Source organism: Cytobacillus sp. FSL R7-0680 (genome assembly GCF_038009245.1).
Taxonomy (GTDB): Bacteria; Bacillota; Bacilli; order Bacillales; family Cytobacillaceae; genus Cytobacillus; species Cytobacillus kochii.
Window position 1 is genome coordinate 461,374 of the sequence record NZ_JBBPAO010000001.1, and the last position, 115,343, is coordinate 576,716.

Annotated in this window: 117 protein-coding genes, 1 tRNA gene, 1 pseudogene, 1 riboswitch and 1 other annotated feature (2 of these 121 only partly in view); of the genes and pseudogenes, 83 read left to right on the plus strand and 36 right to left on the minus strand. The window is 35.6% G+C overall.

Features of this window, described 5'->3' with window-relative positions:
* The 11 genes from MKY26_RS02320 to clpB all read left to right on the plus strand — a co-directional run.
* Positions 1 to 1,028, plus strand: partial view of a molybdopterin molybdotransferase MoeA gene (locus tag MKY26_RS02320; RefSeq protein WP_307317918.1) — the 3' portion only. The gene continues 238 nt to the left of window position 1, outside the view; the window shows 1,028 of its 1,266 coding nt (coding positions 239–1,266); its start codon lies beyond the left edge, outside the window; its stop codon occupies positions 1,026 to 1,028.
* On the plus strand, positions 1,022 to 1,483 hold the full coding sequence (mobB, locus tag MKY26_RS02325) for a molybdopterin-guanine dinucleotide biosynthesis protein B (RefSeq protein ID WP_095369829.1): 462 nt from the start codon (positions 1,022 to 1,024) through the stop codon (positions 1,481 to 1,483). The genes MKY26_RS02320 and mobB overlap by 7 nt, the downstream gene beginning before the upstream one ends.
* A 382-nt stretch (positions 1,484 to 1,865) precedes the next feature.
* Complete coding sequence (gene argC / locus MKY26_RS02330; protein WP_322909163.1) at positions 1,866 to 2,897, plus strand: N-acetyl-gamma-glutamyl-phosphate reductase; 1,032 nt, start codon at positions 1,866 to 1,868, stop codon at positions 2,895 to 2,897.
* Positions 2,898 to 2,913: 16 nt separating this feature from the next.
* The gene (argJ, locus tag MKY26_RS02335; protein ID WP_341091955.1) at positions 2,914 to 4,143 is read left to right on the plus strand and encodes a bifunctional ornithine acetyltransferase/N-acetylglutamate synthase; all 1,230 of its coding nucleotides are present in this window, start codon (positions 2,914 to 2,916) and stop codon (positions 4,141 to 4,143) included.
* A gap of 13 nt (positions 4,144 to 4,156) precedes the next feature.
* On the plus strand, positions 4,157 to 4,933 hold the full coding sequence (argB, locus tag MKY26_RS02340; RefSeq protein ID WP_341091962.1) for an acetylglutamate kinase: 777 nt from the start codon (positions 4,157 to 4,159) through the stop codon (positions 4,931 to 4,933).
* Positions 4,933 to 6,084: an acetylornithine transaminase gene (locus MKY26_RS02345; RefSeq protein ID WP_341091964.1), complete on the plus strand. Its 1,152-nt coding sequence runs from the start codon at positions 4,933 to 4,935 to the stop codon at positions 6,082 to 6,084. Before argB ends, MKY26_RS02345 begins: the two co-directional genes overlap by 1 nt.
* An 83-nt stretch (positions 6,085 to 6,167) precedes the next feature.
* Positions 6,168 to 7,247 (plus strand): carbamoyl phosphate synthase small subunit, encoded by a 1,080-nt coding sequence (locus tag MKY26_RS02350; RefSeq protein ID WP_307317905.1) that lies wholly within the window; start codon positions 6,168 to 6,170, stop codon positions 7,245 to 7,247.
* The gene (locus MKY26_RS02355; RefSeq protein WP_341091967.1) at positions 7,240 to 10,332 is read left to right on the plus strand and encodes a carbamoyl phosphate synthase large subunit; all 3,093 of its coding nucleotides are present in this window, start codon (positions 7,240 to 7,242) and stop codon (positions 10,330 to 10,332) included. Before MKY26_RS02350 ends, MKY26_RS02355 begins: the two co-directional genes overlap by 8 nt.
* Positions 10,329 to 11,282 (plus strand): ornithine carbamoyltransferase, encoded by a 954-nt coding sequence (gene argF, locus MKY26_RS02360; protein ID WP_095369822.1) that lies wholly within the window; start codon positions 10,329 to 10,331, stop codon positions 11,280 to 11,282. The genes MKY26_RS02355 and argF overlap by 4 nt, the downstream gene beginning before the upstream one ends.
* A 288-nt stretch (positions 11,283 to 11,570) precedes the next feature.
* Entirely contained in the window at positions 11,571 to 11,750 is a 180-nt protein-coding gene (locus MKY26_RS02365) for a YjzC family protein (protein WP_095369821.1), read from the plus strand.
* Positions 11,751 to 11,859: 109 nt separating this feature from the next.
* The gene (gene clpB, locus MKY26_RS02370) at positions 11,860 to 14,454 is read left to right on the plus strand and encodes an ATP-dependent chaperone ClpB (protein ID WP_341091970.1); all 2,595 of its coding nucleotides are present in this window, start codon (positions 11,860 to 11,862) and stop codon (positions 14,452 to 14,454) included.
* A gap of 86 nt (positions 14,455 to 14,540) precedes the next feature.
* On the opposite strand, the gene MKY26_RS02375 is transcribed toward clpB, so the two are convergent.
* On the minus strand, positions 14,541 to 14,732 hold the full coding sequence (locus tag MKY26_RS02375) for a YjzD family protein (RefSeq protein WP_191814879.1): 192 nt from the start codon (positions 14,730 to 14,732) through the stop codon (positions 14,541 to 14,543).
* A 222-nt stretch (positions 14,733 to 14,954) separates the two neighbouring features.
* Here MKY26_RS02375 and MKY26_RS02380 point away from each other — a divergent pair, with 222 nt between their 5' ends.
* The 4 genes from MKY26_RS02380 to MKY26_RS02395 all read left to right on the plus strand — a co-directional run bounded on the left by MKY26_RS02380 (position 14,955) and on the right by MKY26_RS02395 (position 17,887).
* On the plus strand, positions 14,955 to 15,689 hold the full coding sequence (locus MKY26_RS02380; RefSeq protein ID WP_307317891.1) for a hydrolase: 735 nt from the start codon (positions 14,955 to 14,957) through the stop codon (positions 15,687 to 15,689).
* Between the two features lie 146 nt (positions 15,690 to 15,835).
* Entirely contained in the window at positions 15,836 to 16,597 is a 762-nt protein-coding gene (locus tag MKY26_RS02385; RefSeq protein ID WP_341091973.1) for a hypothetical protein, read from the plus strand.
* 120 nt (positions 16,598 to 16,717) lie between these two features.
* Entirely contained in the window at positions 16,718 to 17,683 is a 966-nt protein-coding gene (locus MKY26_RS02390) for a BMP family ABC transporter substrate-binding protein (protein ID WP_095369816.1), read from the plus strand.
* Positions 17,684 to 17,695: 12 nt separating this feature from the next.
* A complete protein-coding gene (locus tag MKY26_RS02395) occupies positions 17,696 to 17,887 on the plus strand; it encodes a ComZ family protein (RefSeq protein WP_191814887.1) in 192 nt (63 codons plus the stop codon).
* Positions 17,888 to 17,915: 28 nt separating this feature from the next.
* Here the strand turns inward: MKY26_RS02395 and MKY26_RS02400 are convergent, their stop codons facing one another.
* Positions 17,916 to 18,170 (minus strand): hypothetical protein, encoded by a 255-nt coding sequence (locus tag MKY26_RS02400; protein WP_095369814.1) that lies wholly within the window; start codon positions 18,168 to 18,170, stop codon positions 17,916 to 17,918.
* Between the two features lie 238 nt (positions 18,171 to 18,408).
* Here MKY26_RS02400 and MKY26_RS02405 point away from each other — a divergent pair, with 238 nt between their 5' ends.
* The 9 genes from MKY26_RS02405 to MKY26_RS02445 all read left to right on the plus strand — a co-directional run bounded on the left by MKY26_RS02405 (position 18,409) and on the right by MKY26_RS02445 (position 28,595).
* Positions 18,409 to 19,341 carry a beta-ketoacyl-ACP synthase III gene (locus MKY26_RS02405; protein WP_095369813.1) on the plus strand — a complete coding sequence of 311 codons (933 nt, stop codon included), beginning with the start codon at positions 18,409 to 18,411 and terminating at the stop codon, positions 19,339 to 19,341.
* A 46-nt stretch (positions 19,342 to 19,387) separates the two neighbouring features.
* The gene (gene fabF / locus MKY26_RS02410) at positions 19,388 to 20,626 is read left to right on the plus strand and encodes a beta-ketoacyl-ACP synthase II (RefSeq protein ID WP_095369812.1); all 1,239 of its coding nucleotides are present in this window, start codon (positions 19,388 to 19,390) and stop codon (positions 20,624 to 20,626) included.
* Positions 20,627 to 20,765: 139 nt separating this feature from the next.
* The gene (locus MKY26_RS02415; RefSeq protein WP_191814889.1) at positions 20,766 to 21,548 is read left to right on the plus strand and encodes a DUF2268 domain-containing protein; all 783 of its coding nucleotides are present in this window, start codon (positions 20,766 to 20,768) and stop codon (positions 21,546 to 21,548) included.
* 259 nt (positions 21,549 to 21,807) lie between these two features.
* Complete coding sequence (locus MKY26_RS02420; protein ID WP_341091975.1) at positions 21,808 to 22,842, plus strand: ABC transporter ATP-binding protein; 1,035 nt, start codon at positions 21,808 to 21,810, stop codon at positions 22,840 to 22,842.
* A complete protein-coding gene (locus tag MKY26_RS02425) occupies positions 22,832 to 23,821 on the plus strand; it encodes an ABC transporter ATP-binding protein (protein ID WP_095369809.1) in 990 nt (329 codons plus the stop codon). The genes MKY26_RS02420 and MKY26_RS02425 overlap by 11 nt, the downstream gene beginning before the upstream one ends.
* 22 nt (positions 23,822 to 23,843) lie before the next feature.
* On the plus strand, positions 23,844 to 25,565 hold the full coding sequence (gene opp4A / locus MKY26_RS02430; RefSeq protein ID WP_341091977.1) for an oligopeptide ABC transporter substrate-binding protein: 1,722 nt from the start codon (positions 23,844 to 23,846) through the stop codon (positions 25,563 to 25,565).
* Positions 25,566 to 25,603: 38 nt separating this feature from the next.
* Complete coding sequence (gene opp4B, locus MKY26_RS02435) at positions 25,604 to 26,569, plus strand: oligopeptide ABC transporter permease (RefSeq protein WP_341091979.1); 966 nt, start codon at positions 25,604 to 25,606, stop codon at positions 26,567 to 26,569.
* 9 nt (positions 26,570 to 26,578) lie between these two features.
* The gene (gene opp4C, locus MKY26_RS02440) at positions 26,579 to 27,493 is read left to right on the plus strand and encodes an oligopeptide ABC transporter permease (protein ID WP_445293116.1); all 915 of its coding nucleotides are present in this window, start codon (positions 26,579 to 26,581) and stop codon (positions 27,491 to 27,493) included.
* Positions 27,494 to 27,848: 355 nt separating this feature from the next.
* Complete coding sequence (locus MKY26_RS02445; RefSeq protein ID WP_095369805.1) at positions 27,849 to 28,595, plus strand: YjbA family protein; 747 nt, start codon at positions 27,849 to 27,851, stop codon at positions 28,593 to 28,595.
* A gap of 42 nt (positions 28,596 to 28,637) precedes the next feature.
* Here MKY26_RS02445 and trpS read toward each other — a convergent pair whose 3' ends face one another.
* On the minus strand, positions 28,638 to 29,630 hold the full coding sequence (gene trpS / locus MKY26_RS02450) for a tryptophan--tRNA ligase (protein WP_095369804.1): 993 nt from the start codon (positions 29,628 to 29,630) through the stop codon (positions 28,638 to 28,640).
* A 61-nt stretch (positions 29,631 to 29,691) separates the two neighbouring features.
* Positions 29,692 to 29,890 (minus strand) — a binding site (T-box leader).
* A gap of 514 nt (positions 29,891 to 30,404) precedes the next feature.
* Between trpS and MKY26_RS02455 the strand changes: the two genes are divergently transcribed.
* The 6 genes from MKY26_RS02455 to MKY26_RS02480 all read left to right on the plus strand — a co-directional run bounded on the left by MKY26_RS02455 (position 30,405) and on the right by MKY26_RS02480 (position 37,572).
* Positions 30,405 to 32,039, plus strand: coding sequence for a peptide ABC transporter substrate-binding protein (locus tag MKY26_RS02455; protein ID WP_095369803.1), 1,635 nt, complete (start codon positions 30,405 to 30,407; stop codon positions 32,037 to 32,039).
* 165 nt (positions 32,040 to 32,204) lie between these two features.
* Positions 32,205 to 33,137: an ABC transporter permease gene (locus tag MKY26_RS02460; protein WP_095369802.1), complete on the plus strand. Its 933-nt coding sequence runs from the start codon at positions 32,205 to 32,207 to the stop codon at positions 33,135 to 33,137.
* Positions 33,138 to 33,143: 6 nt separating this feature from the next.
* Positions 33,144 to 34,058 carry an ABC transporter permease gene (locus tag MKY26_RS02465; protein WP_095369801.1) on the plus strand — a complete coding sequence of 305 codons (915 nt, stop codon included), beginning with the start codon at positions 33,144 to 33,146 and terminating at the stop codon, positions 34,056 to 34,058.
* A gap of 11 nt (positions 34,059 to 34,069) precedes the next feature.
* Complete coding sequence (locus tag MKY26_RS02470) at positions 34,070 to 35,137, plus strand: ABC transporter ATP-binding protein (protein ID WP_095369800.1); 1,068 nt, start codon at positions 34,070 to 34,072, stop codon at positions 35,135 to 35,137.
* Between the two features lie 3 nt (positions 35,138 to 35,140).
* Positions 35,141 to 36,076, plus strand: a complete 936-nt coding sequence (locus MKY26_RS02475; protein WP_095369799.1) for an ABC transporter ATP-binding protein — start codon at positions 35,141 to 35,143, stop codon at positions 36,074 to 36,076.
* A gap of 281 nt (positions 36,077 to 36,357) precedes the next feature.
* On the plus strand, positions 36,358 to 37,572 hold the full coding sequence (locus MKY26_RS02480) for a putative glycoside hydrolase (protein WP_095369798.1): 1,215 nt from the start codon (positions 36,358 to 36,360) through the stop codon (positions 37,570 to 37,572).
* 85 nt (positions 37,573 to 37,657) lie between these two features.
* Here the strand turns inward: MKY26_RS02480 and MKY26_RS02485 are convergent, their stop codons facing one another.
* Positions 37,658 to 37,843 (minus strand): hypothetical protein, encoded by a 186-nt coding sequence (locus MKY26_RS02485; RefSeq protein ID WP_224937749.1) that lies wholly within the window; start codon positions 37,841 to 37,843, stop codon positions 37,658 to 37,660.
* 241 nt (positions 37,844 to 38,084) lie between these two features.
* On the opposite strand from MKY26_RS02485, the gene MKY26_RS02490 reads away from it, so the two are divergent.
* The 5 genes from MKY26_RS02490 (at position 38,085) to pepF (ending at position 44,115) form a co-directional block, all read left to right on the plus strand.
* Complete coding sequence (locus MKY26_RS02490) at positions 38,085 to 38,660, plus strand: GNAT family N-acetyltransferase (RefSeq protein WP_341091980.1); 576 nt, start codon at positions 38,085 to 38,087, stop codon at positions 38,658 to 38,660.
* Between the two features lie 557 nt (positions 38,661 to 39,217).
* Positions 39,218 to 39,613: a transcriptional regulator SpxA gene (spxA, locus tag MKY26_RS02495; protein ID WP_095369795.1), complete on the plus strand. Its 396-nt coding sequence runs from the start codon at positions 39,218 to 39,220 to the stop codon at positions 39,611 to 39,613.
* A gap of 664 nt (positions 39,614 to 40,277) precedes the next feature.
* Entirely contained in the window at positions 40,278 to 40,928 is a 651-nt protein-coding gene (gene mecA, locus MKY26_RS02500) for an adaptor protein MecA (RefSeq protein WP_341091981.1), read from the plus strand.
* A 102-nt stretch (positions 40,929 to 41,030) separates the two neighbouring features.
* Positions 41,031 to 42,176, plus strand: coding sequence for a competence protein CoiA (locus MKY26_RS02505; RefSeq protein ID WP_341091982.1), 1,146 nt, complete (start codon positions 41,031 to 41,033; stop codon positions 42,174 to 42,176).
* A 115-nt stretch (positions 42,177 to 42,291) separates the two neighbouring features.
* Positions 42,292 to 44,115, plus strand: coding sequence for an oligoendopeptidase F (gene pepF, locus MKY26_RS02510; protein WP_095369792.1), 1,824 nt, complete (start codon positions 42,292 to 42,294; stop codon positions 44,113 to 44,115).
* Between the two features lie 653 nt (positions 44,116 to 44,768).
* On the opposite strand, the gene MKY26_RS02515 is transcribed toward pepF, so the two are convergent.
* From MKY26_RS02515 to MKY26_RS02530, 4 genes are all read right to left on the minus strand, one after another.
* Complete coding sequence (locus tag MKY26_RS02515; RefSeq protein ID WP_095369791.1) at positions 44,769 to 45,641, minus strand: ClpXP adapter SpxH family protein; 873 nt, start codon at positions 45,639 to 45,641, stop codon at positions 44,769 to 44,771.
* Positions 45,638 to 46,045, minus strand: a complete 408-nt coding sequence (locus MKY26_RS02520; RefSeq protein ID WP_095369790.1) for a globin domain-containing protein — start codon at positions 46,043 to 46,045, stop codon at positions 45,638 to 45,640. Before MKY26_RS02520 ends, MKY26_RS02515 begins: the two co-directional genes overlap by 4 nt.
* Before the next feature lie 276 nt (positions 46,046 to 46,321).
* Entirely contained in the window at positions 46,322 to 46,969 is a 648-nt protein-coding gene (locus MKY26_RS02525) for a lytic transglycosylase domain-containing protein (RefSeq protein WP_341055143.1), read from the minus strand.
* 24 nt (positions 46,970 to 46,993) lie between these two features.
* A complete protein-coding gene (locus tag MKY26_RS02530) occupies positions 46,994 to 47,584 on the minus strand; it encodes a CYTH domain-containing protein (RefSeq protein ID WP_322909173.1) in 591 nt (196 codons plus the stop codon).
* A 162-nt stretch (positions 47,585 to 47,746) separates the two neighbouring features.
* Between MKY26_RS02530 and MKY26_RS02535 the strand changes: the two genes are divergently transcribed.
* The 4 genes from MKY26_RS02535 to MKY26_RS02550 all read left to right on the plus strand — a co-directional run bounded on the left by MKY26_RS02535 (position 47,747) and on the right by MKY26_RS02550 (position 50,972).
* Positions 47,747 to 48,121, plus strand: a complete 375-nt coding sequence (locus MKY26_RS02535) for a UPF0738 family protein (protein ID WP_328197159.1) — start codon at positions 47,747 to 47,749, stop codon at positions 48,119 to 48,121.
* Positions 48,122 to 48,235: 114 nt separating this feature from the next.
* Complete coding sequence (locus tag MKY26_RS02540; RefSeq protein ID WP_095369786.1) at positions 48,236 to 48,874, plus strand: GTP pyrophosphokinase; 639 nt, start codon at positions 48,236 to 48,238, stop codon at positions 48,872 to 48,874.
* 28 nt (positions 48,875 to 48,902) lie between these two features.
* On the plus strand, positions 48,903 to 49,697 hold the full coding sequence (locus MKY26_RS02545; protein WP_095369785.1) for an NAD kinase: 795 nt from the start codon (positions 48,903 to 48,905) through the stop codon (positions 49,695 to 49,697).
* 387 nt (positions 49,698 to 50,084) lie between these two features.
* Positions 50,085 to 50,972 (plus strand): RluA family pseudouridine synthase, encoded by an 888-nt coding sequence (locus MKY26_RS02550; RefSeq protein ID WP_095369784.1) that lies wholly within the window; start codon positions 50,085 to 50,087, stop codon positions 50,970 to 50,972.
* Here the strand turns inward: MKY26_RS02550 and prpE are convergent.
* On the minus strand, positions 50,969 to 51,703 hold the full coding sequence (gene prpE, locus MKY26_RS02555) for a bis(5'-nucleosyl)-tetraphosphatase PrpE (RefSeq protein ID WP_095369783.1): 735 nt from the start codon (positions 51,701 to 51,703) through the stop codon (positions 50,969 to 50,971). The two genes, MKY26_RS02550 and prpE, sit on opposite strands and share 4 nt — an antisense overlap.
* A gap of 134 nt (positions 51,704 to 51,837) precedes the next feature.
* Here prpE and MKY26_RS02560 point away from each other — a divergent pair, with 134 nt between their 5' ends.
* The 4 genes from MKY26_RS02560 (at position 51,838) to MKY26_RS02575 (ending at position 56,450) form a co-directional block, all read left to right on the plus strand.
* Positions 51,838 to 53,685 (plus strand): monovalent cation:proton antiporter family protein, encoded by a 1,848-nt coding sequence (locus MKY26_RS02560; RefSeq protein ID WP_341091983.1) that lies wholly within the window; start codon positions 51,838 to 51,840, stop codon positions 53,683 to 53,685.
* A 154-nt stretch (positions 53,686 to 53,839) separates the two neighbouring features.
* The gene (fabI, locus tag MKY26_RS02565) at positions 53,840 to 54,613 is read left to right on the plus strand and encodes an enoyl-ACP reductase FabI (RefSeq protein WP_095369781.1); all 774 of its coding nucleotides are present in this window, start codon (positions 53,840 to 53,842) and stop codon (positions 54,611 to 54,613) included.
* A 374-nt stretch (positions 54,614 to 54,987) separates the two neighbouring features.
* A complete protein-coding gene (locus MKY26_RS02570; RefSeq protein ID WP_341091984.1) occupies positions 54,988 to 55,596 on the plus strand; it encodes a hypothetical protein in 609 nt (202 codons plus the stop codon).
* A 380-nt stretch (positions 55,597 to 55,976) separates the two neighbouring features.
* Positions 55,977 to 56,450, plus strand: a complete 474-nt coding sequence (locus MKY26_RS02575) for a CotO family spore coat protein (RefSeq protein WP_095369779.1) — start codon at positions 55,977 to 55,979, stop codon at positions 56,448 to 56,450.
* Between the two features lie 50 nt (positions 56,451 to 56,500).
* Here the strand turns inward: MKY26_RS02575 and MKY26_RS02580 are convergent, their stop codons facing one another.
* On the minus strand, positions 56,501 to 57,037 hold the full coding sequence (locus tag MKY26_RS02580; protein ID WP_095369778.1) for a CotY/CotZ family spore coat protein: 537 nt from the start codon (positions 57,035 to 57,037) through the stop codon (positions 56,501 to 56,503).
* A gap of 131 nt (positions 57,038 to 57,168) precedes the next feature.
* Here MKY26_RS02580 and MKY26_RS02585 point away from each other — a divergent pair, with 131 nt between their 5' ends.
* The 7 genes from MKY26_RS02585 to MKY26_RS02615 all read left to right on the plus strand — a co-directional run bounded on the left by MKY26_RS02585 (position 57,169) and on the right by MKY26_RS02615 (position 60,833).
* Positions 57,169 to 57,513, plus strand: coding sequence for a DUF1360 domain-containing protein (locus MKY26_RS02585; protein WP_341091985.1), 345 nt, complete (start codon positions 57,169 to 57,171; stop codon positions 57,511 to 57,513).
* A 325-nt stretch (positions 57,514 to 57,838) separates the two neighbouring features.
* Positions 57,839 to 58,306 carry a YhcN/YlaJ family sporulation lipoprotein gene (locus MKY26_RS02590; RefSeq protein ID WP_322909178.1) on the plus strand — a complete coding sequence of 156 codons (468 nt, stop codon included), beginning with the start codon at positions 57,839 to 57,841 and terminating at the stop codon, positions 58,304 to 58,306.
* 14 nt (positions 58,307 to 58,320) lie between these two features.
* Positions 58,321 to 58,794, plus strand: coding sequence for a stage V sporulation protein AC (spoVAC, locus tag MKY26_RS02595; protein WP_095369776.1), 474 nt, complete (start codon positions 58,321 to 58,323; stop codon positions 58,792 to 58,794).
* Positions 58,794 to 59,804 (plus strand): stage V sporulation protein AD, encoded by a 1,011-nt coding sequence (gene spoVAD, locus MKY26_RS02600; RefSeq protein WP_341091986.1) that lies wholly within the window; start codon positions 58,794 to 58,796, stop codon positions 59,802 to 59,804. Before spoVAC ends, spoVAD begins: the two co-directional genes overlap by 1 nt.
* A gap of 18 nt (positions 59,805 to 59,822) precedes the next feature.
* On the plus strand, positions 59,823 to 60,179 hold the full coding sequence (gene spoVAE / locus MKY26_RS02605; RefSeq protein ID WP_095369774.1) for a stage V sporulation protein AE: 357 nt from the start codon (positions 59,823 to 59,825) through the stop codon (positions 60,177 to 60,179).
* A gap of 103 nt (positions 60,180 to 60,282) precedes the next feature.
* On the plus strand, positions 60,283 to 60,435 hold the full coding sequence (locus tag MKY26_RS02610; protein WP_095369773.1) for a YjcZ family sporulation protein: 153 nt from the start codon (positions 60,283 to 60,285) through the stop codon (positions 60,433 to 60,435).
* Positions 60,436 to 60,578: 143 nt separating this feature from the next.
* On the plus strand, positions 60,579 to 60,833 hold the full coding sequence (locus MKY26_RS02615) for a stage VI sporulation protein F (RefSeq protein WP_095369772.1): 255 nt from the start codon (positions 60,579 to 60,581) through the stop codon (positions 60,831 to 60,833).
* A gap of 62 nt (positions 60,834 to 60,895) precedes the next feature.
* Here the strand turns inward: MKY26_RS02615 and MKY26_RS02620 are convergent, their stop codons facing one another.
* Positions 60,896 to 63,190 carry an ATP-dependent helicase gene (locus tag MKY26_RS02620; protein WP_445293117.1) on the minus strand — a complete coding sequence of 765 codons (2,295 nt, stop codon included), beginning with the start codon at positions 63,188 to 63,190 and terminating at the stop codon, positions 60,896 to 60,898.
* Between the two features lie 127 nt (positions 63,191 to 63,317).
* On the opposite strand from MKY26_RS02620, the gene MKY26_RS02625 reads away from it, so the two are divergent.
* Positions 63,318 to 63,560: a hypothetical protein gene (locus MKY26_RS02625; protein ID WP_341050480.1), complete on the plus strand. Its 243-nt coding sequence runs from the start codon at positions 63,318 to 63,320 to the stop codon at positions 63,558 to 63,560.
* Positions 63,561 to 63,564: 4 nt separating this feature from the next.
* Here the strand turns inward: MKY26_RS02625 and MKY26_RS02630 are convergent, their stop codons facing one another.
* The 4 genes from MKY26_RS02630 to MKY26_RS02645 form a co-directional block, all read right to left on the minus strand.
* Positions 63,565 to 64,242 (minus strand): DUF421 domain-containing protein, encoded by a 678-nt coding sequence (locus MKY26_RS02630; protein ID WP_095369769.1) that lies wholly within the window; start codon positions 64,240 to 64,242, stop codon positions 63,565 to 63,567.
* A gap of 160 nt (positions 64,243 to 64,402) precedes the next feature.
* A complete protein-coding gene (locus tag MKY26_RS02635; protein WP_095373486.1) occupies positions 64,403 to 64,825 on the minus strand; it encodes a GNAT family N-acetyltransferase in 423 nt (140 codons plus the stop codon).
* 8 nt (positions 64,826 to 64,833) lie between these two features.
* Positions 64,834 to 65,343 (minus strand): YjcG family protein, encoded by a 510-nt coding sequence (locus MKY26_RS02640; protein ID WP_095369768.1) that lies wholly within the window; start codon positions 65,341 to 65,343, stop codon positions 64,834 to 64,836.
* A 142-nt stretch (positions 65,344 to 65,485) separates the two neighbouring features.
* Positions 65,486 to 66,208 (minus strand): alpha/beta hydrolase, encoded by a 723-nt coding sequence (locus MKY26_RS02645; protein WP_095369767.1) that lies wholly within the window; start codon positions 66,206 to 66,208, stop codon positions 65,486 to 65,488.
* 265 nt (positions 66,209 to 66,473) lie between these two features.
* On the opposite strand from MKY26_RS02645, the gene MKY26_RS02650 reads away from it, so the two are divergent.
* Both MKY26_RS02650 and MKY26_RS02655 read left to right on the plus strand, forming a co-directional pair.
* Positions 66,474 to 66,546: transfer RNA gene (locus tag MKY26_RS02650), tRNA-Val, on the plus strand.
* Positions 66,547 to 67,252: 706 nt separating this feature from the next.
* Positions 67,253 to 67,822 carry an Ltp family lipoprotein gene (locus MKY26_RS02655; RefSeq protein ID WP_322909182.1) on the plus strand — a complete coding sequence of 190 codons (570 nt, stop codon included), beginning with the start codon at positions 67,253 to 67,255 and terminating at the stop codon, positions 67,820 to 67,822.
* 562 nt (positions 67,823 to 68,384) lie between these two features.
* On the opposite strand, the gene MKY26_RS02660 is transcribed toward MKY26_RS02655, so the two are convergent.
* Positions 68,385 to 68,897: a DUF3231 family protein gene (locus tag MKY26_RS02660; RefSeq protein ID WP_095373485.1), complete on the minus strand. Its 513-nt coding sequence runs from the start codon at positions 68,895 to 68,897 to the stop codon at positions 68,385 to 68,387.
* 742 nt (positions 68,898 to 69,639) lie between these two features.
* Positions 69,640 to 69,963 carry a DUF378 domain-containing protein gene (locus MKY26_RS02665; protein ID WP_095369765.1) on the minus strand — a complete coding sequence of 108 codons (324 nt, stop codon included), beginning with the start codon at positions 69,961 to 69,963 and terminating at the stop codon, positions 69,640 to 69,642.
* Positions 69,964 to 70,150: 187 nt separating this feature from the next.
* On the opposite strand from MKY26_RS02665, the gene MKY26_RS02670 reads away from it, so the two are divergent.
* Complete coding sequence (locus MKY26_RS02670) at positions 70,151 to 70,342, plus strand: hypothetical protein (protein ID WP_095369764.1); 192 nt, start codon at positions 70,151 to 70,153, stop codon at positions 70,340 to 70,342.
* Between the two features lie 322 nt (positions 70,343 to 70,664).
* Here MKY26_RS02670 and MKY26_RS02675 read toward each other — a convergent pair whose 3' ends face one another.
* Positions 70,665 to 70,817, minus strand: coding sequence for a hypothetical protein (locus MKY26_RS02675; protein ID WP_157733742.1), 153 nt, complete (start codon positions 70,815 to 70,817; stop codon positions 70,665 to 70,667).
* Between the two features lie 145 nt (positions 70,818 to 70,962).
* On the opposite strand from MKY26_RS02675, the gene MKY26_RS02680 reads away from it, so the two are divergent.
* Positions 70,963 to 71,535, plus strand: coding sequence for a hypothetical protein (locus MKY26_RS02680; protein WP_341091990.1), 573 nt, complete (start codon positions 70,963 to 70,965; stop codon positions 71,533 to 71,535).
* Between the two features lie 386 nt (positions 71,536 to 71,921).
* On the opposite strand, the gene MKY26_RS02685 is transcribed toward MKY26_RS02680, so the two are convergent.
* Complete coding sequence (locus tag MKY26_RS02685; protein WP_095369762.1) at positions 71,922 to 72,110, minus strand: alpha/beta-type small acid-soluble spore protein; 189 nt, start codon at positions 72,108 to 72,110, stop codon at positions 71,922 to 71,924.
* Between the two features lie 251 nt (positions 72,111 to 72,361).
* Here MKY26_RS02685 and MKY26_RS02690 point away from each other — a divergent pair, with 251 nt between their 5' ends.
* From MKY26_RS02690 to MKY26_RS02720, 7 genes are all read left to right on the plus strand, one after another.
* Positions 72,362 to 73,639 carry an ammonium transporter gene (locus MKY26_RS02690; protein WP_322909183.1) on the plus strand — a complete coding sequence of 426 codons (1,278 nt, stop codon included), beginning with the start codon at positions 72,362 to 72,364 and terminating at the stop codon, positions 73,637 to 73,639.
* A gap of 53 nt (positions 73,640 to 73,692) precedes the next feature.
* Positions 73,693 to 74,673 carry a DUF294 nucleotidyltransferase-like domain-containing protein gene (locus tag MKY26_RS02695; RefSeq protein WP_341091992.1) on the plus strand — a complete coding sequence of 327 codons (981 nt, stop codon included), beginning with the start codon at positions 73,693 to 73,695 and terminating at the stop codon, positions 74,671 to 74,673.
* Positions 74,673 to 75,392 carry an exonuclease domain-containing protein gene (locus MKY26_RS02700; RefSeq protein WP_341091995.1) on the plus strand — a complete coding sequence of 240 codons (720 nt, stop codon included), beginning with the start codon at positions 74,673 to 74,675 and terminating at the stop codon, positions 75,390 to 75,392. The genes MKY26_RS02695 and MKY26_RS02700 overlap by 1 nt, the downstream gene beginning before the upstream one ends.
* 147 nt (positions 75,393 to 75,539) lie before the next feature.
* Positions 75,540 to 76,439, plus strand: a complete 900-nt coding sequence (locus MKY26_RS02705) for an ABC transporter ATP-binding protein (RefSeq protein WP_095369758.1) — start codon at positions 75,540 to 75,542, stop codon at positions 76,437 to 76,439.
* Complete coding sequence (locus tag MKY26_RS02710) at positions 76,436 to 77,170, plus strand: ABC transporter permease (protein WP_095369757.1); 735 nt, start codon at positions 76,436 to 76,438, stop codon at positions 77,168 to 77,170. Before MKY26_RS02705 ends, MKY26_RS02710 begins: the two co-directional genes overlap by 4 nt.
* A 5-nt stretch (positions 77,171 to 77,175) precedes the next feature.
* Positions 77,176 to 78,291, plus strand: coding sequence for a sensor histidine kinase (locus MKY26_RS02715; RefSeq protein ID WP_307314758.1), 1,116 nt, complete (start codon positions 77,176 to 77,178; stop codon positions 78,289 to 78,291).
* Between the two features lie 5 nt (positions 78,292 to 78,296).
* A complete protein-coding gene (locus MKY26_RS02720; RefSeq protein WP_341091997.1) occupies positions 78,297 to 78,899 on the plus strand; it encodes a response regulator transcription factor in 603 nt (200 codons plus the stop codon).
* Positions 78,900 to 78,903: 4 nt separating this feature from the next.
* Here MKY26_RS02720 and MKY26_RS02725 read toward each other — a convergent pair whose 3' ends face one another.
* A complete protein-coding gene (locus tag MKY26_RS02725; RefSeq protein WP_306469957.1) occupies positions 78,904 to 79,152 on the minus strand; it encodes a helix-turn-helix domain-containing protein in 249 nt (82 codons plus the stop codon).
* Between the two features lie 228 nt (positions 79,153 to 79,380).
* A complete protein-coding gene (locus tag MKY26_RS02730) occupies positions 79,381 to 80,811 on the minus strand; it encodes a carbon starvation CstA family protein (RefSeq protein ID WP_307314746.1) in 1,431 nt (476 codons plus the stop codon).
* A gap of 229 nt (positions 80,812 to 81,040) precedes the next feature.
* Here MKY26_RS02730 and MKY26_RS02735 point away from each other — a divergent pair, with 229 nt between their 5' ends.
* Positions 81,041 to 81,808, plus strand: a complete 768-nt coding sequence (locus MKY26_RS02735; protein ID WP_095369753.1) for a protein-glutamine gamma-glutamyltransferase — start codon at positions 81,041 to 81,043, stop codon at positions 81,806 to 81,808.
* Between the two features lie 95 nt (positions 81,809 to 81,903).
* A complete protein-coding gene (locus MKY26_RS02740) occupies positions 81,904 to 83,346 on the plus strand; it encodes a UDP-N-acetylmuramoyl-L-alanyl-D-glutamate--2,6-diaminopimelate ligase (RefSeq protein ID WP_307314743.1) in 1,443 nt (480 codons plus the stop codon).
* Between the two features lie 3 nt (positions 83,347 to 83,349).
* Here the strand turns inward: MKY26_RS02740 and MKY26_RS02745 are convergent, their stop codons facing one another.
* On the minus strand, positions 83,350 to 84,144 hold the full coding sequence (locus MKY26_RS02745; RefSeq protein WP_095369750.1) for a glycerophosphodiester phosphodiesterase: 795 nt from the start codon (positions 84,142 to 84,144) through the stop codon (positions 83,350 to 83,352).
* A 56-nt stretch (positions 84,145 to 84,200) separates the two neighbouring features.
* The gene (locus tag MKY26_RS02750; protein WP_095369749.1) at positions 84,201 to 84,500 is read right to left on the minus strand and encodes a hypothetical protein; all 300 of its coding nucleotides are present in this window, start codon (positions 84,498 to 84,500) and stop codon (positions 84,201 to 84,203) included.
* Between the two features lie 179 nt (positions 84,501 to 84,679).
* On the opposite strand from MKY26_RS02750, the gene MKY26_RS02755 reads away from it, so the two are divergent.
* Positions 84,680 to 85,204: a hypothetical protein gene (locus MKY26_RS02755; protein ID WP_322909186.1), complete on the plus strand. Its 525-nt coding sequence runs from the start codon at positions 84,680 to 84,682 to the stop codon at positions 85,202 to 85,204.
* A gap of 14 nt (positions 85,205 to 85,218) precedes the next feature.
* Complete coding sequence (locus MKY26_RS02760) at positions 85,219 to 86,739, plus strand: flotillin family protein (protein ID WP_095369747.1); 1,521 nt, start codon at positions 85,219 to 85,221, stop codon at positions 86,737 to 86,739.
* A gap of 53 nt (positions 86,740 to 86,792) precedes the next feature.
* Here MKY26_RS02760 and MKY26_RS02765 read toward each other — a convergent pair whose 3' ends face one another.
* From MKY26_RS02765 to MKY26_RS02775, 3 genes are read right to left on the minus strand one after another with little or no spacing between them, the layout of a single operon-like run.
* Positions 86,793 to 87,680: a glycine betaine ABC transporter substrate-binding protein gene (locus tag MKY26_RS02765; RefSeq protein WP_341091999.1), complete on the minus strand. Its 888-nt coding sequence runs from the start codon at positions 87,678 to 87,680 to the stop codon at positions 86,793 to 86,795.
* A gap of 12 nt (positions 87,681 to 87,692) precedes the next feature.
* Positions 87,693 to 88,532: an ABC transporter permease gene (locus MKY26_RS02770; protein ID WP_095369745.1), complete on the minus strand. Its 840-nt coding sequence runs from the start codon at positions 88,530 to 88,532 to the stop codon at positions 87,693 to 87,695.
* A gap of 2 nt (positions 88,533 to 88,534) precedes the next feature.
* A complete protein-coding gene (locus MKY26_RS02775) occupies positions 88,535 to 89,788 on the minus strand; it encodes a quaternary amine ABC transporter ATP-binding protein (RefSeq protein ID WP_341092002.1) in 1,254 nt (417 codons plus the stop codon).
* Between the two features lie 504 nt (positions 89,789 to 90,292).
* Here MKY26_RS02775 and MKY26_RS02780 point away from each other — a divergent pair.
* The 5 genes and pseudogenes from MKY26_RS02780 to MKY26_RS02800 all read left to right on the plus strand — a co-directional run.
* Complete coding sequence (locus MKY26_RS02780) at positions 90,293 to 90,829, plus strand: GbsR/MarR family transcriptional regulator (RefSeq protein ID WP_095369743.1); 537 nt, start codon at positions 90,293 to 90,295, stop codon at positions 90,827 to 90,829.
* A gap of 400 nt (positions 90,830 to 91,229) precedes the next feature.
* Positions 91,230 to 91,448, plus strand: coding sequence for a hypothetical protein (locus MKY26_RS02785; RefSeq protein ID WP_341092005.1), 219 nt, complete (start codon positions 91,230 to 91,232; stop codon positions 91,446 to 91,448).
* A 138-nt stretch (positions 91,449 to 91,586) separates the two neighbouring features.
* Positions 91,587 to 91,994 carry a hypothetical protein gene (locus tag MKY26_RS02790; RefSeq protein ID WP_341092007.1) on the plus strand — a complete coding sequence of 136 codons (408 nt, stop codon included), beginning with the start codon at positions 91,587 to 91,589 and terminating at the stop codon, positions 91,992 to 91,994.
* Positions 91,995 to 92,329: 335 nt separating this feature from the next.
* Positions 92,330 to 92,434 carry a YjcZ family sporulation protein gene (locus MKY26_RS02795; RefSeq protein WP_095369741.1) on the plus strand — a complete coding sequence of 35 codons (105 nt, stop codon included), beginning with the start codon at positions 92,330 to 92,332 and terminating at the stop codon, positions 92,432 to 92,434.
* A gap of 113 nt (positions 92,435 to 92,547) precedes the next feature.
* Positions 92,548 to 92,628, plus strand: a pseudogene (locus tag MKY26_RS02800) (YjcZ family sporulation protein); the annotation flags it as partial.
* Positions 92,629 to 92,696: 68 nt separating this feature from the next.
* On the opposite strand, the gene MKY26_RS02805 reads toward MKY26_RS02800, so the two are convergent.
* Positions 92,697 to 97,019, minus strand: a complete 4,323-nt coding sequence (locus MKY26_RS02805; protein ID WP_341092011.1) for a S8 family serine peptidase — start codon at positions 97,017 to 97,019, stop codon at positions 92,697 to 92,699.
* Positions 97,020 to 97,722: 703 nt separating this feature from the next.
* On the opposite strand from MKY26_RS02805, the gene MKY26_RS02810 reads away from it, so the two are divergent.
* From MKY26_RS02810 to MKY26_RS02840, 7 genes are all read left to right on the plus strand, one after another.
* Positions 97,723 to 98,247, plus strand: a complete 525-nt coding sequence (locus MKY26_RS02810; protein WP_307314729.1) for an RNA polymerase sigma factor — start codon at positions 97,723 to 97,725, stop codon at positions 98,245 to 98,247.
* Positions 98,248 to 98,444: 197 nt separating this feature from the next.
* Positions 98,445 to 98,558, minus strand: a riboswitch (TPP riboswitch).
* Between the two features lie 181 nt (positions 98,559 to 98,739).
* Entirely contained in the window at positions 98,740 to 99,381 is a 642-nt protein-coding gene (locus MKY26_RS02815) for a cell wall hydrolase (RefSeq protein ID WP_180316982.1), read from the plus strand.
* Between the two features lie 202 nt (positions 99,382 to 99,583).
* Positions 99,584 to 99,778, plus strand: a complete 195-nt coding sequence (locus MKY26_RS02820; protein ID WP_095369736.1) for a twin-arginine translocase TatA/TatE family subunit — start codon at positions 99,584 to 99,586, stop codon at positions 99,776 to 99,778.
* Between the two features lie 232 nt (positions 99,779 to 100,010).
* Positions 100,011 to 101,591 carry a peptide chain release factor 3 gene (locus MKY26_RS02825; RefSeq protein ID WP_233435266.1) on the plus strand — a complete coding sequence of 527 codons (1,581 nt, stop codon included), beginning with the start codon at positions 100,011 to 100,013 and terminating at the stop codon, positions 101,589 to 101,591.
* 539 nt (positions 101,592 to 102,130) lie between these two features.
* The gene (gene nhaC / locus MKY26_RS02830) at positions 102,131 to 103,510 is read left to right on the plus strand and encodes a Na+/H+ antiporter NhaC (protein WP_180316981.1); all 1,380 of its coding nucleotides are present in this window, start codon (positions 102,131 to 102,133) and stop codon (positions 103,508 to 103,510) included.
* 412 nt (positions 103,511 to 103,922) lie between these two features.
* Complete coding sequence (gene sigI / locus MKY26_RS02835) at positions 103,923 to 104,678, plus strand: RNA polymerase sigma-I factor (RefSeq protein WP_095369734.1); 756 nt, start codon at positions 103,923 to 103,925, stop codon at positions 104,676 to 104,678.
* Complete coding sequence (locus tag MKY26_RS02840) at positions 104,675 to 105,841, plus strand: anti-sigma factor domain-containing protein (RefSeq protein WP_095369733.1); 1,167 nt, start codon at positions 104,675 to 104,677, stop codon at positions 105,839 to 105,841. Before sigI ends, MKY26_RS02840 begins: the two co-directional genes overlap by 4 nt.
* 57 nt (positions 105,842 to 105,898) lie before the next feature.
* Here the strand turns inward: MKY26_RS02840 and MKY26_RS02845 are convergent, their stop codons facing one another.
* On the minus strand, positions 105,899 to 106,096 hold the full coding sequence (locus MKY26_RS02845) for an alpha/beta-type small acid-soluble spore protein (protein ID WP_095369732.1): 198 nt from the start codon (positions 106,094 to 106,096) through the stop codon (positions 105,899 to 105,901).
* A gap of 197 nt (positions 106,097 to 106,293) precedes the next feature.
* Between MKY26_RS02845 and MKY26_RS02850 the strand changes: the two genes are divergently transcribed.
* Complete coding sequence (locus tag MKY26_RS02850) at positions 106,294 to 107,658, plus strand: TrkH family potassium uptake protein (RefSeq protein ID WP_307314723.1); 1,365 nt, start codon at positions 106,294 to 106,296, stop codon at positions 107,656 to 107,658.
* A 43-nt stretch (positions 107,659 to 107,701) separates the two neighbouring features.
* Here MKY26_RS02850 and MKY26_RS02855 read toward each other — a convergent pair whose 3' ends face one another.
* Positions 107,702 to 108,040, minus strand: a complete 339-nt coding sequence (locus tag MKY26_RS02855) for a DUF3905 domain-containing protein (protein ID WP_095369731.1) — start codon at positions 108,038 to 108,040, stop codon at positions 107,702 to 107,704.
* A 143-nt stretch (positions 108,041 to 108,183) separates the two neighbouring features.
* On the opposite strand from MKY26_RS02855, the gene MKY26_RS02860 reads away from it, so the two are divergent.
* Together MKY26_RS02860 and MKY26_RS02865 are read left to right on the plus strand one after the other, a co-directional pair.
* Positions 108,184 to 108,342 (plus strand): hypothetical protein, encoded by a 159-nt coding sequence (locus tag MKY26_RS02860; RefSeq protein WP_180316980.1) that lies wholly within the window; start codon positions 108,184 to 108,186, stop codon positions 108,340 to 108,342.
* Positions 108,343 to 108,480 carry a hypothetical protein gene (locus MKY26_RS02865; protein ID WP_307314721.1) on the plus strand — a complete coding sequence of 46 codons (138 nt, stop codon included), beginning with the start codon at positions 108,343 to 108,345 and terminating at the stop codon, positions 108,478 to 108,480.
* A gap of 50 nt (positions 108,481 to 108,530) precedes the next feature.
* Here MKY26_RS02865 and MKY26_RS02870 read toward each other — a convergent pair whose 3' ends face one another.
* The gene (locus MKY26_RS02870) at positions 108,531 to 110,261 is read right to left on the minus strand and encodes a B12-binding domain-containing radical SAM protein (RefSeq protein ID WP_095369730.1); all 1,731 of its coding nucleotides are present in this window, start codon (positions 110,259 to 110,261) and stop codon (positions 108,531 to 108,533) included.
* Between the two features lie 228 nt (positions 110,262 to 110,489).
* Here MKY26_RS02870 and MKY26_RS02875 point away from each other — a divergent pair, with 228 nt between their 5' ends.
* The gene (locus tag MKY26_RS02875; RefSeq protein ID WP_095369729.1) at positions 110,490 to 110,684 is read left to right on the plus strand and encodes a hypothetical protein; all 195 of its coding nucleotides are present in this window, start codon (positions 110,490 to 110,492) and stop codon (positions 110,682 to 110,684) included.
* 74 nt (positions 110,685 to 110,758) lie between these two features.
* On the opposite strand, the gene MKY26_RS02880 is transcribed toward MKY26_RS02875, so the two are convergent.
* Positions 110,759 to 110,923: a hypothetical protein gene (locus tag MKY26_RS02880; RefSeq protein ID WP_180316979.1), complete on the minus strand. Its 165-nt coding sequence runs from the start codon at positions 110,921 to 110,923 to the stop codon at positions 110,759 to 110,761.
* A 68-nt stretch (positions 110,924 to 110,991) separates the two neighbouring features.
* The gene (locus MKY26_RS02885; RefSeq protein ID WP_095369728.1) at positions 110,992 to 111,186 is read right to left on the minus strand and encodes a hypothetical protein; all 195 of its coding nucleotides are present in this window, start codon (positions 111,184 to 111,186) and stop codon (positions 110,992 to 110,994) included.
* Between the two features lie 194 nt (positions 111,187 to 111,380).
* On the opposite strand from MKY26_RS02885, the gene MKY26_RS23365 reads away from it, so the two are divergent.
* The gene (locus tag MKY26_RS23365) at positions 111,381 to 111,527 is read left to right on the plus strand and encodes a YopX family protein (protein WP_445293118.1); all 147 of its coding nucleotides are present in this window, start codon (positions 111,381 to 111,383) and stop codon (positions 111,525 to 111,527) included.
* A gap of 134 nt (positions 111,528 to 111,661) precedes the next feature.
* On the opposite strand, the gene MKY26_RS02890 is transcribed toward MKY26_RS23365, so the two are convergent.
* The 4 genes from MKY26_RS02890 to MKY26_RS02905 form a co-directional block, all read right to left on the minus strand.
* The gene (locus MKY26_RS02890) at positions 111,662 to 112,213 is read right to left on the minus strand and encodes a DUF3231 family protein (RefSeq protein ID WP_307314720.1); all 552 of its coding nucleotides are present in this window, start codon (positions 112,211 to 112,213) and stop codon (positions 111,662 to 111,664) included.
* Positions 112,214 to 112,610: 397 nt separating this feature from the next.
* Complete coding sequence (locus MKY26_RS02895; RefSeq protein WP_095369726.1) at positions 112,611 to 112,910, minus strand: hypothetical protein; 300 nt, start codon at positions 112,908 to 112,910, stop codon at positions 112,611 to 112,613.
* 510 nt (positions 112,911 to 113,420) lie between these two features.
* A complete protein-coding gene (locus MKY26_RS02900; RefSeq protein ID WP_341092015.1) occupies positions 113,421 to 114,587 on the minus strand; it encodes a tyrosine-type recombinase/integrase in 1,167 nt (388 codons plus the stop codon).
* A 70-nt stretch (positions 114,588 to 114,657) separates the two neighbouring features.
* Positions 114,658 to 115,343: the 3' portion of a hypothetical protein gene (locus tag MKY26_RS02905; RefSeq protein WP_341092017.1), read on the minus strand. The gene runs 208 nt beyond the window's last position; the window shows 686 of its 894 coding nt (coding positions 209–894); its start codon lies beyond the right edge, outside the window; its stop codon occupies positions 114,658 to 114,660.

The window sequence follows — 115,343 nt, forward strand, 5'->3', positions numbered from 1 at the left end:
TAGTTGATCATATTGGAGCAGGCTACGTATCATCAAAGAAAATAGGACCAATGCAAGCAGTACGTATTATGACGGGGGCAAAAATCCCTGATTCATGTGATTGCGTCGTTATGCTTGAGGTAGCGAGATCGTTTGAAGATGGGGACCAATCGTATATGTCTATTAAGCGTAGCTTCAACGCTGGTGACAATGTTTCTTTTCAAGGGGAAGATGCAAAGAAAGGCGAGGTACTCGTTGAAAAGGGGACGAAAATTAATCCTGGTATCCAAGCCATTCTAGCGACATTTGGCTATGCTGAAGTACCTGTAGCTAAAGGTCCGGTTATTGGGTTATTTGCAACTGGAACGGAATTATTAGAAGTGGAAGAAGAACTAGAGGATGGAAAAATAAGAAATAGTAATAGTACGATGCTCATAGCGCAAATCGAGCGCGTTGGTGCTGATGTGAAATATTATGGTAAACTACCAGATGAATTTGATACATGTTACGAAGCAATTGCGACTGCAATTGATGATGTAGACATTCTTATCACAACAGGTGGTGTATCTGTAGGAGACTTTGATTATCTCCCTGCGATATACGAGAAGCTACAGGCGGAAGTTCTGTTTAATAAAGTCGCAATGAGACCTGGTAGTGTTACGACAGTAGCACAGATAAATGGAAAATTATTATTTGGCCTCTCTGGGAATCCTTCTGCTTGTTATGTTGGCTTCGAATTATTTGCAAGACCAATCATTCGTTATATGTTAGGTTGCCGCTCCCCTCATTTAAGAAAAGAAACAGCAATCTTACAGCAGGATTTTCCAAAAGCAAATCCATTTACAAGATTCGTTAGAGCCGATGTGTATGTCACAAATGGATCATTGATGGTGCGACCTAGCGGTGTTGATAAATCAAATATTGTCATGAGTTTAGCAAGAGCAAATGCATTTATGGCATTGCCAGGTGGTACGAGAGGCTATGGTGTTGGAGATATTGTTGAAGTTTTCATGCTTGAAGATTTTGTGGGTAGCAATTGGCCGTGGTAACACCTAAAATTATGCAAGTGGTTGGTTATCAAAATAGTGGTAAGACGACATTCGTCACTCAACTTGTACAAGCACTAGCAGAAAAAGACTTGAATGTTGCAACGATTAAACATCATGGCCACGGTGAACCTGATGTAGTTTCAAATAAAGATAGTAGTAGACATATCGTATCAGGAGCAACTGCCACCATTGTCGAAGGTGAAGGCATGCTATTAATGCAAGCAAAAAAGCTTAATTGGACACTTGAAGAGCAGATTCAAGTACTAACTTATATGAATCCAGATGTTATTATTATTGAAGGACATAAAAAAGCAAACTATCCTAAAGTACTATTACTGAGGGATGAAAACGATCAAAACCTTATTGAGCAACTGTCAAACATCAAATATATAGTGACAAAAGATGATAGCAATGAAGTGGTTATAAAGGAAATAGTGAATAAACTTATACGGTAGTTAATTACATGATATTAGTACATAAGATACTCCCCTAAAGGTAGACAGGTTTTAAATAAACCTGCTTTACTGCTAGGGGAGTATTTTATTATGCATTCAATTGTATAGAAAAATGGGGATGAACGAAAGAAGGTTAAGGTTAAAAAGAACAGTAAAAAGATTTTTTTAATAAATTAATCATTTTTGGTTTAATTGGCTTATCTTCGGGTAGGGGTTTAAATAAAAGTCCGAAAAATGTGTTAAATCTAAATTTTTATTTAATTTGTTAAAAAAACTTACAAAAACCTGTTGCATTTCTTTTCAGAAATTTCTATAATAGTAGTTAAATATTTAATAAATATGAATAAAAATTTATAAATATACAAAATTAAAGGGTGACATGATGAAAGCTTCAATTATTGGTACTACAGGATATGGTGGGGCAGAACTATTGAGAATATTAAAAAACCACCCCGAATTTGAAATCTCTTCTATACATTCCACTAGAGATAATTTAGCCATTTCTGATGAATATCCACATTTAATCGGAATCATGAACAATCAATTACAAAAGATAGAGCCAGAGAAAATTAGTGAAAGTGCAGATATTGTGTTTTTAGCAACCCCCTCTGGTGTATCGGGTGAATTAGCGGCACAATTTGTGAATAAAAATATTAAAATAGTAGATTTATCAGGAGATTTAAGATTACCAGCATCAGAATATAAACAATGGTATAAGAAAGACCCTACTTCTGATGAGGTGATTAATCAGGCGGTATATGGATTAACTGAGTGGAATCGAGACCAAGTGAAAACTTCTGACCTGATTTCGAACCCTGGTTGTTATCCGACTGCTACATTATTAGGTTTAGCTCCTGTAGTTATTGAGCAATTAATAGAAAAAGATCAAATTATCGTAGATGCAAAATCAGGCATCTCAGGTGCGGGTCGTTCTCTATCAAGGACGTCGAGTTTCGCCGAGGCGAATGAGAACTTCTCGGCATATAAAGTGAATCAACATCAACATACACCTGAAATTGAACAACAATTAAAGGTTTGGAATAAGGAAATGGAAGCAATCACCTTTACTACACAGTTACTACCAATCACCAGAGGTATAATGGCTACAAGTTATGTGAAACTGAAAGAAAATTACTCGACTAAACAGTTAGTGGAATTATACGAGCATACTTACCAGCAAAGTCCGTTTGTACGTGTTCGTCCAGTCGGTAATTATCCATCAGTAAAAGAGGTAGCCGGTTCTAATTATTGTGATATTGGTTTACATGTTGATGAGCGCACAGGCCGAATGACAATTATCTCTGTGATTGATAATTTAATGAAAGGGGCAGCTGGTCAGGCTGTGCAAAATGCAAATTTAATGTTTGGAATGGAAGAAACGACAGGGCTGGAAATGTCCCCGTTATACCCATAAGGAGGAACGACAAACAATGGAAGCAACTAAAAACAGCCTTATTACATTTATACAAGATGGCTCTATTACAACACCAAAAGGTTTTAAGGCCGATGGTATTTATGCAGGGCTTAGTAAAGGGAAAAAGGATCTTGGAATGATTGTTAGTGAACAACCAGCGAGTAGTGCAGGTGTTTATACAACAAGTTCCTTTAAAGCAGCTCCTTTATTAGTAACCCAAGAAAGTATTGCCGCTAAAGGTAAGCTTCAAGCGATTGTCGTAAATAGTGCTTGTGCAAATGCTTGTACAGGAAAGCAAGGGCTTGAAGACGCTTATAAGATGAGAAAGCTGACTGCAGAGCAATTAAATTTGACTGAGCACTTAGTCGGAGTTGCATCTACTGGAGTCATTGGCGAATTTTTAGATATGGAAAAAATCGACCAAGGGATAAAATCCATCCAACCACAAGCAACAAAAGAACATGCTAATAGTTTTGCTACAGCAATTTTAACAACTGATTTAATTGATAAGCAGACTTGCTACTCAGCTGAAATAGCAGGTGGGACGATTCATATGGCAGGTGCAGCAAAAGGGTCAGGAATGATCCACCCTAATATGGCAACAATGCTTGGTTTTGTGACAACGGATGCGCAGGTAAGTCCCAGTGATCTACAGATGGCACTTAAAGAAATCACAAACGAGACATTTAACCAGATTACAGTAGATGGAGATACATCTACAAATGATATGGTCCTTGTTATGGCAAATGGGATGAGCGAAACGGGAATATTGAGTCCAGCTCATAAAGATTGGCCCATTTTCATAGCGTTGTTAAAACAAACATGTGAAGAGTTGGCAAAATCAATTGCTAGAGACGGCGAAGGTGCTACCAAACTTGTTGAAGTAATAGTCAAGGGTGCCATTACAAACGAAGAGGCACAAAAAGCGGCTAAACAAATTGTTGGTTCTAATTTAGTGAAGACAGCTATTCACGGAGCAGACGCTAATTGGGGACGAATAATTGGTGCGCTAGGGCAAAGTCAAGTACAGGTTGATCCGAATAATGTAGATATTTCTATAGGCCCCATTCAAATGTTAAAAGAGAGTACTCCCGTTTCCTTTTCTGAAGAAGAAGCGAAGGCATATTTACTTGGTGAAATGGTGGAAATTCACGTTGATCTACATATTGGCGAATGCTTAGCAAAAGCTTGGGGATGCGATTTGTCGTATGATTACGTGAAAATAAATGCAAGTTATCGTTCCTAAGGAGGAATAGACAATGAAGCGTATTGTAATAAAATGTGGGGGAAGCGTGATGGATCAGCTATCACCTGCGTTCTTTGAAAGTTTACATCATTTACAGAAGAATGGTTACCAACTTATTTTTGTTCACGGTGGTGGTCCTGAAATAAACAAAATGCTGCAAATACACAAGGTAGAATCACAATTTATCAATGGTTTAAGAAAAACAACGCCAGAGACTATGAAGATTGTTGAAATGGTGTTATCAGGTGTAGCCAATAGGAAGTTAGCAACATTGCTTGATAGTAATGGTTTTAAAGCAGTTGGTTTAAATGGAAGTGACCACGGTTTCCTACAAGCTGATTTTATTAATGAAACAAAGCTTGGGTTAGTAGGAGAAATTACCAAAGTGAAAGCGGAGTTATTAGAAGTAATTCTTAATAAAGGCTATATACCTGTTGTAACACCTATTGCTACAACAGAAAGTGGCAAGAAGTTAAACATCAATGCAGATTTTGCTGCTGCGTCTGTAGCAAAAGCAATTGAAGCGGAAATGTGTATATTCGTCACCGATGTTGAAGGTGTATTAATTGATAAACAACTCGTAGAGCATTTAGATACAGAAGAAATAAAACAGCATATTGACAGTGGTGAGATATCGGGCGGGATGATACCAAAGGTAAACTCTGCAGTGGCGGTGTTAGAACAAGGCCTTGCTAGTGTAATGATTGCTTCTGGGAAGCACAACTTTTTTAATGGAGAAGCTTGGATAGGGACAAGAATGACAAAAAAACAAGTAGAGGTGGTACAATAATGAATCATTTATTCCCCACATATGCTCGCTGGGAAGTAGAACCAGCAGATGCAAAAGGCACAAAACTAATAGATAAAAACGGGAAAGAATATTTAGATTTCACCTCCGGAATTGGTGTCACTAACTTAGGTCATCGTCCCGATTCAGTCCAAGCAGCGATCACAAAGCAATTAAATAAGTTTTGGCATGTATCCAATCTATTTACACAAGAACAACAAGCAGTGGCAGCAGAAAAGTTAGCTCATGCATCTGGTTTAGCTTATACATTCTTTGCAAATAGCGGAGCAGAGGCAAATGAAGGGGCAATTAAATTAGCCAAAAAAGCTACAGGTAAAGATAAAATCATAACTTTTAATAAATCTTTTCACGGTCGAACTATTGCTACGATGGGTGCAACAGGTCAGGATAAAGTAAAACAAGGGTTTGGGAGTATGCTGCCAACATTTTCGTATGCTACTTTTAATGATATCGAGTCGGTGAAATCATTAATAGATAATGAAACAGCGGCCGTGATGGTGGAAGTGGTTCAAGGTGAGGGTGGTATTCATCTTGCAGATTCTGCCTTTTTAGAAGAATTGCAACAATTATGTCATGAATACCAAGCATTGCTAATTATTGATGAAATTCAAACAGGCATTGGTAGAACAGGTAAACCATTTGCCTTTCAACATTATGACCTACAACCAGACATAATTACTTGTGCAAAAGGGCTTGGAAGTGGGCTACCAATCGGTGCTATCATAGGCAAAGAAAATTTAAAAGAATACTTTGGTCCAGGTAGTCATGGTTCCACATTTGGAGGAAATCCATTAAGTATTGCCTCAGCAATCGCTACAATGGAGATAGTCTTCAATGAGGATTTTTTGTCAGAAGTGAATGAAAAAGCAGAATATTTACTTGAACAGTTGAAGAAATCGCTATACAATATAGAAGAGGTAACTGCTATTCGTTCATTAGGATTAATGATTGGTATAGAGATGAATACAAATATAGCATCTTTATTGCAATTCTTAAGAAATGATGGCTTGCTTACGTTATCGGCGGGTGAAAATGTCTTGAGATTATTACCACCGTTAACAGCAACAGTAGAAGAGATCAATCAAGCAGTCGCTATACTAAAAAAGAATATAGTTCCAGTTCAGACAGCCTGAAATATGGCTGCATTTTTAAAACTAAAAATGCATAAAAATTAATTTTGTTTAATGAATATACAGAAGTTCACGAGGTGTTAAAGATGGAAGGGTATCTACATTTAAAAAGCGGTCATTGTTATAAAGGGGAATGGCTAAATACGCCACCACAAAATGAGGTTGCAGGAGAAATTGTTTTCTTTACAGGAATGACAGGTTATCAAGAAGTGCTAACAGATCCATCCTATAAAGATCAGATTATCGTTTTCACTTATCCTTTAATTGGGAATTATGGCGTGAATGAATCAGACTTTGAGAGTAAGAAGCCACATGTAGCTGGAGTGATTGTTTATGAGGGGACTAATGAACCTTCACATTATCAATCTTCCTATACACTGAAGGAGTATTTGCATAAATGGAATATTCCTGTGCTAGGGCATATGGATACAAGGTCAATTGTGAAAAAAATTCGGGCAGTTGGTTCCATGCCAGCAACTATGTCAACTCATTCTGTAAAAGAAACAACATGGAGTAAACAAGAGGATCAAAAGGTTGAATTGGTTTCTAATCCTCAGATGCACACATATGGTGAAGGTGATAAACATGTTGTTCTTTATGATTTTGGCTATAAGAAATCAATACTTAATAGCTTATTACAGCAAAATTGTAAAGTGACCACTGTGCCATTTTCTACAACATTCAATGAAGTTGCTAAGTTAAATCCTGATGGTATCCTACTGTCCAATGGTCCTGGAGATCCGAAAACGCTTCAAAATGTCTTACCTGAACTTAAAAAAGTAATTACGAGCTACCCTACTTTAGGGATTTGTTTAGGACATCAGTTAGCAGCACTTGCACTTGGGGGTAACACAACAAAGTTATCTTTTGGACACAGAGGGGCGAATCACCCTATTAGTGATCTGAAAACAGGACGTGTCATGATGTCTTCACAAAACCATAGCTATGTTGTTGATACAGTAAGTTTAGAAACAACTGGGTTTAAAACAAGGTTCATTAATTTGCATGATCAATCTGTTGAGGGTCTCACTCATGAAATTTATCCGATTGAGACGGTACAATTTCACCCTGAAGCTAATCCTGGACCAACAGATACGCATTATTTATTTTTAGAATTTATTCAAACGATTGAAGAGAAGAAAGGGAGCGTTATCGCATATGCCTAAAGACAACAGTATCCAATCTATCCTGGTCATCGGATCGGGACCAATCGTGATTGGGCAAGCAGCAGAATTTGACTACGCAGGCACGCAAGCATGCGCGGCGCTTAAAGAAGAAGGCTATAAGGTAATATTAGTAAATAATAACCCTGCAACAATTATGTCAGATCACGCATTTGCAGATAAGATTTACTTTGAACCATTAACAGTAAATAGTATTGAAAAAATCATTCAAAAAGAAAAACCAGATGGCTTATTAGGAACTTTAGGTGGTCAAACAGGTCTAAATTTAACCTTTCAACTAAGTGAAGCAGGCGTATTAGATAAATATGAGGTGAAACTTTTAGGTAGCAGTATCGAAGCAATAAAAAAAGGTGAAGACCGGGAAGCATTTCGCCAATTAATGAATGACCTAAATGAACCAGTTCCAGAAAGTGAAATCGTTCATCATGTGGAAGAAGCGGTTGCGTTTGCTGAAAAGATTGGTTTCCCTATCATTATCCGACCTGCTTATACCCTAGGTGGAACAGGTGGCGGTATTGCAACAGATATGAATGAATTAAAGCATTTCGTTAAGAGTGGCCTAAAAGAAAGTACGATTACGCAAGTGCTAGTAGAGAGAAGTATTGCTGGGTTTAAAGAGGTAGAATATGAAGTGATGCGCGACAGCAACAATACTTGTATCACCATTTGTAATATGGAGAACATTGATCCAGTAGGTGTACATACAGGAGATAGTATTGTTGTTGCCCCGAGTCAGACATTAAGCGATGTAGAGTACCAAATGCTTCGTAGTGCTTCTGTCAAAATTATTTCTGAGTTAGGCATCATTGGTGGATGCAATATTCAATTTGCTCTAGACCCAGAAAGTAAAAATTACTACCTGATTGAGGTGAATCCTCGTGTTAGTCGATCTTCTGCTCTTGCTTCTAAAGCAACTGGATATCCGATTGCAAGAATGGCAGCAAAGTTGGCTGTAGGCTATCATCTTTCTGAAATTATTAACCCAGTTACTGGTGATACTTTTGCTAGTTTTGAACCGGCACTAGACTATTGCATTGTCAAATTTCCAAAATGGGCGTTTGATAAGTTCTCTGATGCTGATCGCAAATTAGGCACGCAAATGAAAGCAACAGGAGAAGTAATGGGGATTGATAGAAACTTGGAGAGAGCGCTGATCAAAGCGGTTCATTCCCTTGAAGGAAAAGGACTTGATCTTCACTATCCTCGGATCAAAAAAGATACAAAAGAGACATTACTGAAGGAGTTAGCTGGCCAAACAGATGAAAGATTCTTCATTATATTAGAGTTAATGAGACGTGGGGTAAGCGCTGAAAAGATAAAAAACATCACTAAAATTGATTATTTTTATCTGTCAGCTTTCCAACGTTTAATCTCATTAGAAAAAGAGATTGCACAAGCTTCACTCGAAAATATTGAGCCAGAAATGATGCAACTGATCAAAGAAAAGGGCTTTGGTGATGCCTACCTTGCTTCAGTGTGGCAGGTCGATGAAAAAGCTGTTCGTCATAAAAGAAAAGAAATGGGGATAATCCCATCTTATAAAATGGTTGATACATGTGCCGCCGAATTCGCTGCGTCTTCCAATTATTTTTACTCTAGCTATTTTGGAGAAAATGAACAAATACCGAGCGATAAAAGAAAAGTTTTAATCATTGGTAGTGGTCCGATACGAATTGGCCAGGGAATTGAATTTGATTATTGTTCTGTACAAAGTGTCTTTGCTTTAAAAGATGAAGGTATTGAAACGATTATGATTAATAATAATCCAGAAACAGTCAGCACAGATTTTACGACAGCAGATCGTCTTTATTTTGAACCATTAATCATTGAAGACGTGATGAATGTAATTGAAGCGGAACAAGTGAATGAAGTCATTGTTCAAGTAGGGGGACAAACAGCGCTTAACTTAGCTAATCAGCTAGAGGATTACGGGGTAAAATTACTCGGTACTGATTCGAAAACTATTGATACCCTTGAAGATAGAGAATTATTTTATCAATTATTAGATGAACTTGAAATCCCACATATTCAAGGATACGTGGCAGAAAATGAAGTTGAACTCGAACAATATGTAAACCAAATCGGCTATCCTGTATTGATTAGACCATCTTATGTAATCGGTGGGATGGGAATGGAAACCATTTATAATGATGAAGCGTTTCAAGTTTATAAAAAGAAGGATATTCCATTCCCTGTACTTGTAGATCAATTTTTACAGGCGAAAGAGGCGGAGCTTGACTTAGCCGCAGACGGAGAGCATGTTCTCATCCCGGCAGTTATGGAGCATATTGAAAGGACCGGGGTTCATTCTGGTGATAGTATGTCAGTCTTACCGCCACAAAGCTTATCGAAAGAAGTACAAAATCTTATGATTAAGTATGGACAATTGATGGTTAAAAAGCTTGGATATAAAGGTTTAATGAACATCCAATATATTATTGATGATAACAAAGTTTACTTACTTGAAGTAAACCCGAGGGCAAGTCGAACGGTGCCAATTGTAAGTAAAGTGACTGCTATTCCATTGGTTCAAGAGGCAACGAAAGTATTATTAGGAAAGCAATTTTTCGAAAAAGACCAACTTCCAGAAGATACGAAGCAAACATTTGTTACTGTCAAATATCCGGTTTTCTCTAACTATGCACTAAAAGGTCTTGATGCTAAAGTAGGACCAGAAATGAAGTCAACTGGGGAAGGAATTGCGTTAGCAGCGACTTTACCACAAGCTTTAAAGAAAGTGTTCCAATTACATGGAGATAAAGAACGGTCCGTTTTGTATAGTGGTGAATTAACAGATGGAATTAGGAAATTGGCAAAAGAGTCAAATACCAAATTGCTAGATGCTCAAGGTGCCGAATTAGATGAAACAACTGTTGCACTTTACAATCCGTTCACTGGTGATGAAAACCAACGTATGCGGGAATGGGCGGTTAAAAACAGACTACACACTTTTAGTGAATTAGAGTCGCTTGAGGCCTATTTACTTGCTTTAACCGAAAAGGATTGGCAAGCAGTAGCAATTGAGGATTGGCAAAAAGACAATGTAAAGGAAGTGACGATATCATGATTACAACATCGACTGTATGTGGTAAAAAGTTAGATATACAAGGACAGGATATGCTAACATTAGCTGATTATTCTTCTGAAGAAATCATTGGTCTTGTCGAAAAGGCATATGAAATGAAGCAAACGGATCATCAAGCCGAAGAGCCATTGAAGGGCAAAATATTGGGAATGATTTTTGAAAAGTCATCTACACGTACAAGGGTTTCCTTTGAAGCGGGTATGTTACAACTTGGCGGTCATGCCCTATACTTAAATAGTAATGATATGCAAATCGGTAGAGGAGAAACGATTGCAGATACAGCAAAAGTATTATCTAATTATGTTGATGGTATTATGATTCGTACATTTTCTCATGATATTATAGAAGAACTTGCAACACATGCTACTATTCCAGTGATTAATGGGTTAACGGACCAATATCATCCTTGTCAAGCACTAGCAGACTTGTTAACGATTAAAGAAGTAAAAGGACAATTAGCAGGTATCAGTTGTGTTTATGTAGGAGATGGCAATAATGTAGCTCACTCATTAATGATTGCAGCAGCAAAAGTTGGCATGCATATGACGATTGCATGTCCGAAAGGCTACGAACCAGATGAAAAAGTGGTTGCTTTAGCACAAGGATTTGCTGAAGTGACAGGTAGTAAAATTCTCGTCGAAAACGATGTGAAAAAGGCGGTTGATGGCGCTGATGTCATCTATACGGACGTCTGGACGAGTATGGGTCAAGAAGAAGAAAATGAAATGCGTTTACAAGTCTTTCATGATTATCAAGTGAACGAGTCACTAGTAGCCTGTGCAAAAGAAGATTATTTATTCCTTCACTGTTTGCCCGCACACCGTGGGGAAGAAGTCTCGGCGTCTGTTATTGACGGTGATCACTCCGCTGTTTTCCAACAAGCAGGCAATCGCCTTCACGCACAAAAAGCCTTATTAACTGAATTACTATAAGTTTCCTGAAGCATGAATTATTCTGTTCCTAGAATGGTTCGTGCTTTTTATCATTAGAAGAGAATTTAGGCAGTTTGAGGTGAGCAAAAAGGTATAGCTCTTCCATTGAGGAAAAATGGGCAAAGATAGCTGCGGAGTAAGAGTGATTTAAAAAGTACACCCAACAATAAAAGAGCCAAAGCCAGGCTTGCAATCTGATTTGAGTAAAACACAATACCTACAATTTCCTTTATGATTCCTCCTTCTCGCGGAAATAATAAAAGTGTAAGTTTGAAGGAGGTGCTCATTTTGGGACAAAATCGACAATTTAGAGCAGGGCAGAAAGCGCCGAATAATGGTAAATATATTGAAATTGGAGAAACTGGCAGTAATGTGAATAACCCACAAGTGGTAAGTCTTCGTGCGGGTGATCGATTTCCTGAAAACTCAAACCATAATCGATTATGGACTTATCAAAGAAAACCATAATAATGAAACCGATCAGATGCCATCCCAAAATGTGGATGGCTTTACATATGGTAGGAAATAATTTTATAATAAAACAAAGGTCAAAAAAGGTCAGGAGTGTGACTTGCGATTGGATATTAATCAAATGACAACCTCTTTGCAAGAAGGTTTAATGACTGCCAAAAGGATGGCGACAAATAAAGGTCACCAAGAGGTGGATACGGTGCACTTATTCCTTTCCTTCTTGCAGGAGGATCATCTTTTTACAAATATTTTAAGACGAAGTGATTTTACAATTGAAAATGTGAAACAATCATTGCAACATTTATTAGAAAGAAAACCCAGGGTTAGTGGAAGTGGTGCGGATTTAAATTCTTTTTATCTTACTAATGATTTAAGAAAAACCTTGTCAAAAGCAGAAGAATTAAGATTGCAATGGCAGGACAATTATATATCCATTGAACATGTTTTATGGGCAGTTATTGTGGCAAAGACGAATGTTACAGACCTCTTTTTAATGAAAAAGGAGGATATCAAACAAGCAATTGAAGAGATCAGGGGGAATCAAAAGGTGACATCACAAAACCCAGAAGGTACTTATGAAGTACTTCATAAATATGGTAGAGATTTAGTGGAAGAAGTGAAAACAGGGAAATTAGATCCTGTCATTGGCAGAGATCAAGAAATACGTAATGTAATTCGCATACTTTCAAGGAAAACGAAAAATAATCCTGTCCTCATCGGGGAGCCAGGTGTTGGTAAAACAGCAATTGTTGAGGGATTAGCACAGAGAATTGTTAGAAAAGATGTACCAGAGGGACTGAAAGATAAGACGATTTTCTCATTAGATATGAGTGCGTTAATTGCTGGTGCTAAATTTAGAGGTGAATTTGAGGAACGCTTAAAAGCAGTGTTAGCAGAGATTAAAAAGAGTGATGGTCGTATTCTTCTGTTTATAGATGAGATACATACAATCGTTGGAGCTGGTAAAACAGAAGGTGCGATGGACGCTGGTAATATGTTGAAGCCGATGCTTGCCCGAGGTGAGCTACATTGTATTGGCGCAACAACATTGGATGAACATAGAAAGTATATTGAAAAAGATCCGGCATTAGAGAGAAGGTTTCAACAAGTATTAATAAAAGAACCTGATGTAGAAGACTCTATCTCTATTTTAAGAGGTTTAAAAGAGAGATTTGAAATTCATCATGGGGTTAATATTCATGACAGGGCTATTGTTGCAGCAGCTACTTTATCTGATCGTTATATTACAGATCGTTTTTTACCAGATAAAGCGATTGATTTAATTGATGAGGCATGTGCAATGATCCGGACAGAGATTGACTCTATGCCTACGGAGCTTGACGAAGTAACAAGAAAGGTAATGCTGCTTGAAATTGAAGAGGCCGCTCTGCTAAAAGAGTCTGATGAAATCAGTCAAGGTAGGTTAGAGAAACTAAGAGAAGAACTTACTAACTTTAAGGAACAAGCGAAAGAAATGAGAGCGAAATGGTTAACAGAAAAGGCTGCGATACAATCGATACAATCAAAACGAGAGCAGTTAGAAATTTTGAAAAGAGAGCTAGAGGAAGCTGAGAATAAGTATGACCTTAATAAGGCAGCAGAGTTAAGACATGGGAAAATCCCTGCATGTGAAAAAGAGTTACAACAATTAGAAGAAGAGGCAAATAATAAAGAAAATGATAACCGTTTATTACGTGAAGAGGTAACCGAAGAAGAAATTTCTGATATTGTATCGAGATGGACTGGTATACCTGTCTCTAAATTAGTTGAAAGTGAACGGGAGAAGTTATTGCGATTAGAGTCGATTCTACAAAAAAGGGTCATCGGTCAAAATGATGCCGTCACACTTGTCTCAGATGCGGTCTTAAGAGCAAGAGCAGGCATAAAAGACCCGAAACGGCCGATTGGTTCTTTTATTTTCTTAGGTCCTACAGGAGTTGGAAAAACAGAGTTGGCAAAGGCTTTAGCGGAATCTTTATTTGATAGTGAGGAACATATCATTAGAATTGATATGTCAGAGTATATGGAAAAACATGCGGTATCAAGACTAGTTGGTGCACCACCAGGGTATGTTGGGTATGAAGAAGGTGGACAATTAACAGAAGCGGTTCGCAGGAATCCGTATGCCGTCCTATTACTAGACGAAATAGAGAAAGCACATCCTGAAGTGTTCAATATTCTTTTACAAATGTTGGATGACGGAAGGGTTACTGATTCTCAAGGTCGAACAATTGATTTTAAGAATACCGTCATCATAATGACATCAAATATAGGATCTCATATTTTGCTTGAACGCGATGAAGCGAAAGAGAAGGGTAATATAATAGAAGAAACTCGGAATAAAGTATTAGAAATGTTACGATCGCATTTCCGGCCAGAGTTTTTAAATAGAGTAGATGAGGTTATTTTATTTCATCCTTTAGGTAAAGAAGAGATGAAAGGAATTGTTGAAAAACTAATCCATGAACTACAACAAAGGTTAACCCATCAACAAATTAACTTAACGATAGATGATAAGGCAAAGGCTTTTATTGCAGAAACGGCTTTTGATCCCATATACGGTGCAAGACCATTGAAGCGTTACATGCAAAGAGAAATTGAAACAGTATTAGCAAAAGAAATGATTGCGGGAAATATCCAAGCGAAATCACATGTAGCTATCACTAGTGACAGTACAAAACTCATCATAAAACAATCATGAACCAGTAGAAAATAGCATAAACTGGATATATTAACGAAAGTAAAAAAACAAAAGTCATCCATATTGGATGACTTTTGTTGCCATTCTTAATGTAGTCCTTCCTTCTCTTCTGGTGCTGCAGGAATGACAGCAGCAAGAATGTAAAGAAGAATACTTACTACAACCGAAAGGACGGTTGCTGTTTGTAAATCATAACTTACACCATTCATGTTGCTTACTACATAAGTAACCATATTCATAAGTAAGAATGTCCAAATGAACGTCCAAATGTATTGCATTTTTACTCACCTCATACGTATGTCAGTCTATTTAATAGTATCATACAATGGTTGGATTATAAACGTGATTCACTGATTTTTTTTTATAGGATTATGTCTAAAATGTGAATAACAGTTGGAATCAAGCGTTTGAACTAATTCATTAAAAGCTAGGCAAATATCCTATTCAAATTACCTGTACAATCATACATTAGTATGAACAACAGTAAAGGGGTTAATAAAATGGATAGCCGAAACTTTCAACTGCATACAGAATGGAATATGATTCATTACCCAGAAAAGCCAAGTGGTTTCGGTATTCTTATCATTGGGGATGAACGCCATTTTGTTGATGAGAAACAAAGCTTCTGGACACAAAATGAAGGGAAATCATCTCTCATATCAGCATTAAGAAGAGATGGTTATACTATCTTTTATTCGAATCTATATGGGCGAAATTGGGGAAGTCGTAAAGCCATTGAAATGGCAAAAAGATTGTATGCCCATACGATTAGACATGAAATTATTAATGAAAGAATCCATATTATTGCTGAAGGTATGGGCGCACTTGTCGCTGGTGCATTAATGAATGAAATGAATGAGAATATACGGTCGATTACGTTTATCAATCCCATCTTTTCATTAAAAACACATTTGGAACAAGAAAAAGAACATAAATTTTTCTATAAAAAATTAAAGAAAGAAGTTGAGGCTGCACTTGTGAGTAATATTAAAGAGATAGATGAATCCATCGCAATAAATGAAGAACAATTCCTTCAAGTAGACCTCCCAGTAAAAATCATTCATATCCTCTCAAGTAGTCGTGCATATAAACAATCTCATCATTTAAAAGACTTATCAGTGAAATGGTCAGAAAACAATCAACAAGTCTCAATCAATTATTTATTACCAGAGAAAAGGCATAGTTTAAGCTACCATATTATTCGATTTCTCAACGAAAATGAGACGATATTATAAGTCTGAGGAAAAAATCCCTCAGACAATTTTTTTGTTATGTAAAACTTGCTAGTTTGTTATAAGTCATATTTGAGTGAGAGATTTCGATGATATATAAAGATAATTCCGCATAGTATACAATAAAACAGACGACTGGAGGCTGGGGTATGAAGCAAGCAGTTGTAATTGATGGTTATAGTTTTGTAGGTTTTGCTACGTGTAAAGGGCTGTTAGAAGAAGGGACAGAGGTTTTACTGCTCAATTCATTGAAGGCAGATGATGCTTTAGAAAAACAATTATCCGTTGGGAGAAATGCGAACTTAACTGAAGTGGATATAGATAGTTTAAACACTTTGCTCGAAGATGAGGCCACTGTTTTTATTGATGGTTACAGTTTATATATTAAAGATATAAATATGGAGAGGTTTTTAGTTCCTATCTTAGATAAAATTTCTTTTGAAAAGCGAAAATGTGTGATTACTTTGCCCATTCAATGGTTGTATACAGGTCATTCAAAAAAATGGGTGCAAAAGACCTTTTCTCATGCTCATATCTATTACTTACCAACAGTATATGGACCGTTTCAACCGGAAGAAATGCTTTTTCAACAAAAGCTAATGCATAATAACCACAATAAAAGTGTCAGTGAAAAGGAATGGCGAGCTGATGCTGTTTATATTGACGAAGCCATCACCTGTTTATTGCATGATTTTTTATCAAACAATAAGAGTGGAGAAAAAATAATTAGCAGTGGAATTGAAAACCATTGGCAGCAATGTGTAGATTATTTACAAATTAATCTTGGAAGTCATACTGTAAAAGAAGATAACAGTTTAAGAGACGAACCTCAAACAATTCATATTGATAACCATCTATCGGTGGAAAAAGCGCTTAGTCAACAGAAAAGACATGTGGATATTCTCCCATAAATATAAAAGTACTTTCATCGGAAAAACCTTTTCAATCACTAGGATAAAAGGTTAGAATGATGTTAGTTGGTCTTTTCGAAAGAAAAAATCAACTAACATAAAGGGGCGAAAGATATAGAAATGAAGAGAGCTTTAATTAAGTGGGGGAGTTTGGTTCTATGCCTTCTTCTATTATCGTCATGTGGACAGGTATTTTCTGGGGGTCAGCTGCAAAAGGCTGGCTTATTAGTGCCGGATACCATTAATGATCAAGTGTGGGGTACGAAAGGGTATAAAGGCCTACTCAAGATACAGTCTACTTATGATATTGATGTGTATTATAAAGAAGGAATGAACTCACAACTCGTTGTCGAAAGAGCGGTAAAGGAATTTTCAAAAAAAGGGGTCAATTTAATTTTTGGACATGGAAATGAATATGCAGAGTACTTTAATCAAATATCAGCACAATATCCAGACATTCAGTTTATAAGCTTTAACGGGGACGCACAAAATGAAAATACGACAAGTTTAAATTTTGAAGGATATGCAATGGGCTTTTTCGGAGGTATGGTGGCTGGTGAGATGACATCTACTAATATTGTTGGTATTATTGCGGCATTTGAATGGCAGCCAGAAGTAAAAGGTTTTATTGATGGTGTGAACTTTCAAAATGATGAAGCAAATGTTAAAATACATTATGTTGAAAATTGGGATGATGCCCATAAGGCTGCGGGGTTAATGGACAAGTTGGTCATAGAAAAAGCAGATGTCGTTTATCCAGCAGGTGATGGATATAATGTCCCTGTCATTGAAAAAGTAAAAGAGCATGGTTTATATGCCATTGGTTATGTTTCTGACCAATCCCATTTAGGAAAATCAGCAGTATTAACAAGTACAATTCAACATGTTGACCATTTGTATGAAATAGTAGCAGAACAATTTCATAATGGAGAACTGCAGTCTGGGAACCTTTCTTTTGACTTTCAAGATGATGTCATTTCATTAGGTGCGTATAGTCCAGAATTATCTCCAACCTTTATTCAACAATTAAATGCAGCAGTAAAAAAATATAAAGAAACAGGTAATTTACCGAAAGAACCATCATAGGAGGATCACAGAATGTCAAATGATAAAACAATGGAATTTATGCAAATCGCGATGAAATATCTACCTGAAGCAAAAGCGGAACTAGAAAAGTCAGGTGTAAATTTATCAATGGAAATGATTCAACCGTTTATGACGATGTTTACACAAGTGATGAATGAAGCTTATGAATTAGGGAAAGCAGATGCACAAAAAGAGCATGAATAAGAAAAAAGCTAGCGGCGTGGGATCGCCGTTAGCTTTTTTTATTCATAAAGACTTCAACGATTGGAGCAGCATGTTTTAAAAGTGGTTTTAATTCCTCTGCAGAATCCATTAATTGAGACATATTGACCATTAATTCCCCTAAATCTAATTGTTCGATTGTATTCAAAATAGAAGGTGATTTTTCCTCCTCCTGCTGATGTTTTCTTCCGAGAATCCAATCTTCACTTTGACGAGCATCTCTATTACCAAACATAAATTGATTAAAAAACGGTTCTTCACTCATATAAGCAATCCTCCTTTTGATCTTCTATTGTATAGGTTATTCCTTATAATATATGGGTGAATAAAAGAAAAGGTTGGACGAAAATAATAATTATGAAGAAAAATATTGAAACTATACCTGCTTATTTGATAAAATTAGTACCAAGTACTAATAATTGATATTAAATTTTATTTCTCGTAAACAAAAAGGTTGAATTTCTTATAACGACAAAGTGGAAAAGAAAAAGGGAGTGGGAAAGATGAATGCTGGAATTGTTGGCTTAGGTAGATACTTGCCCGAAAAAATAGTAACGAATGCTGATTTAGAAAAAATAATGGATACTTCAGATGAATGGATCCGCACGAGAACAGGTATCGAACAAAGGCGGATTGCCGATGACGATACAGATACTTCTGATATGGCATTCGCTGCTGCAAAAAAAGCATTACAGGATGCAGACTTGTCTCCTGAAGATATCGATTTAATTATTGTCTCAACTGTCACACCAGATCAGCCATTTCCAAGTGTTGCTTGTTTATTGCAGGAAAAGTTAGGGGCAAAGAAAGCAGCAGCTATGGATGTAAGTGCAGCTTGTGCTGGTTTTATGTACGGTGTGATTACAGCGAAACAATTTATTGAAACGAAAACGTATCAGAATGTACTAGTGGTAGGCGTTGAAAAGCTGTCTAAAGTAACCGATTGGTCTGATCGTAATACAGCTGTCCTTTTTGGAGATGGTGCGGGTGCTGCTGTCATTGCCCCTGTATCTGAAGGAAGAGGCATTTTATCATTTGAACTAGGAGCAGATGGGAGTGGAGCGAAGCATCTCTATCAAGATAAGTACATTGTGATGAATGGTAGAGAAGTTTATAAGTTTGCTGTTAGACAAATGGGTGAAAGTTGTATTAATGTATTAGAAAAAGCAGGTTTAACAAAAGAGGATGTAGATTTTCTTATCCCTCATCAAGCAAATATTCGTATCATGGAAGCTTCTAGACAACGTTTAGAGTTACCAATTGAAAAAATGTCAAAAACAATTGATAAATATGGTAATACATCAGCATCTTCTATACCAATTGCTATGATTGAGGAGATAGAAGCTGGGAAAATTAAAGATGATGATATTATCGTAATGGTCGGATTTGGTGGCGGATTAACATGGGGAGCCATCGCTTTAAAATGGGGAAAATAAGTATAAATATAATAGGTTTTATTGATATAAAAGGAGTGACATAATAGTGGAAAAAAAACGTGTCGTTGTAACAGGACTTGGAGCAGTAACACCGGTTGGAAATAATGTAGAACAGTCGTGGAGTAATATTAAAGCTGGAAAATCTGGAGTAGGACCGCTAACAAGATTAAATGCTGATGAATATCCTGCTAAAGTAGCTGCGGAAGTGAAGGATTTTGATATTCATGAGTATTTAGAGAAGAAAGATGCAAGAAAGATGGATCGCTTTACTCATTATGCAGTGGCTTCTTCCATCATGGCAGTGAAAGATGCTAATTTGACGATAAATGATGAAAACGCGCATCGTGTTGGCGTTTGGGTAGGATCAGGAATCGGTGGAATGGAAACATTCGAGAATCAATTTGAAACCTTTTTAAACAGAGGCTACCGCCGAGTGAGTCCATTCTTTGTACCAATGATGATACCGGATATGGCTGCAGGGCAAGTATCAATCACATTAGGTGCAAAGGGAGTGAATTCTTGTACAGTAACCGCTTGTGCAACTGGAACGAATTCAATCGGTGATGCTTTTAAAGTCATTCAGCGTGGTGATGCTGATGTCATGGTAACAGGAGGAGCAGAAGCACCAATTACGAGAATGTCTGTTGCAGGATTCTGTGCTAACACAGCGCTATCTACCAATCCAGATCCAGCTACAGCAAGTCGTCCATTTGATAAAGATAGAGATGGATTTGTTATCGGAGAAGGTGCAGGTATTCTCATTCTTGAAGAATTAGAACATGCACTAGCTCGCGGTGCCAATATTTATGCTGAAATTGTTGGGTATGGTTCTACTGGAGATGCCTATCATATTACCGCACCTGCACCAGAGGGGGAAGGCGGTGCGCGTGCAATGAAAATGGCACTTGACGATGCGGGACTCACTCCTGAACAAATCGATTATATTAATGCTCATGGTACGAGCACAGATTATAACGATAAATATGAAACTGTTGCAGTGAAAAGTGTTTTTGGTGAACATGCTTATCATTTAGCCATTAGTTCAACCAAATCTATGACAGGTCACCTTCTAGGTGCTGCCGGAGGCGTTGAGGCGATTTTCTCTATCTTAGCGTTAAGAGATAGTACGTTGCCACCAACGATTAATTACAATACAAAAGATCCAGATTGTGACTTAGATTATGTACCTAATGTATCAAGAGAAAAAACTATTGGAGCTGTTATGAGTAACTCATTAGGCTTTGGTGGTCATAACGCAACAATCGTCTTCAAAAAATATCAATAATAAAATGAAACACGGATAAGTTCTGCTTTGTTACATGGCGGAATTTGTCCGTGTTTTTTATATTTTTATGGTTTTCTTTTGAACCGATTATTTGTCTCTTCCATAAAATAAACAACAACATTTGATGGGAGAGAAACATATGCCGGTAATTAGAACAGATGAATGGTTAAATCAGCATTTTACTGATCCAGAAAAGTTAATTGAACCATTGTTAGATTCATTCCATGAAAACGAGCCACAAAGGTTATACCAATTCTTATCCTCCTTTGGCATGTATTCACCAAATAGAAGGAATAAAGAACAATTCAAACAGTTAAAAGAAAATAGAACATGGGAAAAGGTTGAATTGTTATTAAATAAGTATAGAAAAAACTGGAAAGGGCCAGATGTCCCAATTTACTTATTTCCAATTGCACAAGGCGGATTATTCTTTAGAACATCTTATGTGAAGTCTGGCTTGTCATTCCCTGACAAGATGTTTTTATTTCTCGCTCCATTAGAAGATGAGAAAGAGTTAGAAGCATTATTTGTTCATGAATACCATCATATCTGCAGAATGAAGAGATTAAAAAAAGAAATGGCTGAGTATACACTATTGGATAGCATAGTATTAGAAGGATTAGCAGAATGGGCAGTGGAGAAGAGTTGTGGAAAATCGTATCGTTCAAAGTGGTGCACAGAACATGATAGAGAAAGAATACGATACTATTGGCATAAATATGTAAAAAACAATATAGACATAAAGAGAGACAATGAATTACATGACCAAATTCTATTCGGTGAGGGGAAATATCCAAAAATGCTTGGCTATTCCATTGGCTATGAAATTGTCTCAATGTATGACAATGAAAAGAAAATCAAGCTTAAAGAAAGCATGGTTATTCCTTCGAAGTTATTTTTGCCTCAGTGGGAAAAAGAATAGAGTAGGTGAGAAAACATGTAAAGGAAATAAGGAAATTGTCAAAGTAAGTAAAATAGTATTTTTTCCTTATATTAACATACGAGTAACAGGATGTAAGAACTATTTCATGACCACTCCATACTATTTATAATATTATCAAAAGATAGATTTTTTGAAAAAATTCCTTGTATTCGTAATCTATTTGTAATAATATACAGATAATTAATCCTAGTACTAAATATTTTACAATACTGTAAGATATTACGATTGAGGTGTTGAAATGATAGGAAAAGAAGATAGTCCTAGCTTGGACACAATTTTACAAGTAAAAGAATTAAAAGCAGGTTTTGATATAGACGGAAAGGTCTATCACGCAGTAGATAATGTATCTTTTGACGTAAAGAAAAAACAAATTCTTGGTGTCGTGGGAGAATCAGGCTGTGGAAAGAGTGTCATGTCTATGTCCATTATGCAGTTATTACCGAAGGAAACAGGAAAAGTCACTGGTGGTGAAATTGTTTTTGAAGGTAAGAATATTGAGAATTACTCCATTAATCAAATGAATACCATCCGAGGTAATGATATCTCAATGATTTTCCAAGAACCAATGACGGCACTTAACCCTGTATTCACAATTGGTTTTCAATTACAGGAGATTCTCTTTAATCATCAGAAGATTTCGAAAAAGGATGCGCGAGAAAAAAGCATCCATCTTTTAAGACAAGTAGGCATATCAAGGCCAGAGAATATCGTTGATGAATATCCCCATCAACTTTCAGGGGGAATGAGGCAACGGGTAATGATTGCTATTGCGATTGCCTGCCAACCAAAGTTACTTATAGCTGATGAGCCAACGACTGCATTAGATGTGACAGTACAAGCCCAAATACTAGATTTATTAAGGGAAATTCAATCAATCAATAATATGGCAATAATTCTCATTACCCATGATCTTGGGGTCGTTGCTGAAATGTGTGACGATGTAATTGTTATGTATGCTGGGAAAATTGTTGAAAGAACAAATGTAGATGCACTTTTTCATAACCCTAAACACCCTTATACACAGTTATTATTACAATCGATCCCTAAATTGGATGAAGAAGAGAAAGAATTAGGGTCGATTGACGGCTTAGTACCATCCCTTAAAGATATGCCAGAAGTTGGTTGTAGATTTGCTGATCGTTGTCCAAAAAGAATGCCTGAATGTACTGAAATCACACCTTTATTAGGTTTTGTTGAAAATGGACATGAGGCTGCCTGTCTTTTATATGAGAACAGCTATCAGACTAATGGGAGGAATACATATGTCAAATAACACAGCTGAGAAGCGAGAAGTGTTATTAGAAGTAGAAGATTTAAAAACATATTTCCCGATTAAAGCAGGTTTTTTTCAAAGAACGGTAGGACATGTCAAAGCTGTAGACGGAGTTAGTTTTCAAATACATAATGGCGAAACATTTGGACTTGTTGGAGAATCGGGTTGCGGCAAATCAACGACAGGTCGAACGCTTTTAAAACTTATGAATCCAACAGATGGAAAAATTATTTTTGATGGACAAGATATTTCAAGTTTGAAAGGAAAAACTTTAAGAGCAATTCGCAAAGATTTTCAAATGGTTTTCCAAGATCCATACGCCTCACTTAATCCAATGCAAATGGTTGGGGACATCGTCTCAGAACCGCTCGTTAATTTTAGAGGGAAATCAGTGAAAGAATTAAAAGAAGAAGTCATGGATCTCCTTAATAAGGTCGGACTTCCGTCAGATGCTTATTATAAATATGCTCATGAATTCTCTGGTGGTCAAAGGCAAAGGATTGGTATTGCGCGAGCATTAGCACTACGTCCAAAGCTAATTATTGCGGATGAACCTGTATCAGCACTTGATGTATCTGTACAGTCCCAAGTATTGAATCTCTTAAAGGAACTGCAAAATGAATTTCAATTAACATTTTTATTTATTGCACATGATTTGAGTGTTGTTAAGCATATGAGTGATCGAATTGCTGTGATGTATTTAGGTGGAATTGTTGAAGTAACTGATAAGAATAGTATTTTTGCAGAACCACTTCACCCATACACACAAGCTTTGATTTCGGCCATACCTGAGCCGGATCCGAGAAAGAAGAAACAGAGAATTATCTTAGAAGGTGATGTACCAAGTCCGGCCAATCCTCCAACGGGTTGCCCGTTTCATCCACGCTGTTCACATGCCATGAAAGAGTGCATGGAAGTGAAACCGACTTTAAAGGAGGTGAAGGCTGGTCATAACGTAGCTTGTCATTTATATAACTAAAAAATCATTTAGGGGGAGAACAATGAAAAAGAAATCTTTTTGGTTAATTTCGTTATTACTCGTATTCTCTATGTTTCTAGCAGCTTGTAATAGCGGGAACGAAACGAGTGGGAATGAAAAAGATGGAGATAAAGAAGAAGCCAACACTGGTGAACCGGTTGAGGGTGGAAAAGTCACGTTAGCGGTAACAACTGCGCCTGAAGGGGTATTTGAGTATGCTTACTACCGTAGTGCAGTTGATGCACAAATCTTGGAATTCACCGGTGGTAGTATTTATCAAGTAAATGATGACCTAGAGTATGAGCCAGATCTTGCTTCATGGGAAATTAGTGAGGATAAGTTAACATACACTTTCAAATTTAAGGAAGGTGTAAAGTGGCATAATGGTGAAGAGTTGACAGTTGAGGACTGGCAATTTGCATTAGAAACAATGGCTGATCCAGCTTATGATGGTGAGCGTTTTAACTATGTAGAAGGAATTAAAGGCGCAAAAGCGAAAAAAGATGGGAAAGCAGACTCGATTGAAGGAATTAAAGTGATTGATGACTATACAATCGCAATTACATTTGAAGAAATGAAGCTAAATAACCTTGAGAATTTATGGTCCTATCCGATGCCTAAGAAGCATTTTGAAGGTATAGCTGTAGCTGATTTAGGTGAATCAGAGGAAGTAAGAACAAATCCAGTAGGTCTTGGACCATTTAAAGTAAAAAGTGTGAAACCGGGTGAGTACGTAGAGTTAGAAAAATTCGCAGATTACTATAAAGGCGAACCTAAACTAGATAATATAGTAGTAAAGGTAATTGACGCTTCTGTAGCTAATGGAGCACTCCAAAATGGTGAAGTTGATATTATGGAGGTAATTCCTAACCAAGTGGAAGAGCTTGAGAAGATGGATCATATTTCTGTTGAAGAGACAACAGGAGTTGGTTACTCGTATATTGGTTTAAGATTCGGACATCGTGACCAAGAAGCACGTACGAATAAAGATGATATTGATAAGTTCAAAAACAAAGATCTTCGCCACGCCCTTTTATATGCAATCGACCGTCAAGCAATGATTGATGCATTCTTGGCTGGTAAAGGTAAAGTCTTTAATACGGTTATTCCATCTACTTTCTGGATAGCAGCAGACGAATCTGAGTTAAATCAATATGAGTATAATCCAGAAAAAGCAAAAGAATTATTAGAAGGAGCCGGCTATAAAGATGTAGATGGAGATGGGTTCGTGGAAGATCCAGATGGAGAACCTTTCTCAATTTCTTTTGGGCATTATGCAGGAAATGCTACATTTGAAGGCCGTTCTCAAGCGATTATTCAATCTTGGAATGATATCGGTGTAAAAACAGAGTTAGCGACAGGGTCATTAATCGAATTTAACCTATATAACGATATGAAAACAGAAGATGATGAAGCATTAGAAGCATTCTTTGGCTCATGGAGCACTGGTTCTGACCCAGATCCATCAGGGTTATGGGCGAATAATGCGGAATGGAATTTTGGTCGTTGGGTAAATGAGGAAAACGATAAATTACTGAACGATGCATTGAGCGAAAAAGCGTTTGATAAAGACTATCGTAAAGAAGTTTATGTAGAGTGGCAAAAACTATTCAATGAAGAAATACCAGCTATTCCATTATGGGAAAACTTAGATTTATACGGTATTAATAAACGCTTACAAGGTGTTCATATTAATGCGGTTGGATTCCAAACTAATACTCATGAATGGTATGTTACAGAATAAGCGTCACGCGAACTTTTAATTGATAAGGAGAATGGAACATGCTGCAATATTCACTTCGCAGAATATTAGGTATGATACCGTTGTTATTCCTTACTTCCATTGTGGTTTTTTCCCTGGCGAAGTTTATGCCAGGGGACCCTTTTGGGGGTGAAATTGACCCATCAAATACAAATCCAGAATATATTGAAGAGATGAGAGAAAAACTGGGATACAATGATCCCATTCATATTCAATATATCAGATGGGTGACAAATTTCGTACAAGGAGACTTCGGACACTCGACAGCACATAAAATACCTGTGTTTGATTTAATTGTAGACCGTTTACCAAATACGATATTTTTGGCAATCGTATCACTTATAATTACATATATTTTTGCTTTTGCTATGGGGATGTATTCCGGTAGAAAGCCATATACATGGGGAGATAATCTAATTGCAGGTTACAATTATGTAGGTCTTGCTATTCCATCCTTTGTTGCAGGAATAATAGCTATTTACTTTTTCTCTTTTCAACTAGGTTGGTTTCCGTTTGCGGGATCTGTTGAAGTAGGGCTACAACCTGGTACTTGGGATTATTATGTTAGTAGAATGCATCATGTGCTCCTACCAGCTTTAATTCTTGGTCTTATGGGGACAGCTTCCTATACGCAGTTTTTACGAAATGATGTCATCGAAAACAGCCGTAAAGATTTTGTACGTACTGCTAGAGCAAAGGGCACAAGTGAATCTGCTATTTATAATAAACATATTTTACGAAACTCAATGATACCATTAATCACTTTTTTAGGTTTTGATATTGCTACATTAATAGGTGGTGCGGTTATCACTGAAACAATTTTTACTTATCCAGGTATAGGTTTATTGTTTTTGGAATCAGTGGATAGAAGAGATTATGCTGTGTTAATGACGATTACCATGCTGCTTTCATTTTTAACTTTATTAGGTAACCTAATTGCGGATTTACTTTATGGCATTGTTGATCCGAGAATTAGATTAGGATAGGAGGCAAATATGGTTAAAGCATCTTTAAATACAGACGGTCAAGTTTTAATGGAAAACAAACAAAAGCAGTTCTCTCCTTGGAAATTAGCGAGAAAAAAATTTCTTAAGAATAAAATTGCAATGACTAGCTTAATTGTTTTCGTCTCATTTGTACTGATTGCGGTTTTTGGCCCACTATTTACTACACAGGATATTACACGAATCAATTTTATGTCGATGAACTTGCCACCTTCTGCGGAGCATTGGTTCGGAACAGATACAAATGGTAGAGATATATTTACACGTATGGTATATGGAGCGAGAACATCACTCTTAATTGGTTTATCATGTATGACATTTATTATCGTTATCGGAACAATAGTCGGAGCAATTGCTGGATACAATGGCGGAAAAATTGATCAAATATTCATGAGAATAACTGACTTTGTACTAAACTTTCCATTTCTAGTCTTTGTTATTGTTCTTAATACAATTTTAGTTGGGAAAGTCTCTGGCGTTTGGACGTTGATATTAGTTATTAGTTTATTAAGCTGGGGTGGCGTTGCTCGGATTGTTCGCAGTCGTTTTTTATCAGAAAAAGAAAATGAATATGTTTTAGCAGCGAAATCAATTGGAACAAGACCTATCAAGATTATTGGGAAGCATATATTACCTAATGTAGCTTCGACAATCATTGTTCAAGCAACCTTAATGTTGGCAGTTACAATTGTGGCTGAAGCAGGTTTAAGCTTTTTAGGGTCTGGTGTCCCAGCTAATATACCAAGTTGGGGTAATATGTTATTTGAAGCACGTGATTCTGATGTATTAAGGAATAAAACTTGGATTTGGGTACCGCCCGCTGCAGCTATTACAATCACCATACTAGCAATAAATTTCATTGGAGAAGGCATAAAAGACGCTCTTAACCCTAAATCTAGAAGGTAAAGGCCTAGCTGGTAAGTCTGAAAAAGAATGCAATTGACCTTTTAAGGTAATTGCATTCTTTTTTTTGGGGAGAAAACGGTTATATGCTTTGTAATGAGTGGGGATTTAATTATTTACTATTTATTCTAAATTATATTAATATTTATTTTAGTGAATAATAAATGAATATTATAACATTTACTTCCATATTAAATACGCTGTATATAGCAAGTATATTTCAATATAAAGTACAAATTGCTTTCTAATCAAAGGTAAAAAAAGAATAATAATGGATTAGATTGTAAAAGAAAGGAATAAAAACAGAGTTGTTTGCCCATACTTATTGACAAATAATCATGCGAGTGGGGGTTAGGAAATGTTATATCTTCATGATGTTTGGGTGAACTGGTTTGAAGGGGAAGAGAATGGTTACAATGTTTGTCAATTTCATGAATGGCGAAAAGATGATGCAGTTGAATTATTGGATCAAGTACCATTACTAAGGATCACACCAGCACTATTTCATTATATTGAAAATGATTTATCTGAATTACCACAACAGCTATTGAATGACGTGTATCAAAAAGCGTATTTAAGAAAAAATCATGAAAGAGTGCAATTGGATTATTGTTTTGTCATTACTGATGGGACAAGCATTATGGCCGTTGATACAATAGGGTATCATATTCCAATTCGAAAGAGTAGATTGATACCAAGACAAGAACAACTTACATATGAAATGATTTCTAATCACGATGAAATGGAATATACTTTTGAACAAAAGCCGAGTCTAAAAAGTTTCCACATTCTTTCTCCAGATCCAGAATTAATGAAAGGCCTGACAAGGAAGGAAAGGCAGCTCAAACAATTAATGTTTATGGCACTAGATCAACTTCATAGTTCAGAAAATGAAGCGGAAATTCGCTATTGGTTTACAGAATGGATGCCTGAAGAGTATAAAAGTATTCAATCAATGGGTTTCCATGATGCATGGATGAATTTATATGAAGACAGTAAGATAGGTTGGTCTAAGAAACATGAAAGATTTTGTGAGAATATCATTAAAGGACAACCTTTTTTTGAAAAGTTATGGGAAATGGAAAATGGTTCAAAGGTAAATTAAATCAAAAAGGGACGCTCAATTTAATTTGAACGTCCCTTTTTTTTATTTCCTTTTTCTTCCTAATCCCATAGCGTTTTCCATCTTTTTAACCATTTTACCTGCAACTTTATTGGCATTTTCTGCTCCTGCATCTAATATCTCATCTAATTCTGCTGATTCCATGAGATGATGATATTTATCTTGAATAGGTTTTAAGTGGCTAATAATTACTGTAGCTAAATCCCCTTTAAAATCACCGTACCCTTTTCCTTCATATTTATTCACAATATTTTCAATTGATTCACCTGAGAATATCGAGTAAATCGTTAATAAATTTGAAACGCCAGGTTTATTCTCTTTGTCAAAAGCAACGATGCCATCAGAATCTGTTACAGCGCTTTTAATTTTCTTCTCAATTTGTTTCGGTTCATCCAAAATAGAGATAAATCCTTTTTTATTAGGGTCAGATTTACTCATTTTTTTCGTTGGATCTTGAAGTGACATGATTCGTGCGCCCACTTTTGGAATGCTTACTTCTGGAATCGTAAAGATGTCATTGTATTTTTTGTTGAATCTTTCTGCTAAGTCTCTTGTTAATTCTAAATGCTGTTTCTGATCTTCTCCAACCGGGACAATATCTGTACCATATAATAGGATATCTCCAGCCATTAGTGGTGGGTAGGTTAATAAGCCTGCTGAGACAGCTTCTTTACCAGCAGATTTATCTTTAAACTGCGTCATTCTTTCTAACTCACCGATATAAGAAATACATTGTAACATCCATGCGGCTTGTGCATGTGCAGGTACTTCGGATTGAACGAATAGAGTTGCCTTATTAGGATCTAAGCCTACCGCAACATAAAGTGCTGCTAGGCTACGGATATTGTTTCTGAGTTGTAAGCGATCCTGTGGAACAGTGATAGCATGTTGATCGACGATACAAAAGTAGCAATCATACTCATTTTGCAGCTCAACAAACTGTCTTAATGCCCCGATATAGTTACCAATTGTTATTGTTCCACTGGGTTGAATACCAGAAAAGAGTGTTTTTTTCATCATAATCCTCCTATTTGCTATGAGAAATGAACATATAAAAAGACCACTCATCCCTAAAAAATCTAGGGACGAATGGTCCGCGGTGCCACCCTAATTATTCACATATGTGAATCTCTTAAAGACAGATAACGTTAGTCTAACGTGAATCGATATATTCATGCTCAAAAAGTCCATTCGATTTAATAGGTTGCTTATTCTCACCTACCATAAGCTCTCTTAAAACCATCTTAAATGTACTACTCTTTTCTCACAGCAATTTGTATTATTTATTTGTAATCATAATATAATATATGTAGAAGTAAATCAAGTGAGCGTTATAACAGCAAAAAAAATTTTTATTTGTTATATACCAATAAAAACTTATGAAAACCCTTACATGACAATAATAATACATGTTTCGACATTTTTTTGAAAAAATATAGATAATTTAGATTATTTAAAACGGGCTTGAAATAAACTTTTAAAGAAACTATAATAAAACCTACCAAACGACATCTTTACAAACATATTACATTTTGTTCGGTTACAGGTAGATGGAATGATGAAAAGGTGAGTTTATCGTAGTCTAATAGATACAAATTTTAATATTCAAGCTGAATTATCTGAATAGAGGGAATTTGTTCTATCAAAATAAACTTACTTTCCTTAGTATGCATAAAGGAATCAACTCTTTTTTTATAATAAAAATTGTTTGATTTTTTCATCAATCTACTCTATGTGAACAACTGTTATTTCTGTGAAGAATCGTTTGAATTAAAAATAGGGGGTTTCACCGTGAAAAAAAGATGGTCAATCTTTTTAAGTATGCTACTTTTAGCTAGCATGGTTCTAGCAGCTTGCGCTGGCGGAGGCGATGACAATGCAGATGGTGGCGATGGAGGTAGTGATGTACCTCAAGAATTAAAAGTAAATATTAATACTGAACCACCTTCATTAAATCCAGGTTTGGCTGAAGATTCTACTTCTGGTACTGTTCTTCGTAACGTATTAGAAGGATTAACTCGAATTGGTCAAGACGATAAACCAGCAGCCGCTATGGCAGAAGATTGGGAAATCTCAGAAGACCAAAAAACATACACATTTAATATCCGTGAAGATGCACAATGGTCAAATGGAGATCCTGTAACTGCAGAAGATTTCGAATATGCATGGAAATGGGCATTAGACCCAGCTAATCAATCAACATATGCGTATCAACTATATTATGTTGAAGGTGCAGAAGCTGCTAACACAGGAGAAGGTAGCTTAGATGATGTTGGCGTTAAAGCTGTAGATGAAAAAACTTTAGAAGTTACACTAGCAAACCCAACACCTTACTTTCTTGAACTAACAGCTTTCTATACTTATTTACCAGTAAATAGTAAAATCGCAAAAGAAAATCCAGACTGGGCAACAGATGCTGGTGAAAATTATACGACAAACGGACCTTTCCACTTAGCTGAATGGTCTCATAGTGACCAAATCACTCTTGAAAAGAGCGACACTTATTGGGATAAAGACACTGTAAAATTAGATAAAATTGAAATGTACATGATTAATGATCCAAATACTGAATTATCTATGTTTGATAATGGTGAATTGGATTGGGCAGGTTCTCCGACAGGAGCTCTTCCAACAGATGCAATGCAAGCACTTAAAGATGATGGTAGATTAGAAACACAAGCAATTGCCGGTGTTTATAACTACAAATTCAATACTACTATTGAACCATTAGATAATGAAAATATTAGAAAAGCTTTAACTCACGCAATTAATCGTGATTCAATTATTAATAACATTACACAAGGGGAACAACTTCCAGCTATGGCAATCGTTCCACCTACGATGTTCCCAGAAAATGAAGAAGGGTACTTCCCTGATAATGATGTTGAAACTGCTAAAGAATTCTTAAATAAAGGTCTTGAAGAATTAGGATTAAGCGATGCATCAGAATTACCAGAAATCAAGCTTTCTTATAACACATCTGAAGCACATCAAAAGATTGCTCAAGCCATTCAAGATATGTGGAGTGAAAATCTTGGAATTAATGTAACTCTAGATAATGCTGAGTGGAATGTTTTCCTTGATAGTGTAAATAGTGGAGACTTCCAAATTGCTCGTATGGGTTGGTTAGGTGACTTCAATGACGCTATGAACTTCTTGGAAATGTACAAAGATGCTGACGGTGGAAATAACAACACTGGTTGGGAAGATCCTGAATTCCAAAAATTACTTGAACAATCACAAACTGAAACAGATGCTGAAAAGCGTCAACAATTATTAAAGGATGCAGAGGCAATCTTTATGGAAGCAATGCCGGTTGCACCAATTTATTTCTATACAAATAACTGGGTTAAAGATGATAACCTAAATGATGTTTTTGTATCTGGATTAGGCGATGTTCAATTTAAGTGGGCTCACTTTGAATAATTTGATCTTTTAAATGTAAGGTATATGGGATGAAACTTCCTATATACCTTCGTTCTTGTAATAGGTATTATCCTTCTAATGGTAAAAATGTATTATATTATCTATTATGAGCTTTGCAGTTGTAGACATACTGACCTCAGTAAAATCAATTGGAGGTGTTGGACAATGACGAAATATATAGGAAAACGTCTGTTATATATGATAATTTCATTATGGCTAATTGTAACGGCAACATTTTTCCTTATGCGCATTGCACCTGGAAACCCGTTTGCTTCAGAAAAGAAACTACCACCAGAAATTGAAGCGAATTTACAAGCACATTATGGCTTAGATCAGCCATGGTATCAACAATATTTTGATTATCTAATCAATGTAGTAACATGGGATTTTGGCCCATCTTTTAAATACAAAAGTCAAACAGTTAATGATTTAATCACAGAAGGATTCCCTGTATCTTTTGTATTAGGCTTTCAAGCAATACTAATTGCCGTTGCCTTAGGTGTTTTATTTGGTGTAATCGCTGCTTTAAGGCAAAATAAATGGCAAGATTATTCAACAATGGCTGTTGCTGTTTTAGGCATATCCGTGCCATCATTCATTATGGCAACATTTTTACAATATTTCTTAGCAATAAAATTGCAAATATTCCCGGTAGCTCGTTGGGAATCATTTATGCATACCATTTTGCCAGCTCTTGCACTTGCAGCAGGACCGATGGCTTATATCGCAAGACTCACACGATCTAGTATGATTGAGGTATTAGCAAATGATTATATTAAAACTGCTAAAGCAAAAGGATTGAGCGGTGGAGTAATTACAGTTAAGCACGCAATGAGAAATGCTCTTCTTCCGGTAGTTACTTATTTAGGACCATTAACTGCTGGTGTTTTAACAGGTAGCTTTGTTATCGAGAAGATTTTCGGTATTCCAGGGTTAGGTTTCCACTTCGTAACAAGTATTACAAATCGTGATTATACAGTAATAATGGGTGTGACAGTGTTTTATAGTATTCTTTTACTATTAGCTATTCTCCTAGTGGATATTGCGTATGGAATCATCGACCCAAGGATTAAACTAGCTGGGAAGAAAGGAGAATAATAAATCATGCAAAGTGCGAATGATAAATTCAAAGTTGTCGGCACACAATTAGATGATGCCGAAAAGATTTCGAAGCCAAGTCTTTCATTTTGGAAAGATGTCTTCATTAGATTCCGAAAAAATAAGCTTGCTATGTTTGGTATAGTCCTACTTATTATTCTCATCTTCATGGCAATCTTTGGACCATATATGACAGAATATGACTATAAGTCAAATGATTTAACAAATAAAAATCAGCCACCTTCTGCTGAGCATTGGTTCGGTACCGATGATCTTGGACGAGATATGTTTGCTCGTACGTGGGAAGGTGCTAGAATTTCGATCTTTATCGGTGTTGCAGCTGCGTTAATCGATTTATTTATTGGTGTTGCCTGGGGCGGAATCGCCGGATACAAAGGTGGTAGAACCGATGAAATAATGATGCGTGGTGCCGATGTTTTATCAGGCATTCCTTACTTGTTATTAGTTATCTTGTTAATGGTTGTGCTTGGCCAAAGTTTAAGTACGATGATTATTGCTATGACAATAACCGGATGGATTAATATGTCCCGGATTGTTCGAGGGCAAGTACTTAGCTTGAAGAATCAAGAATTTGTTCTTGCTTCTAAAACTTTAGGTGCAAATACAACAAGAATTATGGGTAAACATTTAATTCCAAACTCAATGGGTCCAATTTTAGTTACAATGACATTAACAATTCCTTCTGCGATCTTTACAGAAGCTTATCTTGGATTCCTAGGATTAGGTTTAACACCGCCTCTAGCGAGTTGGGGTACAATGGCCAATGATGGTTTACCAGCGTTAAGATATTACCCATGGCGATTATTCTTCCCTGCGATCTTTATTTGTTTAACCATTTTTGCATTCAATGTAGTCGGTGATGGTCTACGTGACGCACTCGACCCAAGAAGCCGTAAATAAGGAGTGAGAACATGGAAAAAATTCTCGAAGTAAAAGATCTAAAAGTCTCATTCCAAACTTATGGAGGGACGGTACAAGCTGTTCGTGGTGTTAGCTTTGACCTTCATAAAGGTGAGACATTAGCTATTGTTGGTGAATCAGGTTCAGGTAAAAGTGTTACTTCACAAACACTAATGAAACTAATTCCAATGCCTCCAGGACAAATTACTGGTGGAGAAATTCTTTTCTATGGTGATGATATTGTACCTAAATCAGAAAAAGAAATGGAAAACATACGCGGTAAAGATATAAGTATGATTTTCCAGGATCCAATGACTTCATTAAACCCAACAATGAAAGTTGGTAATCAAATCATGGAAGGTTTGATTAAGCACCAAGGATTATCTAAAGCAGATGCTAAAAAACGTGCAATAAAGTTATTAGAACTAGTTGGTATTCCGATGCCTGATAAACGAGTAAATCAATATCCGCATGAATTCTCAGGTGGTATGAGACAGCGTGCAATGATAGCTATAGCCTTGGCTACAAACCCTAAATTACTGATTGCTGATGAACCTACAACCGCTCTTGATGTAACTATTCAAGCTCAAATTTTAGAGTTAATGAAAGAGTTACAAGCGAAAATGGACACATCTATTATCTTTATCACTCATGATCTAGGCGTTGTTGCCAATGTGGCAGATCGTGTAGCTGTTATGTATGCTGGTCAAATCGTTGAAATAGGCACAGTAGATGAAATCTTTTATGATCCGAAGCACCCTTATACTTGGGGACTACTTGCTTCTATGCCAAGTGTTGATAATGATACAAAAGATGAATTAGCTGCCATTCCTGGTACGCCACCAGACTTAACAAATCCGCCAATTGGTGATGCATTTGCTGCAAGGAACAAATATGCATTAGCCATTGATTACGAGGAAGAACCACCAATGTTTCAAATTTCTGAAACACATTTTGCGAAAACTTGGTTGTTACACCCTGATGCACCTCATGTTGAACCACCTGCAGCGGTGAAGTTGCGTCAACGTCAAATGTCCTCCAATTTTGATAAACCAGTAATTGTGAAGGAGGGTATTTAAGTTATGGCAGAGAAATTAGTTGAAATAAAAAATCTAAAACAACATTTTAATGTTGGTAAATCGAATATGGTTAAAGCGGTTGATGGCATTACTTTTGATATTTACAAAGGTGAAACCCTTGGTCTAGTTGGTGAGTCAGGTTGTGGGAAATCAACGACCGGTAGAACAATTATACGCTTGTATAATGCCACTGATGGACAAGTTTTATTTAATGGTGAAAATGTTCATGGTAAAAAGTCAACCAATCAACTAAAAGCATTTAACCGTAAAATGCAGATGATTTTCCAAGACCCTTATGCATCCTTAAATCCTCGTATGACGGTTGCGGATATCATTGCTGAAGGTATTGATATTCATGGGCTTGCAAAGTCGAAAAAAGAGCGTATGGAACGCGTCTATGAGTTACTTGAAACAGTAGGCTTAAATAAAGAGCATGCTAACCGTTATCCACATGAGTTCTCTGGTGGACAAAGACAGCGTATCGGTATTGCTAGAGCGCTAGCTGTTGAACCTGAATTCATTATTGCTGATGAACCGATTTCTGCTCTTGACGTATCTATTCAGGCACAAGTTGTTAACTTAATGAAAAAACTTCAGCGTGAAAAAGGGTTAACTTACTTATTCATTGCTCATGATTTGTCAATGGTTAAGTATATTAGTGATAGAATTGGTGTGATGTACTTTGGTAAGCTAGTTGAACTTGCCACAGCGGAAGAGTTGTATAGCAATCCTATGCACCCTTATACACAATCATTATTATCTGCTATTCCATTACCTGATCCAGAGTCAGAAAGAACACGTCAGCGAAAAGCATATGACCCAGCTGTTCATCAATATAGTGCTGATGAGAAGGTTGAAATGCGTGAAGTTCGTCCTGGTCACTTTGTTTTCTGTTCTGAAAAAGAATTTGCACAATACCAAAAAGATCATAAAAGTTAACTTAAAAGCGATCTCTTATTGAGGTCGTTTTTTCGTAGATTAAATCTGTTTAAGACCTGCCTCCAACCTAAAAAAATATTTTCGGAACAAATATTCAGTTAGGAAAAATATGAATATTAGGAATATGTTTAGTGCTTTCAATCACTAAAATGTATGAATATAGTATACAATAGTTTGTATGAAATTACTATCGCAAAAATTAAAATATTTCTCATTATTACTATTTTCTTTTGCATTGGGTTTAACTTCTAGTAGAATAGGAGATAAGAAAAAGAAAATATATGGATGAGGAGGGAAAAATAGTGAGGGCGATTAAAGTTGCTTTTTTCTTACTTTTATTAAGTGTAGTGCCACAATTAGACCATGCGAATGCTGAACAACAAAGTTATCAGCTTCATGCACAGAAAGAATATGCTGGTTTTTTTATGGAATTACCTGAACAAATGAAACGGTTTACATACGATTCAGGCTACGACTTTACCTACCCAGATGCTATTAGAGGTATTTATGTTACTGGTCCATCGGCAGGAGGAGCAAATTTTGAACGGTTATCAAATTTTGTTGATAAGACAGAATTAAATGCGATGGTTATTGATATTAAAGATGATTGGGGAAATCTTACATACCAGCCGGAAGATGATAGTAAATATAAGGATATTGTCGAACCTTATATAAAAGATACGAAAGAGATGTTAACGACATTAGAAGAAAAAGAGATTTACCCTATTGCGAGGGTCGTTGTTTTTAAGGATTCAACACTAGCCAAGTTAAAGCCTGAATGGTCGTATAAAGAAGGAAATAAAGTATGGACAAACGGAAGAGGAGAAGCCTTTGTTAATCCGTTTATGGAAGAAGTGTGGCAATATAATGTAGATATTGCTATAGAAGCAGCTAAAATGGGATTCCAGGAAATTCAATTTGATTATGTTCGTTTCCCTGAAGGATTTGAGCATATGGCTGATTCATTGAAGTATGGTAAAGGAAAGTATACGAACGGTAAAGATGATGTGCAGCTGAGAGTAGATGCTGTTACAGACTTCGTTAAGTTTGCGAAAGAACAGTTAGAGCCTTATGGTGTCAAAGTATCTGTTGATATTTTTGGTTATACGGCTACTTTACCAGAGGCACCTGGGATTGGACAGAACTTCTCAAAAATCTCAGAACATGTGGATGTCATATCTTCAATGATCTATCCGAGCCACTGGGGGCCATACTTTGGGATTCAAAAACCAGATTTAGAACCTTACAAGCTTATTAAAGAGTACGCAAAGGTAGAGAATGCCAAACGGGAGGAACTAGCTTCTCCGCCTATTTCTAGACCTTGGCTACAGGATTTTACTGCATCTTATTTAGGTACCGGTAATTACAAGCCTTATGGTAAGCAAGAAATAGAGGATCAAATTAGGGCTTTGAATGAGGAAGGAATTGACGAATTCTTATTGTGGAATGCCGGCAATCATTATACAGAGAATGTTGATTATACCCCATTAAATTAAAAATAAGCAGCTGATAGTATGTTTATCAGCTGCTTATTATTTGACACTTATTGTGTATGCGTTATCATAGTATATAGGATGAGGATTATTTCTTCTTTCCGCCCACGTTTTTCCATCCGGTTTGCATAAATGCAGATTGGTCTACGAATTCGGATTTTTTCTTGCCACCAAAAAATTTTATTCCCAAGCTGTTTATTAGTACACCTAAGAGGGAAGTTAAACTGAGTATGAGCAATGAAACGATAATCAAGTCTGAAAAGTAACCAATCATTGATAAACCTCCAATTTTCTTTTCGGAAAATTCAAGTTATTCTGATGATGTTCTATTTCTAATAATAAAGCATTTATTAAAGAATGAAAAGAATGAAAATCACAAATACTTTGATAGAGCGTTACAACTTAGTTTATTTATACGTGAATGATGACTTATTTATACGATTTTCTTATACAAGAAGAGAAAGCTGGAAGTTTATCACGACTGGAAATATTTAAATAATAAAGGGGTTTGGTCCATGCATTGGTATGAAAAATTGAATCAGTATTTTCCTGTAGAAGAGATGAAGTCAAAAGAGCATATGGAAACACTTTTGAAAGAGCGACCTAATATTTATCATAAAGATGAGGGTCCAATGCATGTGTTAATGTATGTTGAACTTGAAACTTTTGTCTTTATCGACTACCTGTTTGTGTCCAAAGATTCAAGAGGACAAGGTTTAGGACATAAATTAATTGATCAATTAAAGGAAAAAGGCAAACCGATTATCTTAGAAGTTGAACCTGTTGATTATGAAGATACTGATACGGAGAAACGCTTGAAATTTTATAAAAGAGAAGGCTTTGAGCACGCTCAATCTATAGGTTACCGTCGTCGATCTCTTGCAACAAATGAAGTGAATGCAATGGAAATTTTATTCTGGGCACCTAATAATGAAACGGAAGAAATGATTTTCGATGCAATGATTAAAACATATGAATTGATTCATACTTACAAGGACACTCAATTCTATGGAGCATCATATCAACCAGTAGATGAAGTCCTTACTTTTTCTGAGAATGACAATAATAATGATCTTTTGAAAGATATTTAATCCATAGAAATCCCGAACAACCTCAATGTTCGGGATTTCTTTTTAGGTAAAGAATGGCTCAACATCATTTTCTTATAAAGTTTTTTTTCATTTAAAGTCGATTATTGAGAAAGTAAATGTTTATTCTTAAAAAAAAGGGGTAAATGTCTATCATAGTTATATAGGTTAAATAGTAACAGATTTCATTATTCTATAATTGAACAGTTTGTGAACAAATAAAAAAATCAATATTTCATGAAACCTTTTTTAAATGAAAACGTCTTATATTATAGATTCACTAAGGCAGAAGTTAATTGTTTAATTGGCATTTAAGTGTATGAAGAATAGAAAAATATATATCATCTGTTCCACAGATGGTGTATAATGAAGTGGAACAGCTTATTTAAATTAATTATAAATTACAACAATAGTTACAGCCTAGTGGATTATTCTCAATGAGAAAGTAAGCCTGTTCATTGAAAACGGAAACAAGTGTAACAATCAGTAAGAATAGCATAATTAAACAATTACGGCGAATAAAATATACTTTAAATTTCTAAGGAGTGTGAAATTGTAAAATGGTCACATTATACACTTCACCAAGTTGTACATCATGTAGAAAAGCAAAAGCATGGTTAGAGGCAAACGATATTGCATACAAAGAAAGAAATATTTTCTCAGAACCTTTAGCAATTGATGAAATTAAAGAAATCCTTCGTATGACAGAAGATGGAACAGATGAGATTATTTCAACACGTTCTAAAACATTCCAAAAATTGGATGTTAATCTTGAAACGATGCCTTTACAGGATTTATTTGAATTGATAAGAGATAATCCTGGATTATTAAGAAGACCGATTATCTTAGATGAGAAAAGATTACAAGTAGGTTATAATGAAGATGAAATTCGACGCTTCCTTCCTAGGAAGGTTCGTACGTATCATCTACGTGAGGCTCAAAAGTTGGTTAACTAAAACCAATCGTACTCACTTAACTTCACATTTAATCCTAAGTATGCTTAAATGAAAACGAACAAATCCTTTTTTACGATTTGTTCGTTTTTTAGTTTCTTTCAAATAATTTTTGGATAAGTTTAGAAAAAAGTATTGCGCATCCATCTCCAGAGATACAGTAAAGATAGCCGAACCAAATTCTTTAGTCTATACACTAGATATTTCTGATACATAATAGAAGAACCACATTTCTGCCCCATGATATTCGTACTAATCATTTTACTGTTATTCATACTCGATTATTTCCAAAGGCCATTACAGTGTTTTATCACAAATCAATAGCGAAAAAAAGCTTTTCATCAGCCTAAGCTTGTTTCTTGTAGGGGACAGGTTTTTTTGATAAAATACAAACACAATAAATATATATTGTATTAACGAATATAGGCATTCATTCGTTTTTTGCCAATTGTATTTTTGGGCATTCCCTTTACAGCATATTTATCATAAAATATAACAAAAGGTAAAACATAATAGGTATATCTGTTGTTACACATTATTTTCTCATTATTCTTGCTAGAATGATCACTAAAAGAATAATTTTCTTGAAATAGGGTAAATGGTAGTAAAGTAGTACAAATTAGGGGTTATAATCCCTTCACAAAAAGCAAGAAGGGAGAGTTGCTAAGTGGAAATCGAGAGAATTAATGAAAACACGGTGAAGTTTTATATCTCATATATTGATATTGAGGAAAGAGGCTTTGATCGTGATGAAATATGGTACAACCGAGAGAGAAGTGAAGAACTTTTTTGGGATATGATGGATGAGGTTCACACAGAAGAAGATTTTGTGATGGAAGGTCCATTGTGGATTCAAGTTCAAGCACTCGATAAAGGATTAGAAATCTTAGTAACGAAGGCGCAGTTATCTAAAGACGGACAAAAGTTAGAGCTCCCTGTTTCTGATGAAAAAATGAAGGATTTTGCTGTAGATGAAAGAGTAGAAGCAATGCTTGATCAATTACAGGAAAATGAAGAAGAGGAAGCGAAAGAAAAATTAGATTTCGTTATTGCCTTTAGAGACTTTGAGGATATCATTTCATTATCCAAGAGAGTGGAACTAGGAAATGTTCATACGCAACTGCGTTCATACAAGAATAACTATTATTTAATCGTCGAATTTCCCGAGGAACAATTCGAAGAGGATGAAATTGATAATATTCTAAGTATACTACTTGAATATGGGCATGAAACAGATACAACCATCCACGTGATTTCTGAATATGGAAAGGTAATTATCGCTGAAAATGCTTTAATTGAACTAAAAAAATACTTTTAATAAAAAAGCCGATTTCTTTAAGAAGTCGGTCTTTTCTTTTTATGCAGGAATAAAGAATGATAGGGGAGAAGATAGAATGTATAGAAAGGATGTGAACATACATTGTTAAAGGCAATAACGAATGATGGCAAACTTATTAATGCCCAAGATGTTCAATACGGTAAATATAAGGAAAAGTCTTTTTACTGTCCAGAGTGTAAGGATGTTGTCATTTTAAAAAATGGCATCTTTAAAAAGTCTCACTTTGCTCATAAACCGCATAGTCAATGCTTTGAATCATATGAAAAAGAGTCAGAAGTCCACTTAAAAGGTAAATTATTGTTATACGATTTATTAAGAAAATACTATAAAAATGTTGAGGTTGAAAAATATTTCGCTAACATCCATCAAAGGGCGGATCTCAGCTTTGAACATAACGGACTTGTTTATGCCATTGAGTTTCAATGTTCAATAATTCCTACAAAAATAGTTCATAAGCGTACAAATGGCTATATAAAGTCAGGAATAAAACCACTGTGGATATTATCCCACCAACAGCTCCATACTATAGGAAATCATTTATTTTCTTTAACCGCTTTTCATTATTCTTTTCTTCAGCAAACTTCCGCTAAAAAATTTATTATCCCTATTTTAAACGTTGATACAGAAAATTTGTATATACTTTCTCATCTCCTACCAATTTCTACGAAAAAGTCTTTTGCCCATATAGATCTAAAGCCACTTCGCTCGAATAATTTGTACGAATTATTGAATCTAAGAATTAATAGAATGAGAATGGACTTTTCTTCTTGGTTGCAAGAAAGGGAGAATATAAAAAGGTATGGAAGCTTTAAATATAGCTCATTTTCTAAACGATTTAAAGATGAAATCTACCGTTGCGGGCTTCATATGGGAAATCTACCAGATTTTTGTGGTCTTCCTGTAAGGGGGAGTGCTAAGCTGAGTACTTCACCAATTCAGTGGCAAACATATATTTTTATAGATATATTACGCCATGAAGAGTTATTTTCTATAGAAGATGCATATGATTCCATGCAATGCCGCTTGGAGAGAAAAGATATTCGTATACGTGTAGAGGTACCCATAGATCTTAAAGAAGTAATCGATGCTTATTTACATCTTTTATACACTATAAAAATAATTGAGAAAATCGACGGTACCAAATTTCAAATCAGGTCTTCTGATATGAAAAATAAGAAAATAAGTAAGGCAGAAGGGGAAATAATTATGAAAATGGCATTAAGTTGATATTGAAGTATTTTAAATCAATTGGTGAAACATAATACTGAACAATTACTTTCATTTGATGTAAGATAGTAACAGATAGTAATTTTTAACATAATGAATGTAGGAGGAAAACAATATGGCTAACGATTCTACAGTTAAGAAACTACCAACAAGAAACGAGGTTCCAGTTGAAGAAACTTGGCGTCTTGAAGATATTTTTTCAAGTGACGATGAATGGAATAAAGAATTTAATGAAGTAAAAGAGTTATCTAAAGAAGCAGGCAAGTTTAAAGGGATGTTGCATGAAGGTGCAGAGGTTCTTTATGATGTTTTACAATATCAAGATCACTTACTTTCTCGTATTGTGAAGCTCTTTACATATGCAAGAATGAGATATGATCAAGATACAACAAATGCAACGTATCAAAGTTTAGATGATAAAATCAAAGGGCTGTATTCAGTGGTTGCTAGTGAACTTGCTTTCATAGTGCCAGAAATTCTTGCCATTGATGAAGATCAATTAGCACAGTATATAGCCGAGAAAGAAGAATTAAAAATGTATGAACATGCACTTGAAGAAATCAATCTTCAACGTCCTCATGTACTTACAGCGGAAAAAGAAGCCTTACTTGCACAAGCATCAGAAGTAATGGATGCATCAAGTAATACTTTTGGAATGTTAAATAATGCTGATTTAACATTCCCATCGATTAAAAACGAAGAGGGAGAAGAGGTTGAAGTGACACACGGTCGATTTATCAACTTCCTAGAGAGTGATGATCAGCGTGTACGTCGAGATGCTTTTCGTGCGATGTATACAACCTATGGACAGTTTCGTAATACATTCGCTAGTACGTTAAGTGGAAATGTGAAAAGAAATAATTTCAATGCAAAGGTACGAAACTATCAATCAGCTCGACATGCCGCTTTATCAGCGAATAATATACCAGAATCTGTTTATGATCAATTAGTAAGCACGATTAATGATCATCTTCATTTGCTTCATCGATATGTGAAACTAAGGAAAAAAGTTTTGCAATTAGATGAATTGCACATGTATGATCTCTACACACCTTTAGTAAAGGATGTAAAAATGGCGATTACTTATGATGAAGCCAAAAAGCTAATGATTGAAGGCTTAGCTCCTTTAGGTGAGGAATATCGCAGTATTTTGGAAGAGGGTCTACAGAATCGCTGGGTGGATGTTTGGGAGAATAAAGGGAAGAGAAGTGGTGCCTATTCTTCTGGTGCTTATGGTACGAATCCTTATATCCTCCTTAATTGGCAAGATAATATCAATAACCTCTTCACATTAACACATGAATTTGGTCATTCTGTTCATAGTTATTACACACGTAAGTCGCAACCATATGCTTATGGTGATTATTCCATTTTTGTGGCTGAAGTAGCATCAACTTGTAATGAGGCGTTATTAAATGATCATTTATTAAAAACGATTGATGATGATAAAAAACGTTTATTCTTACTCAATCATTTCTTAGAAGGGTTTAGAGGAACAGTATTCCGTCAAACGATGTTTGCAGAATTTGAGCATGAGATTCACCAAATGGCTCAAAATAATGAAGCTTTAACAGCAGATGCACTTACTGAAAAGTATTATGAACTGAACAAGAAATACTTTGGTGGTGAGGATATCATTATTGATGAGGAAATTGGATTAGAATGGTCAAGAATCCCTCACTTCTATTACGATTATTATGTATACCAATATGCTACCGGTTATAGTGCTGCAACGGCTTTAAGTGAGCAAATTTTAACAGAAGGAAAACCGGCAGTTGATCGCTTTATTGGTTTCCTTAAAGCAGGTAGTTCTGATTACCCGATAGAAGTGCTTAAAAAAGCGGGTGTGGATATGACAAGTTCAGAACCGATTAAGGCAGCATGTAAAGTGTTTGAAGAAAAGTTAAATGAGATGGAACAATTGTTAGAAACGATTTAATATTTTTATCTAGCAGCCTTTATCAAATGATTTAGGCTGCTAACTTTAAAGTAAACAAAAAGTAATGAAAAAAGACAAGATGTTTTCTAATAATAATGGCAGTTCACTATGAGTAGTAGAGAATTTGACAATAATGTGAAATGGTACACAAACTATTGCGAGCTTAAAAAAGCCATGGTATATTTGTATTGTGAAGTTAATCACAAACAAACAATTTACCCCTTTGTTTGATCGTGAAAAATTTCTCCCATCCCCTTTGTTAAATATATTTACATGAAAAACCCTACGCCTCATGAGAGAGTGTAGGGTTTTTTACTATGTGGATTGAAGGTTGATTGACTTATGTTTTTAAGAAAAATAAATATGACATACCATCCATAAACTGATTCCCCACTTGATTGGGTCTTACAAACCATTTTGACTAAGAAACAGGCATTGCAATTAACGATAAACAGCATTAGATAGAAGTTTCGTTTCACTTACAAGAGAAGCCAATGGTGTGAACAATAGAAGAGAGAACTAATTTTGTCATGTTAGGCGATTAACAGGGAGTGTGAGCATGAATAGGGGAGACGCTTCATACTGTAATGGTGAGGTTTTTCCTTTTAGTCCGCCCTTTACCACGGCATAAAAAAGACTGATGATAAGTATCATCAGTCTAGTGATTTCCAAAAAGATCCGTGCTTTGCAGGTACTTGCTCGACCACTTGCTTCAGTTGAAGTTTTTTCATTTCTTTATTTACTTCTTGCTCCGTCATATTATAGACGACTGCTATTTCTGAAGTTGCGACAAGTTTATAATGTTTAATAAACAGCTCTATGTCAGGTAATGGAGAAGGTTCGAGTCTATATGGAACCATTTCCTTTAGTATTTGCTCATACACATCAAAGCTGTACTGCCCTGTAACTTTTATGCCTTCATCTTCAATGTTTTCATTGAAGAACACCATCGTTGGAATTTCTTCTACATCCATCTCAGCTGTAATCTTTACATCACATTGAAATGCTTTTGCAGCACTTTCTGAATGTATATCGGTTACAAATTCAACTACGTCTAAGCCAATTTGGCTGGCGCATTCTTTTAATACATCAAAGTCTGATACGTTTTTCTTTTCGAGAAACAACTTCTCTTGAAGTTTTCTCAAAAAACGAATGCCGGCTTTTCTGCCCTGTAGTTCGGCTGCCTTAATGGCAATGGAGGCTAACTGAGGGGATAATACCGGATTTTCGTACCAAACAGAGCCGTCACATGACATCCCTGATCGACTAGCGGTTTTCTCCCATTGTTCAACTAATTGGTCGTAGTTTTGTCTTTTGCCTCTATTTAAAGCATTGAGCTTCCCACTTATTACATGCTTGAGAGAAAAATACCGACCATATTCTACAGACAGTTTTTTAATTATCGGCTCTAAACTCCAACATTCTGGGCATAGCGGATCAATAAACATATAGATTTCTAACGGCTTATTTTCACTACCATGACAATGTGGTGAGACAGATTTACTTTCAAATTCTTCATGATTCATTTGTCATCACCCTCTAATTCATCTTTTTCAGGTGTATTTACCATATGTTGTGCTGTGAGAGTCAGTCTCTCGAGAAATCCTTCTTTCAAGCGTGTATCCAATTCGACTTCATTCATTGCATCCTCCATACAAGAGAGCCATGCCTTCGCACGTGTCATTGTGATGGCAAAAGGTAGGTGCCGTGCTCTCAGCATCGGGTGACCGTGTTCTGAGGTATATAATGGCGGGCCGCCTAAAAATTGTGTCAGAAACTGCTTTTGTTTTCTAATTGTTTCAGTTAGATCGTCAGGAAAGATTGGGACGAGCTCAGGATGTTGTCCAACCCGTTTATAAAATGCTTCAACAAGTAGGTGAAGTTTTTCCTCACCTAACGCGTCGAACGGAGTATTGATATTCTCGACCATTGTGATAGAACCCCTTTAAACAAAAGTATGTTAATAAAAGCGATGATTATTTCATCAGCTAGACATAATTCCTTCATGTTTTGATATTATTTTATCAATGTAACGGCTATATCTCAAACAAATAGCTTTGTGCCACGAATTAATATTCAGTATGCAGGTATTTTCAGTTCTATTATATGGGGCAGATCTCTTGGAAAACAAGTACGGAGGATGATTCTCGAGGTTGGATTTCTAAAACAAAAAAGTAGTGACTCAAAAATGAAGTCACTACGATACTTAGACAAATTGTTTTTGGTTTAGTAAATTCTCTGTCACCTTTTGAACATAGTTTTGTGTTTCTTTAAAAGGTGGGATGCCATTATACTTATCAACATTACCAGGACCAGCATTATATGCTGCTAAAGCAAGCTCGGTATTATTCCCATAACGATCAAGCATTTGTCTTAAATATTTTGTTCCTGCCATTACATTTTGGGTGGCATCAAATCTATCATTCACACCAAGCCACTTAGCTGTTTCGGGCATTAATTGCATCAAACCACTCGCGCCTGCTGAACTAACTGCATTCGGATTAAAGTTGGACTCTTGTTGAATAACAGCAGTAATTAATTCAGTTGGTACGTTATAGGCGGATGCAGCTTGATGAATGATATCTTGAATTGATTGATCACTATTCTCTCCTTTAAACTTCGTAAGCTGTACAGGAGGAAGAGAAACAGGAGAAGAGGTGAGCATTGTTTCGGCTATCGTTTGAACTGCTCCTATCTCCTGTGAGAAATCAGCAGAAGAATCATTCATTCTTGCTGTAATTGAATTTGATAATAATTGTGAAAAATCAGTTGTATTGCTGTTTTGCGTTGTATTTGGAAGAAAGGTTTGTAAGCTTTGCATTTGCATTAATAGTTTAAGCTGATTAATATTCATTATGACTCTCCTCATATGTCCTTGTTAATCATCTATTCTTCTTTTCTGAACTTCCCGAAATAATCTTTTCACTTTGTTCTCTGTTTTTCTTATCGGTATATTCATCTCTTTTAATAGTTTTTTAAAGGAATTTAAGCCATTTTCCCTATTCAAAACCTCATATTCTAATTCAAAGTCCACCTTATTTAAATATTCACTATTATCTAGGACGATTAAACCGTCCGCATTATTTTTTTCTGCACGGCTTGTTAATAAAGAACCAAATAACTTAAACGTCTCCTCAGGGAAATGGAGGTCACTTTTAAGTGAAGCTAAATATTGCTTATCGATGTACCCTTGTTTGATGATATGCTTTGCTTCTTCCGGTTGAAGATCATGGTTAGTTTCTAATAAGCCATCTGGGTGAGGTTGCTTTAATGTGAGTTCGAATTGATTATTTTTTTCTCTAATTCGAAGCGCACATCCTTCGTTTTTTAAAAAGAAAGTTGGCGTATCAAAATAATAGTTGATTTGAGTGAAGAAATCTTTGTCTTCTATATGAAGATGCTTTCTTAATTGAGCAAATTCCTGTTCTGTAAGCATATTTTTAAATTCAATTTCTATATTTTGTGACATGATTAATCCTTCCTATTCTCTCGACTACATGTATAATCAAATGAGAGATACATGATTTCTTAATACTTATCATTATTATGGCGCTGTATCGCATAATCTGCAATGTTCTTTGAGATTTTTTCCCCTTCTATGGTAAAATGTAAGAGTTTGGAGGTAGATGAAATGAATAAAAAAGTAGAAGTACAAAGTGCGTTATGGAATGATGAAGGAAAGGAATTATTATTAGAAATTGACTCTACTTTATCTGTGAATGATTTCGAGCCAAGAGAACAGATGCTAGTAGATTCCGACCATTTATCATTTATATACATAACAGAAAAAAATAATGATTATACATATATCATGTTACATGAATCATTATGGCAACAATTAAAGCAAGCATTGGTTTTTAATGGTGAAGTGTATTTGCATGATGGAAAAGAAAAGCTTAAATTACCTTTATTTCAAGAGGAATTACAATATCTTATTGAAAATATACGGGGTAACAGTAATTATGGAGATGAAATGGTTGAGAAAGTCGAGGCTATGTTTGAGTAACTTCTCTACTAATGAAGAGTAAATCATGTACCTAAGTTTCTTTCGTCGCTTTATTGCAAAAATTTCTAACTAAATCAAGTTAGAGAAATGAACTTACATAAGGGTGGTGCATGTATGAAGCATTGGGATCAATTTTTAGGGCCATATAAACAAGCTGTAGAAGAGTTAAAAGTGAAACTAAAAGGGATGAGAAGTCAGTTTGATTTCGTCCCAGAGCACTCTCCTATAGAATTTGTGACCGGCAGGGTAAAACCTATAGCTAGTATATTAGATAAAGCCAACCAAAAAGGAATTCCACTTAATAGGTTGGATGTAGAAATGCAAGACATAGCAGGTATGAGAATGATGTGTCAATTTGTTGATGATATAATGAAGGTAGTAGAATTGTTACGTATGAGAAATGACTTTGAAGTGGTGGAAGAAAGAGATTATATTTCTCATGAAAAAGCAAGTGGGTACCGCTCTTATCATGTAGTTATCGCTTACCCTGTACAAACTATCCATGGGGAGAAAAAGATATTAGCGGAAATACAAATTAGAACGTTAGCGATGAATTTTTGGGCCACGGTTGAGCATTCATTAAATTATAAATATAAAGGCCAATTTCCATCTGATATTCAAATGAGATTACAAAGAGCAGCTGAAGCAGCATTTAGATTAGATGAAGAAATGTCATCGATTCGAGGAGAAATTCAAGATGCACAAGCATTTTTTTCACAAAATAAAGAAAAGCAGCAAAAGAATAAGTCATAGAATGAAAAATAAGAGGAGCTACTAAACAATGAGATTTGCGATTACGTCTAAAGGTGATACGAAATCGAATACATTGATGCATAAGATGAGATCGTACTTACTTGATTTTGATCTAGTATATGATGAAGAACAACCAGATATAGTCATTTCTGTTGGTGGCGATGGAACTTTGTTGTACGCATTTCACAGATATAGCAGCCGCCTTGATAAAACAGCATTCGTTGGTGTTCATACGGGCCACTTAGGATTTTATGCTGATTGGGTACCTGATGAAATTGAAAAGCTTGTAATCGCAATAGCAAAAACTCCTTTCCAAGTGGTGGAATACCCTCTTCTTGAAGTCATTGTCCGCTATTTGAATGGGGGCAAAGAAACAAGGTATTTGGCTTTGAACGAGTCTACAGTTAAAGCTGTGAATGGTACATTTGTGATGGATGTAGAGATTCGAGGTCAGCATTTTGAAAGATTTAGAGGAGACGGTTTATGTTTATCCACGCCTTCAGGGAGTACGGCTTATAATAAGGCGTTAGGTGGTGCGATATTACATCCGTCATTACCTGCTATTCAATTAGCTGAAATGGCATCGATTAATAATAAAGTGTTTAGAACAGTCGGTTCACCTTTAGTTTTACCAGCACACCATGCTTGCCTTTTAAAGCCTGTGAATGAACCGGATTTTAAGATTACAATCGATCATTTATCGCTTTTGCATAAAGATGTAAAATCAATTCAATACCGTGTAGCCGATGAAAAAATTCGCTTTGCTAGATTCAGACCATTTCCATTTTGGAAAAGAGTACATGATTCATTTGTTGCTGATTAACTGAGTGACTTTGGGTAAAATGGATGCTAGTTGAATGGAAATCCGAACAAGTTATTCTAATTCTGTCAAAGGGTTTGAATATGTTCGGATTTTTCTTTCCTGTAAATGCAAAATGTATAAGTTCAGTAATCCACAAGCAAAAATAGAAAAAGTCACTATGACCAAGCATCCAAGCGTTTGACAAAAGAGAATGGCAATATAATAAAATTGTTCGCACACTTAACTCTGATATTTTCTAAAGGAGCATGATATAGAAGCTTTGAGTTGCTGTCCACAGCAATATTCCTAAGGTAGGCTGGAAAAATAAGCTTCATTTCACTCGTATCCCAATGCTTCTTAAAGAACTGTCTTTGTTTGCATTTACTTCGTTTATAAGGAGATAAAAGAATGTTTACTTTACAATGGCAAATTGATTCACTTGATACACCAGTTAATATCAAATCATTCCTATCACAGCAAAATATTTCTAAAACCGCTTTGACAGATATAAAGTTTGCTGGAGGTTTTATAAAAGTGAATGGAGTAGAACAAAATGTGCGGTATATGATTAATAACGGCGATGTATTAGAGGTTGGCTTTCCACTTGAGAAAAGAAGTGAAGGTTTGCAACCTGAAAATATTCCTCTCTCCATTCTTTACGAAGACGATGCAGTATTAATCGTTGTGAAGCCAGCAGGTATGAGCACTATTCCATCGCGAGAACATCCAGGTGGGAGTTTAGCGAATGCCTTATTAGGTTATTATATCAACCAAGGAATAGAGTCCACTATTCATATTGTTACAAGACTGGACAGAGAGACGTCAGGTTTAGTATTAATTGCCAAGCACCGTCATGTTCATCATCTTTTAAGTCGTCAGCAGCAAAATAATGGTGTTCAAAGAAAATATAAAGCTTTTGTTTGTGGGTTAATGGCAACAAAGGAAGGGTGGATTGAGGAGCCAATTGGCAGAAAACCTGATAGCATTATCGAAAGAATGGTTAGCCCGAATGGTAAACATGCAGTGACGTATTTTAAACAACTATCTCAGCAAAAAGAAAGACAATTCACTGAATTAGAATTGTCTTTAAAAACGGGCAGAACCCATCAAATACGAGTGCACCTATCTCATATCGGCTTTCCTTTAGTAGGAGATAATTTATATGGGGGTTCGACCAAATTGCTGCAACGTCAAGCCTTGCATTGTTTTTCCCTATCTTTTACCCATCCTATATCGATGGAAGTCCTTAACTTTTCAATTCCTTATCCTGAAGATATGCAAGCATTACTAAGTTAATCAAAGCGAGCAAATTTACCCTCCTGGAAGGGAAGCGAAGAGGAAACAGATACAGTCTGTAATTCAGGGTATTTAAGAGCCGTTAATTTATTGCCAAAAACTGCGCCAGTATCAATATTATATGTTTGATTGATTTTGCGCACTTCTCTCACAGGTGTATGGCCGTAAACAATTAATGTTTGTCCAGCATAATTTTGTGCCCAATCTCTTCTAATAGGAGATCCATCAGGATGGTTCTCTCCTGTAATATCACCATAAAGAGCAAATGTTTTTGCTTTTTTATCTTTTTTACCAATCCACTCTTCCTTCATTCCTGCATGTACTAATAATAGTCTTCCTTCGTCTAGTAAATAATAAAGAGGAGATTGTTCGTATAACTCGATAAACTTACGAAGTATATCTTTTCTTTCTTGTTTATTTAAGCTTTGTAATTCTTCTACTGTCGTTTCTAAACCGTGAGTAGTCTTTACAGGATTTCCTAGTGCATAGCGGTATAATTTATTGCAGTGATTGCCAGGAACATAATAAGCTCGATTCTTTTTTATTAATTGATATACGGTTTGAATGACTTTTAATGATTGTGGACCACGATCAGTTAAATCACCGATAAATGCGAGCTGCCTATCGTGTTTTAAAGGAATGCCTGAATGCCAGTCATAGCCTAGCTGAACGGTTAGATCCTTAAACTCTTTATAACAACCATGAATATCCCCAATTATATCTAGTTTCATTTACAGTCCCTCACTTTTAAAGTAGTTTGAATCGTTTAGATATGAAAGTTATAGAATTCTTATCGTTTGCATTTTTATTTTTCATATGTTTAGATTTTATTTCGACTAATTTTATTAAAAAGGAGTGATATAGAATGGAACATGGAAATTCAGTCGCCTCACTTGTAATTGTTATCGTGATAGCTTTCTTAGTACCGATTATACTACATCGTCTAAAAATCAACTTTATCCCAGTTGTAGTAGCAGAAATTCTAGCAGGATTAATTATTGGGAAAAGTGGATTTAATATAGTACAAGAGGATATGTGGCTTGAAACTTTATCGACATTAGGTTTTATCTTCTTAATGTTTCTAAGTGGGCTTGAAATAGATTTTTCCGCATTTTCATCGAAAAAGAAAAAGCACCGATTGGAAAATGGCAAACCTGAACCAAATGCATTTCTCACTGCGAGCATCATTTTCGCCGGTATTTTTATCGTGTCATTAGTTTTATCATATGTATTTGTTTTAGTAGGCTTTATCGATAATGTGTTTCTAATGACGTTAATTATATCAACGATCTCACTTGGCGTTGTTGTTCCTACCTTAAAAGAAGGAAACATCATGAATACTAATATCGGGCAAATCATCTTGCTTGTAGCGGTCATTGCCGATTTAGCAACGATGATTCTACTCGCCGTATTTGTTTCAGTAAATGATGGCGGAGAAGGGAATACATGGTTATTATTACTACTATTTGTTGTTGGCGTGATCTTATACTTTGTAGGAAGAAGATATAAAAATAATAACTTCATACAGTCGCTATCAACTGGAACAATTCAAATTGGCACGAGGGCTGTTTTTGCACTCATTATTTTCTTAGTAGCTGTTTCAGAATCTGTTGGAGCAGAGAATATCTTAGGAGCATTTTTAGCAGGTGTACTTGTCTCATTATTGGCACCAAACCAAGAACTTGTTCATAAATTAGATTCGTTTGGATACGGCTTTTTAATACCAATTTTCTTTGTAATGGTAGGTGTTGATTTAGATATTTGGTCACTTTTCGCTGAGCCAATGTTATTAGTGTTTATTCCATTATTATTATTGGCATTGCTCATATCTAAATTAATCCCGGTTTTTTATATGAAGAAATGGTATGATATGAAAACTGTTGTCGCGTCAGGATTTATTTTAACTTCGACGCTTTCATTAGTCATTGCAGCTGCGACCATTGGTCAAAGAATGGGTATGATCTCTGAAGAAATGGGGGGGATGCTAATATTGGTAGCTGTTATCAGTAGCATCTTTACACCTATTGTCTTTAAGAAATTATTTCCAAAAGAAACGGTCAAAGAGAAGAAGATTAAAGTATCCTTCATTGGTGCGAACCAGATTACAATGCCGTTATCCAATGAATTAGCTTCAGATATGTATGAAACGAGTGTTTATCATACAGCTCAGCAAAAAGAGGAACCATTTATTACACCAGCCTTCGAGTTGAATGAACTTCCTGCTTTTTCAATGGAAGCAATAAAAGAAACAGAAATATTGCAAGCTGATGTTGTTGTGATTACAACTGGAGATGAGGATATTAACCTTGAACTGGCAGAAGCACTGAATGAATCAGGAATTAATCGTGTCATTTGTCGTTTAGAAAACCCCATTCTTGAAGAAAAGGCAAAAGGTGCTGGAATTGAATCATTTTCAAGTATGTTGTCAACGAAAACTTTATTACGAGCGTTGATCGCTTCTCCGAGTGTAGTGGAGATATTTGAAAATCAAGAAACGACCTTATATGACGTGAAATTACGAAATTCTAAATTTGATGGAATGACAATCAGACGATTTCCTTTTGCCGGTGATGTTATATTTGTTCGTATCTTAAGGGGGCAAGAAACAATTATTCCCCACGGTGATACAGAGCTTTTATTAAACGATCGCTTAATCGTCACCGGTTCTCGGGAATATGTGGAAGAATTGAAGTGGGAATTAGAGCTTCACTAATTATTTCTAGGTACGAATAGATTCTATGACAGAGTCTATTCGTATTTTTTTTGTATAACCTCATGCGTCACATTCCTATTGAAAGTTGAATGTTTTTCATGTAATATTAGTACTAGGTACTAATAACATGTATAAATTATAGGGGGATTATAAAATGACGATCTCATTAAAAGGGAAAACTTACGTTGTAATGGGCGTAGCGAATAAACGTAGTATTGCCTGGGGAATAGCAAGGTCACTACATACAGCAGGTGCAAACCTCATTTTTACATATGCTGGTGAAAGATTAGAGAAAAGTGTCCGAGATTTAGTAAGTACCCTTGATGGTGCGGAGAACTCACTTGTATTACCTTGTGATGTGACGAATGATGAAGATGTAGAGAGTTGTTTTAGACAAATAAAAGAAGCAGTTGGAGAAATTAATGGTATTGCACACTGTATCGCATTTGCCAATAAAGAAGAGCTTCAAGGAGAGTATATGAATACATCTAGGGATGGCTTCTTGTTAGCGCATAATATTAGTTCGTATTCTTTAACAGCTGTTGCTAAAGCAGCAAGACCATTAATGGCTGAAGGCGGTAGCATTGTTACCATGACTTACCTTGGTGGTGAAAGAGCAATTAAAAACTATAATGTCATGGGTGTAGCAAAAGCTTCACTTGATGCAAGTGTTAAATATTTAGCAGTTGACTTAGGAAAAGAGAATATTCGCGTAAATTCTATCTCTGCTGGTCCTATTCGTACTTTGTCAGCTAAAGGTATTGGTGAATTCAATTCAATCTTAAAAGAAATCGAAGAGAATGCGCCATTACAAAGAACAACAACGCCTGAAGAAGTAGGAGATACAGCTGTGTTCTTGTTTAGCGACATGTCAAGAGGTATTACGGGAGAAAATATTCACGTCGATTCTGGTTATCACATTCGCTAATTCAGTACAATTGTTAATAAATGAATGGCTAGCATTCATTTAAAATTGCACAATTTATTTCATGCGCACACAACTCGTTAACTATAAGACAAGTTGTGTGCGCATTTTCTATTTCCATAGCACGGTGTGTTGGAGTGGAAACGAGACGCGAAATGTCCAGCTCCAGCTAATAATATACATAAAAAAAGAATCATGGTAATGTGTGTGTATCTTCGGTTTGCACATATTTTGCAAACGCTCTTAGCTCAGCTTACATCTTTGATTTTGTATTTCAGTGCCATGCCAATCCTATTTGCGGGGCACTCAAGTGAGATTTTGCGCATTTGAGTGCCGTGCAAATCGCATTAGCGGGGCACTCAAGAGAGGTTTCGCATGTGAGTGCTGTGCAGATCCCATTAGTGGGGCACTCGAGTGAGGTTTCGCATGTGAGTGCCGTGGAAATCTCATTAGCGAGGCACTCAAGAGAGGTTTCATATTTGAGCGCCGTGCAAATCCCATTAGTGAGGCACTCAAGAGAGAATGCGCATGTGAGTGCCGTGGAAATCTTATTAGCGAGGCACTCGAGTGAGATTTCGCATGTGAGTGCCGTGGAAATCCCAATAGCGATGCACTCAAGAGAGTTTTCGCATGTGAGTGCCGTGCCAACCCCATTAGCGAGTCACTCGTGTGAGGTTTCGCATGTGAGTGCTGTGCCAATCCCATTAGCTGGGCACTCAAGAGAGATTGCGCATGTGAGTGCTGTGCCAATCCCATTAGCGAGGCACTCAAGAGAGGTTTCGCATCTGAGTGCCGTGCCAATCCCATTAGCGAGGCACTCAAGAGAGGTTTCGCATCTGAGTGCGGTGCAAATCCTATTAGCGAGGCACTCGAGTGAGATTTCGTATTTGAAAGCTATGCCAATCTCATCAGCGAGGCACTCAAGTGAGATTTTGCATTTGAGTGTCGTGCAAAACTCAGCTCTCATCATGCCATTTACATTATGAAAGGCTTCACGCTTAGTTTCTTATTTCTATTATTCTTAATCTAACTTATGACACACTTCTTCACCATTATCTACTGATCTTTTGGAAAACCTGAAAAAACGTTAGTAACATGTACTGATAATTAAAGAGGAGTCTGCTGTCTCGTAAGATCTTTTTTCATTATTTTTTTGATCGATAAAGAAACTTTAAATAAGGTGATATAAGACAATCAGGGATATGAATATAAATTTATTGTAATAGGACTCTATATGAAAACATTTCGTAGATTGAAGTCTTCTGGCGAATTATTTCCTTTCCGTTAGTTAAAATGAACGCCCATTTTTATTTCACATATAATATGTTGGCGCTTCGAATTTATTGAAGAGGGACAGGTGAAAGACATGGATACACAAAATAAAAAAAAGAAGCCTTTATTATATGTACAACAATCTAATCTTCCTTCTCCTTCGACATCAATGCAGTCAACTTATTCCAGTAAAAATGAAGTTGAGGAAGAAGAAAAAGAGGTTATCACAAATTCTTCAATAGATGAACAAGGTGAGGTGGAGAAAAAAGAAGAACATGTACAGCAAGTTTTAGAGGAATACGAGGAAAGTCAGTCAGAAAGTGAGCAAGGGTTTAACCGTGTGAAAAGTTTTAAGGATATGAATGTCCAGGAAAGGATTGATTATCTCCTTCATTTTCCTAAGCAATTACCTCCTGTACCTTGCTTATTTATAAGTGATGATAAGCATATTAGGGGATTTATTGAGTTAAAACAAGGCAATGAGTTAATGATTAAAACATTAAGCGGCAGTATGCAAACCATTCATATTCATAGTATAAAATCGATAAAAATGGTCGGTTTTAGGTGAGTAGACTGTATATAAAAAGCCAGTCGAGTAAACGACTGGCTTATATACAATTAGTCTTCGAAATATTCAACACAATTATCTACTGGTAAATAAATATCTTGAATACATTGAACTGCACAGAAGCAATCCAAATCTACAGTGATACAGTTTTCACTAGAACGGAAACCATCTACTTTACAAATTTTAGATAAATCAATGCAGCAACCTTCTGTAATATCAGCTGTTTCATAGCAACCAGGACTTGTTTCAGTAACTGGTTCTAAAACTCTTAGCGTAGCACATGAATTATCGAATATCTCTTCTACTCTAAAGAAAATTGACGTACAAGAGCAATCATCAACATTTGTTAAAAATGCGTGGAATGGTGAACCATCAGCTGTGCTTAACGTAAATACGCGCGTGTTAGGGCGTCTCACTCTCTTCTTTTTACCTCTCTTTGGAGAGATCGCACCGATTGGTTCTAAAAAACAATTAGAGCCACAATTACAATCTTCATCTTCACGAATTTGATCTTGGATATCTCTTATCGCACGTACGACTTCAGCTACACAGCTGCCGTATTTATTATCCTTTTTGTTACAACCCATATTCTTTTCCTCCTTATTCATTCTTTGATCTACATTAATAACATATTGATGAAACAGGCTATGGGTTACGGACAAACGCCTTATTTTTTGAAAAAATAGGCATATTTTTTAATGGAAGGGTGGAGATATGAATGGATCTTACCTTTTTTGAATTTCTTTTACTCTCATTTGCTTCTTTCCGTCTAACAAGACTAATTGTTTATGATCAAATCACTGAATTTATAAGAAGACCATTTATGTTAGAAGTTGATGAAGAGGATGAACATGGGAAAATAGAAACATATATCATTCCAAAAAATAAAGGTATAACTGGATTTTTTGGTAAGCTTCTTAGTTGTTATTGGTGCACTGGGATATGGAGTGCGGTGATTATATATTTAATGTATGCATATTTCCCTACAATAGGTGTGTTGTTAGTGGTGATTTTGTCAATTAGTGCATTGGCGGCAATTATTGAAGGGATCATTCAAAAATGATTATTCAATAAAAATTGGGCTATTGGATTATACGAGCTCTTCCTCACTTGAATATGTTAAAGGTAAAAGGCATATATGATGAAGGAGGGCATTTGAAGTTGAACAAAAAAATATATACAAATAAAGAAGCTTTTAAAAAGAGAATTGCAGAATCAGGGGGAAGTAAAAAATCCTCCGGTTGTGGTTGTGGAAAGAAAAAGAAGAAAAGCAATTAATATAAAAAGACGAGCCATTAATAAATGGTTCGTCTTTTGTTTTTTTTGGATAAGAAATTAACTTTTAGAGAAAATAAAAAAATAATGAAAAAGGTAAGGAAGGGACAAGAATGCCAAAATACTTGCTACTATTTATAAGTTTATTTTTAATTGCTGGATGTAGTAAACATGATTCTAATGAAGCACCGTTATCACTTGTTAAAGCAACAAACCCTACTCCGTCATTAATACATAGTGAATCACGGTCAACTGATGAAGATATGCTGCAAAGTATAGAAAAAGATATCGAAAAACAGAAAGAATTATATGATGCAGCAATTGTAAAGAATGATGATACCGTTTTAGTTGTTTACAAAGTAAGACATTTACAAAGATTTCACATGAAAAAAATTGAGAAAAATGTTACAGGGAAATTAGAAGACAAATATCCTGATGTTAAATTTATTGTTTCAAGTGATTTTAAGATTTTTCTTGAAGTAGTCGAATTACATGAACAAATGAAGAATCCCAATTTTAGTGCAAAAGAAGCCGAAAAAAAGTTCGAGAAAATAGTTAAGTTGAAAAAAGAATTAACATAGGAAGGTGAATAAGGATGTGTGCTAAACCAAAAAAAACGCCTGACCAAGAGCAATATGATCAATTAGAAAAAAAATATGAAACGAAGCGCCCAGTCTTGAAAAATTGTCTTCGGGCATTTTGGGTTGGAGGATTATTCTGCATAGTAGGACAAGCGATTTCATATTTTTATATCTATTTCTTTAATTTCACAGAGCAAACAGCAAGTAATCCTACTGTAGCTACTATGATATTTATTGCGATGCTTTTAACTGGATTTGGTGTTTATGACAGACTTGGACAATTCGCAGGAGCAGGTAGTGCAGTGCCAGTAACTGGTTTTGGAAATGCGGTTATTTCAGCGGCAATTGAACATCGCACGGAAGGGTTTGTCCTCGGTGTCGGTTCTAATATGTTTAAGCTAGCAGGTTCGGTTCTATTATTTGGAGTATTCTCGGCTTTTGTGGTTGCATTAATCAAAACTATTCTAATATATATGGGGGTAATTTAATGCTAAAGGGGAAGCAATCATGGGTTTTTAGTCAACGCCCAGCTATTATTGCTACCGGTGTGACTGGAGGGCCGTTTGAGGCAAATGGTCATTTAGCTGATGACTTTGATCTTCTCCATGAAGATTTATGGATGGGAGAAGATTCATATGAAAAAGCACATCGTGTGCTAATGGAAGGTGCTAGTCGAACGGCATTAAGAAAAGCAGAAATGGAAAAAAAAGAGGTGCAATTCTTCCTAGGTGGTGACTTAATTAATCAGATCACCCCGACAAGTCTCAGCGCAAGATCATTAGAAATACCTTACTTCGGTTTGTTTGGTGCATGTTCCACATCAATGGAAGGATTAGCGCTTGGTTCATTTATGATTAATTATGGTGGGGCAAATGCAGTTATAACAGGAGCAGCAAGTCATAATGCTGCTGTTGAAAAACAATTTCGCTACCCTACAGAGTATGGAGGGCAAAAGCCACCAACTGCACAATGGACAGTAACAGGTGCTGGTGCAGCACTTCTCGTTCAAAATAATGGAGGAAATGATCCGGTTACGACAGCTGCAACAATCGGTAAGGTGGTTGACATGGGGGTGACTGATCCATTTAATATGGGTGGGGCAATGGCTCCTGCAGCAGCAGATACCATTTATAATCATTTTCAAGACATGCAAATAGAACCCTCTTATTATGACTTAATTGTTACTGGAGACTTAGGAAAAATTGGTCGTGTAACTGCATTGGAATTATTAAAGAATAAGGGGCTTATTATTCCAGATGAACAGTTCCAAGATTGTGGCATACTCATTTATAAAGAAGATCAGCCCGTGCAATCAGGTGGAAGCGGTGCAGGTTGTTCTGCATCCGTTTTATATGGTCACCTCTTAAATAGAATGAAAAGAGGAGAGCTAAAAAAGATCTTAATGGTCGCTACAGGAGCCTTATTATCGCCACTTACAGTACAACAAAATGAATCAATTCCATGTATTGCACATGCAGTGGCGATTGAAATGCCATAAAGTTAGGAGGATGAATATATGCTACCAATGTTTTTTTGGGCTTTTGTTGTTGGAGGCTTATTTTGTGTGATTGGTCAAATTTGTTTTGATGTATTTAAACTGACACCAGGTCATACTTTAAGTGCGCTTGTCGTGTTAGGAGCGATATTGGATGGGGTAGGACTTTACGAGCCATTATTGGATTTTGCTGGTGCTGGTGCATCTGTACCCATAACGAGTTTCGGTAACTCACTTGTGCACGGAGCTTTACAAGAAGCAGAGCAACATGGATTAATTGGCGTACTAACAGGGATGTTTGAAGTTACGAGCTCAGGTATTTCATCCGCCATCCTGTTTGCTTTTATTGGCGCCCTTATTTTCAAACCAAAAGGATAAGCCTGATTTCAATGAATTAAGGGCCAAGCGGGTACATGCCCAAACATTCTCACATAACCATACATAATGTATAAGGACAAATACATTAGTGAGGTGAATTTATATGGGCTTTGGAGGCTATGGCGGCAATTGTGGTTGTGGCGGTTATGGCGGCGGCTACGGTTACGGCGGTGGCGGTGGCTATGCTGGAGGTACTTTCGTTTTAATCGTTGTCCTCTTCATTTTATTAGTCATTGTCGGTGCTAGTTTCTGCTAATTGTCTTTTATTCTTTGGAGAGATGTGTAATAATAGCATCTCTTCTTTTTTATAGTTATAAATTTTCTGAAAGAAATTTTTATCACGTTTTTAATTGGGCGACATAAGATAAATGGAGTTCAAGAAGGAGCGTGAGGTAGCGGATGGATAATCATTTTTTTAAGAATATCGAGAAAAAAACAGGCGTGAATATGAAGGATGTATTTGAATTAGCGGGCTCGTTACAAAATGCGAATTTTAAAGATGAAGACACGGTTCGTGGCGTCATTCGCAGGGTGTCGCAAATCGCCAACAAACCAGTATCTCAAGAAATGGAAGACAAAATTGTCGATTCTATTGTAAAAGAAGGTAAGTCTTTAGACTTTAATACAATAAACAAAATGATTAATAAAAAATAATGAGAGTCTAACAAGAATTTTTTATCGAACGATTGATTGCCTGCGTGTACACGCAGGTTTTTTTATTTACTATATATTTTATTTTTGATATGGGGAAGAAAGCGTGATGGATAGGCTTTTTTTCCTTTTCTATGTTGCAAAAGTGATAAATGTAACTGTTCCTTGGCTCTAGTCATTGCTACATATAATAGTCTTCGTTCTTCTTCTAAACTCTGCTCTGTTCCTGTACGATATTCTTCAAGGGCATAATCGTGGGGAAGGCTGCCATCGACTACACTTAAAATATAGACAAAGGGATACTCTAACCCTTTGGCTTTATGAATAGTACTAAAGGTTACAGCGTTCTCAATCGTTTTACTTATTTGCTTCATTTCTTTGATTTTTGCACGCATATGATCCGCATACTCAATGAACTCAAGTAAAGTAGTAAACTTCTTAGCTATTAATTTTAGTTCTTTTAAATCCTCTGAACCTTTATCCATTTTGTTTCCTTCATTACCACGCTTCTTAATGAAATCTTGTATTTGTAGCTCTTTTTCGATTTTTTCAAGTGCTAATAAAGGTGATAGTTGTTTAATTGCTTTAATCGTAGTTACCGTTTTCTTTGCTTTGCTTTGTTGAAACGCATATTTGCTCTGTACCATAGATAAACATTCAAGTAAGCTGCAATCATGTAAGATACTATTCGCTTTCATATCTTGCAAGTGTGATTGTGTTAAAAAAAGAGCCGGTAAGATATCCTTAAGAGCCTGCGCATCTTCCTCATTAATCGCAAGTCTTAAAAAACTAAGCAGTGTCCGGATAATAAAGCGATCATAAAATGATTCGGCATCTTGTTCTATTTTAAATGGAATATTAGACCTGGTAAATCGTTCAAATAGTGCACGACTTGTTGAATGCGTTCGATAAAGGATGGCAAAATCATTAGGTTGGTGCCCTTGTCTTATTCTCTCTTGAATATCTGTCAAAATCATTAAAGCTTCTTCTTCTTCATCGTAAGGGTAGAAGAGTGTAGGGTATGCTTCGTTTTTAAATTGTGCGACCATGTTTTTTGCTTTTCTTCTTTTGTTTTTTTTGATAACTTGACTCGCAAATGCAGTGATTTCGTGACTAGAGCGATAATTTTGTTGTAATGTAATTTGAAAACTGTCATCAAACATCTGTTCAAACTCGGTTAAATACGATGGATCACTACCTCTAAAAGCATATATAGATTGATCATCATCACCTACTGCACAAATATGCTCACTTTCAGGTACTAGCATTCTAAGTAATTCAAATTGAACTTTATTTACATCTTGGAATTCATCAATTAAGATGTATTTAAATCGCTTTTGATACTGTGCTAAAATTTGCGGATTTTTTTTAAATAGCTCATAACAGCTACTGAGCATATCATCAAAATCAAAGGTATTCAATCGCTGTTTCTCTTCTTCATAGGCTTGATACATTTGTAGTACCTTTTCCTCCCATGAATCATTCGCCCTTACATCCGTAGGGGATTGCAGCGAGTTTTTCCAAAAGCTAATTAACTGTAAGGCCATATCAAAAGGGAAATCCTTCTCATCAATATGTAGGGCCCTTGCTGATTGTTTGATCATTTGTTCCTTCTGCCAGTTCTTTAAAAGGTAACGGTGGTCCCATTTTTGATTATTATGATCATGAAAAGAAAGAATACGATAGAAAATGCTATGGAAAGTTCCGCAAACCATTTGATTAATATGCTTTGCTGTAACGTATGGATAAGTTTTTATCCGTTGTTTCATTTCGTTAGCTGCCTTAGCTGTAAATGTAACGAGTAGAACAGAACGGGGATCAACTTGATATTCATTGAATAAATAAGCCGTTTTCCCTGTTAAAACGCGTGTTTTTCCACTTCCTGCTCCTGCGAGAACAAGTAACGGACCATGACAATACGTAACAGCTCTTTTTTGATCATGATCAAAAGAAATCCCGTGCTCTTCAAGTGAACGAAGATACCCCTCTGTAGGACTAGCTTGAGAAGCTGTATTTTCTGCAAATGGTGGAATATTTTTAATACGTACAGGGGTTTTAAAAGGCTTTTCCACTTCTTCGAGAATTGATCGACCTTGAGGTAAACGAAAGCCATTGACTTCTTTTTCTTTCGTTTTCTCTGTTGCTTTCGGAATGACTTCGTCCACATAAGCGCACTCTTTTTCATTGTTATGATAAAATTTTGGTTCATCCTGAATACCTAAATAAAATAAAACGTTTTCACCACAATGGGTACAATAAAGGTTCCCTCGTTTTCCTTCTTCATGTATAAATGGATAGTCTGATCGTTTCAGTGTATGTAATTGAATTAGTTCTTGCATTAATCGTGCACTTTTCATCATTTAGCCTCATAACTTAAAAAATTTACTGCATAAAATTAATCATAACAAAGATTTTAGCGCTAAAAAAGAATAAATATGTTTGTTATCAATTGAAAAGGGTTAGCAGTAAAGTAAAGGGGGCAGTGTAATGATTTATCCAATCTCAACCGTTCAAACGGCATACCAACAATATGTAGAGCGAATGTTTATGAATCGAAATCGCTCAATGACTTATAGAAATATTGAAAGGGTAGATCCATCCCGTGGTCAAACAGAAACCAATCATTTATATAAGGACAATAGAAAAAACCATTTATCCTCTTCGCTAAAAGATAGAGAAACAAATGGTAAACAGGGAATAAAAGGAAAACACGTTGATTATTACGCATAATATTTCAATAGGTCTGGATATGTAACCCGTCTTCTTTTTCCCAGTCAGCATATAGAATTTCCTTCACATTCTCATAACCTTTCTTTTTTAATTTTTCATCTAGAAATTTGACATCCCAACCGAGAATGTTTAGGTTTTCATGAACAATCTCACCATCTAAAATGATATTAATTGGCACCTTAATCTTCGGATATTTTAATTGCAAGTCCTCAATGGTTGGCGTTGTATATTCAGGCTTTTTCAAGGCGGTAATTGTACCATTTGTCTCTAAGAATGCATATTCGCATTGTCTTAAAGAGAAAATATCTTTTGCCCTCAGTAATTCTTGCAGCTGGTTGAGGTCCAAATGATTCTTTTTCAATTGCCCATATTCAATTTTTCCTTTACGAATCACAATGGAAGGACCGCCTTCTAATAATTTTCTTGTTCTTCTGAACTTCTGTGTGATTTTTTCTGTAGTAAGAATCAAAATGGTCCAAAGAAGAACAGAGAAAAGCATTTGACTTATCCCTGTATTCTCATCATAAAGTGCATTTCCTACTAGTTCTCCTAATACGATGGCAGAAATAAAGTCAAAAGGAGTGATTTGGGATATTTGCGACTTTCCAAGAATCTTGGTCATAATGAAAAGGGCAATAAATCCAACAACGAGAACGAAAGTAATATGTATATATTCATGCATGGGAAACACACCTCTTAAACAAATTTACTGTGACCTTGTTATTGTGTGCTCTTCCCCATTTTTTATGATTAAAAAGACGATCGGATTTTTATTAAATTCTAGCTTCTACATTGTTAATGAAGACAAAAAAGAGATGCGGAATGCACCTCTTTTTTTGCATTTAAATTTGTTTCTTCATTGTTCGGTGAGGTATTCCTGCATCAAGAAATTCTTCAGAGATGACTTCGTACCCTATTCGTTCATAAAAGGGAATCGCATGTGTTTGTGCGTGAAGTTTTAAAGCAGGTACACCTTTTTCTATAGCAAAAGATTCGATCGCATGCATTATTTCTTTGCCGGCTCCTGTTTTTCTTGCATTTTCTTTTACACAAATGCGTTCTACTTTACCATAGCCATCTACAATTCTGAAACGCCCAGCACCACTAGGTTCATTATCTTTATAAAGTACAAAGTGTGTAGCTTCGTCTTCAAATTGATCGATTTCTTCTTCTAATGGAACTTTTTGTTCCTCTACAAATACTTCTTTTCTTACTTGATAAGCTTCCTGTAGCTCTTGTTCGTTTTCTACTATTTTAACGTTCATGTTGTTCATTAACCCTTTCCGAGGCGGAATGTTTCATGTACACTCCAAGATCCGTTTTCTAATTGATATAATAAGTGGAATCGATCAACCGTTTCTTCGTGTTCTACATCAAGCATTTTCAGTGAACCATAAACATCAGAATGTTCATCATCGGAAAGTTTTTGTCCAATTGTAATATGAGGGACAAAAGCATATTCTGATTTTTCTCCAACTGTTTGTTCATTGATTTTTTCATGTAGTCGTTCGAGTTCATCTGTTGGGTTAATCTTTAAGTAAATAACGTTATTAACAGGTTGAAATGAACTCACCTTTTTAACGTTCATGTGAAAAGGTTGTTGAACTTTTGCAATTGCATTCAAAGCATCAGTTGTTTGTTTTACTTCTTCTTCTGTAGCTTCAAATGATTTTAATGTTACATGTGGAGGAATCAATGCGTAGTGAGGGTCATATCTTTTCCGATAAGAGTTCGCCAAGTCTTGAATTTTTTTTGACGGAAAAATAACGATTCCATATTTCATAGTTCTACCTCCAAAATAAAATATTTTAAAGAACTTGTCTTATTTTACTATTATAACAAATTTTCAAAAATCATCATATACTAACGAATGTATATAGAAGAAAAAGACAGTTTGACTAAGAAGTAGCCAAACTGCTGTTTCATTAAAGCATTTGCTTGAGAGCACGTTTTAAATCTGGTTGCCAATATGTCCATGTATGATCGCCATCAAATTCATCATAAAAATAAGGGAAGCCTTTATCCTTTATTAATTGTGAAAGTTCCCGATTGGGTGTAAGGAAATCTTCTTCCTTACCGTCAGTTGTTTTGACTGTTGTCTCACCCGTACCAATCACATGATATATATTTAACAGATGTGTATCTTTAAAGGATTTGACTTCTTCCATTACTTTTTCATTCGCTAATGGCGATTGTAAAATGACTGTCCCAAAAGTATTAGGGTATTGTAGAGCAGTTAAAAGAGATACAGTCGCCCCTAAGGAGTCGCCGATCAATGCTCGTCCCATTCCCATTTGGTACGTTGGATATTTTTCGTCAAGGTAAGGTACAAGCTCGTGAGCCAAGAATCTGATATAAGCAGCATTTTGTTCACCATCTGGATGATATTTACGACGGCGGTCTTGTACATTTTTATAAGGAATACCAATGATAATTGTATTTTCCATTTCTTTTGCATCAAGCAACTCATCCGCTGTTCTGCCGATTCGTCCTAATTGAAAATAATCTTTGCCATCTTGAGCAATTAAAATATTATATTTATATAGCGGTGAATAATTGCCCGGTAAGTATACAAGTATTTCTAAATCTTCCCCTAGTACCTCACTTTTAAAAGTAAAGTCCGTGATTGTCCCTTTTGCTGTATTCATAAAGTAGAACTCCTTTGTTAAAATAATAATCCTATATGGGGTTATATTATCACACAGTGTATGAAACTTCATATAGTAAGTCTTCATTTCCTTAATGAAGAAAGATTCACTCAATTAAGTATGTATGTTTATTTTCCACTTCTATTATATGTAAAGAGCTCTATAATTATAAAACTTCATGAAATTAAGCAAATACCAGTGAAATCAATTGACAGATATACGCTAAAATAGTATATTTATAAATGTCTTAAATATATACATAAACGATTCCGTAGCTCAGCTGGGAGAGCGCTACCTTGACAGGGTAGAGGTCGCTGGTTCGAACCCAGTCGGAATCATTAATTGAGTTGTATCAAGAGTTTAACGCTGTTAGTAAACTGTATAATGTACTATGGTCGTAGCTGGAAATGCTACAATCCTGAAAGACCACTTCGCATATTTTGTGAGGTGGTCTTTTTTTATGCTTTTAAAGTTTGCTGTTCAGGATTTTCTTGATGATAGGCTTTTTTTAAAATGTAACTCCTAAAAATCTAGAAAGTTACCGTATTATGATTAAACAATTTGAGGACTTTTGTTTAGATCGCAATGTTTTAAATGTTGAAGATATAACAGTAAACACAGTCAAACAGTTTATCCTTTTCTAAAACAAGATAACAATGCAACTACTATAAACTCCAAATTACAACGTGTCCGTGCTTTCTTAATATTATATGATTGAATGTGAAGTCATTACTGATAATCCTGCTAAAAAATAAAGAAAGGCACAGAAGATATAAAGATTGATGCCTTTACTGATAGTCAAATTAAACAAATGTTGAACTATTATAGAAGGCTAAAACATAAGGATAAAGCTTTTTAGATTGTGGGGTAGGGTACAATGTCCTAGAGGTCTGCGAGTTGAAATTATACGCAATAAATTTTTCAACTGAATCCACCATTTACCAACTTTGTATTACTTAAGTAGACTATTGAAATACTGAAAATGTTGCGGTACTATTATACTAGTAAGTTTACAATTTTAGTATTTAAGGGAGAAAACTGAATATGAAGAAGTTTTTTAAGATTGGTTGCATGGGATTTATTGCAATTTTTGTACTAGGTATTATTGGTGCTATCTTTTCAGGTGGGGATGATGAAACTACACAACCTACTGAAAAGGCTGAACCTGCAAGCACTGAAGAGGTAGCAACTGAAGAGACAGATAAAGAAACTGAAAAAGTAAAAGAAGAAGATGCAGAAGAAATGGCTGAAGAAACTACTGAAGAAAAAGAAGAACCAAAGGAAGAACCTAAAGAAGAAGTGAAGGAAGAAAAAGAACCTGAACTATCTCTTTCACAACAGAACGCAATTCAAACTGCTGTGAATTACCTAGACTATACAGCCTTTTCTAGAACTGGTTTAATTGAACAGTTAGAATATGAAGGTTACAGTAATGAAGAAGCAACATATGCGGTAGATCACATTGAAGTTGACTGGAAAGAACAGGCTGTTCAGGCAGGTAAGAACTATCTTGACTTTACTTCATTCTCTAGAAGTGGGTTGATTGACCAGTTAGTTTATGAAGGGTTTAGCCAGGAACATGCAACTTATGCAGTTGATCAAATAGGATTATAAGAACCAGGGAAGCGAAAGCTTCTCTTTTTTTATCTGAATATTCACCTTTCGTTGTTGTCATATGTTGTAATATATTTTGAAACTACTTGGTTAGATCAATTGGTTGAACAGGTAATTGAAACTGGTGCGGTGAAGCTTACATACTTTTCATTATTCCTTTAATGTCAGCTTCCATTTCACCAATATTTTCTATAATAAATTCAAGTGGTTTTCCCATATCATTCACTGCTATGTTTTCATTAGTTCAGAACTCTTGAATAACTCGTAACCAAGTTCTGAAGGGGGGGATAACTGCATTTTACAGTTCTATTTTCAGGAATTCCCGTAACAAGTATTTAAAATATTACTTGATAAAATCATTTTCTTGCAAATTTTCATATGAAAATGTCATGTTAATCCTGGGATATGAGAAAAGACCCCTATAGACTCTTAAAGGAAGTGAAATGAGGTAAATCAGCCACGTTAAATAGCGAGTGTAAACAAGTCTTACTGCGAAGAAAATGCGAAAAGTGAGTGGGGTGTAAATTAGTAAAAAAGCACCTCATTTCGAGGCGCCTATAAATTATGATTCTGTTCCTTTACTCATGTGCAAAGGAGGCGGGATTAACCAACCTTTTTCCTTATTTAACTTTAACATTTTGGCACCAAACTGAGCTTTATTCATATGGAACTGACCATACATCATTGCGACATCTTCTCTGATTGATTGACCAATTGCTTGACTACATGCAACTAATCCAGCTGCAGTATCAGCAGAGATTGCAGCACTGATCTCTGGGTCAGTGGATCTTGCACCAACAGGAATATCATTTAAATCTGCATTAGGGCGGGCAGGTGGTGCAGGTGGTAACCCGATGCCATTACTTTTTAAAAGCTCTTCTAATTGTTGGTTCTCAGCACGTAACCCTTTAATAGCTTCTTCTATTAGCTTTTTTAAGTCATCATCGCCAGCATGGTTCATAAGTGTCTCATAACCAGATATCGTTCCATTGTTTGTAAAAAGGTTAGTGAATAGTCCATAAACTTCACCATAATGTAGTGGTTCATCTTTTGGATTTCCGCTTAAAATTCCCATAATTACACTCCCTATCTTATTAAGTTTCATGTTTTCTCCTTATGTAAGGATTGGCCACGATAGATAGTTTGTGTATGCAATATATAAATTATTCATGAGTGAAAATAGTTAATAAAGGCCCGTTTTAAAACGAGGCGTTTCTTTAAGCTCTGCTTAATTGGATATAAGAATATAAGTAACAAAGCTCACGATATAAATGATAAAAAATGTTCCATAAAAAATATTCTCTTTTCAAAATAGGTGTCAATAAAAGCTTAAATTGTGAAGGAATTCCAAACAATCGAAATACATTACAAAATATGTATTAGTGTGATAATTTCGTTATATTAAGAAAAAGTTGGTAAATAAATTATGATAAGGTAAATTTGAAGTTAAAGATTCCCTATTTTGCCTAGCTCACCTTCTTTGCAGAATTCCTCGGTTCAGGATTTTAAGTGTGGTGAAATTCAGATTAAGTAGTAGGTGCCATGTTGTGTTGAGAAAAGTTATTCTGATTTTTTGGAAGATGGAGGTACGAACTAAGCCAAAAACATAAAGACGAATTATGAATGTAGGTAGGTCTATTGGAGAAACTTAAAAACATAATAAAGGAAGCCTCGCTAAACAAGGCTTCTTGGTAAATAGATTAGGGGAGAGAGTTTTTATTCACAGTTTGTTTAAGGATACTACTTTTTGTAGTACCAGTAGGATAGAAGTTAACGCCATAAATACAGCCCGAACATATATGTCCGGACTTTTTTATTTATTGATCTCGATTTTCTCTATCTTCTTCTTTTATATCAGATAAATCATTTTCCTCAGCGAATTCTGTAGAGTAACTCACTTGTCTTCCATCAATAACGCGATTATCGACGTCTCTGTCTTCTTCTTCTGTCATTGGTGCAAAGAGAAGAGATAGGCAAATGAGGCCGCTAATTCCGACTAATGTATAGACAATGCGAGAGAGGATGGCATCTTGGCCTCCGAAAATCGTTGCAACTAAATCAAATTGGAATAATCCAATAAGTCCCCAGTTAATCGCGCCAATAATAACAAGCGCTAAAGCGATGCGTTGTAATGTTTTCATTGTATGATCTCCTTATTCTAATTTTTATTACATCTATATTTTTTGATAACAGGATTTTTTTATACACGAAGACATTTGTGTCTATTTGATATTTTTTCCTAATTATGGTATTATTAGAATAATCAAAAAAATAATGATAGCAATTGTTCTTTTTTTTAGGATTTCCTAATAAAGAGGTGATAAAAGAATGTGGTGGTTTCTTATCTTGATTCTTTCCCTTCTAGGATTTGGACTCGTGATTGACTGGGTAGCGAAGAAGAAAGGTTTAACAAAATTTGATCCTGAAGAGAATGAAAAAAATGTCCCAGATTCACAACGTATTTATACGGAGAATTATTTACAACAAATACGAAATCAAGACGATCAAGGTTTCCATTAAAATAATTAGAGGGTGTCCCACAAGGGCAGCCTCTTTTTTCATTAGTATTAGTAAAAATATTTACAAATCCTTGGGGTGTGTCAGAAAGTTAAATAGCATAGTTGAACTTAATTATAAGTATTGGGAGAGACAAAACAAATACAGAAGTGCATTTTACTTAGAATTACTGTATTTATTAAAGGAATAAAGACAACTTTGGCAAATAGTTCGAGGTTAATATCGACAGTAGAGAGCACTCGATTATAAAAAGAAGTTAAAGGAATAATCATGAATAGCTTTTTGGTGAGTCTTCTAGCTTTATGAGGACTCACCTATTGTACTTTTAATTTGATTGCTCATCCATAACCGTACTTAACTTTCCTTTGACCTCAGAAATTAAGCTGATTTGAATAATATTAAAAATAATAGATACCGCCAGACTGCCAATAAAGAAACCGAGCAAGGTTTTTAACTTTGCATTGATTATTTTCATCATCTTATTTGCCACTCCTTCCGTTATTATTAGGTATTTTTAGCTTTTATTTGTAAATTATGTATGTCGATAAAGCGATGAAAGGTGAATAAAAAACTATCTCTTGAAACATATTGAGAAAGAGGTTAATTGTGAAGGAGGTAAAGTTATGAGTAAGGAGGAATATCTAACAGCATTACATATAGATAGTAAACAATTTCAACAATTGCTATCTGATTATTGGAAGTCATATTCTGACTATACACATTGGCAATTTTGGATGGTACTCTTTCTCTTTATTGCTCCTTTAGTGTTCGTCTATTGTTTTATTGATCGAAAGCGGATATTTGAGGTGTTTTTCTACGGATATACAGTGAATATGTTATGGACCTTTATCGATACAATGTTATTGCGGAAAGGTTTGTTTATTCATAATTATTTTCTCATTCCTTCATTACCTAGTGCAACAAATATGACGACCTCTTTACTTCCGGTTGTTTTTTTATTTGTTTATCAATATTGTACAAATAGACAAAGAAACTTTTATTTATATACAATTATTGTGAGTGCTATTATTGCATTTGGTTTTGCAACGATTGAAGAGAAGGTAGGCTTCGTAAGCTTTTATGGAAGTATGAATCAGTTCTATATATTTTTGATTGACCTAGGGATATGTTTTACTTCATATTGGTTCACTATATTTTTTCTTAGGTTAAAAGAAAATGCGTTTGCCAATAATTGAAAAAGAGATGTTCTAATGCAGTTGGAGTGCTAATTATGGCTCCCCTCTAGGTAATTGACAATAGAAAGGTCTTTATCGTCATGGCTTTTACGATAAAGATCTTTTTCGCTTTGATATACCTCTCACTTAATATCGTTTAACAAGGAAATATAAAAAAAGCTGAACAAATAAGGAGTGTGCATGAGAAGTGGAATGCCGTAAAGAAGCCGAACGAGAAGTATATAATTATTAATTTTTTCATTTATCATTTGCATGGTAATGGTGAGTACATACAAACAAATTAAAAATAGCGAGGGAGTGAACGTTAAATCGATTCACTTCCTCGCTTTAAGATCCGTGGGAGACCTTTTCTTTGCCTCCCTAGGGCATTGCTTTTTACTTAATGGTTATTTTTGATTACGGAGCTGTTGTTCACCTAAAGCAACCAGTCGTTTAGTCATTTCCCCTCCGACTGATCCGTTAGCACGTGCAGTGGTTTCTGCGCCAAGTTGTACACCAAATTCTTGAGCGATTTCTTCTTTCATTTGATTTAATACTTGACCTGATTCGGGAACGACTAATTTATTTCTGCTCATTGAACAAATCACTCCTTCGTCATTTTGAGCAAGTGAAACATTGCTCTTTTATAAGGTTTCCTAATGTAAGGGCTATCATTCATATGGGTAAAAACTAACAGGTAAAAAGATGAGTAAATTTTCTAAAAAATATAAAATTGAGCATTGACTTATGAGAATTTTGCGATAAAATAAGAATAACTTAATAGATGTCATATAATCTAACATCTATTAGTTAAGTTATATGACGCGGGAAATGGGGGAGAAAAGTTATGGATGAAATATTTTATCTGAACAGTGTGTGGACAATGATTGCTGCAATTTTAGTTATTTTTATGATTGGTGGATTTATATTACTTGAAGCAGGATCTACACGAATGAAAAATGCAGGTCATATTACCGGGAAAACTATTTTTACAGTGGGATTAACTTTCCTTGTTTTCTGGGCTGTAGGTTATGGATTTATATTTGGAGGAAACGCGAATTTCTTTGTTGGCATGACGGACTTCTTCTATTCAGGAGCTGAAAGTGGAGATTCAGGTTTATCTGATACGGTTTTCTTTGTATTCCAAAGTGCCTTTGCTGCTATTGCTGTTTGTATCGCCTTAGGTGGTTTTGCTGAAAGAGCAAAGTTCCCAGTCTATGTTGTTTTTACTATTTTATTCTCTGCTGTTATTTATCCGGTTGTTGCACATTGGATATGGGGTGGAGGCTGGTTAGCGGGACATGAGAAGCAAGATTTCGCAGGCTCAACAGTTGTCCATTTAACAGGTGCAATGGCTGCCTTAGCTGCAACTATTTTATTAAAGCCTCGTATCGGGAAGTTCAATAAAGATGGTTCTAGTAACAATATTGCAGGGCATAACCAAGTCTATACTTCATTAGCTGTGCTTATTCTTTGGGTAGGATGGTTTGGATTTAATGCAGGTAGTACAACATCAGTTGATGGTGCATTTTTCGGATTTGTTGCACTAAACACAAATTTAGCTGCAGCGATGGGTGCGGTTGCAGCATTAGCAATCTCTTGGATCGTTCTTGGTAAATCTGATATTGTTACAACATTAAATGGTGCACTTGCAGGTTTAGTTGCCATTACGGCATCGTGTGCTTTCGTTGAACCTTGGGCTGCTGTTGTTATAGGTTTAGTTGCCGGACTTTTAGTATTCTTTAGTGTAAAGTTCTTTGATAAAATGAAAATTGATGATCCAATCTTCGCATTATCTGTTCATGGTGCAGCTGGAGTATGGGGTACTTTATCTACAGGATTCTTTGCAACACCAGAATTAGCAGAGCAGGTAACTGGTCAAGCAGGATTATTCTATGGTGGCGGATTTGGCCAATTAGGCGTTCAAGCGTTAGGAGTTGTAACATCAGGACTTTTTGCCTTTGTTGCTTCATTTGTCATTCTCTTCGTAATGAAGAAAATGATGAATGGTCTCCGTGTTAGTGAAGAAGAAGAAGTGATGGGCTTAGACATGAGTGAACATGGTAGCTATGGTTATCCAGAAGAGTTTATGTCAAGTGAGAAACAAACGAAATTAACATCATAAGGTGAAGCCTCCTATAGTGGGAGGCTTTTACCCTCTGTAAGGAAGTGTTGTTTTTGCCGACGGATGATTTTGAGACATATGAAGCGATTAGAGATTGGCGGGATTATGAATTAACTAAGAAAAAGTTTAATCAAGTGCAATTAAACAATTTTCATGATGAAGTAATGAGAGCTACGTTTCATTATGCTGTAAAAAGATTAGGGGAAAAACCACCGAGCGAGTTTGCTTGGTTTATAACAGGTAGCGGTGGAAGAGAAGAACAAGGTTATATAAGTGATCAAGATCATGGGATCATCTATGAAGAAAAAGACGCCACCTTGCAAAGATATTTTCATCAGTTAGGCAAAGAATTAGCCGAGGGGCTCGATATTGTTGGTTACCCATACTGTGACGGTAATATTATGAGTAGTAATCCCCTTTGGTGTAAGTCACAACCTGAGTGGTTTGAGCAACTACAGTCATGGGTAGATGAAAAATCTTGGGCAACAATGAGGCATCTGCAAATATTCTTTGATGCAAGAGTGTTAGTGGGAGAAAGCGAATATATTAATCATTTAAAGAGAAGTGTGCATGAGGCAGTTCAAAAAAATCCTTATAACTTAAAGAGATTATTGGATAATATACAGCATATAAAAACCTCTATTGGGCCGTTGGGGCAAATATTAACGGAAAATCATGGATCACATAAAGGGGAAATCAATATAAAGTACGCAGCATTCTTACCTTTCGTTAATGGCATTCGATTACTTTCTATAAAGGAGGGAATAGTTGAAAGCTCGACATTGTCACGGTTAGAAAAATTAATGTGTAAAAAGCCATATAAACACGCATTATTACCGTATCATCATGATTTCCAACAGTTACTAAAATTACGCCATTCACTACTTACCCCTATGTCAACCTATGAAGATGGCCATTATTTAAATGTGAGAAACATGAATAGGGAAGTAAAAAGTAAGATAAAGGTGATTTTGAAAAATGGCAGAAGACTTCATCAATATGTAGAAGATGTAATTGAGCAGGAAGTGAAATAATGGCTTTTGAACCCTTTTTTCAATTTGTCCGAAAGTTAAATCAAACTAGGTTCGGTGGGCTCCAGACGCAAGACTCTAAATCAATGGCTTTCATGAGACAGCTTCAAAAAGATTTAAATCAAGATCGATTGATACAAACGTCATTAAATCAAATGAGTGCTGTAGTTGTCGATATAGAAACAACGGGGTTTAGTCCAGATAATGGTGATCAGATACTATCAATTGGAGCTGTCAAAATCCTAAATGGAAGAATTGATCATGACAATTACTTTTACTCTTTAATACAATATGAAAAAGATTTAGCTTTATCAATAAAGCATTTAACGGGATTGAAGGAAGAGGAGTTAAAAAATGCGCCACCATTAGCAGATGTGTTAATGGAATTTTTGAAATATACGGAGAGCTTACCTTTCATTGCTCATCATTCAAACCATGAAAAGCGCTTCTTTCAGCATGCGTTTTGGCAGCTTTATCGAACATCATTTAAACATCGCGTATTTGATACCTCCTTTTTATATCGTATCATTGATACAGTGGAACACTCTGTTAGGCTAGAGACATTATGTGAAAAAAATCAGATTGAAGTCAAACATCGCCATCATGCTTTAGGTGATGCCATGTTAACAGCTAAACTTTGGGTATGTTATGTTGAAAAAGTCAAAGAAAAGGGCTGCTTTACAATGCAAGATGTTTATGAAAAGTTAGCTAAATTACCTTAATTGAAGTAATGCCACAGATGATTGAACTGTGGTTTTTTTTATGAAAAGAATTTCAAGTAGTGACATTTGTCATGTGAGGGGGGTGACATCACACACTAAACGGACAAGTAAGCCATCTCATATAATTTTAGTAAGGAGATGGTGTTAATGGAAACAATCATTGCTACGAAACATTTGACTAAAAGGTATAAGGATTTATGGGCAGTTAACGATGTGTCTTTTGAAGTTGAAAAAGGGGAGTTATTAGCTGTACTAGGGAAGAATGGGGCTGGTAAATCAACAACCTTGCTGATGTTATTAGGGTTAGTTAAACCAACCTCAGGAAATATACTGATTTTAAATAAGAAACCTCATGAGCGAGCGGTGAAAGAAAGAATTGGTGTGATGCTCCAAGAGGTCAGTGTCATTGATGCATTGTCTGTGAAGGAAGTATTACTCATGTTTAGTAGTTATTATGAAAACCCTTTACGTTTAGAAGAAGTGTTGGAAATTACAGGTATCCCTATAGAGCTGCTTAAGAAAAAGGCGTATAAACTCTCGGGTGGTCAAAAAAGAAGGTTGAATTTTGCATTAGCCATTATAAGTAATCCACAAATCGTTTTTTTAGATGAGCCAACTGTTGGCATGGATAGTACAGTAAGAAAAAAATTTTGGCAAGCGATACAATATTTAAATGATGAAGGTAAAACGGTTATTTTTACCACTCATTACTTACAAGAAGCTGATGATGTTGCCAAGAGAATTATGTTATTTAATCAAGGAAAGGTGATTGCTGATGGTTCACCTTTACAATTAAAAAGTCATTTGTCTGATGGAGCTATCTCGTTTAAATCAGATCAGGTTGATATCAGCTTGCTACAAACATTTTCTCATGTCATAAGTGCGAAAATAACTGATCAACGGATTGTGTTAACAACTTCTTCCACTGATGCGCTTTTGGGGGAGTTGTTTGAAAAAAAGGTCGTTATGCGAGACATTCATTTACATCGGGCAAGACTTGAAGATGCGTTTGAATTATTAACAGTAGAAAGGGGGATCAGTGAATGAGAGGATGGTTGATGCAGACAAAAGTAGAGGTATTAAGGATATTTAGAAATCCTTATTTTGTTTTTTGGTCTTTATTTATGCCTATCGTTTTTTATTTTGTTTTTACAAATATATTTAATACTGGAATGGGAGACAGTTGGAACAGTCGGTTCTTAATGTCCGTTACTTGTTTTAGTGTGATGGGGACGAGTATTTTGACGTTAGGCATTCGATTAGTAGAAGAAAAGGCTCATGGTTGGTCCACTTTAATGAGAACAACCCCGCTTAGTTCAAGTGTTTATTTCTCAGCAAAAATGGTTGGGCAAACGATGATTCACATTTGTTCTGTAACCATTATTTTTGTTGTTGGTGCGGTGATAAATGGGGTTAATTTGAGCGTTTGGCAATGGCTGACAAGCGCGCTATGGATATTAATTGGCGCTTTACCTTTTCTCGCTATTGGAACAATTATTGGTGCAATGAACAAGGTGGAGACAGCTGCTGGAATCAGTAATTTCTTTTATATGGTCTTAGCTTTCATGGGGGGGTTATTTATGCCAATTGAAGTGTTGCCATCAATTTTTAAGTCCATTGCTAAAGCGATTCCTTCCTATCATTATGGAGCGGGTGTATGGGAGATTACAGAAGGTGGCAACCCTTCTTTGCTGAATATTGCTGTATTAGCAGGATATTTCCTTCTATTTGTAGTATTAAGTATTTATATTAGAAGAAAGCAAGAAGTGGTGGTGTAAGCTTTTTGGGTTATAAGTTATTTCCTGTCAAATATGGTTTTCTCCCATATGTTTTTTTGGTCTATTTAATGTTTCCGATTATTGTTTTAATAAATGAAACAGGGGTAAAGGCAGTGATTGGATGGATGCTTTTATTCCTTTTTTTTCTATCTTATAGGAAACTTTTCTTTGATCCACCAATGTCCTCTTATATGGGTTGGTTAATACTACAATTTATCATTATTATTATTTTTACCTATTTTTATCAACCTTCATTAGTATTGCTCGGGTTCTATTGTGCAAATTTCATCGGGTGGCTGCGTAATTCTAAGATGTTTACAATTAGTATGATTTTATTTGTATTCTCTTCGATTTTACCTGTTATTTTACAATATGAAATGTTGAGCGAATACTTTTATCTCGTCGTAATGGTTGTTGTTATGATTATATCTCCTTTTGGTATTCACTCCATGTCGACGAAAATGGAGTTAGAAGAAAAATTAAATGAAGCAAACGAACAGATTGAAGTATTAATTAAAAGAGAAGAGAGAATGAGAATAGCTCGAGATTTACATGATACACTCGGTCATACACTATCTTATATAACATTAAAATCTCAACTAGTAGCGAAAATGACTAAGCATCAAGCTGATCCCCAAATTGTCACCAAAGAGGTAAATGAAATCGAGCGGACTTCACGGATTGCCTTAAAACAAGTAAGAGAGTTAGTGGCAGACATGCGAGTTTTAACAATTGCTGAAACGATTAGTGATTGCAAAGGGATATTAAATTCAGCCAATATTACGCTGGAGGTAACAGGGCTGAATAGATGTGAAAATATAACATCAATGATGCAAAATATGATCAGTATGTGTATAAAAGAAGGAATTACAAATATCGTTAAGCATTCTCGGGCGACTCATTGTGTAATTGGATTATCGCAAAATAATTTAGGGATAGAGGTAACTATTTCAGACAATGGAATAGGATTTAATCGAGACACGAAATTAGGGAATGGTTTAAAAGGCATGTCTGAACGTCTAGAGTTAGTTGAAGGTAGCTTGAACTTTTTCCATTATGAAACAGGGTTATCTGTCAATGTATTCATTCCAATTGTAGAAAGAAAGTTCGGAGGTACTTAAATGATATGATAAGAGTTTTAATAGCTGAAGATCAGCAGATGTTAAGAGGAGCGTTAAGCACATTATTAAACTATGAGGAAGATATAGAAGTCATAGCGCAAGCGAATAATGGAAAAGAAGCAACAGAATTAATTCATCAAATGGCACCAGATGTATGTTTATTAGATATTGAAATGCCTATAAAAGGTGGATTAGATTTAGCAGAGGAAATATTTGAATCAAAGTCATTATGTAAAGTTATTATCTTAACAACGTTTGCTAGAACAGGTTATTTTGAAAGGGCAATAGGAGCAGGAGTTCACGGATACTTATTAAAAGATGGACCGAGTGAAGAACTAGCTGAAGCCATTAGGCGTGTGATGAATGGTCAGAGAATGTTTTCTCCGGAACTGGTATTTAATCAATTGAGACAAGATAACCCACTCACTTCCAGGGAAAAGGAAGTGTTGAAGCTTATTGCGTCGGGTTTAACTTCAAAGGAGGTTTCGGCGCACCTTTTTTTGTCTGCTGGGACGGTGCGCAATTATATGTCAGAAATCATTAATAAGTTAGAGGCAAAGAATAGGATTGAAGCAATAACTAAAGCAAAGGAGAAAGGTTGGATATAGTGGCTTACATAAAAGGTGGAACGCCCTTACTAAATTCAGTTATTAATGTAGAAATTGATTGTAATTGTTGATCATCTAAGTCAAATGCTACCTTGACTTTATTTTCTAAATCCGATGTGACTCGTCTTTTTCCCACTTCAACAAGTGCGATGAGCGAGAAGCTGCAGCTCACAATTCGAGCGAAGTCTCGTTGTGTCATATTATAACTTTTTCTAATAAATTTAATCATATCTTTATTCATATTTTTACTCAAATTCATCACCTACTATAATTGCAAATTTAAAATCACGCTCTCTATAAAATTAGCACTTTTTTACGTTGTTTGTCAAAGTATATTGTTGACAAATAACATTTTACCTGTTAGTGAATGAGTTGTTTTCTCATTGTAAGTATATAGTAGACAACAGTTATCTTCATTTTAATTGATTGCCCATAATAATAAAAAGAGACTGGGATTCACACTTTCCCAGTCTGCTTCAGATTAGACAATTTCTATGTTAGTTGTCTTATGACTTCGTGTGTCAATTATTTTCTTGATGTAAATGATTAACACGATGATCGATAAGACTGTCCCAATTGTTAAAGATATTGGATAAGATAATTGCAATCCTTCAGGTGCGTAAAATATATAAGTAGCAGATACTCCTGTCATGAACATAGCTGGAATTCCTGTTATGAGGTGCTGCTTATTAGATTTTAGTAGGAAACTTGTTGCTGTCCAAAGCATAATCGTGGCAGATAATTGGTTGGTCCAACCAACATATCTCCATAAAAAGGAATAATCAATCGTTGCTAAAAGAAATGTTGGAACACCAACTAATAATGTGACAAGTAGTATCTGTCCATTCCCTTTAAAGTTCAAGTACTTCGAAATAGTTTCAGAAAGCATCATTCTCGATGAACGTAACGCTGTATCTCCTGTTGTAATAGGTAGAATAATAACACCAAGTATCGCTAAAATGCCCCCTAGTGTACCTAAAAGTGAAATGGAAATTTCATTCACCACGCCTGCTGGCCCGCCGGTCGCTAAAGCTTCCTGTAAGCCACCTGTTCCTCCGAAGAATGTCATTCCTGCTGCTGCCCAAATAAGGGCGATGATTCCTTCACCAATCATTGCTCCGTAAAATACTTTTCTTCCATCAGACTCTTTTTTTAAAGTTTTTGATACAATTGGACTTTGTGTTGCGTGGAAACCAGATATAGCGCCACATGAAATGGTAACCATTAATAATGGCCAAATTGGCAATTCTTCAGGGTGTAAATTGCTAAAAGTTAAATTTGGAATAGGTTGACCATTAAATAGTAAAGCGATACCAATGGACACAGCCATAAAGATTAATATCGCACCGAATATCGGATAAATTCTACCAATAATTTGGTTAATCGGGAGAACCGCTGCAATAACGAAATAAGCAAATACAATCATTAACGATACAGTAAAACTAAGTGGGGTAATAGAAGAAATCAATTGGGCTGGGCTTGCTGTAAAAGCAGCTGCTACCAAAATCATTAATATAATGGATAATATATTAATAAAAACTTTCATTCCATTCCCTAGATATCTACCAACGAGATTAGGGAATTGTTCTCCCTTATGTTTAAGTGAAAGCATTCCTGAAAAATAATCATGAACAGCTCCAGCGAAAATACAGCCAATAACAATCCATATAAACGCGACAGGTCCGTATAATGCACCCATTAATGCGCCAAATATCGGACCGGTGCCAGCAATGTTTAATAGTTGAATAAGATTTCCTTTCCACCAGCTCATTGGGACAAAGTCCATGCCGTCTGCTTCTGTATACGCTGGGGTTTTTCTACTATCATCGATACTAAAAACTTTCTCTACGAATTTCGAATAAAACATGTATCCAAGAATAAGTAATACAATTGCTACAAGGAATGTTGCCATATTTAAGTGCCTCCTGCTGATGTGATATATTTCTGAAACTTTGGAATATATGATGTATTGTAAGTGCTTTTTTGCTGTAAAGCAATACTTTTTCAGAAAAATGTTATTTTTATATAATTTTCTAATAGATGAACTTATTATTGGCTATTATGAACCTCTGAACGGGGCAGAACATAATTTGGTATTATATGTTGTCAGAAGAAAATTAAATAAAGGGAGGTAAGTGTTTATGACCATTATTATTCAGTCACAGGAGAAGCCCCCTATTCATTCATTTAGTCCTATACAACAAGATATTTATAGAGCACTCGATTCTTCACCACAGCAATTTTTTTATGATTCTGCTTTTGTTTTTGAATTTGAGCTACTCTTAAGAGAAAAACTAATTCAAGCCGCTTACCAGTTACATGAAAGTAAAGCAGAATTCGCTCCATTTGATGTATCAAGATTTAACCCTCAGATTTGGACAAAAACGAAGTACGGTTATGTATTAAAACCATATATATTACCCTCGGATGCGATAAGGGATGTGTTTCATAATAGCCACTTATATGCATTTGAATGTTCTACAGCAATTGTATTGTTATTTTATAAATCAGTATTGGATTCGATTTCGATTAGTCGATTTAACACTTTATTCCAAGGTCTTTTAGTTTGGGATTGGAATTATGATCAAGACTTAGGTATAGATACACGGATAGGAAGAGATTTCATTCCAGGAGATGTTGTTTACTTTTATAATCCCGATTTCGAGCATCCAATATGGACGGGAGAAAATGCAGTCTATTTAGGTAATGACCGATACTTTGGACACGGAGTAGGATTGGAAAGTGAAAGAGGGATGATAGAAGCATTGAATACGCTAAGAAAGCCAGGAGCGACACAGGATGCGTATCTTATTTCACAACATAGTCGCTTAAGTTACAAATACCTTTCACAATTTGCACGTAGAGTACCACATCAGAATTACGATTCTTCTATTTTCCAATTACTTTAATAGTAATACTTAATATGTCTCATAAAGGCATATTTTTTTTGTTCGTGGGCATACAAAAAATAGTAACTTTATTGGTGCCTTAAGGAGTTTTTTATATGAAATTAATTGATGTATTTAACTTATTACAAACGGACTTAAAAGATAGTGGTCATGAAGTAGTGAAAGGTTTAACTACAGATTCAAGGAAAGTAAAACGAGGATATTTATTTATTGCCATTTCCGGTTTTGAAAAGGATGGGCATAAATATATAGAAGAAGCAATTAAAAATGGAGCGATTGCTGTGATAGGGGAAAAGCGATTATCGCTCACTGTTCCGTATATTGCAGTTCAAGATTCTAGGAAAACATTAGGCATTTTAGCAAGCATATTTTATGCCCACCCCAGCAAAAAACATCGCTTAATTGGGATAACGGGCACAAATGGTAAAACAACTACAGCCTATCTCATCCACCATCTCATCAAAGAAGCAGGGTATTCTTGTGGAATGATAGGCACGATAGAAAATAATATTAATAACCAAACAAGAAAAGCTAAAAATACAACTCCAGACGCTTTAGAACTACAATCTTTATTAGCTGAAAGTATGGATGATTTTATCATACTAGAAATTTCATCCCATGCACTCCATCAACATCGTACAGAAGGATTACTGCTTGATATAGCTATTTTTACAAATTTAACTCATGATCATATGGACTATCATCATACGATTGAAGAGTATTACAGCGAGAAAAAGAAAATCTTTTCTTTATTAAAAGATGAAGGCGTTGGATTAGTCAACATTGAGGATACATGGGGGGCGAAAATAGCACTTGAGCAGGAACATAATAAAATAAAAACAATTGGTAAAGCTGGCGATTATGATCTGCAGCTCACGTTTAAAGATGCAAAATATCAGTTAAAAATATCAAGTGTTAAAAAAGATACTATTGTAGCAGATTCACCATTACCGGGGAAACATAATCTTTATAATACAGCTATCGCTATTGCTGCTTGTTTAGAATCGGGCATATCAAAAGAGGTAATATCGCAAGGATTAATGAATTTTAGAGGAGTACCTGGCAGATGGGAGAAATATTACAATAAGAAAGGGGCCGTATTTATTATTGATTATGCTCATACAGAAGATGCTCTCATCTACCTTCTCCAAACAGCTAAAGAAAATAGAGCGAAAAAAATATATATGGTTTTTGGATTTCGAGGAAAAAGGGATAAAAGCAAGCGAATTAAAATGGTTAAGGTGGCATCTACTTATTGTCGGCAGTTTATCCTTACATTAGATGATATAAATGGGGAGAGTAAAACGGTTGTAGAAGAAGAATTATATAACTTAACAAAACCATTTACAAATGGGGAAGTCATAATGGATCGCACTATGGCTATAAAGAAAATGTGGGAAATAGGAGGAAGTGGTGATTGGATATTTGTTATTGGGAAGGGGCATGAGAATTACCAAGATATTTTTCACCTTCAAACGAAAAATGACATTGAAACCATCCAATATTTAATAGAATGGGAAAAAGGTGAAGATCGTTAATATTTACTCCTCACTTTTAGCTAATAACTGTAAATGATCAGTGACAATTGCGTCTATATCCCAACACCTTACACTAGCTAATTGTTTTTTAGTATTAATTGTCCAGATAATTGTTCGTAATTGAGCTTGTTTTATTGCGGACATCACTTTTTTGTTAACCATTGTCCACTTCAAACTCACATAATCAAATTCCTGTGCTATTCTTTTTATGTCTTTAGTTTGAAGGGGGTAATTGACTAATAAGGCCAATTTCACCGAGGGCATGAGCGTTTTTATCTTCCTTAGTGAGTCGAGGTTGAAAGACTGAATTATGATTGAATCAGTAGAATATTGCATAAGTAAAGAATGTAGTAAGCTTTCAATGCCTGGGTTTTTTTCAGGCTTTTTTAATTCAATTAAAACACCTATCTGATTGTAATATTTATTCAATACATCTTTGAGTAATGGAATTTTTTCACCTTGGAATGTTGGAGAGAACCAACTTCCGGCATCAAATTGGCATAACTCTTCATATGTATAATCAGATACTTTACCTGTCCCATTTGTAGTTCGATCAATTGTTGCATCATGTATGACAACGATTTGTCGGTCTTTAGTTAACTGGATATCTAATTCAATCATGTCAGCACCTAATTGAAGCGCACGCTCAAAAGCAATCATGGTATTCTCTGGACATGTTCCGGCAGCACCTCTATGAGCAATTTTTTGAAAGCTGGGATGAAAGAACTTGTTTTGTTTCTTAAACATTAATGCCAATTTAGCATTAATCGTATGATAAGCTCTTCTCACTTGTCTCATTCTGATGCCCCTTTCTCATGATTTTTGCTTATCGTAAATGACGATGACACTTGTTGTCAATCCCAGTCCTCATATTTAATTTTACCACCAGTCAATGCGATTGTTTGATGTTCCCCTTGATATATTAGCTTACCATCCTTCTTTACTACTAATTTTTCATAGGTAAACACTTTTTGTCCTGAAGGTAGTTGAACAACAATTTTCTCGCCATAATCAGTCTTAGGTGCTTCAATAACAATGATACTTCTACTATAAAAGTAAAGGGATGTAATAGCAGTAATCATAAGTGTTATGAGAAGAATCAGTAATTTATCTAAATTAAAATGTTGCTTTCTATTCCTTTCTTGACGTGTCAAACAGTTCCCTCCTATTCTATATTCAACATATTCAGATGGAAGAAAATCATGACAAATAATGAAATATTTGAAACCTATCGCCCGCTCATTCGTATGTATGTTACAACCTATTTTTATACGAGGGGGAGTGTGAATTTGTGTGAAAGAAAGGAAAAGTATAGAAAACAAGGATGATGATGATGGAAGTTTTTAACCTATCCGTTGAAACACTGTATTTGTATGCGTTGATTATCTCAGGTGTACTAATTATTCTTTTATTCTTTTTTGGGGATGTATTAGGTGGAATAGAGGAAGCTAGTCCTTTTCTTAATCCAATATTAATACTTGCCTTTATCGTCTTTTTATCAGCAAGTGGTTATTTATTTGAAGTATTAACTTCGTTGAATAGTATTCTCATTGCATTAATCTCTGTAATTATTGCCTTTATTTTTTCCGTACTATTAAATGTGTTTATACTTGTTCCAATGTCATCTGCTGAAGAATCGCTTGTCTATTCAGAAGACTCGTTAAGGGGACGGGTAGGAGTTATTATCATTCCAATCCCAGAAAAGGGCTATGGTGAAGTATTGATTGAGAGCTATTCAGGTAGAATTTCTAAAACAGCTGAAAGCCTTAATGGGCAGGCAATCGCTAATGGCGAAAAAGTATTAGTCATTGAGGTAAAAGAAAGTCGAGTCATTGTTACGACACATGAACAGATATAAAGGAGGAGAAACTTATGCTTTTAATATGGATTGTTATTGGAATTGTAGCGGTTTTAATTGTTGCGCTATTAGGAATTTTTGTTACGAAATATCGTACTGCTGGACCAGATGAAGCTTTAATTGTGACAGGTAGTTATTTGGGCAGTAAGAATGTACATGTTGATGAAGCAGGTAATCGTATTAAAATTATTCGGGGTGGAGGAGCGTTTGTATTACCTGTTTTCCAGCAAGCAGAGCCTCTTAGCTTATTATCAAGCAAATTAGAAGTCTCAACTCCAGAAGTATATACCGAACAAGGTGTACCTGTTATGGCAGATGGAACGGCTATTATTAAGATTGGTGGCTCGATTGGTGAAATTGCGACTGCGGCAGAACAATTCTTAGGTAAAACGAAAGAAGATCGTGAAAATGAAGCGAAAGAAGTATTAGAAGGTCATTTACGCTCAATACTTGGTTCAATGACAGTTGAAGAAATTTACAAAAACCGTGATAAATTTTCACAAGAAGTTCAGCGTGTCGCTTCACAAGACTTAGCGAAAATGGGTTTAATTATCGTTTCATTTACTATCAAAGATGTAAGAGATAAAAATGGCTATCTGGATTCATTAGGTAAACCGAGGATTGCACAGGTGAGAAGAGATGCAGACATTGCTACGGCAGAAGCAGAAAAAGAAACGCGAATAAAGCGAGCAGAAGCCGATAAAGATGCACAAAAAGCAGAATTAGAAAGAGCGACGGAAATCGCTGAGGCAGAAAAAGAGAATCAAATGAAAATGGCGGATTATCGTCGTGATCAAGATATCGCTAAGGCACGTGCTGACCAAGCCTATGATTTAGAAACAGCGAGAGCTAAACAAGAAGTAACAGAGCAAGAAATGCAAATAAAAATTATTGAAAGACAGAAATCGATTGAATTAGAAGAAAAGGAAATACTACGAAGAGAAAGACAGTATGATTCCGAAGTCAAGAAAAAGGCAGACGCAGATCGTTATTCAGTGGAACAGTCAGCAGAAGCTGAAAAACGGAAACAAATTGCCCAAGCAGATGCGCATCAATATCGAATAGAATCAGAGGCGCGTGCAGAAGCAGAAAGGGTACGTGCAGATGGGTTAGCCAAAGCAGAAGCACAAAAGGCACAAGGTGAGTCAGAAGCAGAAATTATACGCTTGAAAGGTTTAGCAGAAGCAGAAGCAAAAAGGAAAATCGCTGAGGCATTTGAGCAGTATGGGCATGCGGCGATTATGGATATGGTTATTCAAATGTTACCAGCATACGCGAAAGAAGTGGCAAGTCCTCTTTCTAATATTGATAAAATTACAGTTGTAGATACTGGTAGTGGAGCAAAAGGTGGAGCGAATAAAGTGACAGGCTATGCCACTGACTTAATGACAACAATGCAAGAATCTGTGAAGGCATCGTCAGGCTTGGATATTAAGGAATTAATCGAAAATTTCTCAGGCAAATCTAATATTAAACAAAGCATTGAGCAATTAGGTATGGATATTAAAACGGAAAATCATAAAAAAGAAGCGTAATAGTGGGTAAAAAAACAGCAGTGAGCCTTAACTCACTGCTGTTTTGCATTCATTTATTCAGCTGTTTTTAAATCTTCAATAGAATCAATATCCATATATTCAGGTACAACTATTCCTAATTTCGTTCCTTCTAAGTTAGAACCTAGATCTTCAAATTTACCTTCAAATTTATCATAATAATCAGCATGAGTTAAAGGTAACCATCCAGCAACATGGGCATCAAGACTACCTTCAGCGACACCAGTCCACATTGGACCCGCCTCAACTTGACTAATATTCACATCGTAACCTAAATCAGTCAAAACTTTACTGATAACATTCGTACTTGCGATTTCAGTATCCCAAGCAACATAGCCTAAGCTAAGTTTTTCACCATCAACTGAATCAACACCATCAGTCCATTCAGATACGAGGTCTTGGTTATTCTCAACCCATTCAGCCGCTGCTTCTGCAGGATCTTGTCCTTCCGAAATCTTCACCATCACATCATTCATGTGTTCTTCAGTCCAATTGAAAGCATCTAATACTTGATAAGCGCTTGGTTTGTCTTCAGCTAGACCATTTCTAACGATTGTATTGATATTTTCCTCTTCTCCAAAAGTACCTTTAGGGTCTTCTAAATATTTTAGATCAAATTGTGAGAACATCCAATGTGGACTCCAGCCTGTAATAATAATAGGTTCTTCAGCATTATAAGCCTTTTTCAATGAAGCTGTCATTGCCGCACTAGAGCCTTCAACTAAAGTCCAATCACTTAATTCATATTCTTCAAGTGTTGAATTTGCCGCCTTCATAATGCCTGCACCAGGATCGATACCGATAATTTCGTGATCAACCTGATCTCCTACAGTCGCATTTTCGTCGGTTTCATTTGATCCACATGCTGCTAAGCCTAATGCGACAGCTGGAACCATTAAGTAAGATAGCCATTTTTTCTTCATGTTAAAGTCCTCCTAGTTTTTTTTCTTTCCTATATTTTGAGTAAGCCTGTCAAGGATAATAGCCATAACGACAATCGCAAGACCTGCTTCAAAACCTGTACCAATTTGAATCTGTGTTACTGCACGATAAACATCCGCACCTAAACCTGGCGCACCAACCATTGATGCGATAACAACCATTGATAAAGAAAGCATAATACTTTGGTTTATACCTGCCATAATCGTAGGTGTTGCTAACGGTAGTTGTACCTTTAGTAATCGTTGTTTTACAGTTGATCCAAAAGCTTCAGTTGCTTCAATAATATCGGTAGGGACTTGTTGAATCCCAAGAATGGTTAAACGGATAGTTGGTGGTACGGCAAAAATAACAGAGGCAACTACACCTGGTACAACCCCAATACTAAAGAAGAATATAGCTGGAATTAAATAAACGAATGCCGGCATAGTCTGCATAAAGTCAAGAATGGGTGTAACAATTTGTTGCACAGTTCTTTTTTGTGAAGCCCAAACACCTATTGGTAGTCCAATAATGACGGTAATAATAACCGATGTTAAGACAAGGGATAGGGTTTGTAACATACCTTCCCAATAGCCGAGATTTTGTATTAATAACAGTCCAATCAATGTGAAAAGAGCAATGCCCTTGCTAGCCAATTTCCACGCGAGGATTGCTAAAATAATGATTAAAATCAATGCTGGGATAGCCATTAACACTGTATTCATACCATTTACAATCGCTTCAAGTGCAATTGTAATACCGTCAAATACAATCGCAAAAGTAACAGTCAGCCAATCTACAAAGGCATCTATCCAGCTAGCGACGGGAATTTTAGGAATAAAGCTTTCTTCCATGATTAGTACACCTCCTTAATAGATTGATCTTGAGTTGTACTCGTATCATGTTCAAAATCATTAATGGCATCGTTATTGCCTGCGAGTGCAGCAATTACCGCACCACGAACGAGAATACCGTTCAAGCGGCCATTTTCGTTTACCACAGCTACAGGAATGGAGGCAGTAGAAACAATATCAAAGAGATCTGTAAGTACGGTATCTTCCGTTACTGTTTGATAACTTGTATCTAATATCTCTTCGATGGTTTTTCCTGAATCAACTGCTTCTTTTGCTGCTGTTGCATGGACAATACCGCGAATATTTTTCTTTTTATCAACAGCATAAATACTTGAAATACCTAGTTTCTTCATTAGTTGTAGGGCTACTCTTGGCCCTTTATCTACCTGTACGGTTTCCGCTCTCTTCATTACATGTTGAGCTGTAAGTACTTTCGATAAATCCACATCTTCAACGAATCTTTCAACATATTGATTAGATGGGTTCATCAGAATCTCTTCAGGTGTACCAATTTGTACAATGGCACCATCTTTCATCAACGCAATTCTATCCCCGATTCTTAGCGCTTCATCTAAGTCATGTGTAATGAAGACAATCGTTTTTGCCATCGAGCTTTGTAAATCAAGGAGTTCATCTTGCATATCTTTTCGAATTAACGGGTCAAGAGCGCTAAAAGCTTCATCCATTAATAAAATATCCGTATCATTTGCTAAAGCTCTTGCTAACCCAACACGCTGTTGCATACCACCACTTAGTTGATCAGGATATTGATTCTCATAACCTTCAAGTCCAACAAGTTTTAATGCATCAAGTGCTTTTTGTTTACGGTTATCCTTGGCCATTCCTTGAATTTCTAAGCCATATTCTGTATTTTCTAGAATGGTACGATGGGGGAGTAAGGCAAACTTTTGAAAAACCATGCTTATTTTCTTTCTTCGAGTTTCTCTTAGTTCGTCCTTGGACATTTTTGTAATGTTCTTTCCATCAATATAAATGTCTCCAGTTGTTGGTTCGATGAGTCGGTTGAGGGTTCTTACTAATGTAGATTTACCACTACCAGAAAGTCCCATTATGACGAAGATTTCACTATCATAAACATTAAAATTGGCTTGGTTAACACCAATGGTTGCACCGGTCTGTTTAAGAATTTCATTTTTACTTTGACCCTCATTTAACAGTTGAGTGGCCTTTTTAGTGTTTTTGCCAAATATTTTTGATACTTGACTCACGCTAATTTTTTTTGCTCTCTCATCCATTGTTTCACCTCGTTTAACTTGTATATGTTTGTTTTTACAGGATTTGGATCATATTCGAATGAAAAAATGGTTTTTTCTTATTAGGTACTTTTTGTATTTACCTACTTTGTGAAATATATGGAATCAAACCGTTATATTATTAATTATTTTGTAACAAAAACTACAAAATGAGACAATTTTCATCATTCTTAATTATGAATCCTCGTTCTATTTTCCTGTGAATTACGACCTCCTTAATTGTAGGAGTTTAAAGAAATAAGAGCAAAGTTCATATATGAGCATATTCTATAATATAGTTTGTACAGTAAAAACTGTACGAACTGTATACAGTGAATTCTTATAAATGCTCTTGAATGCTCGATATTCCAATTGATGTGCTTTCTTTACATAGGAGGAAAAAATGATAAGCTAAAATTATAAATTTCTCGACATGACAAGTTTTAGTTAACTATAATGAACAATAATAAATATCAATGAAATAAAAATGGGTGTGATGATGAAACAATGTATGAAGAAAGGTTAGACAAAGCCAGAGAAAGAGTAATTGAAACCATTTCTCAAAATATGAATCTTTACGGGATAACACCATCTGTAGGTAGGTTATATGGTTTATTATATTTTCAAGCAAAACCAATGACGTTAGATGAAATGAAAGAAGAATTAGGTATGAGTAAAACCAGTATGAGTACCTCTGTAAGAAATTTATTAGAATTAAAAATGGTGGAAAAAGTATGGAGAAAAGGGTCAAGAAAAGATCAGTATCAAGCTGAAGAAGATTGGCATCAAACTTTTGTTGATCTTTTTACAACGAAGTGGAGACCGAGTATTTCCATGAATATTTCCGCAATCGAGAAATCATTAAAGGAAATCAATTTATTAATAGAAGAGGAAAATGCCCCAGAAGAGGTTTTAGCAGCAGCTCGTGAAGATGTAACAAAATTACATGAGGCCCTAAATTATTATGATTGGCTAGGGCGATTAGTGAATAGTTTTGAAACAGGTGAAATTTATCAACTTGTGCCAAAGGAAAGAAATTCTTAAATAACGTTTTCTATAATTACTACCCCATCAATATATGTTGTTGTTACGTAACAACAACAATAAAACTAAAAAAGAAACAAAGCTCCTTTTTCTTCAAATGAATTTTTGAAAAAGGAGTTTGTCTACACTCTGAAAGCCACAGCTCTTGTTTCTGTGGCTTTTTATGTTGGTTCACATAAAATGTGGTCTCAGTCACTGAGATAGAGGGGGTGGGCAAAAAAGGAGCGTCTCAATATGGAGAATCACGGTTCTCAGGAGAAAAGGAAGATAGCTTCATAGGTGCATACATAACTTATATATTGTTAGCTTAACATTAAACATGCGCTGCATTCAGAGAGGATGAGAATATTAGGAAACGCCGAGCAGAATGGACATGCGCTATTCAGAAGGAAATCGATGAATGAGTGCTTCGCAAAAGGGATTAGCAGGTCACTCAGAAGGAAAACGAGGAGTGAGTGCTTCGCAAAAGGGGTTAGCAAGTCCCTCAGAAGGAAACCGAAGAGTGAGTGCTTTGCAAAAGGGATTAGCAGGTCACTCAGAAGGAAACCGAAGAGTGAGTGCTCTGCAAAAGGGATTAGCAAGTCCTTCAAAAGGAAACCGAAGAGTGAGTGCTTCGTAAAAGGGATTAGCAGGTCACTCAGAAGAAAATTGATAAATGAGCGCTTCGCAAAAGGGGTTAGCAAGTCCCTCAGAAGGAAACCGAAGAGTGAGTGCTTCGCAAAAGGGATTTGCAGGTCACTCAGAAGAAAATCGGTGAATGAGTGCTTCGCAAAAGGGGTTAGCAAGTCCCTCAGAAGGAAACCGAAGAGTGAGTGCTTTGCAAAAGGGATTAGCAAGTCCCTCAGAAGGAAACCGAAGAGTGAGTGCCTCGCAAAAGGGGTTAGCAAGTCATTCAGAAGGAAACCGAAGAGTGAGTGCTTCGCAAAAGGGATTAGCAGGTCCCACAGAAGGAAACCGAAGAGTGAGTGCTCTGCAAAAGGGATTAGCAAGTCCCTCAAAAGGAAACCGAAGAGTGAGTGCTTTGCAAAAGGGATTAGCAAGTCCCTCAGAAGGAAACCGAAGAGTGAGTGCTTCGCAAAAAGAATTAGCAAGTCCCTCAGAAGGAAACCGAAGAGTGAGTGCCTCGCAAAAGGGATTAGCAGGTTACTCAGAAGGAAATCGGTGAATGAGAGTTTCGCAAAAGGGACTAGCAAGTCCCTCAGAAGGAAACCGAAGAGTGAGTACTTCGCAAAGTGAATTAGCAAGTCATTCAGAAGGAACTCCATAAATGAGTGCTTCGCAAAATAGGTTTGCCCGGCATTCAGAACGTAAACCAGAAGAGAAAGCCGAGCAATTTATATATAAACCGGTAAGAGTTGGATGAAGGGGTTCAAGAGACAGAAGATACACCCCTCTTGGATAAGCCTATAGTTATTTGCCCTAAAAATGTGCATTTGACTATCGCACATATTAGGTTAGTTGAATAGGATATATAGAATCAAGATAAAGGAGGTTATTCAAATGTCAGAAGGATTTGGATACGGTGGAGGCTTTGCACTCCTAGTTGTTTTATTTATTTTGTTAGTGATTATTGGAGCTTCTTGGGGATACGGTGGCTGCTGCTAATCACCTAATGGTTTTGGGATAAAGGGTAAATATAAAAAATAGGAGGAGATCTTTTTATGTATGGTTACGGTGGAGGCTGCGGTTATGGCGGTTACGGATACGGTGGCGGATGTGGCGGTTTCGGTGGCGGTTTTGCACTGATCGTTGTATTATTCATCCTTTTAATCATCGTTGGAGCTGCTTGTTTTAGATAATTGCTAAATAAAAAGAGGGGATGCCAATAAAGGCATCTCCCTCTTTTTATTTCATTTGGGCAAAATAATTAATCTATTGGTGCATTAATATAAAGTTTTCCTTCAGCGATTTCCGTTGCTTTATTGCCAAAGCTATCTTTAACAGTGACTTCAATTTCTGCACCAGGAGCTACAACATTAGAAGTTGCAGTATAATAACCAACATAGTGACCTGGAGATGTTTCCATAATTGGTAGGTCATTTACGTTTGTGGTTTGTGCACGTAAGTTTGTTAAAGGCATTTTTAATGCAAATGTTGCTTTTAAGCCTGGCTCGCTGTCAAATTCAATTTTCACTGTTTGACCAGCGGCTAATTCTCTATCTTCACCAGGTTGAAGATTTTCAATATCAAGGCTTGAGTATTTGGCTTCAATTGTTACAGTTTCAGTCGAAGAGTTACCCGCTTCGTCAGTAGCAACAACTGTAATTTCGTTTGTACCTTCATCTAATAAAATACGTTTTGAGAATGTACCATCAGATACATTTGCATTTTGGCCATTTACTGTAACAGTATCTAAGTGGTCATCAGAAACCGTTCCTTCTACAGTCACCGCTTCTTTATTTGTTTTCGAACCATCTTCAGGACTAGTAATAGCAAGTGATGGAGCTTCTTGATCTAATGTAATTGTCACTGGCTCTGAAGGATCCGTTTCACCAACCTCGCTTACACCTGTAGCAGTTAAGACATTTTCACCTTCATTTAATTCAACATCTAAGCTGAATTCACCCTCTGCACTAGCAGTTGTTGTTCCAGCTTCTTCATCACCATTGTACACTTTAACATCCACATTTGGTTGTGTTGAACCTTCCACAGTTACTGTTTCTTCATTAGTATAACTTCCATCAGCTGGGGAAGTAATAGTTGGTGATGTTAATTCATAGTTTACTACCGCACGAATCATATAGTTTCCTTCAGCAGCAGGTGAAGCTGACCAAGCGCCACCAACTAATTGGAAGCTTCGTCCAGCGTTATCTCCATTCTCATCTGTTCCTAATCCAGGAGCATTAGGGTTAGGGTCTGTTTGAATATAAACCATGAAGAAATCACCATCTACTGTTACACCTTCAGTGGCAAGATCGACATGTGTCCATTCACCATTTCTTAATGCTGTTGCATCAATAGGTCCAGCTAGTTTTTCACCAGGGGTACCATTGTCTGTTGCATCATAAATCGCAACTTGGAAATCTGTTCCACCAGGTGTTGGAAAAGATGTATCCCAGAATCGGAATAAACCGCCAGTAACCATTGCAGATTCTTGACCCTCTTCAAGACTCATACGAACACCCCAGCCATTGCCAGCATCATAGAATGCACGTGCGTTTTCAGCTGTACCATCATCATAGCCAATTTCACCTTCAAAACCGATGAATGGTTTTAGTTCGATATTTACTTCCACGTTTTCTTCATCAAGTGTAACCGTCACATCTTTACTTGAATAAGAGTTAGCCATTACACGTAGAGTGTATTCACCTTCATAAGCCGTAATTGAATAGTTACCATTTTCATCTGTTGTAACTGGTGTTACTTTTGCATCCTCAACAAGAAGGATAGTTGCTCCAGTAATTGGTTCACCTGTTCTTTCATTTGTTACTGAACCGTTAATCGTTCCTTGCGGTAGTTCATCTAAGACGAAGTTTGCAACTGCTTCTCCATCTGCTTCAACATTTACGGTTTGCGTTTCTGAAGCAAATCCATATGTTTCTGCTAAAAGAGTAAATTCGCCAGCCGCGTGAACTAATTGGTAAGAACCATCAGCAGGGTTCGTATTAACAGATCTACCTGATTCAAGTACACTCACCTTTGCACCAAGTGGTAAAGACATAGGAGTTGCTTTTTTGTCAGATCCTTTTTCAACTGTAGCATTTTCCGTATTAGGTTGGATCTTATCAGCGTTTACTGGTTTCGCGTCTTTTTTTGCTTCAGTTTTCGCATCTTTCTTTTCTAATGTAACTTTTCCAGTTTTCGCAGTTTCAAGTGGTGTGTCTGTTAATGCAACATCATCAATGTACCAACCAGGTCTGGTTACAGAACCATCAGTTGTTAAGTTAAAGCCGATATAAACCCTTTGACCTGCATATTCACTTAAATCAACCTCGCCATCAACCCAATCATTTGAAAGATTAGTATATCTAGCAAGTTGAGTCCAATTTTCTTGGTCTGTTGAGACGAAAACATGGCCATAATCATAATTATTTTCGATGTTATACCATTGTTTAAATTGTAAAAAGCTATTTCCTTCTGGTAAATCGATCGGAGGCATAACAAGTGTCATGTTTGCATTACTTGCATATTGACTGTCTAAGCCAGTTGCAAATACTTTTTCTCCAGAGAAAGCACTTTCAGGACCTGTAGTCGGTACACCCCACTCCCAGTTATTAGCGGCGCCAGAAGAAGTCCAGCCAGCTGGTGTGGATTCAAAGTCTGTTGAATAGCCAACTGTAATACCAGGCAATACAGATACCTCATACATATCACTTTCAACAGTGTTTCCACCGAAGTCAGTCACAATGAATTTATAGGAGACAGAAGGTTCAGCAATGTCATCTCCTGGAATAACTGTACTATACGTGCCAGATTTGTAATCCCCGCTATCACGTGTAGCTGTAACTGTTTTTGTGCTTCCATCAGCAGCTGTATATTCAACGGTTACATTTGTTACACTTACATTGTCAGCAGCTGAAACTTCTAGTGGTAAATCCATACCAGCATAAGTTTCTTCAATTGCTTCATGTTCTAATGTTGGTGCTTCTTCATCTTCGCCATCTTTAGCGACAGTACCCTTAATTGTTCCCAATCCATCTAAGATAGAGTTAACAGCATCGTAAGCGTTTACTAATCCATTACCAAAGCCATTGTTAGGTACTTCTGTATATGTTTCATTTGTTAAAGGGATCGCAGTAGAAGAAATAATCTCTTCCATATCTTCAACAGTTAAACTTGCATTCACTTGTCGAAGAAGAGCTGCAACAGCTGCAACATGTGGACCTGCCATGGAAGTCCCGTTCCAGCCACCTTCATATCCACTGCCAGGTACCGATGAGCGGATATTTACACCAGGAGCTGAAATATCTGGTTTAATAATGCCTCCATAAGGGGAAGGTCCTAATAATGAAAAGCTTCCTAGGTTATCATTGATGTCCGTTGCTCCAGTTGTGTACGCTTCTGGTAAGTTACCAGGGTTCGCAACTGAACCAGGACCACCTGGATTAAATAAAGTTGTATTTCCTGCAGAGAATTCAGGGAAGATTTCAGCAGCACGCCATGCTTGAACTACTTCTCTATACCAATCATCGATTCCAGGACCGCCGCCCCAAGAATTGTTAACCACATCTGGCGCCATTGCTGGGTTTGGATTCCCTTCAGCATCTGTAGGGGCTAAAATCCACTCGCCAGCTGCAATTAATTGAGCATCAGAACCGCTACCGCCAGCATCTAATGCTTTAGCAGCAATCCATTCTGCGCCAGGTGCAACACCGATTTGGTTGCCACCGTCTGGCTCAGAACCAACCATAGTACCCGTTACATGTGTACCGTGACCGTGGTCATCATAAGATTCTTCATTGCCACTTACAGCGTCGAAGAAATTGTACTCATGATTTGGTGTTTCTGGATTAGCAGGATCAAACCCACGATATTTCTCTTTTAATGCTGGGTGATTCCATTGAACACCTGTGTCAATGGAAGCAACAACTGTACCTGAACCGTCTATGCCCATTTCCCACACAGCAGGTGCTCCGATATGATCAATATTCCATTCAATATTATTGATCTTACCAGCTTCTTCCGCTTTTGCTTGCTCTTCTACCGTTGGTGTATGTAGCTTTCTTGTTTCATTTGGTAGAATTTTTTCCACTTCAGGGAAAGTAGCGAGTTGTTCCATTACATCTTTAGTTGCTGTAACAGCAACCGCATTTACGATAAAGAAAGATTGAACTTCTTTTGCGTTCCCTTTCTTTTCTTGTTTTTCAAGGTAAGAAAGCACATTATCTTGTGATTCAATTGCCACTGTTCTCATATCTGAAACAATAGCTGAACGTTTCATATATTTTGCTTGAGCAGCAGACTGTTTTTGAGCAGCTGCAGCTTTTTCTGCTTTTTGTGCTGATTTTTGAGGATCAGCTTTCTCTTTGAATTTCACTAAAAATGTGACTTGTTCTTCTTTTTTAAATTCTTTCGTCAATGTTTTGCTTATTTTGTTTTCTGCTACTTCACTAGCTGACTTTGCTACAGAGGTACTTACACCTTTATTACTAGCAGAGCTGATGCTAGGAAACATCATTGGCACGATTAAGAAAGCAATCATGGCAATACTTAGTAGACGAAACCAACCATTTTTTCTTTTACGCTTCAAGTAATTCCCCTCCTAAAAATGTTTTCAGTATATTTGAATAATCCTTGTTATTCACCTCCTCATATATTGAAGGAGTGTTTACTTTTTAAAATAAAAGTAGCTCTCCTTATGATTAACACTCTAGCTAACGAAGGGCTTCGAAGTTGTCGGAAAATGTCGAATTTTTTTGTTCGTTTTTTAAAATGAGTTAATCGTAATAGCGAACAAATCAATAATTAGTACATTTGAATCCAATGCTATGAGAATTTTTGCCGATTCTTTGCTTGTTTTCTAAAAAAAGGACAGGTAATTGATTAAATTTTTAGAAAATTAAGTAATTAGTAATTGTGTTGGAAAATCTTACAATTTTTTATAAGTCTTTTGATTGCGTTCATAAGTATAGGGTCGATAGTAAGAGGAGAGGAGTTTGATGTTCGTTCTATGGGTAAAAAGAAATAATTATTTGTATATTCAATAGTAGAAATAATTGTTACAGGGTATGTTTCACTTAAAAGGAACTAAATAGATAAAGTATAGGAAAATTAGTACGGAGGTTATGGAAAGTTTTTTGTATTAGGTAAATAGTTTCGATTAAAACTGAAAGTAATCTTGTCTTATTTTCTAGAAAAAACTTGTCGCTTTTTTTAGAAAAGGAAAAGAAGGAAAATTCAAGTTTCTTTGGAATTGTAATATGTAGGAAAGATAAAGAAAGGATGAAAAGGGGTTGGGATCAGACGGCCAATCATTTATTGAAATCTATCGTATTTATCATCATCAAATCTTTAGGTTTATTTATTCAATGATTGAGCAACAAGAAACAGCGGAAGATCTAACGCAAGATACATTTATTAAAGCTTTTATGTCAAAAAATCAGGTTGAGCACCCAGACAAAATCCATAGTTGGTTATTCAGTATTGCTAAAAATACGACGATTGATTTTATTAGAAAACAACAGAAGTTACAACATGAGTTATATTTAAATAAAGCTTGGATAAAAAATCATTCTATTCCAGAAAATCAATTTATTCAGGATGAGGGAGTTCATGCGTTATATCAGGCAATAAACCACTTGAAAACGAATTACCGAAATGTATTAGTGTTAAGAAAAATAAAAGAATGTACCATTAAAGAAACTGCAGAAATTTTAGGTTGGAGAGAGGATAAGGTGAGAATTACCACAACGAGAGCTATTAAATCATTAAAGAAAATTTGGAAAAACACATATGGGGATCAATACCATCTATTATGATAGATGGCTTATTTTTTGTCATCAGTATTGTAAAAGTGTATATCTTATTCCTCTAGAGAAGACAAGATATGCGCTTTTAAATCACCTCGCTTTTTACTCCAATAATCGTTTGATTCTCTCCATTTCCTCCTTTTTATTTTCTTGAGGGAAATAAAAAACGCCCAAAGGATTCACCATGGGCGCATATCAAAAATATGAATTGTTTTAAATATGTTCCCTACGCTGCTATGAGACAGATCAGGTTCAAAGGGGTCATCATCTAAAACGGATGAAATCTCAACCAGCAATTACTGCCCCCCCTACATTTTGGTTTATTTGTGTTTTTATTCCACCATTATTGTAGTAGAAGTTTATTATAATGCTAGTCTAAATTAATCTGGGAGAAATATCCTAATTACCCATGGAAAACATTGCGTTTGAAGTAGTCTTTCTATCCATGTTAGTCTTAATTTTGTTATTTTGATTTAAATGTATATATGAATGGAGGAAAAAATGTTGAAACTGATTGCAGTTATCTTTGCAGCAAGTACATTGTTTTTAGTCCATTTCATCCAATCTGCTGATTTACGCGTTTATGCTGAGACATTAGATGTTTATGATATATATGAGGTTAAAGAGGACGAAACAATTACTTCCATTGCTGATCAATTAGAAGTGTCTGAGGAAGAATTAACAATAATGAATCATTTAGAAGATCGAACGGTTCAGAAAGGTGATAAGCTTATCGTTCCTAAAGTAGAGGAAAAGGTAAAGGAAGAAAAGAAGCCTGACATTTCGTTAACATCTGAGGAGCAGGATCTTTTAGCAAGACTTATCCATGCAGAAGCGAAAGGCGAACCGTTTGAAGGAAAGGTAGCTGTTGCAGAAGTTGTGATTAATCGAGTCCAGGACGAACGTTTTCCTGATACCATTCGCGATGTTATTTATGAAAATAAGCAATTTCAACCTGTTGACAATGGTTCGATTAATAAGCCTGCAGATAAAGAAGCAAAAAAAGCAGTAAAACAAGCAATGAAAAATCATGCATTGCCAGATGAAACGGTCTTTTTCCACAATCCAACAATCGTACCGCAATCTTGGTTGAATACGAGAGAAGTTGTTACAGAAATCGGTAATCACCGTTTTTCTATGTAAAGCAAACCCTTCTATCTTATTGAACGAAGATGAACTAATGATAAGGAGCCAAGGGTGACATCAGTCACATTAGGCTCTTTTTATCGTGTTAAAAAGGATTGTTAATAAGGAATTTACTTGCCTTTATTTGGTGTTCAATTATAATGGGAATTGAAATATAAATAATCACCTTACGTTATGTCTTACATAAAGGAGTGATACTATGTTATCAAATATTGGTATACCGGGTCTCATTCTTATACTTGTACTGGCCCTCATTATTTTTGGGCCGAAGAAGTTACCTGAAATTGGACGAGCAGTGGGAGAGACGTTGAAAGAGTTTAAAAACTCTGCTAAAGGTTTAGCTAATGATGATGAGGACTCTAATGAAAAGAAGAAAAACAATTTAGAGAAGTAATTTCAACTAAAAGTTGGCATATCTTATGTCAGCTTTTTTGTTTGTAATAAAACAATATTGGATGACAATAGGATTATATATTGTGAATAAAACGTGCCAACTCATTGGTTATCTTTTTAAATAAAATGCCATATATTGAATACGCATTGCAAAGTTTCTAATACAAGGATAAAATTGAGGGTACGCAGTAGCGACAGATAAGAATTTATACATGTTAGTGAGGAATTTTATTATGAGTACATTTAAAGACGAAGTATTATCACGTCGAACATTTGCAATTATTTCCCACCCGGATGCTGGGAAAACAACCTTAACAGAAAAGCTTCTTTTATTCGGAGGGGCCATTCGTGATGCAGGGACTGTTAAAGGGAAAAAGACAGGGAAGTATGCAACAAGTGACTGGATGGAAATAGAAAAACAACGTGGTATTTCGGTTACGTCTAGTGTTATGCAGTTTGAGTATAATCAAGCTAAAATCAATATCTTAGATACACCAGGACACCAAGATTTCAGTGAAGATACTTATCGTACATTAACAGCAGTGGATAGTGCAGTAATGATCATTGATTCAGCAAAGGGGATCGAGGATCAGACTTTAAAACTCTTTAAAGTTTGCCGTATGAGAGGTATTCCTATTTTTACATTTATCAATAAATTGGATCGACAAGGTAAGATGCCGTTAGAACTTTTAGCAGAATTAGAAGAAGTAATGGGGATTGAATCATATCCGATGAATTGGCCAATAGGAATGGGGAAAGAGTTTCTAGGCATTTATGATCGTTTTAATAATCGCATTGAACAATTTAGGGTAGATGAAGAGGATCGTTTCCTTGAATTGAATGATGAAGGAGAAATTAACGAAGAACATTCTCTAAAACAATCGGGACTTTATGAACAAACGTTAGAAGAAATTATGTTGTTAAATGAAGCGGGTAATGAATTTTCGCGTGACCGCATTGCTTCAGGGGATTTAACACCTGTCTTCTTTGGCAGTGCTTTGACTAATTTTGGTGTGCAAACGTTTTTGGAATCTTATTTACAGTTTGCTCCTTCTCCTCAACCAAGAGAATCGACTGTTGGAGAAATCAATCCTTTAACAGAAGACTTCTCAGGGTTTATCTTTAAAATTCAAGCGAATATGAATCCTGCACATAGGGATAGAATCGCTTTTCTTAGAATTTGTTCAGGTAAATTTGAACGAGGGATGAGTGTAAATATTCCACGTCTCGGTAAACAAGTGAAATTAGCACAATCGACACAATTTATGGCAGATGATCGTAGTACTGTTAACGAAGCTGTAAGTGGCGATATCATTGGGATTTATGATCCAGGAACATATCAGATTGGTGACACATTAACAAGTGATAAAAATGGTTTCCAGTTTGAAAAATTACCTCAGTTCACCCCTGAATTATTTGTTCGAGTGACAGCAAAGAATGTAATGAAGCAAAAACATTTTCATAAAGGGATTCAACAGCTAGTGCAAGAGGGAGCTATTCAGCTCTTTAAAACTGTGAAAACAGATGAGTATTTACTCGGAGCAGTTGGACAATTACAATTTGAAGTATTTGAACATCGTATGAAAAACGAATATAACACGGAAGTATTAATGGAGAGGTTAGGCTCTAAAATTGCAAGATGGGTTGAAGGTGAGGACAATTACGATAACCTTTCTAGCTCACGTAGTTTACTTGTGAAGGACCGATATGAACATCAAGTGTTTCTATTTGAAAATGACTTTGCTCTTAGATGGTTCCAAGATAAAAATCCAGATGTACCATTATATAATCCGATGGATCAGCAGCAACAATAAGTATAATTACAGGCACGCACAATTTTTGTGCGTGCTTTTAATATGCATCTTTAATTTTAGCAATCAACGTACAAGGCTGACATGTTTGGCACGAACATCATCTTGCTTTTTAAAGAAGAAGGTTGATCCACAGACGAGTTTTAGCAACCGTAGTTGTCCGTAAAGTATAGGCTAAGGTCAAATTATTTATATGAAAATAATGATTGACAGTAAATGAAATACAGATTATAGTATAAATACGTTACAAAAATACTTTAGTGCATAAAAGCGTTTAAGTAAAATAGTATTATTAGTTTTTATATAATTTAACCGGTAGTGCCAGTAGAGGATTTATGAACAGCTAAAGAGACTGAATGGTTGGTGAAAGTTCAGGTCATAAATTTTTCGAATTACACCTACCTATAAAGGTTAAAATAGATGAAGTGGACAAGTGTGGTGTCTTGTCAATTAGGGTGGTACCGCGGAGATCATTCGTCCCTAAATAAGGGATTTATGAGCTCTTTTTTTACGCTTTTAGAAATATTGGAGGTTAATTTATTATGCAACAAGAACCAAGCATCAAAGTAAAAACATGGGAAGCTATACTTATCACAATCATTCTCCTTAGTGGTATAAGTTATTGTATGATTGCCCTTGAGGCACCACCACATATTCCCATTGTATTATCGATGATCATTTTAATTATTTATGGATTATGTAAAGGCGTTAAGTATAGAGAAATAGAACAAGGCATTATGGATGGGACAAAGTCAGGGCTTGGCGCTACATTTTTATTCTTTTTTATTGGTATGTTAATAAGTAGTTGGATGGCAAGCGGGACAATTCCAACGTTCATTTATTATTCTTTAGATATTGTAGGACCGAATTATTTTTATGCCATTAGTTTTGTTGTTACCGCTATTATTGGTATGAGTATTGGCAGTTCATTAACAACAGCAGCGACTATTGGTGTTGCATTTATGGGATTGAGTGGTGCATTAGATTTAAACCCGGCTATTACTGCAGGTGCAATTATCTCAGGAGCATTTTTTGGAGATAAAATGTCTCCACTGTCTGATACAACTAATTTAGCATCCATGACAGTTGGGGTTGATTTATTTGATCATATTAAAACAATGAGTATGACAACAATTCCTGTATTTATCTTATCCTTTATTATTTTTTTCCTAATTTCACCGAAGGGAATGGAAGAAGCCAGCTTAGTAAAAATTAATGAGATGCAGGAAGGTTTATTAGCGCTAGGGTTGGTGAAATGGTATGCAATCATACCTTTTCTTGTATTAGTTGTACTAGCGATAAAGAAAATACCTGCTTTAATTACATTAGCAGCTTCAATCGTTACGGCAATTATTGTTTCATTCTTTGTGCAAAATGAAATGAATTTAGCTAAGCTTATTACTATTTTATTTAGTGGTTATACATCAAATAGTGGGATTGAGGATATCGACTCATTATTAACTAGAGGTGGAATGGAAAGTATGTTTTTCTCTATTTCACTGGTCCTATTGGCTTTAGCAATGGGAGGGTTATTTATTAAATTAGGGATATTAGCAGCACTTATTCGTGGGATTACTGACTACTTATCTAAACGTGGCCCATTAATTTCAGCAACAGCTTCAACGGCAGTTGGTATCAATTTTATTGTAGGTGAGCAGTATTTATCTATCCTATTAACAGGTAACGCTTATAAAGACTCTTTTAGTAAAGCGAACTTGCATCCTCGATATTTATCCAGGGTTTTAGAGGACGCTGGTACAGTGGTTAATCCTCTTGTACCGTGGAGTGTTTGTGGAATCTTTCTAACGACAGTGCTAGATGTTAATACATTAACCTACTTGCCATTTGCCTTATTTTGCTTAATAAGTCCATTAATGACTATTTTATATGGTTGGACAGGTTGGACAATGAAGAAGCAGTAATCATTCAATTTGTATAATATAAGCCATTTTCTCTTCTAGATTTCTAATAGATGAAGAGAAAATTGGCTTTTTTATTTTTTTATAAAAGGGATGTAAAATTATTGAAATAAGTTCATAAAATATTCTCGCTTTCCCATTATTTTAGTGAAAGTTGTCTTAGATTTTGATGACGTTTTGATATATTTTAATTTTTGATAACATTTTTTTAGTTATATTTCACAAGTATGAAAGTTGCACAACTTTTGTCATTATATTGTAGTGAATGTGGTATAAAAATATTCTTTACCCCTATAATTTTCTAATTTTACCCGTATATTTGTAAAGATAGGTTAATAAAGTTTGTGGCAAGTCTTCATGCTCAATTCATCTAAATTTCCTGTGTTATAATTTGGGTGAATAAAGAGGTGAATGCATGATTAAATCACTGTTTAGAGGCTTGAAGACACAACATAAAACCATTGAAGAAGAAGTTTTTGCAATTCAAAATGGTGATCGACAATTAAGAGATGTGTTTATAAATAAATTTAAACCTTTTGTAGCAAAGTCGGTATCTTTAGTTTGCAGGAGATTTATATATGATTCCGATGATGAATTTAGCGTGGGTTTAATCGCTTTTAATGATGCTATTAATAATTATAATCGAGCAAAAGGGACAAGTTTCGTTTCTTTTGCTGAGGTTGTTATTAAACGAAGAGTGATTGATTATATTAGACAGCAATCGAAACATCAGAACCTTAGTTTAGATGCAAGCCATCACTATGAGGATGGTTCGAATGAGCAAGCCAGTGCATTAATAGAATCAGAAATATCGATAAGGGGCTACTTAGAAATACAAGATCAACAGGCAAGGAAGGAAGAAATAATTAAGTTCACGAATGATTTATCTCATTTTGGTATTAGTTTCAAAGAGATTGTAAAATGCTCGCCAAAACATGCCGATGCAAGAAGGACAGCTATTGAAATTGCCCAATTAATTGCCAATGATGTGATGTTGAAAGACCTGTTATATTCCACCAAAAAATTACCCATCAAGCATATGGAATCAAGAATAAAAGTAAGTAGAAAAACAATAGAAAGAAATCGTAAATACATTATTGCAATGACATTAGTTCTATGTAATGACTTTGTCTATTTAAAGGATTATTTGAAAGGGGTGTTAGAAACGTGAAAAGAGGAGTGATTGTCGCTATTGATGAACGTTTCTTAACACTTTTAACAAATGAAGGAGAATTTTATTTTAGTTATAAATACGAAGCAATATATGAAATAGGTCAAGAGATTGAGTTTGAGCCTGTGATGAAAAACCATAAGGTAGAATCTGTTAAAAAACCGAAATATGTAAAAATGATTATGATTGCTGCTGTATTTATTCTTTCCTTTTTAGGCTTATCCTTATGGCCTAATCATTCTGAACAGACAATCTACGCTTATATGACCATTGATATTAATCCAAGTATTGAACTAGCCGTAAATGAACAATTCGAAGTGATTCAATTGAAGGGTTACAATGCAGATGGAAAAAAAATCATTCAAGAGATATCGGATTGGAAAAATAAACAGTTTGATACCATATTTTCAGATATCCTTTTAATTTGTAAGAGTCAGGGTTATATGCAAAAAGGAAAAGAATTAACGTTCGCCACAGTTGTCATGTCAGATCAATATTTTAAAGAAGAAAGATTAAGGAAACATACTGACTTTGTTACAAGGGAATTAAATGAAGAAGATGTAAGTTTGCATTTAATTGAAGGCTCTAAAACAGAACGAGAGTTAGCTCAAGAAAAAGGACTTACTCTAGGGGCATACATGGAGTTGAACGAGAAGACTGAATATGACAATACCGCAAAATCGGATGTAAATGAATCTGAGGAAGAAAAAAAGACTGCAAGTGATAAAGAAGAAAGTAAGGAAGATAACAAAGAAAGTGAAATAAAAAAAGAAAAGGAAACATCCATAGAAGTGAAGGAAGAGAAGGGGACAGTGCCCACTTCTGATGATAATGAAGCTATCGATCCAAATATAGAGACAAATGAATCAATACCAAATAATGAGGTTGAAGAGAAGAAGTTTCGTTATAAGAAGCATATTGATGATGAACACAATGACTCTTCGGCTGTCACTAATAAGGAGATTGAAAATAAAAAATTTAAAGGAAAACATAAAAATAAAAATGATGATGATGACGATGATGAGAAAGAACAAAATGATACCGATAATTCCGATGTTCATGACGACGATGAATGGCATAATAGGCATAATCAAGACAAGCACAATAATGAAAAAAGGGATAAACATAATGAAAGGAAAAAATATAATAAAGAATCACCATAATTGCAAGATTTATGGGTATAATAAAAAGTCCGAGTTGAACCTCGGACTTTTGCCATGTTATTTTTGTTTTCCAGAAAGTTCTGCTTGAGCTTGTTGGACTAATCTTTTTGTAATTTCTCCTCCAACTGACCCGTTAGATCTGGAAACAGTATCCGAACCTAACTGTACGCCAAACTCTTGAGCAATTTCATATTTAACTTGATCTAAATATTGTTCAATTCCCGGTACTAAAAGTTTATTACTATTCTTTGGCATGATTACACATCTCCTAAAGATAATTTACAGTAATTGATATCACTGTATTTGTATTATGATGTATTGCGTTTATTTCATGAGTGGTAAATTAGCTGTTTGTATCCTTGTTTTGGCAAAGAAAGAATAATTAGCTTTCAAAACAGGGGTAGATTATATTATTATAGAGTGTAATTGAGTTTAGTTGAGGTGAAAAACGTTTGTTAAAAGATTTAAAAGACTGGATAAATAGGCGTTCGCCAGCACAAATAATCACTGCATATTATTTCTTGTCGATTTCAATTTCTGTAGGACTCCTCTATTTACCAGGTGTGAATCAAAAAGGTGTAGAAGTTAGCTTTATAGATACTGTATTTACTGCTGTAACTGCTGTTAGCGTAACGGGGTTAACCGTTGTTGATTTATCACAAACCTATAGTGTTTTTGGTTATTTTGTGATTATGATTATTATGCAATTTGGTGGAATTGGTATTATGGCATTAGGTACATTCTTTTGGATGTTGTTAGGTAAGAAAATTGGATTGAAGAGTAGAAAACTAATTATGGTTGATCACAATCAGTATGCGCTTTCTGGGCTTGTTCAACTAGTGAAAGAAATAATTAAATTAATGATTCTTATCGAAGTAATAGGAATGTTTATACTTGGCTTTCATTTTTTAAAGTATTATCCTACGTGGGACGAAGCTTTTCTCCACGGATTATTTGCCTCTGTAAGTGCAACAACAAATGGAGGGTTAGATATAACAGGTTCATCAATGATTCCATATGCCCATGATTATTTCGTGCAGTTTATTACAATCATTTTAATCTCTTTAGGGGCAATTGGTTTTCCTGTTTTAATCGAAGTCAAAGCTTTTCTATTAAAACGTAAATGGGAAAACTCTCTCCCGTATCGTTTTTCTTTATTTACTAAAGTAACAACCGTTACATACGCTTTTTTACTCGTTTTTGGAACAATTATTATTTTAGTTATGGAGTTTCAGCATTTTTTTAAAGGGCTATCATGGCATGAAAGTTTCTTTTATGCACTATTTCAGTCAGCGACGACGAGAAGTGGTGGGTTAGCAACAATGGATGTTAGTGAATTTACTTTACCAACCCTCTTGATTATGAGTATTATGATGTTTATTGGTGCTTCACCGAGCTCTGTTGGTGGAGGTATACGGACTACTACCTTTGCATTAAATATTTTATTTATCTGGAATTTTGCCAAAGGAAATAAACATGTGAAAATCTTCCGCAGAGAAATTCATCAAGATGATATATTGAAATCTTTGGTTATTACAATTTTAGCCACGCTTTTATGCTTTGTAGCAGTGGTGTTGATTAGCATTACCAATACACATTTATCACTTATTTCCATAATATTTGAAGTTTGCTCTGCTTTTGGAACGACTGGTCTTTCCATGGGGATAACAGCTGATTTAAGTAATACTGGAAAAATTGTCATTATGATACTAATGTTTGTCGGTAGAATAGGCTTAACCTCATTTTTATATATCATAGGTGGTAAAGAAGAAAAGCCACATTATCATTATCCAAAGGAAAGAATTATTATTGGATAATTAGGTTGATATGAAAACCAAGCTTAATAAAGAGCTTGGTTTTCTAATCTGCTTTATAACCTGCATCTTTTGTTGGGTGAGAGAAGGGAGCATCCGGTAATTCTTTTTCTTCTATAAGTGCGCGATTCTCAGGGGTATTAAAACCAATATCATTTGTTGGATGAACCCATTTGTCTCCAGCCATCACAGCTGGGTCTACGTCATCACTCCAATTCTCAAGTGGAGACTGCTCTGATACATAATTACTATCCCCAATTGTTACCCCAAATTCGTTTACAAAAGGTGGTTGAAGCTTCTTATGACTTTTTCGAAAGTCAGGTGAAGAAATTTGATGTGGTAAACTTTCTATTTCGCTTCGCTCTTGCTTGTTTTTTCTTTTCACTTATTATCACTCCTCTTTTTATCTTTCTCTTCTGTTTAATCGTTTATGAGATTGAACATGAAGAAATAAAAGGTAAGCATAATGACCCTAAATTAGGCGGAAAATATGTTTGTTCTTACGAAATATGAAGGAGGAGTCAGAAAATGAAGAGAAAAGCTAGCCATCGTGCTGTTGAAAAATATAGTAAGACACCAAAAGCCAATCAAGAAGATGTTGAATTTTCAGCTGAATTTACTAGTGGTGAAAATGTAAATAAAGGTGCCAACCGCAATTCAAAACAAGGAAGAAAAGGGAGAAGTTAAATGTACCAGTTGAAAAATGAGCGGAAACAGAAACAGCCTCCTCAAGTGAATGTTGAGTTCGGGATGGAGTTTGGCGATTTGAACGCTTCAAAGATTTATGAAGTTACAAGTAAAAAAGTCAAGGTTAATAAGAAATGAAAGTACAAGCCAGAAAAGTTCAAACTACTTTTCTGGCTTGTTTTTTCATTCTATGATGCAAACACAGCTGCCTGTTCTTTGGCATAATATACAACCATCACAGATTCATCCATTTCAATGAAACCGGTCTGAATATATTTCTCAAGATTAAATGGAAGCTTCTCTACAATGGAATGCTTATATAGTTCTTTTTCGTTTAAATGTAATTGAGCAAAGTCTTTGCTGACGGAACTTGGATCTTTCAGAAAATGTTGATAAAGCAAAGATCGTTCTTTTTTATCAATTGAGGATGGCCACCAAGGTTTTCTAGGTTTATATTTTTGATTAGATAGGTAATCATATTTCATTAAGCCTTCTATGACCTCTAAATTTTTCACTTTTGTATCCTCTAAGAAAGAAAATAATCGATGGAATAAATCTTCTAATTGGTGGCCAATTCTTGACCAGCCTTTCCCTTCCCAATAACTTCCGAACTCTTGGAAAAAATCAAAAGGGGTAGGGAAAATGTTTGTAACTAAGTATTCAATCGTATGATCCATCCGATGGTCATTCCAATATTTTTCTAATACATCTTCTACTTGTTTGATTCGGATAATATCTTGGAATGATAATACATTGTTTCCAAGGATTTCATAAGGTGATTGATCCATATAAATATATTGGTGATTGGCAGCACTTTGTCTTAACCCTGTACCCCTCAACATTTTTAAAAATCCTAGTTGTAATTCTTCTGGACGCAGAGCAAAAACATCATTGAAGGTCTTCTTGAATGATGCATAATCCTCCTCAGGCAAACCAGCAATTAAATCAAGATGCTGATCAATCTTGCCACCTTCTTTTACCATTGTCACTGTTCGAGTCAACTTCTGAAAGTTTTGTTTTCGCTTCACTAATTCATTCGTATAATCATTAGTTGATTGTACGCCAATTTCAAACCGGAATAAACCAGCAGGTGCGTGATCGTTTAGAAATTGAATGACTTCTGGCCTCATAATATCAGCTGTAATTTCGAATTGAAAAACCACGCCAGGCATATGTTCATCAATAAGAAATTGAAACATTTCTAACGCGTAACTGCGACTAATATTAAATGTTCGATCCACAAATTTAATCGTTTTCGCACCGTTTCGCATTAAATAACGAATATCTTCTTTCACCTTTTCACGATCAAAATATCGAACACCAACTTCAATGGAAGAAAGACAGAATTGACAACTAAAAGGGCAGCCCCTACTCGTTTCAATATATGTAACCCTTTTGCCAAGTTCCCTCTTATCCTCTTCAAATCGAAAAGGAGAGGGGAGTTCACGAAGGTTAAGTTTGTTGTTTTGTGGATTAACATGCAATTTGCCATCTTCAAGATAAGCAATGCCGTTCACTTTGCGCCAATCCTTTTCACCATCTATTTGATGAAGTAGCTGTTTAAAAGTTTCTTCACCTTCACCTACAGCGATAAAATCAATCTCTGAAACATTCTCTAACCATTCAGGGACATCATAGGTCACTTCTGGTCCACCAAGTATAATTATTACTTCCGCATTTATTTTTTTGATCATACGAATGACTTTAATTGTTTCTTCAATATTCCATATATAACAACTGAAACCTATGACATCTGGTTGCTTATTAATTAAATCAGTAACAATATTCATAACTGGGTCTTTAATTGTATATTCAGCTAGTTCAACGTTGAAATCAGGCTCAGCAAATGCTTTTAAATACCGTATGGCAAGGTTAGTATGAATATATTTAGCGTTTAATGTTGACGCAATGACTTTCATTTTCTTCTCCTTTTATATGCATTAAGAAAAGCGGTCGAGGCATAAATACCTAACAGCTTCTTATCTTTGACTAACGTTTTCATTTGACAGTTTTCTAGGCAATACATTTTATTTTATCATAATTTTTATTAAAATCCTAAAGTCAAAAATTAATAAGTTTTAACATTGACTTCATATTGTCTTTAAATTGGTAAGGTATGATTAACCTATCAAAGGAGGAGTGATAAGATGTTAATCGCAGCGATTATACAGTGGCACCGCTTTTGGTTTGTTGGTATAAATTACTTTTTAGAAGGTGATATACCTGAGTGGTTGTTTCACCGACTATTTTCGAAGTCCATGCATCATCAAGAAAAGCTCATCTTTTTCTTGAAGAAACAGAAGGTCACCTCACGCACAAGGAGAGCATCAATACATGGGTAGTATTGTTATAAATAATATAAAAAAATGGCTATAGACATATACTCATCAAAAGTATAATATCTATAGCCATTTTTTTATTCTTTACGATTGTTTTTTTCTTCTTCAATAATCCCATCATTTCCTTTATCAATTCCAGTAGCCTGATTGATCATCATGGAGAAAAGGTTTAAACCTTGATCCATTGGATCCATTTCATATTGTTTTTGGCCAATTTTTCGAGATTTTTCAATATCACTCATTAAAGGCACCTCCATGTTAATTAGGTTGCACTAGTTAATTTGGCACCATTCATAAATGAAAGAATTAATTATTTTTGGTTAAGGTAATGTTGTAAGCACATGGCACAAGTGATGGAATCTTTACTAATAAACTTTATCCGCCTTAAATCTGAACGATTAACTATTGTAAAGTGGTGATAAGTAAAACCACATTCCGTCTTTTTTTGATTTTTAACAATATGAACTACATTATCTTGTTTACTTACAATTGTTGGAAACATCATAAACGTTTTACTCCTTTTATACCTGGTACTAATATGTGATAATGTAATGATAATCTATTTTGTGTTTTTTGTGAAATGATAAAATAAGGTAATTGAAAGGAAATTTGATACATAATTAGAAATTTATGAAGTGGATAGTGCCGATTAAAATAGTAGTGTTTATTAAGAAGATTTTTAGTCGCAAATTTATTTAGATGACCAAATTAATCGCAGTGTTTTTATTAAATTTAAATAAACAGTCTGTTTATATAGGAATAAAAGACAATAACGGCAAGGAGATTTATGAAGTGGATGTCATTATAGTTACTGACCAAGAACATTTTTATGGTATTAAATTTTGATGAAGCATTCTTTCAACTGCTGAATTTGCTTGAATTAAATGAACAAAGGAATATAAAGAAAGAACTTTAGAGATTATTGCAAACAAAGGGGTACATACATCTAAAGAATTCTTTTATCAAAATGAGCACCAAGATCAGGGTCTAGGTGCTCCGGGAGGATGAAAGTAAGGGGGGATTTTTAGCCAGCCTCTTTTGTGCATTGTGTTTTTAAGATTCATACTAAATATCATTTTTTCTGCATAAAATCTAGCCCACATAAGTCCAATATCATTTCTAATTGATTGAGTCATGTTAGTTGAACACATCATGATATTTGAAGCGATTTTAATACTAATTAAATTTGCAATTTCATCATTTGTAGATTTAACACCTAATGGAATGTTATTCGGATCAGAGTTAGGCTTCGATTGAGCTGTATTTGAAAGAGGGATACCTTCATTTATCATAAAATTTTCTAAGGTTCTTTTTTGGTGTTCAGCTAATCTTTTCGATTCAGTTAATAAATCTAATAACTCTTTATCAGTAGTTGTATTTAAACAAGTTTCTAATGCAGGAATTTCTTCAGCAATTGAAGTGTAGTACAACCAACACCCCATGGCTTCTCCTATATGTGGATTCTGTTTAGGATCATCTTCTATCGATGTTGATTTTATGTAATTTATAACTGCTTGAAAAGCGTTAGGCAATGATCATCCCTCCGTAATCTTTAGTTATTTAATCTAAATTATCTCCAAAAGTTAAATAACTATGTGTGTAATGAGAATATAAGAAAATGTACCATGAAATAAATAAACTAAAGTTGCGCTCAATTGATCAGAGAGGACTTATTAGCAATATATAGTACTCGAACATAAAAACGTAGGAGGATCTTATTCGTTTTCATTAAGTCGGAGAACCCATAAAAACATGCTGATTCTAACAAAATGCTTTCAGATATGAAAAAATAGCAATGCATCGTTAGGAAATGCTACCAATAGAAAAGTTTGCTAACATGGATTAAGTTGAGTTGATTAGGTGATGCCGTAAATTAACAAAAGGTAGCTGGGGTAAATCCAGAGGGCTTGTACCCCTCTGGATCAAAAATTAAATGGCAGTGAATCTATTTACCTTTCCGCCGCTATCCTGAACAATAGCAAGTCCTAATATTGCATTGATTAAATCTGGTATATTAATATCTTGGGCATCTAAAATATAAGCAACAGTACCTCCACCTAATGGGAAACTATTACACCCAATGATATAAAGTTGACCTTGCTCTACTTGATATTCTTTTAGTGCAGGTGCTCCAGAACCTGGAAATGTACAGCTTGATTCAGCAGTTTCACCACCTGAGGTAAGAACAATAACATCACCTAAACCTGGAACAGGAACAGTTATAGCCATAAATATCAAACTTCCTTTCAAATCTAATTGCCAGCTGACTTTGTATCTTATGTTAATCAAATGTGAAAGCTTGGATTTAAAACCTAGAGAAGTAAAAATGATATTAATGACCACTGTATATTAAACAAATAATCGATTGATTGAGCTAAGCTAGGTTTACATATAAATAAGTAAGTAGGAAGGGACATTTTTTGAATAAAAATATTAAAAAATTCATTCCGACCCTAACTATTATTTTTTACTGGAATATAAGAAATGGAAATTAAAAATAAAAGGTCGATAACCCCCTTTAATACCAAGGGTTATCGACCTTTTATAATTAGCGTCCCAGATAGGAATCGAACCTACGACCTACAGCTTAGGAGGCGGTCTTACTTAATATGAATGGTAGGAGAGAAGTTAGAAAGATACTTATTAAATCAACGTTTTTTGGATGTGTGTAGGATATAAAAGGATGAAAAATGGAACAAAATTATCGGTTTCGACCCCATTTCGACCCCAAACGGACCCCTAAGCTTTTTTCTTGAATAATTGGTCAAAGTGATTAGCAGCAGTTTTATCAGCTTCTTCTAATACATGTCCATATATGTTCATAGTAGTTGATATATCCGCATGTCCTAATCTTTCACTAATTACTTTCGCATGAACACCTTCATTTATGAGAATTGTTGCTGAGGTATGGCGTAGGTCGTGGAAACGTATATGCTTGAATTTATTTTTGGATGTAAAACGTCTCCACCATTGCCCAATACTATCGGGGCGAATAGGTTTATTAAATACATTTGCAAATACAAAGAAGTGATCTTCCCATTCCAGCATATCGCCAACTTTGAATTTTTCTTTTTTTCGTTGGTGATAGAACTTATCTAATAAAAGCATGACTCCATCAGGTACAGTCACGGTTCTGTCTTTACCGGTTTTTGTACCTTTTATAGTGACTCCTTGACCTAAAACTTCGGTTATTGCTTGTTCGATGCGAATTGTGTTTTTTTCAAAGTCTATATGTTTCCATTCCAGAGCAGCGATTTCACCTTCTCGAGCTCCCGTTGTAACAGCAAGCATAATTAGCGTTCTCCAAAATAAGTTTTCATCTTTCAGTAAATCAATTAATTGAGCAAGTTCTTCTTTTGAGTACACTTCGGACTTTTTAGATTTACCATTGGGTGGTTTAGCGCCAATTGCAGGATTTTCATTTATTAATTTCCATCTTTTTGCACAGGATAAAACATTATTAAATGCCTTATAGCAATTTAGAATGGACGAGGCTGAAAGTTTGCCTTCTTTACCATCTAACCTTTGGCCATCTTTTTTTAGATCATTAATGAAGTTTACAATATGGATTGTTTTGATTTCTTCTAATTTGAAGTGGCCATACTTAGGTAATATTCTCTTTTCTAAGATACTAATGTAATTTTGAAGTGTATCAGGTGATAATGTATCTTTAGCATGTTTGTCTAACCACTGAGGGATAAACGATTTCAATGTTAGCTTATCTTCTGCTTTAAAGTATTTCCCGGTTAGTATTTCTGCTTCAAAAACGGTAAGCTCTTTTTTTGCTGCTTTCATATTTTTTGCTTTAATTGTTTTTCTTTCTCTTATGGGGATGCCCTTATCGTTGTAACCGATGATTACAGTCAATCGATAGCTTCCGTTTCCACGATCCTCGACGTTTGCCATTTTAAAACCTCCTTAAGAATATATGTTCGCTTTTTGGTTGAAAAGAAACTCTGCCTTTTGAACAGAGTAGTTAACTATTTAAAATCTTTTCTTTTTCCTTCTGGAATTCCTCTTGGGTTAAGATTCCTTTAGTTTTCAACTGTGAAATTCTTTCTAATTGCATATACTTATCCGTGGTCTGTGGTTGAGACTGTTGATCTTCTTCTTGCGTAAGAGTAAATTGAGATAGTTTTTCTAGGATTTTGCTATCACATTTGATAATTAGCATTATTTTCTTTTGAGTATCTTCATTTACAAGGAAAAGTGCAGCTGTTGATTTGTCTTTACCTTTCTGTGATGCAAGTCCGCCAGCTAAAGCCCCTGCATTTCCCCAAAGCATGCTACCAGCAAAAGTCCATCCAGCTACATCTAGTGCACTTTTTTGGATGTTTTCTGTTCTATCAATTTTTATTAGATTAAATATATCATCCTTAATTTCTTTCTTTACTTTAAAACGCACTTTACCAGTGTCGGCCTGTATCATTTCCATGGTATAAGAATCATAACCCAGTTCTTGATCACCATTAATAGTCTCAATTTTCACTTTAGGAATACGTGCTTCCTTTTCACGTTCTTTGATTTGTCGTTTCATTTCATTTATATCCGAAGAAATTTGAGTTTTAACCGTTTTAAACTCTTCTTTAAGTTGCTCATTATTTGTTTTAAACTCTTCCTTAAGTTGCTCATTATTTGTTTTTAATTCTTCTTTAAATTGGT

Excerpts from the sequence above, each read along its gene's own strand:
- argC (WP_322909163.1), top strand. The coding sequence starts at position 1,866 with ATGAAAGCTTCAATTATTGGTACTACAGGATATGGTGGGGCAGAACTA.
- argJ (WP_341091955.1), top strand. The coding sequence starts at position 2,914 with ATGGAAGCAACTAAAAACAGCCTTATTACATTTATACAAGATGGCTCT.
- argB (WP_341091962.1), top strand. The coding sequence starts at position 4,157 with ATGAAGCGTATTGTAATAAAATGTGGGGGAAGCGTGATGGATCAGCTA.
- MKY26_RS02345 (WP_341091964.1), top strand. The coding sequence starts at position 4,933 with ATGAATCATTTATTCCCCACATATGCTCGCTGGGAAGTAGAACCAGCA.
- MKY26_RS02350 (WP_307317905.1), top strand. The coding sequence starts at position 6,168 with ATGGAAGGGTATCTACATTTAAAAAGCGGTCATTGTTATAAAGGGGAA.
- MKY26_RS02355 (WP_341091967.1), top strand. The coding sequence starts at position 7,240 with ATGCCTAAAGACAACAGTATCCAATCTATCCTGGTCATCGGATCGGGA.
- argF (WP_095369822.1), top strand. The coding sequence starts at position 10,329 with ATGATTACAACATCGACTGTATGTGGTAAAAAGTTAGATATACAAGGA.
- MKY26_RS02375 (WP_191814879.1), bottom strand. The coding sequence starts at position 14,732 with ATGCAATACATTTGGACGTTCATTTGGACATTCTTACTTATGAATATG.
- MKY26_RS02380 (WP_307317891.1), top strand. The coding sequence starts at position 14,955 with ATGGATAGCCGAAACTTTCAACTGCATACAGAATGGAATATGATTCAT.
- MKY26_RS02385 (WP_341091973.1), top strand. The coding sequence starts at position 15,836 with ATGAAGCAAGCAGTTGTAATTGATGGTTATAGTTTTGTAGGTTTTGCT.
- MKY26_RS02390 (WP_095369816.1), top strand. The coding sequence starts at position 16,718 with ATGAAGAGAGCTTTAATTAAGTGGGGGAGTTTGGTTCTATGCCTTCTT.
- MKY26_RS02395 (WP_191814887.1), top strand. The coding sequence starts at position 17,696 with ATGTCAAATGATAAAACAATGGAATTTATGCAAATCGCGATGAAATAT.
- MKY26_RS02400 (WP_095369814.1), bottom strand. The coding sequence starts at position 18,170 with ATGAGTGAAGAACCGTTTTTTAATCAATTTATGTTTGGTAATAGAGAT.
- MKY26_RS02405 (WP_095369813.1), top strand. The coding sequence starts at position 18,409 with ATGAATGCTGGAATTGTTGGCTTAGGTAGATACTTGCCCGAAAAAATA.
- MKY26_RS02415 (WP_191814889.1), top strand. The coding sequence starts at position 20,766 with ATGCCGGTAATTAGAACAGATGAATGGTTAAATCAGCATTTTACTGAT.
- MKY26_RS02420 (WP_341091975.1), top strand. The coding sequence starts at position 21,808 with ATGATAGGAAAAGAAGATAGTCCTAGCTTGGACACAATTTTACAAGTA.
- MKY26_RS02425 (WP_095369809.1), top strand. The coding sequence starts at position 22,832 with ATGTCAAATAACACAGCTGAGAAGCGAGAAGTGTTATTAGAAGTAGAA.
- opp4A (WP_341091977.1), top strand. The coding sequence starts at position 23,844 with ATGAAAAAGAAATCTTTTTGGTTAATTTCGTTATTACTCGTATTCTCT.
- opp4B (WP_341091979.1), top strand. The coding sequence starts at position 25,604 with ATGCTGCAATATTCACTTCGCAGAATATTAGGTATGATACCGTTGTTA.
- opp4C (WP_445293116.1), top strand. The coding sequence starts at position 26,579 with ATGGTTAAAGCATCTTTAAATACAGACGGTCAAGTTTTAATGGAAAAC.
- MKY26_RS02445 (WP_095369805.1), top strand. The coding sequence starts at position 27,849 with ATGTTATATCTTCATGATGTTTGGGTGAACTGGTTTGAAGGGGAAGAG.
- trpS (WP_095369804.1), bottom strand. The coding sequence starts at position 29,630 with ATGAAAAAAACACTCTTTTCTGGTATTCAACCCAGTGGAACAATAACA.
- MKY26_RS02460 (WP_095369802.1), top strand. The coding sequence starts at position 32,205 with ATGACGAAATATATAGGAAAACGTCTGTTATATATGATAATTTCATTA.
- MKY26_RS02465 (WP_095369801.1), top strand. The coding sequence starts at position 33,144 with ATGCAAAGTGCGAATGATAAATTCAAAGTTGTCGGCACACAATTAGAT.
- MKY26_RS02470 (WP_095369800.1), top strand. The coding sequence starts at position 34,070 with ATGGAAAAAATTCTCGAAGTAAAAGATCTAAAAGTCTCATTCCAAACT.
- MKY26_RS02475 (WP_095369799.1), top strand. The coding sequence starts at position 35,141 with ATGGCAGAGAAATTAGTTGAAATAAAAAATCTAAAACAACATTTTAAT.
- MKY26_RS02480 (WP_095369798.1), top strand. The coding sequence starts at position 36,358 with ATGGATGAGGAGGGAAAAATAGTGAGGGCGATTAAAGTTGCTTTTTTC.
- MKY26_RS02485 (WP_224937749.1), bottom strand. The coding sequence starts at position 37,843 with ATGATTGGTTACTTTTCAGACTTGATTATCGTTTCATTGCTCATACTC.
- MKY26_RS02490 (WP_341091980.1), top strand. The coding sequence starts at position 38,085 with ATGCATTGGTATGAAAAATTGAATCAGTATTTTCCTGTAGAAGAGATG.
- spxA (WP_095369795.1), top strand. The coding sequence starts at position 39,218 with ATGGTCACATTATACACTTCACCAAGTTGTACATCATGTAGAAAAGCA.
- pepF (WP_095369792.1), top strand. The coding sequence starts at position 42,292 with ATGGCTAACGATTCTACAGTTAAGAAACTACCAACAAGAAACGAGGTT.
- MKY26_RS02515 (WP_095369791.1), bottom strand. The coding sequence starts at position 45,641 with ATGAATCATGAAGAATTTGAAAGTAAATCTGTCTCACCACATTGTCAT.
- MKY26_RS02520 (WP_095369790.1), bottom strand. The coding sequence starts at position 46,045 with ATGGTCGAGAATATCAATACTCCGTTCGACGCGTTAGGTGAGGAAAAA.
- MKY26_RS02525 (WP_341055143.1), bottom strand. The coding sequence starts at position 46,969 with ATGAATATTAATCAGCTTAAACTATTAATGCAAATGCAAAGCTTACAA.
- MKY26_RS02530 (WP_322909173.1), bottom strand. The coding sequence starts at position 47,584 with ATGTCACAAAATATAGAAATTGAATTTAAAAATATGCTTACAGAACAG.
- MKY26_RS02535 (WP_328197159.1), top strand. The coding sequence starts at position 47,747 with ATGAATAAAAAAGTAGAAGTACAAAGTGCGTTATGGAATGATGAAGGA.
- MKY26_RS02540 (WP_095369786.1), top strand. The coding sequence starts at position 48,236 with ATGAAGCATTGGGATCAATTTTTAGGGCCATATAAACAAGCTGTAGAA.
- MKY26_RS02545 (WP_095369785.1), top strand. The coding sequence starts at position 48,903 with ATGAGATTTGCGATTACGTCTAAAGGTGATACGAAATCGAATACATTG.
- MKY26_RS02550 (WP_095369784.1), top strand. The coding sequence starts at position 50,085 with ATGTTTACTTTACAATGGCAAATTGATTCACTTGATACACCAGTTAAT.
- prpE (WP_095369783.1), bottom strand. The coding sequence starts at position 51,703 with ATGAAACTAGATATAATTGGGGATATTCATGGTTGTTATAAAGAGTTT.
- MKY26_RS02560 (WP_341091983.1), top strand. The coding sequence starts at position 51,838 with ATGGAACATGGAAATTCAGTCGCCTCACTTGTAATTGTTATCGTGATA.
- fabI (WP_095369781.1), top strand. The coding sequence starts at position 53,840 with ATGACGATCTCATTAAAAGGGAAAACTTACGTTGTAATGGGCGTAGCG.
- MKY26_RS02575 (WP_095369779.1), top strand. The coding sequence starts at position 55,977 with ATGGATACACAAAATAAAAAAAAGAAGCCTTTATTATATGTACAACAA.
- MKY26_RS02580 (WP_095369778.1), bottom strand. The coding sequence starts at position 57,037 with ATGGGTTGTAACAAAAAGGATAATAAATACGGCAGCTGTGTAGCTGAA.
- MKY26_RS02585 (WP_341091985.1), top strand. The coding sequence starts at position 57,169 with ATGGATCTTACCTTTTTTGAATTTCTTTTACTCTCATTTGCTTCTTTC.
- MKY26_RS02590 (WP_322909178.1), top strand. The coding sequence starts at position 57,839 with ATGCCAAAATACTTGCTACTATTTATAAGTTTATTTTTAATTGCTGGA.
- spoVAC (WP_095369776.1), top strand. The coding sequence starts at position 58,321 with ATGTGTGCTAAACCAAAAAAAACGCCTGACCAAGAGCAATATGATCAA.
- spoVAD (WP_341091986.1), top strand. The coding sequence starts at position 58,794 with ATGCTAAAGGGGAAGCAATCATGGGTTTTTAGTCAACGCCCAGCTATT.
- spoVAE (WP_095369774.1), top strand. The coding sequence starts at position 59,823 with ATGCTACCAATGTTTTTTTGGGCTTTTGTTGTTGGAGGCTTATTTTGT.
- MKY26_RS02610 (WP_095369773.1), top strand. The coding sequence starts at position 60,283 with ATGGGCTTTGGAGGCTATGGCGGCAATTGTGGTTGTGGCGGTTATGGC.
- MKY26_RS02615 (WP_095369772.1), top strand. The coding sequence starts at position 60,579 with ATGGATAATCATTTTTTTAAGAATATCGAGAAAAAAACAGGCGTGAAT.
- MKY26_RS02620 (WP_445293117.1), bottom strand. The coding sequence starts at position 63,190 with ATGATGAAAAGTGCACGATTAATGCAAGAACTAATTCAATTACATACA.
- MKY26_RS02625 (WP_341050480.1), top strand. The coding sequence starts at position 63,318 with ATGATTTATCCAATCTCAACCGTTCAAACGGCATACCAACAATATGTA.
- MKY26_RS02630 (WP_095369769.1), bottom strand. The coding sequence starts at position 64,242 with ATGCATGAATATATACATATTACTTTCGTTCTCGTTGTTGGATTTATT.
- MKY26_RS02635 (WP_095373486.1), bottom strand. The coding sequence starts at position 64,825 with ATGAACGTTAAAATAGTAGAAAACGAACAAGAGCTACAGGAAGCTTAT.
- MKY26_RS02640 (WP_095369768.1), bottom strand. The coding sequence starts at position 65,343 with ATGAAATATGGAATCGTTATTTTTCCGTCAAAAAAAATTCAAGACTTG.
- MKY26_RS02645 (WP_095369767.1), bottom strand. The coding sequence starts at position 66,208 with ATGAATACAGCAAAAGGGACAATCACGGACTTTACTTTTAAAAGTGAG.
- MKY26_RS02655 (WP_322909182.1), top strand. The coding sequence starts at position 67,253 with ATGAAGAAGTTTTTTAAGATTGGTTGCATGGGATTTATTGCAATTTTT.
- MKY26_RS02660 (WP_095373485.1), bottom strand. The coding sequence starts at position 68,897 with ATGGGAATTTTAAGCGGAAATCCAAAAGATGAACCACTACATTATGGT.
- MKY26_RS02665 (WP_095369765.1), bottom strand. The coding sequence starts at position 69,963 with ATGAAAACATTACAACGCATCGCTTTAGCGCTTGTTATTATTGGCGCG.
- MKY26_RS02670 (WP_095369764.1), top strand. The coding sequence starts at position 70,151 with ATGTGGTGGTTTCTTATCTTGATTCTTTCCCTTCTAGGATTTGGACTC.
- MKY26_RS02675 (WP_157733742.1), bottom strand. The coding sequence starts at position 70,817 with ATGATGAAAATAATCAATGCAAAGTTAAAAACCTTGCTCGGTTTCTTT.
- MKY26_RS02680 (WP_341091990.1), top strand. The coding sequence starts at position 70,963 with ATGAGTAAGGAGGAATATCTAACAGCATTACATATAGATAGTAAACAA.
- MKY26_RS02685 (WP_095369762.1), bottom strand. The coding sequence starts at position 72,110 with ATGAGCAGAAATAAATTAGTCGTTCCCGAATCAGGTCAAGTATTAAAT.
- MKY26_RS02690 (WP_322909183.1), top strand. The coding sequence starts at position 72,362 with ATGGATGAAATATTTTATCTGAACAGTGTGTGGACAATGATTGCTGCA.
- MKY26_RS02700 (WP_341091995.1), top strand. The coding sequence starts at position 74,673 with ATGGCTTTTGAACCCTTTTTTCAATTTGTCCGAAAGTTAAATCAAACT.
- MKY26_RS02705 (WP_095369758.1), top strand. The coding sequence starts at position 75,540 with ATGGAAACAATCATTGCTACGAAACATTTGACTAAAAGGTATAAGGAT.
- MKY26_RS02710 (WP_095369757.1), top strand. The coding sequence starts at position 76,436 with ATGAGAGGATGGTTGATGCAGACAAAAGTAGAGGTATTAAGGATATTT.
- MKY26_RS02720 (WP_341091997.1), top strand. The coding sequence starts at position 78,297 with ATGATAAGAGTTTTAATAGCTGAAGATCAGCAGATGTTAAGAGGAGCG.
- MKY26_RS02730 (WP_307314746.1), bottom strand. The coding sequence starts at position 80,811 with ATGGCAACATTCCTTGTAGCAATTGTATTACTTATTCTTGGATACATG.
- MKY26_RS02735 (WP_095369753.1), top strand. The coding sequence starts at position 81,041 with ATGACCATTATTATTCAGTCACAGGAGAAGCCCCCTATTCATTCATTT.
- MKY26_RS02740 (WP_307314743.1), top strand. The coding sequence starts at position 81,904 with ATGAAATTAATTGATGTATTTAACTTATTACAAACGGACTTAAAAGAT.
- MKY26_RS02745 (WP_095369750.1), bottom strand. The coding sequence starts at position 84,144 with ATGAGACAAGTGAGAAGAGCTTATCATACGATTAATGCTAAATTGGCA.
- MKY26_RS02755 (WP_322909186.1), top strand. The coding sequence starts at position 84,680 with ATGGAAGTTTTTAACCTATCCGTTGAAACACTGTATTTGTATGCGTTG.
- MKY26_RS02760 (WP_095369747.1), top strand. The coding sequence starts at position 85,219 with ATGCTTTTAATATGGATTGTTATTGGAATTGTAGCGGTTTTAATTGTT.
- MKY26_RS02765 (WP_341091999.1), bottom strand. The coding sequence starts at position 87,680 with ATGAAGAAAAAATGGCTATCTTACTTAATGGTTCCAGCTGTCGCATTA.
- MKY26_RS02770 (WP_095369745.1), bottom strand. The coding sequence starts at position 88,532 with ATGGAAGAAAGCTTTATTCCTAAAATTCCCGTCGCTAGCTGGATAGAT.
- MKY26_RS02775 (WP_341092002.1), bottom strand. The coding sequence starts at position 89,788 with ATGGATGAGAGAGCAAAAAAAATTAGCGTGAGTCAAGTATCAAAAATA.
- MKY26_RS02780 (WP_095369743.1), top strand. The coding sequence starts at position 90,293 with ATGTATGAAGAAAGGTTAGACAAAGCCAGAGAAAGAGTAATTGAAACC.
- MKY26_RS02785 (WP_341092005.1), top strand. The coding sequence starts at position 91,230 with ATGAGTGCTTCGCAAAAGGGATTAGCAGGTCACTCAGAAGGAAAACGA.
- MKY26_RS02790 (WP_341092007.1), top strand. The coding sequence starts at position 91,587 with ATGAGTGCTTCGCAAAAGGGGTTAGCAAGTCCCTCAGAAGGAAACCGA.
- MKY26_RS02795 (WP_095369741.1), top strand. The coding sequence starts at position 92,330 with ATGTCAGAAGGATTTGGATACGGTGGAGGCTTTGCACTCCTAGTTGTT.
- MKY26_RS02815 (WP_180316982.1), top strand. The coding sequence starts at position 98,740 with ATGTTGAAACTGATTGCAGTTATCTTTGCAGCAAGTACATTGTTTTTA.
- MKY26_RS02820 (WP_095369736.1), top strand. The coding sequence starts at position 99,584 with ATGTTATCAAATATTGGTATACCGGGTCTCATTCTTATACTTGTACTG.
- MKY26_RS02825 (WP_233435266.1), top strand. The coding sequence starts at position 100,011 with ATGAGTACATTTAAAGACGAAGTATTATCACGTCGAACATTTGCAATT.
- nhaC (WP_180316981.1), top strand. The coding sequence starts at position 102,131 with ATGCAACAAGAACCAAGCATCAAAGTAAAAACATGGGAAGCTATACTT.
- sigI (WP_095369734.1), top strand. The coding sequence starts at position 103,923 with ATGATTAAATCACTGTTTAGAGGCTTGAAGACACAACATAAAACCATT.
- MKY26_RS02845 (WP_095369732.1), bottom strand. The coding sequence starts at position 106,096 with ATGCCAAAGAATAGTAATAAACTTTTAGTACCGGGAATTGAACAATAT.
- MKY26_RS02860 (WP_180316980.1), top strand. The coding sequence starts at position 108,184 with ATGAAGAGAAAAGCTAGCCATCGTGCTGTTGAAAAATATAGTAAGACA.
- MKY26_RS02865 (WP_307314721.1), top strand. The coding sequence starts at position 108,343 with ATGTACCAGTTGAAAAATGAGCGGAAACAGAAACAGCCTCCTCAAGTG.
- MKY26_RS02870 (WP_095369730.1), bottom strand. The coding sequence starts at position 110,261 with ATGAAAGTCATTGCGTCAACATTAAACGCTAAATATATTCATACTAAC.
- MKY26_RS02875 (WP_095369729.1), top strand. The coding sequence starts at position 110,490 with ATGTTAATCGCAGCGATTATACAGTGGCACCGCTTTTGGTTTGTTGGT.
- MKY26_RS02880 (WP_180316979.1), bottom strand. The coding sequence starts at position 110,923 with ATGAGTGATATTGAAAAATCTCGAAAAATTGGCCAAAAACAATATGAA.
- MKY26_RS02885 (WP_095369728.1), bottom strand. The coding sequence starts at position 111,186 with ATGATGTTTCCAACAATTGTAAGTAAACAAGATAATGTAGTTCATATT.
- MKY26_RS23365 (WP_445293118.1), top strand. The coding sequence starts at position 111,381 with ATGACCAAATTAATCGCAGTGTTTTTATTAAATTTAAATAAACAGTCT.
- MKY26_RS02895 (WP_095369726.1), bottom strand. The coding sequence starts at position 112,910 with ATGGCTATAACTGTTCCTGTTCCAGGTTTAGGTGATGTTATTGTTCTT.
- MKY26_RS02900 (WP_341092015.1), bottom strand. The coding sequence starts at position 114,587 with ATGGCAAACGTCGAGGATCGTGGAAACGGAAGCTATCGATTGACTGTA.